Annotated in this window: 95 protein-coding genes, 1 tRNA gene and 2 pseudogenes (1 of these 98 running past the window's edge); 28 read left to right on the forward strand and 70 right to left on the reverse strand. The window is 50.5% G+C overall.

The features are described from left to right. The 10 genes from VMX96_09685 to VMX96_09730 all read right to left on the reverse strand — a co-directional run. On the reverse strand, positions 1–1,112 hold a 1,112-nt coding region (locus VMX96_09685), incomplete at its 3' end, for a hypothetical protein (protein ID HUU64169.1). Positions 1,113–1,650: 538 nt separating this feature from the next. Further along, positions 1,651–2,826, reverse strand: coding sequence for a uroporphyrinogen decarboxylase family protein (locus tag VMX96_09690; protein ID HUU64170.1), 1,176 nt, complete (start codon positions 2,824–2,826; stop codon positions 1,651–1,653). Between the two features lie 143 nt (positions 2,827–2,969). Then, the gene (locus VMX96_09695; GenBank protein ID HUU64171.1) at positions 2,970–4,616 is read right to left on the reverse strand and encodes an NAD(P)/FAD-dependent oxidoreductase; all 1,647 of its coding nucleotides are present in this window, start codon (positions 4,614–4,616) and stop codon (positions 2,970–2,972) included. 33 nt (positions 4,617–4,649) lie between these two features. Next, positions 4,650–6,377, reverse strand: coding sequence for an NAD(P)/FAD-dependent oxidoreductase (locus VMX96_09700; GenBank protein HUU64172.1), 1,728 nt, complete (start codon positions 6,375–6,377; stop codon positions 4,650–4,652). A gap of 335 nt (positions 6,378–6,712) precedes the next feature. After that, positions 6,713–8,095, reverse strand: coding sequence for an NAD(P)/FAD-dependent oxidoreductase (locus tag VMX96_09705; protein HUU64173.1), 1,383 nt, complete (start codon positions 8,093–8,095; stop codon positions 6,713–6,715). 195 nt (positions 8,096–8,290) lie between these two features. Then, positions 8,291–9,229: a 4Fe-4S binding protein gene (locus VMX96_09710; protein ID HUU64174.1), complete on the reverse strand. Its 939-nt coding sequence runs from the start codon at positions 9,227–9,229 to the stop codon at positions 8,291–8,293. A gap of 43 nt (positions 9,230–9,272) precedes the next feature. After that, positions 9,273–9,731, reverse strand: a complete 459-nt coding sequence (locus VMX96_09715; protein ID HUU64175.1) for a low molecular weight protein arginine phosphatase — start codon at positions 9,729–9,731, stop codon at positions 9,273–9,275. After that, positions 9,728–11,254, reverse strand: coding sequence for a DUF2779 domain-containing protein (locus VMX96_09720; protein HUU64176.1), 1,527 nt, complete (start codon positions 11,252–11,254; stop codon positions 9,728–9,730). The genes VMX96_09715 and VMX96_09720 overlap by 4 nt, the downstream gene beginning before the upstream one ends. A 45-nt stretch (positions 11,255–11,299) precedes the next feature. Beyond that, positions 11,300–12,391, reverse strand: a complete 1,092-nt coding sequence (locus VMX96_09725) for a DUF6308 family protein (GenBank protein HUU64177.1) — start codon at positions 12,389–12,391, stop codon at positions 11,300–11,302. Between the two features lie 106 nt (positions 12,392–12,497). Further along, complete coding sequence (locus VMX96_09730; protein HUU64178.1) at positions 12,498–13,004, reverse strand: ribonuclease H-like domain-containing protein; 507 nt, start codon at positions 13,002–13,004, stop codon at positions 12,498–12,500. A 192-nt stretch (positions 13,005–13,196) separates the two neighbouring features. Here VMX96_09730 and VMX96_09735 point away from each other — a divergent pair, with 192 nt between their 5' ends. From VMX96_09735 to VMX96_09760, 6 genes are all read left to right on the forward strand, one after another. Continuing rightward, entirely contained in the window at positions 13,197–14,480 is a 1,284-nt protein-coding gene (locus VMX96_09735) for a 2-hydroxyacyl-CoA dehydratase family protein (protein HUU64179.1), read from the forward strand. Between the two features lie 395 nt (positions 14,481–14,875). Beyond that, a complete protein-coding gene (locus VMX96_09740) occupies positions 14,876–16,249 on the forward strand; it encodes a hemolysin family protein (protein ID HUU64180.1) in 1,374 nt (457 codons plus the stop codon). 743 nt (positions 16,250–16,992) lie between these two features. After that, positions 16,993–17,667 (forward strand): hypothetical protein, encoded by a 675-nt coding sequence (locus VMX96_09745; GenBank protein HUU64181.1) that lies wholly within the window; start codon positions 16,993–16,995, stop codon positions 17,665–17,667. A gap of 138 nt (positions 17,668–17,805) precedes the next feature. Further along, a complete protein-coding gene (locus VMX96_09750; protein HUU64182.1) occupies positions 17,806–18,012 on the forward strand; it encodes a hypothetical protein in 207 nt (68 codons plus the stop codon). Further along, the gene (locus VMX96_09755; protein HUU64183.1) at positions 18,002–19,024 is read left to right on the forward strand and encodes a hypothetical protein; all 1,023 of its coding nucleotides are present in this window, start codon (positions 18,002–18,004) and stop codon (positions 19,022–19,024) included. The genes VMX96_09750 and VMX96_09755 overlap by 11 nt, the downstream gene beginning before the upstream one ends. A 679-nt stretch (positions 19,025–19,703) precedes the next feature. Then, complete coding sequence (locus tag VMX96_09760) at positions 19,704–20,129, forward strand: hypothetical protein (protein HUU64184.1); 426 nt, start codon at positions 19,704–19,706, stop codon at positions 20,127–20,129. 580 nt (positions 20,130–20,709) lie between these two features. Here VMX96_09760 and VMX96_09765 read toward each other — a convergent pair. Further along, positions 20,710–21,507 (reverse strand): tyrosine-type recombinase/integrase, encoded by a 798-nt coding sequence (locus tag VMX96_09765; GenBank protein ID HUU64185.1) that lies wholly within the window; start codon positions 21,505–21,507, stop codon positions 20,710–20,712. A gap of 11 nt (positions 21,508–21,518) precedes the next feature. On the opposite strand from VMX96_09765, the gene VMX96_09770 reads away from it, so the two are divergent. Then, a tRNA-Val gene (locus VMX96_09770) sits at positions 21,519–21,594 on the forward strand. Between the two features lie 104 nt (positions 21,595–21,698). On the opposite strand, the gene VMX96_09775 is transcribed toward VMX96_09770, so the two are convergent. From VMX96_09775 to VMX96_09790, 4 genes are all read right to left on the reverse strand, one after another. Continuing rightward, complete coding sequence (locus VMX96_09775; protein HUU64186.1) at positions 21,699–22,916, reverse strand: saccharopine dehydrogenase NADP-binding domain-containing protein; 1,218 nt, start codon at positions 22,914–22,916, stop codon at positions 21,699–21,701. 18 nt (positions 22,917–22,934) lie between these two features. Then, complete coding sequence (locus tag VMX96_09780) at positions 22,935–24,245, reverse strand: RuBisCO large subunit C-terminal-like domain-containing protein (GenBank protein ID HUU64187.1); 1,311 nt, start codon at positions 24,243–24,245, stop codon at positions 22,935–22,937. Next, the gene (locus VMX96_09785; protein ID HUU64188.1) at positions 24,242–25,801 is read right to left on the reverse strand and encodes an FGGY-family carbohydrate kinase; all 1,560 of its coding nucleotides are present in this window, start codon (positions 25,799–25,801) and stop codon (positions 24,242–24,244) included. The genes VMX96_09780 and VMX96_09785 overlap by 4 nt, the downstream gene beginning before the upstream one ends. A gap of 184 nt (positions 25,802–25,985) precedes the next feature. Further along, positions 25,986–26,804, reverse strand: coding sequence for a class I SAM-dependent methyltransferase (locus VMX96_09790; protein HUU64189.1), 819 nt, complete (start codon positions 26,802–26,804; stop codon positions 25,986–25,988). Positions 26,805–27,654: 850 nt separating this feature from the next. On the opposite strand from VMX96_09790, the gene VMX96_09795 reads away from it, so the two are divergent. Then, positions 27,655–30,054, forward strand: coding sequence for a formate C-acetyltransferase/glycerol dehydratase family glycyl radical enzyme (locus VMX96_09795; GenBank protein ID HUU64190.1), 2,400 nt, complete (start codon positions 27,655–27,657; stop codon positions 30,052–30,054). 427 nt (positions 30,055–30,481) lie between these two features. Here VMX96_09795 and VMX96_09800 read toward each other — a convergent pair whose 3' ends face one another. Together VMX96_09800 and VMX96_09805 are read right to left on the reverse strand one after the other, a co-directional pair. After that, positions 30,482–30,976, reverse strand: a complete 495-nt coding sequence (locus tag VMX96_09800; GenBank protein HUU64191.1) for a protealysin inhibitor emfourin — start codon at positions 30,974–30,976, stop codon at positions 30,482–30,484. Between the two features lie 187 nt (positions 30,977–31,163). Continuing rightward, a complete protein-coding gene (locus tag VMX96_09805; GenBank protein ID HUU64192.1) occupies positions 31,164–31,877 on the reverse strand; it encodes a hypothetical protein in 714 nt (237 codons plus the stop codon). Between the two features lie 559 nt (positions 31,878–32,436). On the opposite strand from VMX96_09805, the gene VMX96_09810 reads away from it, so the two are divergent. Continuing rightward, complete coding sequence (locus VMX96_09810) at positions 32,437–33,678, forward strand: DDE-type integrase/transposase/recombinase (GenBank protein HUU64193.1); 1,242 nt, start codon at positions 32,437–32,439, stop codon at positions 33,676–33,678. Positions 33,679–33,821: 143 nt separating this feature from the next. Here VMX96_09810 and VMX96_09815 read toward each other — a convergent pair whose 3' ends face one another. The 4 genes from VMX96_09815 to VMX96_09830 form a co-directional block, all read right to left on the reverse strand. Further along, a complete protein-coding gene (locus VMX96_09815; protein ID HUU64194.1) occupies positions 33,822–34,100 on the reverse strand; it encodes a nickel-binding protein in 279 nt (92 codons plus the stop codon). A gap of 406 nt (positions 34,101–34,506) precedes the next feature. After that, positions 34,507–35,040, reverse strand: coding sequence for a hypothetical protein (locus VMX96_09820; protein ID HUU64195.1), 534 nt, complete (start codon positions 35,038–35,040; stop codon positions 34,507–34,509). Between the two features lie 1,206 nt (positions 35,041–36,246). Beyond that, on the reverse strand, positions 36,247–36,714 hold the full coding sequence (locus tag VMX96_09825) for a thioesterase family protein (protein ID HUU64196.1): 468 nt from the start codon (positions 36,712–36,714) through the stop codon (positions 36,247–36,249). 136 nt (positions 36,715–36,850) lie between these two features. Next, a complete protein-coding gene (locus VMX96_09830) occupies positions 36,851–37,708 on the reverse strand; it encodes a nitroreductase family protein (protein ID HUU64197.1) in 858 nt (285 codons plus the stop codon). A 424-nt stretch (positions 37,709–38,132) separates the two neighbouring features. Here VMX96_09830 and VMX96_09835 point away from each other — a divergent pair, with 424 nt between their 5' ends. Both VMX96_09835 and VMX96_09840 read left to right on the forward strand, forming a co-directional pair. Then, positions 38,133–38,594: a thioesterase family protein gene (locus VMX96_09835; GenBank protein ID HUU64198.1), complete on the forward strand. Its 462-nt coding sequence runs from the start codon at positions 38,133–38,135 to the stop codon at positions 38,592–38,594. Between the two features lie 437 nt (positions 38,595–39,031). Continuing rightward, entirely contained in the window at positions 39,032–39,322 is a 291-nt protein-coding gene (locus VMX96_09840) for a putative quinol monooxygenase (protein ID HUU64199.1), read from the forward strand. A gap of 94 nt (positions 39,323–39,416) precedes the next feature. Here VMX96_09840 and VMX96_09845 read toward each other — a convergent pair whose 3' ends face one another. The 6 genes from VMX96_09845 to VMX96_09870 form a co-directional block, all read right to left on the reverse strand. Beyond that, a complete protein-coding gene (locus VMX96_09845) occupies positions 39,417–42,122 on the reverse strand; it encodes a C1 family peptidase (GenBank protein ID HUU64200.1) in 2,706 nt (901 codons plus the stop codon). A gap of 379 nt (positions 42,123–42,501) precedes the next feature. Next, positions 42,502–43,518, reverse strand: coding sequence for a dockerin type I domain-containing protein (locus VMX96_09850; GenBank protein ID HUU64201.1), 1,017 nt, complete (start codon positions 43,516–43,518; stop codon positions 42,502–42,504). 7 nt (positions 43,519–43,525) lie between these two features. Next, entirely contained in the window at positions 43,526–48,403 is a 4,878-nt protein-coding gene (locus VMX96_09855) for a hypothetical protein (GenBank protein HUU64202.1), read from the reverse strand. A gap of 427 nt (positions 48,404–48,830) precedes the next feature. Further along, the gene (locus VMX96_09860) at positions 48,831–49,712 is read right to left on the reverse strand and encodes an IS3 family transposase (protein HUU64203.1); all 882 of its coding nucleotides are present in this window, start codon (positions 49,710–49,712) and stop codon (positions 48,831–48,833) included. Between the two features lie 143 nt (positions 49,713–49,855). Then, complete coding sequence (locus VMX96_09865; GenBank protein HUU64204.1) at positions 49,856–50,002, reverse strand: helix-turn-helix domain-containing protein; 147 nt, start codon at positions 50,000–50,002, stop codon at positions 49,856–49,858. A 210-nt stretch (positions 50,003–50,212) separates the two neighbouring features. Then, complete coding sequence (locus VMX96_09870) at positions 50,213–51,481, reverse strand: serpin family protein (GenBank protein ID HUU64205.1); 1,269 nt, start codon at positions 51,479–51,481, stop codon at positions 50,213–50,215. Positions 51,482–51,881: 400 nt separating this feature from the next. Between VMX96_09870 and VMX96_09875 the strand changes: the two genes are divergently transcribed. Continuing rightward, positions 51,882–52,121: a hypothetical protein gene (locus tag VMX96_09875; protein HUU64206.1), complete on the forward strand. Its 240-nt coding sequence runs from the start codon at positions 51,882–51,884 to the stop codon at positions 52,119–52,121. Positions 52,122–52,423: 302 nt separating this feature from the next. Here VMX96_09875 and VMX96_09880 read toward each other — a convergent pair whose 3' ends face one another. Next, positions 52,424–54,112, reverse strand: a complete 1,689-nt coding sequence (locus VMX96_09880; protein ID HUU64207.1) for a YiiX/YebB-like N1pC/P60 family cysteine hydrolase — start codon at positions 54,110–54,112, stop codon at positions 52,424–52,426. A 72-nt stretch (positions 54,113–54,184) separates the two neighbouring features. Beyond that, positions 54,185–54,283, reverse strand: a pseudogene (locus tag VMX96_09885) (RCC1 domain-containing protein). A 639-nt stretch (positions 54,284–54,922) separates the two neighbouring features. Between VMX96_09885 and VMX96_09890 the strand changes: the two are divergent. Then, the gene (locus VMX96_09890; GenBank protein HUU64208.1) at positions 54,923–55,144 is read left to right on the forward strand and encodes a hypothetical protein; all 222 of its coding nucleotides are present in this window, start codon (positions 54,923–54,925) and stop codon (positions 55,142–55,144) included. A 260-nt stretch (positions 55,145–55,404) separates the two neighbouring features. On the opposite strand, the gene VMX96_09895 is transcribed toward VMX96_09890, so the two are convergent. The 8 genes from VMX96_09895 to VMX96_09930 form a co-directional block, all read right to left on the reverse strand. Continuing rightward, entirely contained in the window at positions 55,405–57,771 is a 2,367-nt protein-coding gene (locus VMX96_09895; protein HUU64209.1) for a pyruvate formate lyase family protein, read from the reverse strand. Positions 57,772–58,057: 286 nt separating this feature from the next. After that, a complete protein-coding gene (locus tag VMX96_09900; GenBank protein ID HUU64210.1) occupies positions 58,058–58,336 on the reverse strand; it encodes a 4Fe-4S binding protein in 279 nt (92 codons plus the stop codon). 2 nt (positions 58,337–58,338) lie between these two features. Next, a complete protein-coding gene (locus VMX96_09905; protein HUU64211.1) occupies positions 58,339–59,730 on the reverse strand; it encodes an NAD(P)/FAD-dependent oxidoreductase in 1,392 nt (463 codons plus the stop codon). Positions 59,731–59,801: 71 nt separating this feature from the next. Further along, a complete protein-coding gene (locus VMX96_09910; protein ID HUU64212.1) occupies positions 59,802–61,367 on the reverse strand; it encodes an FAD-binding oxidoreductase in 1,566 nt (521 codons plus the stop codon). 30 nt (positions 61,368–61,397) lie between these two features. Then, positions 61,398–62,684: a (Fe-S)-binding protein gene (locus VMX96_09915; GenBank protein ID HUU64213.1), complete on the reverse strand. Its 1,287-nt coding sequence runs from the start codon at positions 62,682–62,684 to the stop codon at positions 61,398–61,400. Positions 62,685–62,704: 20 nt separating this feature from the next. Beyond that, complete coding sequence (locus VMX96_09920) at positions 62,705–64,165, reverse strand: FAD-binding oxidoreductase (GenBank protein ID HUU64214.1); 1,461 nt, start codon at positions 64,163–64,165, stop codon at positions 62,705–62,707. 27 nt (positions 64,166–64,192) lie between these two features. Beyond that, positions 64,193–64,984: an electron transfer flavoprotein subunit beta/FixA family protein gene (locus tag VMX96_09925; protein HUU64215.1), complete on the reverse strand. Its 792-nt coding sequence runs from the start codon at positions 64,982–64,984 to the stop codon at positions 64,193–64,195. Positions 64,985–65,778: 794 nt separating this feature from the next. Continuing rightward, positions 65,779–67,278 (reverse strand): phosphoenolpyruvate carboxykinase, encoded by a 1,500-nt coding sequence (locus VMX96_09930; GenBank protein ID HUU64216.1) that lies wholly within the window; start codon positions 67,276–67,278, stop codon positions 65,779–65,781. Positions 67,279–67,572: 294 nt separating this feature from the next. Between VMX96_09930 and VMX96_09935 the strand changes: the two genes are divergently transcribed. Continuing rightward, positions 67,573–67,821, forward strand: a complete 249-nt coding sequence (locus VMX96_09935) for an NAD(P)-binding protein (GenBank protein HUU64217.1) — start codon at positions 67,573–67,575, stop codon at positions 67,819–67,821. Between the two features lie 5 nt (positions 67,822–67,826). Continuing rightward, positions 67,827–69,074 (forward strand): NAD(P)/FAD-dependent oxidoreductase, encoded by a 1,248-nt coding sequence (locus VMX96_09940; protein ID HUU64218.1) that lies wholly within the window; start codon positions 67,827–67,829, stop codon positions 69,072–69,074. A 233-nt stretch (positions 69,075–69,307) separates the two neighbouring features. Here VMX96_09940 and VMX96_09945 read toward each other — a convergent pair whose 3' ends face one another. From VMX96_09945 to VMX96_09960, 4 genes are all read right to left on the reverse strand, one after another. Further along, positions 69,308–70,297, reverse strand: a complete 990-nt coding sequence (locus VMX96_09945) for a hypothetical protein (protein ID HUU64219.1) — start codon at positions 70,295–70,297, stop codon at positions 69,308–69,310. A 20-nt stretch (positions 70,298–70,317) separates the two neighbouring features. Then, entirely contained in the window at positions 70,318–71,514 is a 1,197-nt protein-coding gene (locus VMX96_09950; protein HUU64220.1) for a thiolase family protein, read from the reverse strand. A 124-nt stretch (positions 71,515–71,638) separates the two neighbouring features. Further along, on the reverse strand, positions 71,639–72,331 hold the full coding sequence (locus tag VMX96_09955) for an XRE family transcriptional regulator (protein HUU64221.1): 693 nt from the start codon (positions 72,329–72,331) through the stop codon (positions 71,639–71,641). 14 nt (positions 72,332–72,345) lie between these two features. After that, entirely contained in the window at positions 72,346–73,509 is a 1,164-nt protein-coding gene (locus tag VMX96_09960; GenBank protein HUU64222.1) for an acyl-CoA dehydrogenase family protein, read from the reverse strand. A 484-nt stretch (positions 73,510–73,993) separates the two neighbouring features. Between VMX96_09960 and VMX96_09965 the strand changes: the two genes are divergently transcribed. Next, on the forward strand, positions 73,994–74,590 hold the full coding sequence (locus VMX96_09965) for a GNAT family N-acetyltransferase (protein ID HUU64223.1): 597 nt from the start codon (positions 73,994–73,996) through the stop codon (positions 74,588–74,590). 184 nt (positions 74,591–74,774) lie between these two features. Here VMX96_09965 and VMX96_09970 read toward each other — a convergent pair whose 3' ends face one another. From VMX96_09970 to VMX96_10000, 7 genes are all read right to left on the reverse strand, one after another. Continuing rightward, entirely contained in the window at positions 74,775–75,005 is a 231-nt protein-coding gene (locus VMX96_09970) for an acyl carrier protein (protein ID HUU64224.1), read from the reverse strand. A 127-nt stretch (positions 75,006–75,132) separates the two neighbouring features. Continuing rightward, on the reverse strand, positions 75,133–76,155 hold the full coding sequence (gene plsX / locus VMX96_09975) for a phosphate acyltransferase PlsX (protein HUU64225.1): 1,023 nt from the start codon (positions 76,153–76,155) through the stop codon (positions 75,133–75,135). A 27-nt stretch (positions 76,156–76,182) separates the two neighbouring features. After that, positions 76,183–77,241 carry an acyl-CoA dehydratase activase gene (locus VMX96_09980; protein ID HUU64226.1) on the reverse strand — a complete coding sequence of 353 codons (1,059 nt, stop codon included), beginning with the start codon at positions 77,239–77,241 and terminating at the stop codon, positions 76,183–76,185. Continuing rightward, positions 77,242–78,033: an acyl-CoA dehydratase activase gene (locus tag VMX96_09985; protein HUU64227.1), complete on the reverse strand. Its 792-nt coding sequence runs from the start codon at positions 78,031–78,033 to the stop codon at positions 77,242–77,244. Positions 78,034–78,041: 8 nt separating this feature from the next. Continuing rightward, positions 78,042–79,313 (reverse strand): 2-hydroxyacyl-CoA dehydratase family protein, encoded by a 1,272-nt coding sequence (locus VMX96_09990; protein ID HUU64228.1) that lies wholly within the window; start codon positions 79,311–79,313, stop codon positions 78,042–78,044. Next, positions 79,310–80,362 carry a 2-hydroxyacyl-CoA dehydratase family protein gene (locus VMX96_09995; GenBank protein ID HUU64229.1) on the reverse strand — a complete coding sequence of 351 codons (1,053 nt, stop codon included), beginning with the start codon at positions 80,360–80,362 and terminating at the stop codon, positions 79,310–79,312. The genes VMX96_09990 and VMX96_09995 overlap by 4 nt, the downstream gene beginning before the upstream one ends. Positions 80,363–80,646: 284 nt before the next feature. After that, positions 80,647–81,459, reverse strand: a complete 813-nt coding sequence (locus tag VMX96_10000; GenBank protein HUU64230.1) for an SDR family NAD(P)-dependent oxidoreductase — start codon at positions 81,457–81,459, stop codon at positions 80,647–80,649. Between the two features lie 295 nt (positions 81,460–81,754). Between VMX96_10000 and VMX96_10005 the strand changes: the two genes are divergently transcribed. From VMX96_10005 to VMX96_10030, 6 genes are all read left to right on the forward strand, one after another. After that, positions 81,755–83,410, forward strand: coding sequence for a GAF domain-containing protein (locus VMX96_10005; GenBank protein ID HUU64231.1), 1,656 nt, complete (start codon positions 81,755–81,757; stop codon positions 83,408–83,410). Then, on the forward strand, positions 83,379–84,032 hold the full coding sequence (locus VMX96_10010) for a response regulator transcription factor (GenBank protein ID HUU64232.1): 654 nt from the start codon (positions 83,379–83,381) through the stop codon (positions 84,030–84,032). The genes VMX96_10005 and VMX96_10010 overlap by 32 nt, the downstream gene beginning before the upstream one ends. Positions 84,033–84,310: 278 nt before the next feature. Further along, positions 84,311–86,356: an FAD-dependent oxidoreductase gene (locus tag VMX96_10015; GenBank protein HUU64233.1), complete on the forward strand. Its 2,046-nt coding sequence runs from the start codon at positions 84,311–84,313 to the stop codon at positions 86,354–86,356. Continuing rightward, positions 86,353–87,036, forward strand: coding sequence for a methylenetetrahydrofolate reductase C-terminal domain-containing protein (locus VMX96_10020; GenBank protein HUU64234.1), 684 nt, complete (start codon positions 86,353–86,355; stop codon positions 87,034–87,036). The genes VMX96_10015 and VMX96_10020 overlap by 4 nt, the downstream gene beginning before the upstream one ends. Beyond that, positions 87,029–87,940, forward strand: coding sequence for a methylenetetrahydrofolate reductase (locus tag VMX96_10025; GenBank protein HUU64235.1), 912 nt, complete (start codon positions 87,029–87,031; stop codon positions 87,938–87,940). Before VMX96_10020 ends, VMX96_10025 begins: the two co-directional genes overlap by 8 nt. A 52-nt stretch (positions 87,941–87,992) precedes the next feature. Continuing rightward, positions 87,993–88,859 (forward strand): response regulator, encoded by an 867-nt coding sequence (locus VMX96_10030; GenBank protein ID HUU64236.1) that lies wholly within the window; start codon positions 87,993–87,995, stop codon positions 88,857–88,859. Between the two features lie 903 nt (positions 88,860–89,762). Here the strand turns inward: VMX96_10030 and nadA are convergent. The 16 genes from nadA to VMX96_10110 form a co-directional block, all read right to left on the reverse strand. After that, the gene (gene nadA, locus VMX96_10035) at positions 89,763–90,686 is read right to left on the reverse strand and encodes a quinolinate synthase NadA (protein HUU64237.1); all 924 of its coding nucleotides are present in this window, start codon (positions 90,684–90,686) and stop codon (positions 89,763–89,765) included. Continuing rightward, positions 90,679–91,467 (reverse strand): formate dehydrogenase accessory sulfurtransferase FdhD, encoded by a 789-nt coding sequence (gene fdhD, locus VMX96_10040; protein ID HUU64238.1) that lies wholly within the window; start codon positions 91,465–91,467, stop codon positions 90,679–90,681. The genes nadA and fdhD overlap by 8 nt, the downstream gene beginning before the upstream one ends. Further along, complete coding sequence (locus VMX96_10045; protein HUU64239.1) at positions 91,455–91,910, reverse strand: MOSC domain-containing protein; 456 nt, start codon at positions 91,908–91,910, stop codon at positions 91,455–91,457. Before VMX96_10045 ends, fdhD begins: the two co-directional genes overlap by 13 nt. Before the next feature lie 216 nt (positions 91,911–92,126). Next, complete coding sequence (locus VMX96_10050) at positions 92,127–92,369, reverse strand: DUF1573 domain-containing protein (protein ID HUU64240.1); 243 nt, start codon at positions 92,367–92,369, stop codon at positions 92,127–92,129. Between the two features lie 174 nt (positions 92,370–92,543). After that, a complete protein-coding gene (locus VMX96_10055) occupies positions 92,544–92,996 on the reverse strand; it encodes a CoA-binding protein (GenBank protein HUU64241.1) in 453 nt (150 codons plus the stop codon). Beyond that, positions 92,977–94,044 carry an AIR synthase family protein gene (locus VMX96_10060; protein HUU64242.1) on the reverse strand — a complete coding sequence of 356 codons (1,068 nt, stop codon included), beginning with the start codon at positions 94,042–94,044 and terminating at the stop codon, positions 92,977–92,979. The genes VMX96_10055 and VMX96_10060 overlap by 20 nt, the downstream gene beginning before the upstream one ends. Beyond that, positions 94,028–94,420 (reverse strand): Fe-S cluster assembly scaffold protein NifU, encoded by a 393-nt coding sequence (nifU, locus tag VMX96_10065; protein ID HUU64243.1) that lies wholly within the window; start codon positions 94,418–94,420, stop codon positions 94,028–94,030. The genes VMX96_10060 and nifU overlap by 17 nt, the downstream gene beginning before the upstream one ends. Before the next feature lie 7 nt (positions 94,421–94,427). Continuing rightward, entirely contained in the window at positions 94,428–95,594 is a 1,167-nt protein-coding gene (nifS, locus tag VMX96_10070) for a cysteine desulfurase NifS (GenBank protein ID HUU64244.1), read from the reverse strand. A 3-nt stretch (positions 95,595–95,597) separates the two neighbouring features. Continuing rightward, on the reverse strand, positions 95,598–95,801 hold the full coding sequence (locus VMX96_10075) for a MoaD/ThiS family protein (protein ID HUU64245.1): 204 nt from the start codon (positions 95,799–95,801) through the stop codon (positions 95,598–95,600). A 262-nt stretch (positions 95,802–96,063) separates the two neighbouring features. Further along, complete coding sequence (locus tag VMX96_10080) at positions 96,064–96,306, reverse strand: NIL domain-containing protein (protein HUU64246.1); 243 nt, start codon at positions 96,304–96,306, stop codon at positions 96,064–96,066. A gap of 49 nt (positions 96,307–96,355) precedes the next feature. Then, positions 96,356–97,585 carry a threonine synthase gene (locus VMX96_10085; GenBank protein ID HUU64247.1) on the reverse strand — a complete coding sequence of 410 codons (1,230 nt, stop codon included), beginning with the start codon at positions 97,583–97,585 and terminating at the stop codon, positions 96,356–96,358. 30 nt (positions 97,586–97,615) lie between these two features. After that, positions 97,616–98,755, reverse strand: a complete 1,140-nt coding sequence (locus tag VMX96_10090) for a PLP-dependent aspartate aminotransferase family protein (protein ID HUU64248.1) — start codon at positions 98,753–98,755, stop codon at positions 97,616–97,618. A 120-nt stretch (positions 98,756–98,875) separates the two neighbouring features. Further along, the gene (locus tag VMX96_10095; protein ID HUU64249.1) at positions 98,876–99,334 is read right to left on the reverse strand and encodes a hypothetical protein; all 459 of its coding nucleotides are present in this window, start codon (positions 99,332–99,334) and stop codon (positions 98,876–98,878) included. An 86-nt stretch (positions 99,335–99,420) separates the two neighbouring features. Next, entirely contained in the window at positions 99,421–100,143 is a 723-nt protein-coding gene (cysE, locus tag VMX96_10100; GenBank protein HUU64250.1) for a serine O-acetyltransferase, read from the reverse strand. A gap of 30 nt (positions 100,144–100,173) precedes the next feature. After that, positions 100,174–101,124: a cysteine synthase A gene (cysK, locus tag VMX96_10105; GenBank protein ID HUU64251.1), complete on the reverse strand. Its 951-nt coding sequence runs from the start codon at positions 101,122–101,124 to the stop codon at positions 100,174–100,176. A gap of 30 nt (positions 101,125–101,154) precedes the next feature. Next, positions 101,155–101,598 carry an Rrf2 family transcriptional regulator gene (locus VMX96_10110; protein ID HUU64252.1) on the reverse strand — a complete coding sequence of 148 codons (444 nt, stop codon included), beginning with the start codon at positions 101,596–101,598 and terminating at the stop codon, positions 101,155–101,157. A gap of 235 nt (positions 101,599–101,833) precedes the next feature. Here VMX96_10110 and VMX96_10115 point away from each other — a divergent pair, with 235 nt between their 5' ends. The 6 genes from VMX96_10115 (at position 101,834) to VMX96_10140 (ending at position 108,189) form a co-directional block, all read left to right on the forward strand. Continuing rightward, positions 101,834–102,118, forward strand: coding sequence for a 4Fe-4S binding protein (locus tag VMX96_10115; protein HUU64253.1), 285 nt, complete (start codon positions 101,834–101,836; stop codon positions 102,116–102,118). Between the two features lie 958 nt (positions 102,119–103,076). Continuing rightward, a complete protein-coding gene (locus tag VMX96_10120; GenBank protein ID HUU64254.1) occupies positions 103,077–103,304 on the forward strand; it encodes a hypothetical protein in 228 nt (75 codons plus the stop codon). Between the two features lie 141 nt (positions 103,305–103,445). After that, the gene (locus tag VMX96_10125) at positions 103,446–105,860 is read left to right on the forward strand and encodes a pyruvate formate lyase family protein (GenBank protein ID HUU64255.1); all 2,415 of its coding nucleotides are present in this window, start codon (positions 103,446–103,448) and stop codon (positions 105,858–105,860) included. 10 nt (positions 105,861–105,870) lie between these two features. After that, positions 105,871–106,797, forward strand: coding sequence for a glycyl-radical enzyme activating protein (locus VMX96_10130; GenBank protein HUU64256.1), 927 nt, complete (start codon positions 105,871–105,873; stop codon positions 106,795–106,797). 25 nt (positions 106,798–106,822) lie between these two features. Then, complete coding sequence (locus tag VMX96_10135; GenBank protein ID HUU64257.1) at positions 106,823–107,242, forward strand: pyridoxamine 5'-phosphate oxidase family protein; 420 nt, start codon at positions 106,823–106,825, stop codon at positions 107,240–107,242. 728 nt (positions 107,243–107,970) lie between these two features. Further along, positions 107,971–108,189 carry a hypothetical protein gene (locus tag VMX96_10140; protein ID HUU64258.1) on the forward strand — a complete coding sequence of 73 codons (219 nt, stop codon included), beginning with the start codon at positions 107,971–107,973 and terminating at the stop codon, positions 108,187–108,189. Positions 108,190–108,246: 57 nt separating this feature from the next. Here the strand turns inward: VMX96_10140 and VMX96_10145 are convergent, their stop codons facing one another. The 6 genes and pseudogenes from VMX96_10145 to VMX96_10170 all read right to left on the reverse strand — a co-directional run. Then, the gene (locus VMX96_10145) at positions 108,247–109,242 is read right to left on the reverse strand and encodes a 4Fe-4S binding protein (GenBank protein ID HUU64259.1); all 996 of its coding nucleotides are present in this window, start codon (positions 109,240–109,242) and stop codon (positions 108,247–108,249) included. Positions 109,243–109,502: 260 nt separating this feature from the next. Further along, positions 109,503–111,236, reverse strand: coding sequence for an NAD(P)/FAD-dependent oxidoreductase (locus VMX96_10150; GenBank protein ID HUU64260.1), 1,734 nt, complete (start codon positions 111,234–111,236; stop codon positions 109,503–109,505). 100 nt (positions 111,237–111,336) lie between these two features. Then, entirely contained in the window at positions 111,337–112,779 is a 1,443-nt protein-coding gene (locus VMX96_10155; GenBank protein ID HUU64261.1) for an NAD(P)/FAD-dependent oxidoreductase, read from the reverse strand. Positions 112,780–112,880: 101 nt separating this feature from the next. Then, positions 112,881–113,030 carry a hypothetical protein gene (locus VMX96_10160; protein HUU64262.1) on the reverse strand — a complete coding sequence of 50 codons (150 nt, stop codon included), beginning with the start codon at positions 113,028–113,030 and terminating at the stop codon, positions 112,881–112,883. A gap of 271 nt (positions 113,031–113,301) precedes the next feature. After that, a pseudogene (locus tag VMX96_10165) lies at positions 113,302–113,559 on the reverse strand (limonene-1,2-epoxide hydrolase family protein). Positions 113,560–113,734: 175 nt separating this feature from the next. Continuing rightward, a protein-coding gene (locus VMX96_10170; protein ID HUU64263.1) for an NAD(P)/FAD-dependent oxidoreductase crosses the window boundary here: on the reverse strand, positions 113,735–115,343 show its 3' portion. The gene runs 107 nt beyond the window's last position; 1,609 of the gene's 1,716 nt are visible here — the last part of the coding sequence; its start codon lies off the right edge, out of view — the gene reads right to left on this strand; the stop codon is at positions 113,735–113,737.

Consider the following 115,343-nt stretch of genomic DNA (forward strand, 5'->3'; position numbering starts at 1 on the left):
GCCCCATCGAAACACACGGCACGGGGATAATCACCGACACTGTAGGTGCCTACCAGGCTGCCGCTAGATGCCGTGAGCTTGGTCACAGTGCCGTCATACTCATTGGCCACCCAGATATTGGCCCCATCGAAACACACGGCAGTGGGATCCCAACCGCCGACTGTGAAGACGTGGCCTGAGGTGTACCATTTCAGCAGGGCAATCTGCATTGGGTTATAGCCTACTCCTGTATTGTCTCCATCCACAGTAAAGTCTCCGTCGATATGGACATCACCTTGGAAGTAACCAGCATAAGCATCAGTCCCTAACGCCTTGGCATAAATACCGCGGCCCTGTTGGCCTGTAGCTTCAGCATAGACACCGCGCCCGTACAAACCAGCGGCTTTAAAGGAGCCGCCATAGTTGGCATAGTACCCATCGTTGGGAGCATAGCCGTACACCCCTGTGCCCATAGTACCCATCGCCCTACCATATACTCCCGTGCCTGTAGTAGATTCAGTAAAACCATGAACACCATGTATGCCTTCGCCGAATACGCCGTAGCCAACTCCCTCAGCTATACCTTTGATGGCATAACCGCCTCCCGTATTGGTCACACTTAATACGGGATCACTAGTCGCTCCGCTCATGCTGTCCCCGGACTCGTTGACGTACAGGTCGTCCAGGTCGCCGGCATCCAGCCCATCCACGGTTTCCGCATTGAGGGCGTAGGGCACTGAGGCCAGCAGCTGGCGGGGGGTCATCTCACTATCTGCACCCACCTTTATCCCAAGATACCTGGTAGTTCCGTCAAAGTCGGAGGCGTCGAGCGGGTTCACGCTCCCCAGCAGAACGCTGAAATATCCGTCGTCCACCGTTACCCCCGTTTGTGTCTCGGTCCACAATGGCGTGCCTCCGGTCGCAACATTGTAGATTGAGAACACGAAGTTATAGCCACCGTCCGCCACAGGGTCGCCCGTGACCGGGTCGCACAACACCCCCTGGTAGTGGATGCTTGATGGAACGCCTGCACCCGACTGGGCTAGGCTTGACCCTGCCATCAGGCCGCCCGCCAGCGAACCAGCCACCATCAAGGCCATAACCGCCAGCAATAGAAGCACCTTCTGGTTCATTACACCCTCCTTCGGATAAAGTTTACCCTTCAATTGAAGTAGCTTATGTCTCATTTCACCCGCCTTGTGTAAATTTTACTGCTATAATTTCCTGTAGGTCTTATTAGGTCACCTTCCCGTGATGCCATTTTAACATGAGAATACAGGTGATGCTTCTTCGATAATTTACACCCATACTGGCTATGATGGTCTGACCCTCAATATAAGTAGATGGTAATATAAGAAATCAGATTGCGATGAATGGCATGCTAATAACTTTGTGGCTTACTGTGTTGGGCATCCTAGCGGAGATTAAGCAAGTTGTCAAGTGATTATATATATTTCAGCATTCCGGTATTAACCATGAGATTACGAAACAAGTTCGGAATGACAGATAGCGCAGCTCTATATTCGCGTTAATAGAAGCTGGGTTCATCGGTCGCTATCATAGCTTACTAGAATGATTATCTACTTTATCGAGCATTCATTGTAAACACGTTTGGAATGTTGTGATGTGATATCGGGGATTAGGTATTTATAGCGTAGGGGTTAGATGAGGTCAATTGGCAATGGGATATTTCCCGTACTTGTGCGCTGCCTCAACCATCCATTTAAGCCTGGTTCCATTCACGTATGGATGGGAATGACACGTTGATAAGATGTAGCCACCGCCTCTCGCCGCGTCCTTAATTGACTTCTTTACAGCGTCTTCTATCTCCTCCCTGGTGCCTCTGACCAGGAGATAGGAAACATCCAGATTGCCTATCAGTACCAGCTTATGTCCCACCTGTTCTCTAACCTTGCCCAGTTCCATTCCTGCTGTGGGTTCCATGGTTATTATGCCGTCAAATCCCCACTCGATGAATTTGTCCAGCAACTGGTAAATGTTTCCGCAGGAGTGAAAGACGAGTTTCTTATTCTGTTTATGTACCAGCTCGGCAACTTGACGGTAGCTATCTCCATATAGCTTCTCGATCTGCTCCGGGCGCAGCATCGGCCCCGTTTTCTGCCCAAGGTCATCTCCACCCAGCACCACTTCCACACCGGATTTCATCACTCCTTCCAGGTACCTCAGATAGAAATCCGTTTGAAAGTCGATAACCCTTTTCACGAAATCGGGCTTCTGATAGATGAACCTGGTGAAGTTTACGAACCCGATAGGCTGCCAGCTATTCTCAAATATCCCCGGCGCAGCATAGCCAATGGGAAGGATCCGGTCACCGTATTCGTCTACCAGCTTTTTATGGAAAATGGTGGCATTTCTTATTGTACGTTCGAACGTAGGCGTTTTTTTCTCTACCCACTCCTCCCATTTTCCCTCAGTCTCACACAGGGCACGGCTGTAGTTGACCGCCATACTTCCGTCTTCGGATCGACACACGTCCCAGGTGCGGCCGAACGTGTCATGCCAGACCACCCCAAGCGATGATTGTGGGTCGATATTCAGTTCCATGAGCGAGTATATGGTCCAGTTCGCATCGAAACCTAGCTTGATAGCGCCTTCCAGCGCGCCGGCGGTATTGCCATAGTAGAATCTGTTCCAGAACCAGTTGTTATTGAGAAGTCTCTTGGTAAAGCCCTTAAGTAAAGGTTTTTGCAGCATCCCGACAAAGTCTGCCGGTTTCTTCTCCAGGATCTGGTTGACAGTGGCAGGGTCCATAATAAGCCCCATCACCGGAACCCGGTCCGGCTCCTCGTGATTCATGGCAGTTAAGATACGCTTCTTGAAATCCATTATAGTGTGCTCTAATAAAAAAAGGCTGGAATGTTGGTCAGCCCTGGGGGGTAACGGTTACTATGACGTGTTTCTTCCAAAGACATTTCTCACGCTGCCACATTTATACTTAAGAATATTTCTTAAGCCTTTGGAGCAATAATTCATGGCACCAGCTTACGCTCCCTCGCCCTTACAATGTAGTCAGGCTCAGTCCACCACGGCTCAATGCCAAGGTCTTCCGCTACCACCCTCGCCGCATTGTAGCCGCCCCCGAGTAGTACCATGCCCCCGGGGTAGGTGCTTGCCCCACACAAATAGAGGTTCTTAACCGGCGTGCGATAGCCAGAGCACTCGATGTTTGGTCTCATGTATCCCATCTGCGTTGCATCATAAGCACCGTGTTTGAAAGAGCCTCTGACCATGTTAGCAAACTTCTGTTCAATGTAGGCCGGCGAGTTATCATACCGGCGAATTATCCTCGTTCTGTCCACATTTGGTGCATACTCCTGGATCCTGGCTAAAAGGCGGTCCCCATAGCTTGCGGCGATATCGTCCCACTTGCCTTCGTTAGGCTCATAGGGAACCAGCGACTCAAATCTCAGTGTAGCTACACCTGGTTGGACATCTAGGGGAGCCTGTAGCGGGTCAACATCGCTGGTAACGGTAATGTGACCGGCGGTGCCCAGCTCTCCTTTTCCTGATCCGTTGAGGTGGGCCAGGAAATCCTCCGGACTGTCATAGCCAATAATCTTCATGAAAGCCTCATTTACCGCAGGGTCGAAATCGGCAGCTACAAACTGCGGCCTTTCCTTCAGGGCTAGGTGAAGCCCGAACAGGCTCCAGTGCTCCCATTCCCACTGTTTGGCCGTCTCGACACAGCCTATGGATATCGGCGCCATAACATCTTCGGGAATAAGCTTGGTAAACGTGGTAAGCGGATCGGTGGAACTGATCACAACTTTAGCCTCAAATGTCTTCCTACCAAGTTCTTCAGCATTGGTCAGGCCTACCTCCACGCCCCTAGCCGTACCATCTTCGACCACTATCCTTGTTACCGTGTGACTCTCAAGTACATCGCCGCCGGAGGCGATAATGGCCCTTTGCAGCGCCGACGATAGACGGTGTGACCCACCTCTAATTAGGGACATGTTCAACATGCGGTTGAGATAGAGAGGTGCCAGGTAGCCTACCCCGGTGACATCAGGTTCCAACCCCCACATGCAAATCAGGTGCAGAACCAGGGTCTGCAGCAGCGGGTTCTCAAAGCCCCATTCATCCACGATTTCCCTGGGCGTCTTTTCTCCGATATCGAGGATCTTTTTCCCTATATCGCTTTGCTGAAGCATTGCAGCAAAATCCAGCGTAGGAACAGGAAGGGTATATGTGAGCGGGATTATAGCCTCAAATGCCAGTTCCTTGGATTCCAGATATACGTCGCGAAATCTCTCGGCATCCCTGGATGAGAATCTCTTTATAGATTCGACGCTACGCTCAAGGTCACGATAAAGGGTCAGGGCCTTACCGTCCTTGGTCAGTAGGGAGACCTGCACCTCGGGTTGTAGGTAAACACAGCCTTCGGCGTAGAGGTCCAGGTCATCGTATGGCGGCATTACGTCCATCATCATCATATAGATAGCATGGAGATTGAACCGGAAGGCGGAGAAGTCCTCGCTGACCAGCCCTCCTCCTGTTTCATGTCGCCTTTCTATTAGAAGTACTCGAGCCCCGGCACGGGCCAGGTATGCTCCTGCGGTAAGGCCATTGGGCCCTCCCCCCACGATGATTACGTCGTATTTCTCGTTTTCCACGATACTTACACCTCTTTCCTTGGAATGGGCACTCTAATCAATTAGCACAACCTGCTCACCCATCCTCTTCAGAAATAGCTTAGTATAGTCACCCGGTTTGCTCGCCCACCAATCCTGTTCCCTCACGCCGAGGTCTTCAGCGACTACCTTGGCGCACGTGTAACCACCACCCAGGGAGCTTACCGAGATGCTTCCCATCGAGTTGCTGATGTACAGATTGGCGATCGGGGTCCGCGGTGCGCCGCAGCCGGCAAACGGCCTCCAGCTCCACCATTGTCTTTCCCCATAATAACCGCTGCTCATATGGCCCCTGGAACTCGGATTTCTTCGCCAGGTATCCCAGGGGGTATCGCAGTAACGGGCTATCTTTGCGCTCTTCAGATTGGGCATAAGTTTACTTAAACTGTCTTCCACCTTGTCCCCGTATTCCTCCCTGATGTCATCCCATTTCTCTGGACCTCCCAGTGGCTTGATGGTGGTTGGTACGTTAGCCCAGGTCAGCACGTTGTACTGCCCGGGGGGCGCCTGTGTCGGATCGGCATCACAGAAGGTGTGAATACAATAGCCCATGTTCACCGGGGGGTCAGGGGGTGTATCCAATACCATAACATGTTCATCCATCCTGAAAATATCGGCCATGGTATCGGCACCGAAGTTAAAGCTGAACCCTCGATCGATCTCAGGGAATCTGTCAATACACTTCCATTTTGGCCGCTCGTTGAGCACCCACCAGGTGGTAAATAATGGAGACCCCCTGTAGTCGAAATTCCTGGCCCCTCGAGCGGCGAAAGCCGGCAGCTTATCCTCACCTACAAGCTCTACAAAAGTAGGATAAGGGCTGAGGTTGCTTATCACCGCTTTCCTTGCCCGGAACTCGGCTTCGGGGTAGATAGCATCCCTGGAGAGGGCAACACCCTTAGCCTCGCCGTTGTCAACGGTTATCCTGGCCACCGGGCAGCCAGCCAGAATCCTGCCCCCGTGGTGAAGGAAGCACCTGGCGAGGGCATGGGTAAGGTTGTGGCTTCCCCCTCTGCAGGTTCCGACACAGGCAATGCCTGAGCCCGCCATCAGAGCAGTCATCATCAGGATCGTCGTTGAGCCAGCGATCCGGCTGGTTATATCCACCGCGAGTGTGATTGGCCAGCCGGATAAAAACACCTTGCTGCGCTCATCCTCCCACATTTCGTTGAGCAACTCAACGCCGGTCAGGTAGAGGGAATCCTTGGGGAAAGCGGGCACTATACTCGAAAACATATCCAGCATGTTGTGCAGGTTTAGAAAGCTTTCATCGGTCATCGGTTCGTAGAACATCATGTTCATCATTTCGGGGGCAATATCGCTCTGTAAAATTGGGCCGATCGATTTAGCTATGGTGCGGAAGGTTTCGGCATCCTTCTCACTTACACGGCGCCAGACATCGTAGGTAACATTGGGGTTGTACCAGTGCCACGCTAATGCCGTACCATCCTTAAAGGGGGCAAAATATACAATGGGCCCGGGCATGAGTAGCTCAAAGCCAAATCTATCCAGGTCGAGGTCAAGGGGAGCCGGACCCACGGCAGGGAACAAACCATTGGCATGAACGCTCACCATGGCTCCAGGGTGGAGCAACTCCTGAGTGGAGCAGAAGCATCCAACCTCGTCCCGTCGCTCTAAGATGAGCACCTTGAGCCCCGCCTTCTGCAGATAACACCCTGCCGTTAGACCGTTTATACCGCCACCGATAATTATAACGTCGTATTCCTGCTCGATCTTAGCCATTTTGCCCTCCTCGTATCTCTCTTGATCTATCTTTCTCGCTCGATGGGTTGGCGACTAATCATCCCGCTGGCTTGAGTTCCCCGGAACATCGCTACATGACCTTCCCTTTATCAGGGGAGCGGGCTTCGCTAAACAAACATCTGGGCAATCAGGAGTTTGCCTTATCCATTGAAGCTGTTGGATTCTAACACTTGGTGAGGGAACTATCAAGGTCGCCCCGCCCAGAAAATGTTAGAAACGGTTCTTGTGCTCGGAGGGTAGCTGGTCCGGCCTGCAGTAGACGAAAGGCGTTCCGACTCCGACGTCCATAATGGATCCGGGATCCCCTACTGACTTCATTTCAGGATATCTGCCAGACAGAGGGCGCTTCCTGCGGCCATTTCGGTCCCGATACCGCGCGCGCCAGCGTCGGCACCGACTAGCCAGAGCCCGGTTACCGGTGTAGCCAGCTCAGGTCTAAGTTTTCCTACCTGCCCCGGAATCTGAGCGAGACCTATAGCCTCGCCGGCGCGGTGACCGGTCAGTTCCGCTGCGTCGTTACATGTTGAACGGGATTGCCATAGCACTGCCGCCTCCAGGTTAGGGTAAAGCTGGCATACCTTGGCGTGGACCCTATCCAGAATTGCGGAGCAAAGGTCGCCTGAGGCTGCGGGTGGAGCGGCAGTTCCCACGATTACCAGCTGTTTTCCATAGGGTGCCAGGTCAGGGTCATGATTTGCGGGTACAGGCATAAAGAGATACGGGTCCTCCGGTACCGTTTCCTCTTCCACGTACTCGAAGACTTTATCCGCGGGAAGGTGCGGCATATAGAAGACCACCGGGTGGGGAACAACCCGACGCTCCAGGGCATATTTCACGGTGACATAGGAATTGGAGTACCGGTACTGTTCCGCATTTCTCACATATTCTTCGGGAAAGTGTTCCCTGCCTGCCAGATCAATGGTGCGAAGGATCCCGCAGTTGGATATGACTATGTCAGCGGGGTAATCCCCCGAAGCCGTCTCCACCCCCCTTACACTGCCGTTTTCAATACGAATGCGGACAACCGGCTTACTGAAATGCACTTTTCCGCCGAACCTCTCGAGACCCCTGAGGAAGGATTTGGGGATCTCACCGCTGCCACCCACAGGGTAGCCAAAGCAGGCCTCATTGAACATGCGGGATGAGCACCAGATAAATTCTCCGGCGGACGCTTCCTTGTAGGAAAGGGCGAAGAAGAGCTGGGAGAGGCAGTTAATGAAGAGATGAATCATCTCATCATCGGTGAACCGTGAAACGTAGTCCTGCAGGCATACCTGATCGTTTACCTCCACGTCGCCTCCTTTCAGAAGAGAACGAAACAGGCGAAAGGCACCGACGTAGCTCTTTGCACTGACCCCCAAGTTTCTGGCAAGGTTCACCTGACGCATCAGAGGTTTAATATCGAGGGGGAAGTCGAATTCGACCCTTCCCATCACCCGGCAGGAGGGGTTCCGTGTGATCCATTTCAGATCGCCGCCCAATCTCCGGTTTACTTCGCCGTGAGGGCCGCGATCACCCCGGCTGAACATGTGCACCCCGAAATCGTAATGAAACCCCTGCTTCTCCATAGAGGCGCAGCGCCCGCCGGGAAAGGGGTGTGCCTCCAGCAGAGTCACCTCACATCCCGCCTTCGCTAGAAGCGAAGCAATGGCACATCCCCCGATGCCGGCCCCGATGACTACTACCTTTCTTGACATCGTTGTATGCTCAATGTGTTACCGGCCGGTATCAATACCGGCCTTTGCTGTGCGAAGGAGACGTAATCGGTATAAATAATGGATACTCTAAACTCCTAGAATAATATTGTCAAGCTTGCGCAAGCCTAATTATAGCCACATCCTATACGTGGCTCTCGTAGTTTTACCCTATTTCATTCTGCTAAGGCCTTATCCCTACCCTGTCTGCTCCTGAGCTAATAGCCGCACATCTAATGGCTTACCTTTCCTCTCGTCGCGTACTAGCGACAAGGCCTTCATAGGGCACTGTCCCACGCATACCCCGCACCCCATGCAGGTGTCCCGATTAATAACGACTGTCCCTTCTACTCGAATAGCCCCGAAGGGGCAAGCGTCTTCACAAACTGGACACGGCGTGCACTGTGCCGCGTCCACCTGGGACACATAGCCTGACGATGCCATAATCGGCATGCCATATTTTACCATGGCCTCGATTCCGCCGCAGCAGCACTTGCAGCAGTTGCACATGCCATAGAAGCGATCTATGCAGGCATCCTTGAACCAGGCGGAGTGCACGTGACCACGCTCATGCGCTGCCTTAAGTAGTTCAAGGGCCTCTTCTCGTGTAATACGGCGGCTGGTTTTAGGGTTGTGCTCCAGGGCGAAATCGGTGAATGGTTGGCAGATGTACATGCAGACCTGGGTTGGCTGGCAATGGCTTTCGCGTGCATGACGGCAAGCGCACTCGTAAACGACCACTTCACGCGGTCCCTTGAGTACCAAATCCCGAGCTGTGGAATAAGGAATAATCTGCTCCAGGTCTCCATGATGGATTTCGTGATCAGTTGTGAGCATGGCTTCAGCTTGTTCGTGTGTGAGCACCTTGCCGTGGTAGCGGTTAGACCACCACCGCTTTCCAAATGGCCCCAGGCGGGGAATGGCGTAGTTTATAGCAAGGTAAATGTATGGGTTTCTCCAGCGGGTATAGATATATCCGTGCAGGGCACTGAGATTGAGCAATCGCCGTAAACCAGCCTCCCGCATCCACTTCCAGGTCGAGGGGCGTAAGGGCCTCCAGCGTTCACCCCACAGCCACAAAGCCAGCACTATTACCAGGAATGCTCCGATGACAGTGAGTACGATGGTCAGCAACATTTTAGGTTTATCATTATGAGGGATAACAATTTATGCAATCCATTTAACTTTTAAGTTTCTCTGCGAGATTTTTTAGCAGTGATTGGAGCGTAGCCGCGCATTTTTGATATATTTCAATGCCCTGAAGATACGGGTCGGGGACATCACCACTCTCCCCAACATATTCCGATAGCAGATGGGTTTTCTTGGCCGCATTGGGGAACCGAGATAAGACCATGTCCCTGTGACGGGACTCCATCACCAGAACCAGGTCAGCCCATTGGACTAAATCGCTCGTTATCGACTTTGGCTGGTGGCTATTCAGGTTTAACCCGTATTCGGCCATACACTCGATGGCCTCCGGCGTAGCAGAATCTAGCCCTATACCTGTACCGGCACTGTCTACCTCGATACAGGCTGATAGGAGCGATGGATCGTTATTGACCAGTTTTTTAAATATGACCTGTGCCATAGGGCTGCGGCAGGCATTCCCGGTGCAGACGAACAGTACCCCTTTAATCATTTCTTGCCCTTGTTACTCCTTGGAAGTATACCACCTCTGAGTGTCTCGAACAGCCGGACCTCCGCCTCTGTGTCACGCTTGCAATAGGCGAGCAGGCTCTCTCTCAGCAGGCCTCGGCGGTCGGCGGGTGTCTCCGGCCTTACCATCTCGGCATAGGCCGCTGAAGCTTGCCCCCCGTCTGAGATTTCCAGGTCGCTGTAGCCCAGGTCGGGCACGAGCGCCGGGAGAACTGACTTAATGGAGAATGAGCCGTGGAATTCCTGGTGGTAGCAATGCTTACGGATAAGCGCCAGAAGATCCACAATTCGTCCTTCTAGTAAACCTAAAAGATCTTGGGATAGATGCAGCAAGTTCTCCGCTAGCTCACGAATGCGAATAGCCTCGAAGCCTGAATAGACAACGATTGACCCGTTCTTCCCCAGCGTTTCAAGGAGGCTCCTGGCGAACGGCTCACGCGGGTCGTCGAAACCTTCATACAGAAACTCTTCATGCCTGAGCTCGCCGTCCCCCGTGATTATATGATTCGACCACTGGAAGGGAATTACCTGGTAGGGCCTTGTACCAACATAGAGAGGCAGTGCAGGATTAAACGTCTCGAAATCGAGAAAATGGATAGGATATTCGAGCCGCCCCAACGCCTCGGGAAAATAGGGGTCCAGGTAAACGCGGTTGCTAACCACGCAGTCGCGGACCCGCTGCTGAGTTGCGTTAAGGCCGGGGAAACCTGCGGGGATATCCCGTATATCCTCTATACTGGCATCCTCCAGCGCCAGTAATAAATCTTCTCTTGCTCGCGGAAGCTGGAGCACACGATACTCTGGCTCAGATAAGAGGCAGTTGCCAACGAATGCACACAGGTACGGTTTAGAGCACTGCCTCCTCGGTTTAATGTCCGGGGGCTCCAATTCCCATAAGGCAAGCCTCATCTCACCTAATATCGAGGGGATATCCGGCTGAAGCTGTTCAGCTTTATCGGTTATATCTTCCACAAGGAAGAGCTGGCTCAGGTCGTAGCTGCTGCCCTGGTAAACATATTCCTTATTCAGGTGGCAGAGGCACGCTCGCCCAATGTGTATGCCACATCCCTTAAGCACGTAGAGCTGCACGGCAACGTCCGGGATATGCTCCTCCTTTACCCCGGTACCGGACTTGACCTCTATGAGGTCGTACATGCCGTTCCCGGATCGCGCGAGAATGTCGGCGCGAATCCGGATATCATCATAAACAAACGCTGCCTCAAATACTGCTCGGACTGAAGGATCGGCCAGCGCTTCCTCTGTGGATGATACAGCTGCAGCATGGTGGAGGTGATCCTCCGTAATCAGGATACCCTCGGGATAGAGGTCCCTGGCAAACTCACCGACCCGGGTTCCGGTATCCAGTATTGCCTGCCGTCCTGCATCAACAGGATCGGCAAGCTCGGGGTGAAAGCACTCAAGGTAAAGACGCTTGTGGCACTGTAGCCCCGCCATGAAGCGGGACTTGGACAGCAGTGGAATCTGTTCTCTATGTAATTCATTCATAGATGCTGATCTGCGTATTATAATAGACAGGTAAATTTAGTTCCTTTAGCAATCCGCTAACATGCGCCGGAGGGCTATATTTCCAAATTTTCTTTTTATTGCCTCTTTAAATCCGATGAACTTATATTTGAATGGCCTGCTTTTATTAACCACGTCTAAGCAAGGGAACTTAACCTTTGCGCTACTAATAGGAGGGTTCCAGCAAAGATCAGCGGGCAATGTATTTCCCTCTTTCGCATTGTTATAGTATTTAGGGATAAGCTCACGGAGGACTTCTATAAGATCCTTCCGCTCAAATTCTGTGATACCACGTCCGTTTAATACAACAGCCGCAATATACGGTCCCCAATCATGAAAACCCTTAGCCTTAAAAAAAAGGCATTTCTCTTCAGGATTAGTAATTTTTTTAGCGAGTTTATTCTTGACATTCTCAAGCGCAACACCACCATGTTTTTGCCTTGGAGTCTTTATTATATCCTTGCATGGGTGATCTAATGTGGATTTACTGTTACGTGATGATTTCCCGTTGTCTAACCAACTGGGCGTTTCGAAGTATGTCCAGATTAGGATATCGAGAATCCTAATCGGTGTTAAGTTAAAACGTTTAGCTAGATTAATTAATATGACGCGGTTATTCTCTGCATCCCGCTTAAGCTGTTTAATGTGAAGCACAATTTTACTTTCCAGCTTCATGTTTGGACTTGTCATGAGGAGAGGTTCCAGGTATTTTTTTACAACTACGGAATCTAAAATTGGTATAAGTTGCGGACGCTTTTTATGGAGGATCTTTGTAATGTTGGCTTCACGCATTCCGGGTATAACGCAAGCTTTGAACAAATCTTCAAGTGCTTGCCATGGAATTTGCCGAGAGGAATCTAGTATAGACAAGCTAGGTGATATTTGACTCAAAGCTTTACTAATATTGTTGCTACTGCTGAGTAACACCTTAATATATGTATTCGGGAAACGGGCTCCCATCTTATGAGATAGCCTTATTTCGTGAGCCCTTAATATATTATCCTGTGACACTGGCTGAGAATCGTAAGTACTATAACTGGGGTCATGATCGCAGAACTTCGATACTATCTTGTCATATCTAATAATGGGTAATGGAAGAATTACGGTTGCCCGTGTCATGGATCAGTACCTCCTATGTGCTGAGCTGTGAATGAGAATAGATAGGCGTAACTAACTCCTCGCCTCGGTATTCCAGAGCCGCCTATATAGCATCTCGCGCGTCTGATTAGATAGAAGCATGGACCCACAATATCTTCCTCAGTGCCTCCAGATTAACCACATCTTCCCTATTATATTCCAGTAGTAGAGCCAGGGCCTCATCGTCACCGTTTTCCCGATACCGCCACCACAACCGAATAGCCTCAAGCCCATTAATACCTTGTAGCTTTCTATTGATACCCAGTTGCTGCTCTACCGCTTTGAAACCGCCGTATAGATTGTTCATCCAGCAGTCGTACATCAGGTCATGGTGGTGGAAAATTGTTTTCAGGTCTATCTCCAGAATAGCGTGTATGAATGGGATATCGAATCGGCTCCCGTTGTAGGTGTAGATTGTATCCACACCCTCCAGAGCTTCGAGCAGATTATCGCTGGTCACCGCTTCGCCAACCAGTTGAACCAGCCTTCCACCGCTACTATCAACCAGATAGATGCCTATCACAGTTATGTCGTGATAAAAAGAGGAAAGACCGGTGGTCTCGATATCGAGGTATGCATGATAAGGGGATGACATCCTGTTGCTCTCTCCCGTCTAGTAGGACTCTTGTTGCTATTATAGCACTGTCAGGCTTCAGTGGGCAGTGTTTCGAAGAAAGCCAGTTATGGATATTGGAATCGCTCATTACTCTGTTGACATCCATTATCTGACTGCGTAATATTGTGTTGCTACGATAGACACGTTAGGTAAACAGTGGGGGGACAGAATATGGGAATAATAGGGCTGGAACGATTCAAGCGGGATCGGGATACCATGCAGCTTGCGGTGCAGGGGCTTGAGCAGGGTCAATCGCCGGAAAGAAAGCTGACCGTGACCCTGGTTAGGACCATGATAGAAAGCTACAACCGGATAATTGCGTGTGCTGAGGAGGGCAGGCCATTCATAGCAAGCTCTTACGCCAACGCTCCCGAGATATTCGTTGCGTTAGACCTCCCGTGGTACACGCTTTCGCAGATACCTTACCTTCCGACCGCGGAACCCTACATCCTGGAAGAGATCGATGATGCTGAGAGAGCCGGACTGGGCACTGATATGTGTACGCTTATAAGGTTGGGGATCAACAATGTAGAGGCAGAGCATGTACCGCTGCCAACTGCGTTTATCGGGCTGCTTTCTCTATGCGACGGCATAAATATGCTGCAGCAGTCAATCGCCCACAATAAATACTGGCGTGATATACCGGTCTTCTGCACCGATGCGCCATATCTGGAAAGCGATCGCAGCGTAGATTTCCATGCGGGCGAACTACGGCAGATGGTAGCCTTTCTCGAAGAGCACACCGGGCGTGAAATGGATATTGATAGACTGCGGGAGGTTGTCGAGGAGTCCAACAAGCATTACGAGCTGTGGGCAGAATACAACGAGCTGAGGCGTGCGGTGCCATGCCCCCACAGCGCGGCTAAGGGCGCGCAGGCATGGAGCGTGGCCCAGAACTATATGGTAGGCGATCGCAAGGGCACGGAGTGGTTGCGGCAGCTTGTTGATATAACCGAGCAGAAGGTGAGCCAGGGTAAAGGGAGCATCCCAGATGAGAGGATCAGATTGTTCTGGTTCGACGTTCGTGCGGTCTGGTTTCCCGAGTTGACCGAGTGGCTAAAGTCAGAGTGGGGCGTATGCATCGTCATGGACATGACCGGCTATGCACCCTACACGCTGATTGACACCTCGAGCGAGGAAAGCATTTTCAGGGGCCTGGCCAAGAGGAATTTATACGATGTGCCAATGGTTAGGCATGTGCGTGGTACTACGGATAATCTCATAAATGACCTGGTGCGGGTGGTCAAAGACTACAAGATAGACTGCGTGGTCTGGCCAGCGCATATGGGCCACAAAGATGGGGCGGCAAGCATAGGTATCATGAGGGATGTCTGCCGCGACCTTGGAGTTCCGTTCTTGACTCTGGGGCTCGATCTCTTCGACAAGAGGTATACCAGCATGGATGAGGTGAAGGACAGGTTCTCCCAGTTCTTCACCGCCATGGGGCTCGGCTAGAGCAAAGACAACCTCTTCAGGCTTATACTGGTAAAAAATATCAAATCTCGCGCGTCGGTTCCAATGCAAAATTGGCGTGACTAAGCAGGAACCATACTTTATATGCTGCCATTTATATGGATGATGATATAAACTGTACGGCTATAGGCAAAATGCATACAAAATCTATATTCAACATCTCATTTCTATGTTTTACTAGTTAGCCTAAACAGTCGAGCCTCACCTTTCTTCTAAGCCTTGGGAGTTTTATGCTGCGGTGGTCAGTTTCATGCTAGAGGTAAAAAAGCGATGAGTCGAAGAAGGTGTTTGTCTAATATTGTATAATGGGCTGTATGGACTATTTGACTTATAACCGATCCTACCATAAAAATTGCGCGCCTAAGTGGAGGTGAAATATGGGTAGCCTTGAAATCGTATATCTAGTTTTATCGCTTGGGTCCCTTCTCGTATGTGCGTTCTTTTCCAGTGCTGAGATTGGATTCATCAAATTGTCGCGGTTTAGGCTCAAGCATTTGGAGGAGGAGGGAGTGCATGGAGCAGATCGCGTGGCCAGTATAATGGAGAACCCGGCAAGATTTCTCTCCACGGTACTAACCGGCATCAGCTTTGCTGAAACCATCGTTGTCTCGCTGGGAACGATCTTCATCGTTACGCTTTTGGGCGAGGGTTTGGGAACGCCGATAGCTATTGTGCTAATAGCGATAATACTACTCATATTCGCAAAGGTAATTCCCAAAACGATCGCGGCACAGCACCCGGAGCGACTTGCCCTACTTTATAGCAGGACAATAGAATTGTTAATGATTTTGCTCAGTCCAGTGGTGGTCGTGTTGAGCTGGGTGACATCAATGATTACCCTTATTGCTCATATAAGTACTATGCCCAGGGCGTTGATAAGCATAGAGGAAATAGGCACCATTATATCCATGGGCGAAGAGGAGGGAGTGGTAGATGAGCGCTCAGCCCATATGCTACGCAAGGTGGTTGGTATCGGAGAAATCCAGGTGCGTGAGGTGATGACCCCGCGGACCGAAGCGACCTGGCTTCAACAGGGATGTACATTGGCGGATTTCCTCAAGGTATACGTTAAGTCCCCTGCCCAGCGCTACCCGATTTATGAAGAAACCTACGACAACGTTAAGGGTATGCTCTCGATAAGAGATGTGCTAACTGCCCTGGCTCAGGGAACGATAGACCGTAAAGGTTCAGTTACTGACCTCGCTCGTCAAGTTTATTTCGTTCCCGAGAGTAAAACGGTAGGCCAGTTGTTTAGTGAAATGCAAGAAGAAGGGTATTTAATGGCAGTGGTTGTGGATGAATATGGGGGTTCCTCCGGAATTGTGAGCATCGATCAACTTGTCGAGGAGATTGTAGGGGAGGTACAGGAAGAAATTGTAGGAGCTAGTAAGGCATTCAAGGTAGTTGGCGAGCACGCCTACAAAATACAGGGCAGCATGCGCATCGACGAGGTTAACGAACAGCTAGGATTAGGATTGCCCGAAGGCGATTACATGACCATTGGTGGTTACGCTCTCAATCTTTTTGGTCACCTTCCCAAAGAGGGGGAGCAGATAGTCAATGATGATTTGACGTTGGTAGCGGTTCAGGTAAAAGATAACAAAATCACCCGTTTACTTGTGACCAAAGAGGTGAAAAAGCGGGAGCTGGAGGACGTTATAGTAGAGGGATCTTCTAAAGAGGAAAAGGACAAGGTGGACGATTCTTTAACTAAGGGATCTGCTAAAAAGAGAAAAAAGAAGGGGAAATAGACACAGCAACAGAGGTCGGCTCAGTTATTTGCTCTCCAATGGAATTCCACCTTGATCTGAAACGTATAAATCAGTATAACTAGAAAAGGGTTTCCTGATAAGAAGATTTTAGCCTACCACAGCGTTTGTGGCTATTCTTTATTTTGCCCTAAGCCTAAGTGTAGAGGGTATACTCCTTGGTGATAGCCCCAATATAGGCCATGGTATTTTTAGTTAAGCAGGGACTCCCCTTTTTTAATATAGATGGCTTATAGGGCTAAAATAGCTACGGATTTGCGGGAGCAACTCAGCTGGTAGAGTCCCTGCCTTACAAGCACTATTTAGCTTTGTCCTGTGAACGTTTGTGAACGAGTATATAGCACCTTGGAGCTTTTCTGGACATTTCCTTTGACCACTCAATATCATACTCAGGTAAGATGGACTAACTTCTAATTCCTTTGCCAGTTGCCTTAATGACTTCCTCATTGTTTGCCTCCCTTTGGTTTCCTCTTCCTCTTATAGTTCAGCTCTAACACTACCCAGTCTCGTCCTAGCTTCTTGCCTTTGATTTCACCTGCTTTAAGTAGGCGACGCACTTGGCTATCATCCAGGCCGAGTTGTTGTGCTGCTTCTTTTGTGGAGTACATAGGCATCACCTCAAGAGTAGTATACACGCATACAGGCATAAAGTCAAGGCAGACAGCTTGTGTCCACAATCGGAACACTGTATCATCTTAACAGTCCCTACGTTAGCTGGAGGTACGTTGGTAACTTTTGACTTTGACATTATCCGTAGCCAGTATATTGATTACCTGTTTTGTCTGTTGGCACGACATGAACCATTTACACAGCGACTAGAGGAGTTAAGGCAGGCTTATTCAGCCCTGATAAGGTATCATTCATGGGCTGAGATAAATGTCCTCAAATCAGTAGAAGCCCCAAAATCTGGAATGAAACAAGATAGCGCACAGGCTAAACAATACTATGAAAGCCTATCAGTGTTGGTAAAGGAATACGGTTTGAACCCAGATTGGGCGATTGAAAGAATCAACTACGGCATAGTATATCCAAACGCTCTGGTCATTGGCGCTGTGGACTCAATTGAAATAGAGCCAAGACAATACACGATAACCTGGGATACCCGGTCTTTTCCAACTAAGAAACGAATAGAGGAGGACATACTTAAGCAATTGGAGGCGCAATGGTGTGACTATGAGCAGACCATGATAAAGGCTGGATTTATAAGAACACGAAAGCGGGGAGCATTTGAAGGCCATATGCGGTGGGTTTTCAAACGAATTTGCCTTAAACAAAGTTGGAGCCAAATTGCTGCACAAGAACACGCTGATATGGATAGGATAAGGAAATCAGTTGTCCCAATCATCAATTTGTTGGGACTTGAACAACCTAAGTTGAAGGGTGGAAGACCTAGGAAATAACTGAATTTTCCTGCAATTAACGGAGCGCTCACTAAAAACAGTGGGCGCTTTTAATTTTAGCGTTTTTTCCAATTTTTTACACACACATAAAATGTTAAGCTGTTAATAGTGAATATGAACAATGACTAGAGGTGAGAGGTGGAAGAGAAGCTAAAGACCGGGCGAGATTATCGGGCTGAAATGGCAAGAAATTACTTGCTACTCTACGAGGTAGCGGCGGCTATCGGTGTGCATCCAGTGAGATTGGGGAGAATGCTTAGAGAAAAAGAACCTATTACTGGGTCGGTTAGGAAAAAACTTGATGCCTTTCTGGAGAAGAAGGAGATAGATAAAAATGTCGGCTAAGTCAGCCAATGAAATGAACATAGCTGACATACTCCAACCTGCCATAGACGCAATGCTACGGGCTTCAGGACTAAAACTGAACCAAGCCAAGACCTCTGTCTATTATGCTGTGGTGACATGGTTACGTAATGAACTGGATTTCATTCCGATACTGGAATTCAGGGGCAATTCGGGAACTGGTAAAACTGCTGCCATAGACCAGTTACAGAAGCTACTTGCTTACCCACAGATGATAAATGGTAGGACTTACTCTGATATTGGTGCCAATCTTAATAATGTACATACAGCCATAATTGAAGAAGGTGATTTTAAGCAAGAGAGACCTGAAGAACTGGTTAGGGATAGATGCACAAAGAAATTTGCTATTCAGGTTATACACAAACCACCTAGGCAGGACGCTACTACCATCTACAACTTTGGAGCCACAGTTATCCATAAGAGACAGCCGTTTGTTGATACAGCAACGAGGAACAGAACTATAATTATTAAAACTCGCAGGGCACCTGGAAAATATTCACCGACAGAAATAACTAATGCATCAGTGAGGGAAGTGGCGGAGCTTATGAAAGGAAAATTAACACAGATTGAGACATCGGATAGGATTTCCGACGCTTGGAAACCGCTGACGATGGTGGCAACCTTCTGCGGGGATAACGATTGGCTGGAGTATGAGCTTGAGGAAATGGCTAGGGCTGCCAGAGCTTTAGCCATGGGAGACCAATATGAACCAGAAGATATAATGATTAAGGCTATAATAGCGGCTTCAGAAAAGGGATTCAAACATAATATCAAGTTGGTAGAAATTAAAAATACCATGAGAGAGCACTTTGACTTGAAGTGGAGCACCCAGAAAATCCACGCCATGATAGAGGATTTGGGATTCAGCGTTAAGTTCTATGCTGGTTATGATTGGCTCGTAGCCAACGAGGAGTTGCTTGAAAGGTTGGCTAAAGAAAGGAATTTAGACCTTGGTTCAACAGAGCTTGACTTACGTACCAGAGATTTTCAATAGTAGAAAATATTAGTAGATATTCTCTCTATATATAAAAAATATATTATTAACTAGAGAAAGAATCTACTAAAAACTTCTACTAAATATGTGAATAACCGGAAGTCTCATGCTTTGTAAACACTGAATTTCTAGCTTTGACTTAGGGACATTTATGGACATTTCAGTAATCGGGGCAGTTAGCTAATGTACACAGCGACTAATTTTGAGACTGAGCCCGGTTGAAATTCGTTTTGTTGATATTGACAAGGGCAATAGCAGTCTAGAAGGATTGGGATTACCTGCTGACAGGGAAGGGTGGGGCTGGGTGGGGCTATACTGCGGTGGTATTTGTCTCCAATAGTCCAACAAATAAGTGCAGTTCTTCAGCATATCGCTTTTATTGATGTTGACAACCTGGCACCTCAAGAGTATCATCGCCTACCTTTACTACTGCCTGACAACCTTTTACCAAGCCCGCACTACGGTATTGACGTGTGTCAAAGCCTCCCTACAAAAAACCACATTTTTATAAGTGTTTTCCCCACAATAATAAATACATACTTTCCCCACAAAAGATACATAATTTCCTGACAGACAAATGGCACATCTTGTGTTACTCTTAATATGAGCGGTTGCTAGGCGCTTCCTGCAAGTGGCCACAATCACATATAGATAAAAAGGTAATAGGGTTTGGAGGCAGATGATGGAATTAAACATTGGTTCTAATATAATTAGAAACACAAGCGGCGTTTTGAGGGTGCAGGGAAAGGATCAGGTCTTTCTCGAAATCGGAGAAGATGGTCAACTATTGCTGACCATGGACATTCATGACTCAAACCGCAACCATGTGGCGAAACTTCGCCGCAATGCGTGGGTGTTTAACAATAAGGAGCAATTTGAGGTTACTACAAGTCCAAAATCCTTGCAGTTAAAAGACAAGGAATCTGGAGCAGTCGTTGTAGAAGTAAAGGTTTTGGACAAAGGCAATATAGAAATTCCATGTGGGGAGTTTTACACTCATATAGGTAACCTACTGGAGATTACTCCTCAGTATTGGCGTATTGGTGGGTTGACAATGAGCAATAACATATTTGATGGATGTGGCGGTACTGTGGAAATCGGGTGACTGATATTGTGAGTGCTATTCTAGCATGAGAGTATAGTGAAGTTTCAAGCTATCCTCAAACCTCACTGGCCTAGTGTAGCGTTCCATCGTTTGACTTCTATTTAAAAGAGCAAACTGGGCACTGGTCAATGGAGCATTTTAGAAAAACATCCCCATAAGAAAGGGTAAATATCGGGGGCTACCCGATATGGCTGGCCCCACTCGCTTACAGATATGCAAATCTTGGAGCACCTATTGGCACTTAATTTGGAACGTGCAGCAGTATAATCCTTGTGTATAGCTAAGGCTAGAGGACTGAACATAGAGAGCAAATATTTCACCCCAACGGCTGCTTATAAAAACTTCAGGCTATCCTTATATTCAACCGACCTGGTGTATCGCTACACCGTATCCAAGCTATCCCATCTATCCCAACTTCTCTCTGTATGACCTTAGCCGGTTTTTGACTTGGAGTAAATTCCCAGAGTGGAGATAGAAAACACAAGTTTATCTGAAAACAAATTGACCCGTAGCACCATAGCACGGCTCCAGACCGCTTTCAGCTTCAGGTTGTGAACATTTAGCTTTGAGTCCCTGCTACTTAGGCATATGTGTTCACAACCTTGTATACCTTCAAAGCATCCTCAAAGGTTAGCGATTGGGCATAGTGGCTGACCATATCGGGAGACTCCCAACCACCTAAGCTCTGAATAACCTTGTTTGACAGTCCTGATTTGACGTTGTGGACACAGAAGCCACGCCTAAAGCTGTGAGCATTACACTTTATACCCATAGCTTCTCCTAACCTTTGTAGCATAGTCTGTATTCCGTGAGTGGTTATTCCTAGGTCGTCATGCTTGGTGAACCAGTCCTTTACAGCACCATTACCAGCTAGAGCCTTGCGATAGCGATTGCCTTTGCCCAAGACGGTAACTGTTCCTTCAGTCCAGTCAAAGTCCTTAGCCTTCACGCTGGCAGCTTCAGATAATCTCATTCCTGAATACCATAGCAGGTTGAGAGTAACTTTGTCCCTCTCGGTAAGAGCATGATTAACCAGAATGTCTAGCTGTTCCTTTGATATGGCTGGCAGTATCTTCTTTTGCCTTCGTGGTGGTAATACCTTCTCAATAGGATTGTTGGGAAGCTGGTCAGTATGATATAGCCACCTGCAAAGGGTTTTGATACAGCGGTAGTAATTATGTTTGGCATTACCGCAGGTAAGGGAATTGATATAAGCGTTGATTCCTTCTGGATTTAACGGATAGCCAACAAAGTTATCAAGGGTCAGGTGGTAAATTTCTATGGTCTTAGGACTTGTGCCTGATGGTCTGGATTTGATAAACTTATCAAGAAGCTCTTTTGTGAACTGTTCACAACTTTGATTGCCGTTATCAGACAAAAAATAGCTTTGCGGGAGCAACTCAGCTGGTAGAGTCCCTGCCTTACAAGCAGGTTGTCGCGGGTTCGAGCCCCGTCTCACGCTCCAGATACAAAATTGGCCGGAAAACCGCCTTGAACAGCGGTTCTATTTTTTAAAACGCTTAATCCGATCGGCCACCAGCAGGTCCAAATTTGGGAGGGTAACAAGGGCTAACTTAGCAGGTCTATCCTCTCTGACTTCCCGTCCTTATCGATATGCTCGATGACGATGGGGAAACCTTTCTTATCACCCAGGCTGACCTTGCTCCGTGCAAGCTCGAGCAGATCCATCGGATTAACACATCCCTCGGGTGGATTAACTCCCTCCGCCTTCACTTTTCCCGTGGCCATAAGAATTACCCCGAGCGCTGCGGGAATGCCTGTACCCTCGCCCATTCCCAGCCCTCTAGAGGACAGGGAGAAGATGTAGGTGTTGTTTTCACCGTTCTTATAGCCTCTTACCACTATTTTGAGGCAACCCATGGGCTCAATAAGCCCCGCCTCCTTCATCAATCTCTGCCTTTGCGATAGTATGAAAGCTACTGCAAATTCAAGGGGGACAATCCGTTGGCCTTGAACCTCAATCGGCTTCTCACCGGTGATGCCCAGCCTCACCATACCTTTTATCAGTTCCGCGTAGGCGGGCGGCAATACCAGTCCGAGGTTTGTAACCCTCTTTATGCCCTTCAGGTACTTTGGCAGCGTTATCGTCTCAGGATGCGGATAGGCATACACGCTGTATGTGCCCACATTTTGAAACTCGACCTCTTCTTCGAGCGATCTCCCGCTCTCCTCGAAGAGCCTGACCGTTGTGAACTTGCCATCCAGGAACATCGGGACGCCCATTTCCATGGAGTGAATTCTGTGCTTCACCACCGCCGGTCCTTCTACCCTTTCGCCGCCGTGGGCATGGTATACATCGACCGCCTCAACCTGCTCCAGAAGCGAATCGGCGCAGAACCTGACCAGCACGTTTGCCACACCGGGGGAGCTGCCCATTCCGATAAGTGCCGAAATGCCGGCCTTCCTCGCATCCCCGTCCATGTCGAGGAGCTTCTCGGTGGCGTCGAAATCGTCGCAGACATCGACGTAGTTGACCTTGGACTCGATCACTGACTTCAGTATGGTGGGGCCGTACTTGTAATAAGGGCCGACACAGTTTAGAACAACCGATGAGCCGGAAGTTGCGTCTCTTATGCTCTGAGGGCTTGACGCATCAAGTTTAACGGCTGAAACACTATCCGGTCCCAGCCGCTTCACCATTCCCATCGCCGTTGCGATCTCAATATCAGCAATTATCACTTCAGAGAACACTCCGCTCGAAACGAGGGTTTCAACGGCTATACTGCCGACCACTCCACACCCTCCCAGTACAGTAACCTTCGACATAACACTCTCCTTATGTACCTAAACAGTAATGCCTTTGCCAAACGGGTCGCCCCATTGCTTGAGTACAACATCCAGCTCCGGGTGCTCCTTGGCATACTCTTCCAAGGTGATTCCGTTTACTGTTGCATCGATTGCCTGGCGGAATGCTTTCCCCCCGGCAATCGGGCCCTGAGGATGGGCATGGATTCCGCCTCCTGAACCTATAACGATGTCATTCCCAAGGTCTGCCATCGCTTTCGGCACCATGGATGGCGTGATACCACCGGACGGCATTGGGAAGGTCGGTTTTAAATGGTATAGCGGGAAAGTCAGGTTCTTGGCAACATTCTTGAATTTATCAGGAATTACCGGGGCCTTCCCGTAGGGGGCGGGTATAACGACTACATCGGCCCCGGCAAGGCGCGGCAGCTTCCCCAGTACGATGTGAGAGCTCATGCCGTGCAGAGGTGACATATACATTGCGCCGGCAACATCCATGTGGGCAAGGATAGGCACGTTAATGCTCGGATCCTCTGCCAGGGCCTGTAAAACAGGCAGTCCAACAGCCAGGTAGTTTACCATCAGCGCATTGCATCCCAACTCTACGGCGCGCCTGGCATTGTCGAAAACCTTTGGCAATTTGTCCGTTATGTTCACAGTGTACAGGGTGTGTTCACCGGTCTCCTCGTAGACCTCTCTCTCGATCTCCATGTATCGCTTAACTCGACCCTCCACAGAATTAAATGATGCGTCGGCTATCAGTTCGTCATCCTTGATGATATCGCATCCCCCCATAGCCGCTTGCCGGAAGAGGTCGGCTCCAACCTCGAGCGGATAGCCTGTGCACGGCTTTATCATGTTGTTAAGCAAGGGTCGATTCGGGATCCCCAGGATTTCTCTAATGCCTGCGATGCCAAATTTCGGCCCCGTGAACCCAGCGACAAATTTCTCGGGGAATCGGATATCCAGCAGCTTGATATTCCCACCCATTGAAATATTTCCCACCACAGATGTCAGTAGCATCGGTATCTGTGAGCCTATGTTAACCTCGGGATAGGCTACTTGGATAATCCAGTTCCTGGTTTCCACAGACGGCGGCACGCTAAACTCGTAGTCCGGCACCTCGTACACGCCGAGCACCTTGGCCACGTGGTGGCGGCGCACTTCCGGGGTCTCACCCGGAACGGCTACCCAGGTGCCCGTGCTCTGCTCGACAGCGAGGGCCATAGATAGAAGCGGAATAGGCATTTCTGCTGGGAAAGAGGCCAGATAGGTGGCGATAAGATATTCATCATAATCCACACCATCAGGTAATGCCAGAGGGAGCCCCAGGATTTCATCTACATTCATTTAGATACCTCCTTGCACAAACGCGCTTCATCCGATCTCTTTTCATTGAGTCGCCTGTAGAAACGTCGAAGGCTTCCGTATGCCTCCTGGTATGAATGGAACAGCAAGTCGTAGATCTGGTAGTTTTCCTCTTGCGGCGAAAAGACCCTTTCTACCTTCACCACGTTCTTCAGAGTATCGAAACTAGGATATATCCCGAGGCCAACTGCTGCTATGAGAGCAGCACCGACCGCTCCTGCTTCCTGAGGGTCATGGACAGCCTCAACCTTTCTTCGGGTCACATCTGCCAGGATCTGCATCCAGGGCTTGCTCCTCGCCCCTCCGCCTACGACGCGGAGACTGGGAAGGGAAAACTTGAATCGCTGATCCACAATTTCAACGATCCATCTAATATTATAGGCCACTCCCTCGTAGACGGCACGCAGCAGGTTCTCACGGGTATGGTCAGCGCTCAGGTTAAGAAAGCTGGAGCGAACGTTACAGTCTCCCACGGGTGCCCTCTCTCCATACATCCACGGCGTGAATATCAGGTAGTCGGAACCCGGGGGAACCCCGCCGACCTTCTCGTCCAAGAAGGCGTAGGTGTCGGGAATCCTGGGGTCTATTTTCTCCGATGTGTATAGCTCATCGCATACCCACTGAAGGCAGGCTCCGGCAGTTTCCGTCTCAGCGAACAGAAACGCCTTCTCTGGGTCTGCAGACTGTATCGTTGCCGCTCCGCATTTACCCCGCAGTTTACGTTCTGTGACCACTGCTACCCAGCCGGATGTGCCGAGATAGACATGCCCTTCACCTTCAGCGACCGCGCCTGAGCCGACGGCGGCACAGGGAGCGTCTCCTGCGCCAGCCATAACCGGTGTCCCCTCCAGCAGCCCAAATTCGGTGGCCGCCTCTCTCGACAGGACTCCGACCTGGTCGATGGAACGCACCAGGGGTGGAAATTTCGCAGGGTCAAGCCCAACATAGCGGAAGATGCTCTTAAGCCAGGTCTTCTTCTTGAGGTCAATTCCGAAGACGGATGCGCCGGTCCACTCCATGACCATGTTGCCGGTGCTCCGATAAACGAGGTAGCCATTGACATCGAGGAAACAACGCATCTTATGGTATATATCGGGCTCTTCAGCTTTGAGCCAGAGCAATTTAGGTATGCCATCCTTTCCGCACAAAGTGGCGCCTGCCAGCAGTGCGAAAATACGAGCGTTAATAAACCTCCTCATCACCCTCTGCGCCTGCCGGCAAGCCCTGTTGTCAAGCCAGATAATTGCGCGCCTGAGCGGTATCCCCGCTGAATCCATAGGCACAATGCCGAGCATCTGCGTGCTATGGGTAACGCATAACACATCGCCTGGGGAAACACCTGTCTCTTCCAGGAGACGCCTGGTGGTGCTGGTTACCGCGTTCCACCAATCTTCGGGCTCCTGCTCAGCCCAATCAGCCTTCGGGTAGTGGACCCTGTAAGGCTCGGAGCATTTGCCGTGCACCTTACCCTCCGTGTCCACCAGAACTGCCTTGTTCATGCTCGTCCCCACATCATGGGCGATTATGTAATTGGCCATTTACCTCCGCTCCTGCAACATTGTGATAGAAAAGGAGTTTTCAGCACAATAGCACCACTTGTTGCCAAATGCAACTTTAAATATTGGTTATTACAATCAAGAGCCTTCACCTGCAACTCGAAAGACCAATATTTCAAGATTCCCGACCAGCAAGAAGTGAGGGTATATCTTTTTACCTTTTACGCTATGGCTTGAACGCACTCATGACCAACCAATAGCGCTTGGCGTGGTGGCATTCGATATTGTTCAGCCCCGCCTGTTGAAAGAGCGACTCCAGATCCTCCGGATGGAAGTAATTAGTCCCCACCTTTTGATAGTACCGGTTAACGAACTTCTTTGAAAGCTGTCCCGGTATCCAATTCCTCAGAGCGGCGGTCGTAAAGCGTCCGCCCGGTTTGAGCACGCGATTAACCTCTTTAAGAACTCTTAGAAGATCAGGAATAGGGAATAGATGGATTGTCGCGCAGCAAGTGACTACATCGAACTCATTTTCTGGAAATGGGAGATCCAATGCATTGCCGTGAATGAATAGGAGGTTATCAAGCCCTTCAGCTCGTGCCCGAGAACTCGCATAGCTCAACATCGGGACGGATAGGTCCAATCCCACCACCATTCCGCGATTCAGCCTTTTAGCGAAGGATCGTGAGTAGATTCCTGAGCCGCAACCGAGATCCAGAAGGATTTCATCGCCTTCGAGTTTTGCGGCTTGGATGATCATCTCATATTCCCTGTCGAACGAGATTCCTGAGATGAGAGAGAAGCCCGGGCCTTTGCGGAACCATCGGCTCTCGTATATTTCGATGAACGGTTTCCATTCCATCAGGGACTGCGAGAGGCTTCTTTGGCGTGATGAGGCGGGCAGGAGGCCGATCACACCTTCCTTCACTGGAAAAGAGGCACTGCAATCTGTGCAATGAATCTCGCCGTCGGCCTTCGATTCAAGGGACAGTTGGCCTGTTTTGCAGTTCGGGCACAAGATCCTTAATTGCATGGCTTTGTGCATGCTACAAAAAATCCTTCTATATTAATCCAGTTTTTACGGCAATTATCGACCATTTGTATGTTATCTTGCAGAAATGGGACCTTTAGGCACTGGATATAACGGTTACCTCATGGTGCAGAGCTCTGCCCAAAGATGGCACCATTATAGCTTGTTCTCGACAATAAAACATAGGATTGTAACCTGACGATTTCCTCCTTTATTAACTGGAGCCGGCGTATGAGGTGAGAGCACTAGAACAGGGTGTCGGGCTCAGGGATGCGGGTTGGCCATACGGCCGTAATAGCTGCACAGGTGGGGGTTCATGTATGCAACGATAAGCCTGTGGATGCCGGTTACAAAGTGCCTAGTATGCTTTGTGGCGAAGGCGGCATTATCGTAGGTTGCAGGGGGAGGCGTTGGAAGTTCATGAAGGAGTTGCAAAATTGGAAAGCTAGGTTGTGCTGATAAGATAAGACACTGCTGTATGGTATCATGCTGGTAGTCTGCGGAGTATCGCCGCGGCATAAATGACACATAACGCCCAACTGTGAAGTCTGAAACTAGGTTGCGATGGAGATGGCTCCCACCTCTTAGTGAGTTTGGGAAAGTTGGTACTGCCCAGAGACGTCATACTGAGACACTCTACTGTCAATAGACATCACCTCCTCTACATCCACCAAGCAGAGTCTCCCCTAGCAGTAAATGGAGGAACTTAGTTATTTCGAAATCCGTTGAGCCAGCTTGGTCTTACCCACTATACCCCGTACGCCTTACGATATTCTACTACAATTGGTGATATAATACCGTAAGGAACATAGAGGGCAAAGCCGTACCATTAGGCTTCAGCCGCTGGGCCATGGCAGGTAAAAAGATGGAAACGTCGGGGGCAACTCGGTCTAGGATCGAACGGATGAAGGAAAAGCTGCTTTCCTCCCCTTACGAGGTCTGTATCGAGAGGGCTTGCCTCTATACAAAGAGCTATCAGGAAACGGAGGGGCAGCCATCAGCTGTAAGGGCGGCAAAGGCCTTGGCTAAGACGCTTGCCGAGATGACCATCTACATCTGGGAAGAGGATCTCATTGCTGGCAATAGAACAAGCAAGCGCCTGGCCGGGGTCATCCCTATAGAGCGCGGTGACATTAGTGCTGTCCTCGAGATGGATATGGACACGATGGGAAAGAGGAAACGCCCTTTTATGATAAGCGAGGATGATAGGAGGGTCTTAAGGGAGGAAATCCTGCCCTACTGGAAGGGAAAAACGATTCGAGACAAGAAAGCTACCCTGTGGGCCGAAAGGGGCTTAATGAAAGTAAAACTCCTCGGCGAAATCGGTAGAAATTGCCCAAACCTTGCCATGGATATATTCGATGTCCAAGGGCATCTGGTTCTGGGACATGGGAACGTGATGCGTCAGGGTTTCAGCGGAATCAAGGAGAGGTCAAAGGAGCACTGGGAGAAACTGCAAACAGAGAATCCTGACGACAGAAAGAACGCGGACTTCCTCCAGGCGGTGATCATCTGCTCCGAGGGCGCCATCGCCTTCGCTCACAGGTTTGCTGGGGAGGCAATGAAGCTAGCGGAGAATGAAGCAGATCCGAGGAGAAGGGATGAGTTGCTAAGAATAGCGGATAATTGTCGATGGGTTCCTGCCAATCCCCCCAGAACATTTTATGAAGCAATGCAGTGCCTGTGGTTTACCCAGGTGATTGCCCAAATCAGCTATGGTATGGCTGGAACGTTCGCCCTAGGAAGGGTAGATCAATATCTATATCCATTCTACAAGAGAGATATTGAGCAGGGGATAATCACCAAAGAAGAGGCTCAGGAGCTTATTGAGGAGCTTGAACTCAAACTGACATCTAATATACTGTTGCTGCCTGAAATGGGGATAGAGGTTTCCAGTACACTAGGTACAAGCCCACAGCCAATAACCATAGGCGGCCTGACCAAAGATGGTAAGGATGCTACAAATGAATTGTCTTGGATGATCTTGGAAGTATCCGAGAAACTGAAGGCCGTAATCAACAACCTAGCGATAAGGATTCATAGCAAGACCTCTGATGATTTCATACTGAGGGCATGCCGGGTCTACAGGTCAACTTCAGGACAGGCATTCTACAATGATGAAGCAGTCATTCCAGCGTTGCTAAGCGACGGATACAGCTTGGAAGACGCTAGGGATTATGCCATCGTTGGCTGCGTTGAGCCTACCGGTTCTGGGGACACCTTTGCCTGCACCGGTGGCAACGATCTTAAGCTGGGAGGGGTCTTGGAGATGGTGCTCACCAACGGCGGTTATCGCCTGATGGGTGGGCAGGGGCTGCCAACAGGAGACCCCACAAGGTTCGAGACCTTCGATGAGGTTATGGACGCTTTCCGCAGGCAGCTAGAGCACAATGTAAAGATGGCAGTCGATGCGGTGAACATAAAGGATGCTATCTACCAGGCAGAATTCCCTGCACCCTTCGTCTCCGCCACTCTGACGGGCTGTGTTGAAAGTGGAAGGGACGCAACGGACGGTGGAGCGCGCTACAACTTCGGCTCAATCACAGCGAGGGGTTTAGGCACTACTGCAGACTCACTGGCAGCGATCAAGAAACTCGTCTTTGATGACCGAGTGCTCACCGTTTCGGAGCTGGTTGAGCTGCTGGAAACGAACTTCGAAGGAAAAGATGAGCTGCGACATTTATTAATCAACCGAGCTCCCAAGTACGGAAACGATGAAGACTATGTAGACCTTATAGCGAAGGAGATTGCGGAGCTCTTCTGTCGTGAGGTAACCGAGCACCAGAGCATCAGGGGAGGGCACTTCAGGCCATCGTTCTACTCCTATGGAACCCATGTCCTCGACGGTCTGTTCCTGGGTGCTACCCCTGATGGCAGAATGGCAGGAGAAGCGCTATCAAACGGCATATCCCCAGTAAATGCCCGGGAGAAAAAGGGGCCAACGGCAGTGCTCAACTCCGCAGCCAAACTGGAGCATACGCTAATATCCAATGGGAATGCCTTGAATCTCAGACTCCTTCCCTCCCTAGTTCAGGATGAGGCGGCGCTAGGAAAGGTTGCGTCGTTGGTAAAAACCTATTTCTATTTGGGTGGCATGCACCTGCAGTTCAACGTGGTCTCCAGCGAAACGCTGGAAGATGCCCAAAAACATCCGCAAGACTATAGGGATTTGGTGGTCAGGGTCTCCGGATACAGTGCCTTCTTTACGGATCTGGGCAAGCGCATTCAAGATGACATTATCGCCAGGACAGAGTTCGGCCCTTAAGTTCGGTCTTATACAGCCATCGCGGACGACTCATCACGAAGCTGACTCTCCAAATGGTCAAAGACTCCAAGAAACGAGCTAGACAGCGCTCCACATTTGACATGCATACCAAGCTTGTCGGCGGTGGTCGCTGGCCAAAGCCTGTTGAGATAAACCTAAGCCAGGGCAGCCTTATACGTGCAACAATAACACTGTGGATGGCTATCACAAAGTGACTAGTATGCTTTTTGTAGCTAAGTCGGCATTAAGGTAGGTTGCAGGTTGGATATTAGAGAGGGGGGCCACCCATACTCGGGTAGACCCCCATAATCCCCGCATGGCTGGGCTCTTTGCGCCGTTATAGCACTTGAGCAACAACAAGTACCTGCTATAGCCTTTGTCTGGCTTGCCGTTGCATTACACACATCGCGAATTTCCCATCGCCTTTTCAGCTATTGCTAGAAATGATTTGGGCCAGTTCGTCCAGGATAGGTTGTAGGGCATCAGGAACTGCACCATCCATAGTATATACTGTATGTTCCTTACCCTCTGCTTTGTAGGAAATCACGTATTCGAAAAAATCAGCGCCAGTATCAGCAGGGAGGTACTTGTCGTTTAGACTAAAAAAGTCCGCGTCGTCCAGAAGATATATCAAATGCTTTAATCGGTTCGGCTCAAGTGTGAATTCTCCTTTAGTGTGTTCGCGTTGGAGTTCACAATGTCCACCATCGTCAATGACTAACTGATCATCAAGGCCAGCTATGCCGCCGCTACGGTGGTAACTTAGCATGATGTTGCTGGCACTAGTTATCCAGACTGCGCTAGTCACGATCGCAATACAGGCCAGGACCATAACCACGATCACAATATGCTTCATATTATAGCTCATCTTTTTGTACATACCTTTTTTTGTCTTTACTTTAGCAATATTTGCCTTTGTCATTACCTACTTCCTGCCATGTAGGTGTGATGATACTATCGGGGGCATAGGCTGTCAATGCTGTGGGCAAAAAGAGAGGGGTTACCCATTTTAGGGTAGCCCCCCGTATTCCGCCTGGCTGGGCTACTCACCTAAGAGGTAGGTTCTACGTTTCTTTTATCAGCTCAACTTTTTTATTGATGTGTACTGTTTACGACGGTTGCGATCTTTTTCGTCCACGTAATGCAGAGATAACCATAAGGATTCCTATTATCAGCGCTATTATTCCCCCTACGACAAATCCAATACCTACCCCGAATATCCAGGAAGCCTTCACACCAACGGACACGTCTGAGTCTATATCACGTGAACCGTCCTCGTTCATTAGTACCAGCGAATAGGTGCCTGTCTCCAGTTCCCATTCTAGAACCTGGGTTCCGGTGCCAGATGTTGACTCCATCCAGAATGTCTCAGAGGTTGGGGCTGTAGGTGAGGAATTACCCGGGTGATTTTTATAATCCACATCGAAGCCATCGGAGTGGATGCTAAAGTGGATGATCTCGTCATACTCGACATCGCTTAGGTAGCCTGTTAGATATGATTCCTGAGCTACTCCTATAAAGATTCCTTTGGAGTCGTCATTGTTTGTGCCTTCTACCTTGAAGGTAACTAAGTCACCCAAATCCCAATCAATATTCCATCCCCACCCCCAATGCCATTCATCGTCTATATCTATATCGGCAGACTCGGTCACAATTGCGTAGGAATCTCTTGCCAGCTGTTCGGTTTCGGTAGTGATAAATCCGTCATCATCGGTCCATACCATATCAGCCCATAGCAAGGTCCCACCGCCGATTAGGAGAGGTATGGACACTAGAAAGAGTAGGATTCCGAAGATAAGAAGTATTATTCGCCCAATGCTCATGATATTACCCCCTTTTTAAATATACGCCTTTACCACGTGTTGGTGAATAGTAGTCTATGTTTATTTAATTGTCAACCGTACGCGGTCTCAGGGAGCCGTAAGCACGTGCGAAAGCGTAGAAATGATTAGCGATACTTATGGCTTTCACAATCCCCCGTTTTCTTGGAGAGAATAGTGTGATTGCCCCTATCGTTTCGCTGAAGTACAGCATCGAGCAGTCACCGACACGCTGTGCTAGCGCAGCAAATCACAGACCTCCTTGAACAGACCGGCCAAGCGGGCCCCAATGATAATTATTGACTTTTGCATCTGTTCCCTCCTTAAACAGGCGTCTTTCCTATTCTCAGGTGTCAAACTAACATTCTAGGCAGTTCATATTAACCAGAATGGGTAAATCACAGGCTAATTTATGCTGGGGCATAGTAGGCGAATAAGCGGCTGTTGTCAATAGCCAGTCTCTTCCAATACAAGATGAGCCTGGGGGGAGTATCGATTTCTAACGCAAGATGAGCCTGAGAGATTCAGGCAGCTCGTTTATGATTGGGACATGCGACTGATCATGAACGACGAACAATTACAGACGGTAGAGCAAGTAAGGCAGTTTATAGAGGGGAGTGAGGCGGTAGAGTTCAGGGGCGTAACGGCCAAAGAGAAATACAACTGGATAGAGGAGGTGCTGATAAGGTTTAGCTATCATCGTATTAAGAGAGCTGAGAAAGGGGTGATACGGCGGTACATACAGAAGGTTACAGGATACTCCAGGTCACAGGTATCCAGACTGATAGCGGAGTACAAACGGACGGGGAGGTTGAGGAGAACGCGATACAGGAGACACTGCTTTCCCAGGAAGTATACCCCATCAGAAGTGGGGCTATTAGCCAGAACCGACGAATTGCACGAGTGGTTAAGTGGACCAGCCACGAAGAAGGTCATGGAGAGGGAATATGAGGTTTATGGACACGCTGAGTTCGGGAATATTTCCCGGATGTCTGTAGCCCATTTATACAATCTGCGAAGGAGTAACATCTATCGGGGCATGAGCAGACGATTTACCAAGACGAAACCTGTCGTATCTAAAATTGGCGAGCGGGCGAAGCCGGAGCCGAAGGGGCAGCCCGGTCATATCCGGATAGATACAGTTCATCAGGGTGACCTCAACGGTCAGAAAGGGGTATACCATATCAATGCCGTGGATGAGATTGCGCAGTGGGAAATCGTATCCTCGGTGGAAAGGATATCAGAAGCTTATCTGGTGCCGGTACTGGAAATCATGTTGGCAAAGTTCCCCTTTATCATCCGGGGGTTTCACTCTGATAATGGGTCAGAATTTGTAAACCATATAGTAGCCAGGCTGTTGAACAAACTACTGGTCCGTTTCACCAGATCAAGGCCCAGGCATCCTGACGATAATGGCCTGGTGGAGACCAAGAATGGCTCAGTGATACGTAAAAACCTGGGATATGCTTATATCCCACAAACATGCGCCGAATTGCTTAATGAGTATCACAGAGACTATCTAAATCCGTATATCAATTTCCACCGGCCCTGTTTCTTCCCGGTGTCTGTTATCGACCATAAGGGTAAGATCAGGAAAACTTATCCTTATAAGATGGTGAGGACACCCTATGAAAGGCTGAAATCTTTGCCCCAGGCTGAGAGTTACCTGTGCCCCGGCGTAACCTTTGAAAAACTGGAGACAATTGCTAATCAAATGAGCGATAATCAATTTGCAGAAAGGATGGTAAAAGCTCGTTCCAATCTCTTTGAGCAAATCTTGAGATTTGCTAACCGGGTTGCCTGACCCCCTTTATTCAGGCTCATTTTTCAATTAGAATAGAGTTGCTATATAACAAAGGGGCCACCCATCTCGGGTAGCCCCCCCCATAATCCGCCTGGCTGGGCTACTATAATATTCATGCGTGCGCCTATTGCTGGGTATTATCCTTATGCCAGCATTTTCTTCATCTCCGCCCAGTCAATTACTGACGCCGGGTAGATGCCATCTATAGGTACATTTTCCATCTTGGCGCACGCATCTATTATCGCTTGCTCTGAGGGTGCTTCCCATAGGCAGACCATCTTTCCGGCTCCAACCGCTGCCCAAGTAGTAATACAGTAGGCGTCTGTGGTAAAGCTATCTATTGTGGCCTTAGTGATGGTCATTTGGTTCACGCTCGTCGCTGACTTTGGGTCTATGGTGTGAATCACCAGGTACCTTGCCATCTTAGTTATCTCCTTTTCTATCGAATTTATCGGGCTGTTTAAGTGCAATTAGCCGACCACTCCACCGCTCCCAGGTGAAGAAGTCAGCTTTTATCTAGCATAGGCATTACCTCCCTCGCTTTATATGCAGTGAGCCAGGGCTGCTTCTGCAAAATGCGCAATAGGCTATCATAGGAAGGGAATAATACTCCGTAATTCTTAGTTTGTCAATCCCAGTGTGATTGGAGCGCGGGAACAGGCCGTCAGGCTCAAGGATGCGGGTTGGCCGGATGCGGATTGGGGGCCGTAGGCATGTGGGCTATAACAGAGGGGGCACCCATTCTCGAGTAGCCTCCTATAATCCGTCTGGCTGGGCTCTTTTCGCTATTATACGTCCCATATATAGGTTGTTGCTAATGATTGTACTCTAGTCTGACTTGGTAAAAGCACAGAGCACAAAGTACCCCTGGAGAGAGTATTCTTTCCCCCAGGGGAGTTTATGATGCCCTTGACCGAGGAACACACCATTATCAATCCTTCTGAGTTGGTCAACTAGGCCAAACATACGCGAAGGAAAGCGGGGATAGGTTATAGAGAGACAGGGGTTCCGGTCAGTCAGCGACTTATTAACATAGGTGTCAATTGGAAATCGTTGAGGAAGAATTCGATTCCGGAATAGATTTATCCCTTTCCCTCTTTTCTCCTCATCGAAAAGAGTGATGAAACTCTTCCCTTTCCAGCGAGCCAAAGGGTTATCAAAGAAGATTTTGAGTGCTAACTTTCTCCACAACCCTGTTTTCGGATTCAATGCCAGAAGGCTTCCTACGGTGTCTCCTTCAATTTCTTTAAAAAGGGGTGCCTTACCTTCTTCAAACAATGGATGTAGGTCGTCAAAGGAATATTCTCGAAATCTAGCTATAATTGTTTGGACATCTTCAGTGGAATTAGGTTTTACAGACATATTTATCATCCTCCTTTAAGGCTTTAGGCAGTGCCACTCCATCTTTATGATCTCTCTTCTTTTTCTCATGAATGGAGAATACTCCGCAACTCTTTGCTTGTCAACATAGCATGGGAGGGACTTAAGGAAATGGGAATCATTGGAGATGGTCAAAAGATACACCAGGTCGGTTGAATATGAGGATAGCCTGAAGTTTTTATAAGCCGCCGCTGGGGTGAAGAGTGCATTATATTTAGTGTGATGAAAATCACATACAAACTACAGCGCATGGGGGTATAGTGAATGTTGGATAGTTTGGGTAGTAATAGAGTTGTGCTCTATTGCTATCGATGGTTGAGGGCCAAGGCATGTTGCCTTGGCCCTTCTTGTAAGAAGCTCTAAATTAAGATTCATCAGGTGGATATCCAATTTCTTCGGCCACTATCTATCTTACACCATCTCTAAATCCTCCTGCCCGGGCTACTCGCTCTGGCAGCTTTAGTGGTAGCTTGATATAGTATTAGGTGGCCGTTGGGGATATGTGCCTTAATCAATAGGGCTATCGGTTTGAGGTTTGCCTTGTACGTTACTTGAGGGTAAAAACCGATGTGTAAAGTAATATCACCTGGGGATATTCAAGAAAGGGGCTATCCATTTGGGGAAGCTCAATTCCTTAATATGCCGAATCATTATTCTAGCCCCCAAATAAGATATATTCCTCCCCATAGCGCAATAAAAGAGAGAATCGCCCCTATCAAGACATGATTCCAAGTGCTTCTCCTTGGGGGCTTACGTAACATTTTCCCTAGAGGAAACATTTGTACGGTTGCATAGAGAAGCCACAAACCCAAGATTAGTAACACCATACCGAAACCAAGGCTCACTCCCACTCCTTCAACCCCTTTCCATAGCCTTCCTATTATCCCCCCAAATCCGCCTGGCTGTGCTCTCTGCGATATTATAGCACTGTAGCAACAACAGGCATGTGGATGGCCATCACAAAGTGACTAGTATGCTTTTTGTGGTTAAGGGGGAGTTGATACGAAGCAAGGAGACACTGTGACCATAAAAGACTTAGGCAAGTGGGAAGCCTGGAGATGGTGCAGCGTTATACTCGCTCTGTGAGCTAGAGTGATGGCTTGAAGTTTTATAGGCGGCGATTGGGGTGAAAGGTTAGCTTTCTCGGAAGGCTATCCTAGCTATCACAGAGATACAGCACTTAGCATACTAACCTACCGTATATGTTCCTGTGCCGATTGCTATGAGACACTGTTTTTCATTATATAATTCCATGCGGGTGACCGCCAACTTTTTACCAGTACGTAGTACAGAAGCAGTTGCAGTGAACATCTTGCCTTTACCTGGCCGTAGATAGTCAACCCTTAAGTCAACTGTACTCATGTTTTTGAATTTCTTAACTAGTTCTTGCAGGGGTTGTCCTTTTATTTCCTTTAGCATTTTCCAAGCAACCACGGTGCCTCCTATTATATCTATCATGGCTGATATAACTCCGCCATGCAGAGCTCCATTCCCAGGGTATCCACGCAATTCATCTCGCATTGCAAGCTTGATATATATATTGTCGGCATCCATAGGCCCAACCGTGATGCCCAGGAATTCAAAGAAGGGCGGATACCTTCCCTGCAGACCAATTTCCCCTAGTAAGCCCTGATACTCGTCGTTAAAACCTTGCAAAGTTCCTGTCCCAGCTTTCTGATAGGAAATTCGATGACATTGCATTCAGTATACTTATATACTGCTGGTATGCATCCAATTTGTCAAGCTGACAGCCAAAAAAAAGCGGTGCAGCGATATACTCTCTCTGTCAGCTTTATTGATAGCCTGAGGTTTTACAAGCCGCCCGCCGCCAAGATATCCCCGGTTCGTTCCGTAGGGGTATGCGGCTGAACTTATACCTAGGATAACCCACCATCATCGCCGCATAGACTTGGTGGCCTTGCGGAAGCTCAAGCGCCTCCGTCAGCGGAGGGTAAGCGCCGCAAGCTACCTGGAAATAGCCTGCCCAGCATGCCCCCAGGTCCAAGGAATACGCCGCCAGCTCCAGATAGGTCATGGCGATGATGCAGGCCGTTTCACCCGGGGGCCCGTACGCCTTATCCGCGTGGGCCATGATGATATGGGGTGCGCTGCGTAGTATCCTATCCTCGCCTCTATCCCAGGCGTCCACCAGCCTGTCGAAACCCAAGTCGGTGGCTACCTTCGGATTTGCCTCGACTATGGAGCGCATCCACTCTGCCACTAGACCAGCGAGGCGCCGAGTCTCCTTCGTGTCCTCAACAATTAGCCACCGCACCGGCTGAGTATTATGCCCCGATGGAGCGTAGCGGGCGATATCGATCAGCTTTTGCAGAGTTTCTCGCAGCACCGGCTTATCCTTATGAGAACGTACGGAGCGCCGTGACTTTAATAAAAGCTCGACCTGCTCAGCAGTTGGCAGCAGTTTCCTGCTCAGCGGGGCGCACTCCTCCGCGTCCATTATGTCAATACTGACGGCTGCGGTGGGGCACACCGCGACGCAGTGGCCGCACTTGATGCACCGTTCCTCGCCATCCTCAATCATAAAAGGCAGAGACTGCGGTCCTTCCATCTCGATAATTCGAGGCGGGCACTCTGCAACACACATGCCACAAAAGTTACACTTATCACAGTCTACTGATAATCCGCTCACTGCTACCCTCCTAGCCAAGGATCCGGGTGGTTTCAACCTGCGACCAATCGGTTATAGTGTCGGGTTTTTCATTGTACCCTCCCTCTCTATATCCGCCTGGCTGTGCTCCCTGCTCTATTATAGCACTGTAGCAACAACAGGCATGTGGATGTCGGTTACAAAGTGACTAGTATGTTTTTTATAGCTAAGGCAGTATTAAGGTAGGTTGCATGGGGGATATTAGAGAGGGGCCACCCATTCTCGGGTAGCCCCACATGATCTGATTGGCTGGGATAACCCACGTCACCCTCCCACCCTCTCCAGCACCTCTTGCGTCCTGCGCAGTTGGTAGCTCTATCTCAGGAAGTGGTACAATAATCGGTGCTGGTCAAGAGAACCATCAACACATTTATAAAGCTAATCTTAGATAAAGAGGAGGAAATTTATGAGTAGTATGAGTGAAGTTGACCAACTGATATTGATGACAAGGGGCCTCAAGCTCCATCCCTTAGAGGAATATATAGGCATTAGGTTTGAGATGCTGGATTCTGAAGGTATATGTGCAAAATTCACAATGCGAGATGATTTGTGCGGATATCCTGGGGGTGGCGTTATACACGGCGGAGTTATAGCTGCCGCGATGGATATTATGGGGGGCCATATAATTACCTGGACTCGGTTAAAGGATGTCGAAGATCAACCCCCTCACGAACAAGTGAAAAGGCTAAAAAATATTGGAACCATTGACTTGCGGGTTGACTATCTACGACCAGCCAAAGGTAAAGAGTTCACTGCGACAGCTTCTATTATACGCGCTGGCAACAAGATAGTGGTCACCCGATTGGAATTACATAATGATAAACAGATACTTGTAGCTGTAGGCACTGGAACATATATAGTAGGTTAATATAGTCAGTTTTGTCTGGCCTGCTGCCATTATGACATTTCTTACTTATGGTGGCTATAAGTAAAGGAGGCGCGTAAGGCTCTGGAACAGGCCATCGGGCTCGAGGATGCTGGTAATCTGAGCGCCAGTAGTATCTCTGCATGGGTGGGGATTCATGTGTGCGACAATGTCCATATGGATGGCAGTTACAAAGTGACCAGTATGCTTTTTGTAGCTAAGGCAGTACTGAGGTAGCTTACATAGGGAAGCAGTGGGGGGTTCATGAAGTAGTCACAATATTGCAACGAGAGGTTGTGTTGGTAAGACAAAGAGAGGATATGCTCGCCCTTTTATCTAGAGCGATAAACTAAAATATGATGTATAATTAACAAACCTCAGAATGCTAGCTGGAGCGGTGCTATAGTAAATATACGAAAATAGGAATAATAAAGGGAGGTATGATGGTAGCAATAGTTACAAAACTCAAAGCCAAGAGTGGAGAAGAAGGAAAACTAGAGAAAGCTTTGCGAGACGTACTCCCAAAGGTAAGAGCAGAAGAAGGAACATTAGTCTATAGCCTCCATAAAAAACAGGATGACCCGACAACATTGATGGTTTTTGAGAAGTTTAAGGATATGGACGCATTACTGGTTCATGGCACCGCACCCTATGTCAAAGATATGTTAGATACAGTAATGCCTCTTCTTGATGGAGATATGTCCCTTGAAATCTATGAGGAAATTGCATGATTTCCTGAGATAAGGCCATTGCAGCCTGTATAGTAGAGAGGCCATCTATTATCAGGTCGCCCCCAAATTTATCGCTATTTAATGAAGCATTTGCTCAGGGAATATACGTCCCCCCAGGGAATGCTGTAATCGTGCCGACAAGGTATTGCGCCACCAACTGCAGGTCTGCTGAGTCAAGTGTGACGCTGTCATTTACGTCAGCGGCGAGGAAATCATTGCCAGTCAGCGTTATTGTCCCCACTAAACCCTGGGCTACCAGTTGAAAGTCTGCCGAATCAATGGCACCATTGCCACTGCCCAGCGGGTGGATATCACCCTCCAGTCTCGGTGTCCCAATACAGAAGTTGCAATCATTAACTGGGCTTGGCGTTATCGGCTGTGGGTCGCCTGCCGTCCCATCATACATCGATTGCACCTCGATATCCAGGTCGCTGCACTCTCCAGTACTGCCTACCGCATTTAATGTAACGGTGGCAAATGTGAAAGTGCCGGTTGGACCCGGTGAAAACCCTGTGGCCGCTGACATGGTGGTAGTGCTGCCTACTGTATTCGAGTAAACAGTGCCAAGGTCTCCAGCGGCTATATTGCCCACAGTAACAACAGCCGTATCAACGGTAAGCGTTATGGTAGCTGAACCTATGCCATCTGGATCACTGGTAGTTATGGTAATATCGACATCGGCGGTCTCACCCTCTGGCGCACTCGCGCAATCAATAGCTAACGAGGTACCTGGAGTAGGTGTAACTGTTGGCGTAGGTGTAGGCGAAGGTGTCGGAGTGGGTGTAGGTGTTGGTGTGGGAGTAGGACCTCCAGTAAATTCCACCTTATCAAGCCAGCCACAATCGCTGCCGCTATTTAGAGAGACGTCTTTGGTATATTCCCATTCCAGAATATGCGTACCAGAGCCTATGGAGTAGCCCTTCTGCTCCCAACCAACGGAGCCTGAAATCGATGTCTGTTGTGCCCCATCAATATAGAATTTAAGGTAATCATAGCCACTTTCGGAAGAGACTTTCCAATAAAACGTTAAGGCTCCGGGACCGCTAACTATAGTTCGAAGCCATGTGTATTGGCTATGGGTGATAGCGCCGCTTTGGGCGGCATCTCCATTGTAGTAGTAGGTGCTTGTCTGACCGAACCAATTGGCATTACCGCCGGTTGTCCATGGGAGCCCTGTGTTGTCTACTGCCTCCCCCAGGGTAACCGTTGGTGTAGGCGTAGGTGTAGGAGTAGGAGTAGGTGTTGGGGTAGGCGTGATTGTTGGAGTTGGACCTGCGCCTGTGGTTACTCTGGCCCGCAGGCAAGCGTTATAACCATAAGGCTCTAGATCATCCCAGGAGCTGCCATCGGTACTGTAGTAGCTCGCCCCGGTCTGTATCGTTGGCTCCACGATGCCACTTTCTTGCCCCTCCGCAGGCAAGGGGAAGTTATAGCCCGGCGTTGTCATCTCTACAGCAACACTAAACTGCTGGCCGTTGGTGAGCGAGACAGGGGTGCTCAGCGGTATTGAATAGTAGCCAAGCTCATCGCATGTTCCGGTCTGGTAGGCAAGCTGAGTTCCAAAGGAGCCATCGTAAACGTAAAGCTCATACCCTGCATTGTTGCTTGTTGTCCAGAACTCAACATGGGTTAGGTAGCCGTCCTGCCCCGAATTGAAGACACTGCCCATCCACAGGGTTGGACTACCCGCACCGATATCGGCTACATAGCCGGCTTCGTCCCAGTAATACAGATTCTCATTGGGGTCGTAGTCCTGGTAGCGATAGGAGGCCACCTCCTGCATGTTCGCCGAGCCGTAGCACAGATAGAAATACCCGCTATCCCCCCAGACGGTGCCCCAGCTATTCTTTACTATCCACGCCCCGGAGCCGCCACCAAGCGGGTGCGCTATGCCGTCATCCCACCCTACAATAGAGACGATGTGATTGCCATCTTCCGTGCACCCTGGATAGTAATAGATAGACCCCGGATATAAGTAGGCATCGTCATAATAAAAGGCCATGGAGACCGGACCGTAGTTGTAAATGGCATCCTTTACCGCGGCTGTATCGTTAGGGTCATCGGTTATCCAGCGATACCCCGTTACCCTCTTGATTGTGGAACAGCTATCGTCGCAGGGATCGGTGTTGATGGTGCCCGTGTTGTAGGGGTCACAGGACTCAAGCCTGGTTCCTTTCTTGGCGAGAAGATCGGCGGCAAGCCAGGACCAGCCACCTCCCATACAGCGGTTGTTAATCAGGTAGACCCATGACGGGTCGGTACAGCAGGCAACATTCTGTTCGGAGAAATTATACTCCACATCGTCCACGATCAAGACCCTCGATTCCAGTGCCGATAGGGTGCCGAATATCCAGCAGGTCCCGCAGGGATTCTGATTCTTAACCGGGGTCACATCGCCCGAATCCCTCCAGTCAAACGCGCTGGGCAGACCTACCTGTGCCCCTTCCCGCTGCACCGGGGTGTCCTGGAGGTGGCTCAGGTCCATCGGCGGGGGCAGATATCCGTAGAAGGGCTCCGGTGGATTCGCAATGCAGTCGATGAAGTCGGGATTGAGCGGCGCCGCCTCGAGCTTCTGCGGAGCCTGCTGCGACACTTCGGCGGCACCAGCCACCGCCAGCTGTTGTTGCAATGGGAGGTCGGTCACCGCTCCCTCTGGAGCCTGAGCCAAGGCAACTCCCATTAGACCAAAGGCAAATCCAACAATGAGGGCAATGGCCAGAATCCTGCCCAATTTTCTTTTCGTTATCTTCGCCTCACTTTCTTGAGTAGTCTTGCAGCAGTCTTGCCACTGAGTTGCCATTTGAGCACTGGGTCATGAAATGTACCGCTAGGATGTGTTTTTGTGTTACGGAATAATACTCCGTAATTCATTGTTTGTCAATCCCAGTGTAATTGGAGAGCAAGAACAGGCTGTAAAAGCTGCGGGTCGGCGGGATGTGGGTTGGGGGCATTAGGCGAGGGGCAATAGCAAGCATGTGGATGCGAGTCACGAAGTGACTAGTATGCTTTTTATGGCGAAGTCAGTATTAAGGTAGGTAATTCGGGGTGAAAAAAGAGGGGCCACCCATTATCGGGTAGCACCATATAATCCGCCTGGATGGGCTCTTACTCATCGGCAATTGCCACGACTGCCCTCTGATGTCTTAATCCTGTGAGCACAACGTGCCACAAGAACAAGCTCAGCACATATGCTGCAGGCAGACATCTCCCTCAGGGTTGCTGTTCACCCACCAATCGCACGTGCTATCGACGGACGGGATGCCCGCCATAAATTCGGGAACAAGCTTTGTCCACTCTATGTCTCCTGGCTGGCCGTCAGCGGTAGGCCACTCTCCATACTCGGTATTGTAAGCACCAAGGGCATCCTGAATGGCATCCCTGGCTTGCACGCATGACATCGGAATAATTGGCAGCGGAGTAGGCGTTGGCGTGGGAGTAGGTGTAGGAGTAGGAAACTCGATAATGGTTTCAGCAAGGTATTGCGCTACCAGCTGTAGGTCTGCTGCGTCAACCGTGCCACTGTCATCGACATCGGCAGCGAGGAAATCATCGCCGGTCAGCGTTGTAGTATGCACTATATGCTGGGCTACCAACTGGAAGTCTGCCGAGTTAATGACACCATCGCCACTGCCAAGCGGGTAGACATCACCCTCCAGTCTCGGTGTCCCAATCCCAATACAGAATTCGCAATCGGTGACTGGATCTGGAATTATCTTTTGTGGGTCGCCTGCCGTCGCATCATACATCGATGCCACCTCGATATCCAGGTCGCTGCATTCTCCACCAGTGCCTTCCGCATTTAATGTAACGGTGGCAAATGTGACAGTACTTCCATCCCAGCCTGGCCCGGGTGAACTGCCGGTGGCCGCTGACATAGTAGTGGTGCTGCCAACTGTATTCCAATAAACAGTGCCAAGGTCTCCACCGGCGACATCAACTACTTCGACAACCGACGTGTCGACTGTAAGCGTTATGGTAGCTGAGCCTATGCCATTAGCTTCATCGGTATTTATTCTCAGTTGGACATCGGCATTGCCCCCAACGGCTACAACTAAAGCGTCTTCAATAGATACCGATGTGCCTGGGTCGGCCAGTGCTACTGGCATCGCCGTTAACATCAAGGCAACCACCGACGCCAAAACTACGGCTGATATCTTTCTGATTACTATTGGCACACCTTCCTTTCTAATTATCATCCCTTGCTCAGGGAATATACGTTCCCCCAGGGAATGCTGTAATCGTCCCGACGAGGTATTGCGCCACCAGCTGCAGGTCTGCTGAGTCAAGTGTGACGCTGTCATTTACGTCGGCGGCGAGGAAATCATCACCACTAAGCGTTATTGTTCCCACTAAACCCTGGGCTACCAGTTGAAAGTCTGCCGAATCAATAGCATCATTGCCACTGCCCAGCGGGTGGACATCACCCTCCAGTCTCGGCGTCCCTATACAGAAGTTGCAATCATTAACTGGGCTTGGGTAGATGAGCTGAGGGTTGCCCGCCGTCGCATCGTAGAGCGACGTTACCTCAATATTCAGGTCGCTGCACTGTCCAACACTACCGACCGCGTTTAATGTCACCGTGGCAAATGTGACGGCACTCCCATCCCATCCCGGTCCCGGATGAGTACCAGTTGCTGCTGTTATGGTCGTGGTATCGCCTATGGTGTTCCAGGAAAACGCATTGGTAAGGTCTCCAGCCACCACATTGCCGACAGTAACAACGGATGTATCCACTTTTAGCGTTATGGTAGCTGACCCTATGCCATCTGGATCACTGGTAGTTATGGTGATGTCGGCTTCGCAACTGCCACCCTCAGTTACATCTGGGCAACACTCAATATCTACAGCGGCGGTATCAGCGGTTATTGGTGGCGGTGTGGGTGTGGGTGTCGGAGTCGGTGTGGGTGTCGGTGTTGGCGTCGGTGTAGGAGTAGGAGTAGGAGTAGGAGTAGGAGTAGGAGTAGGCGTTGGTGTTGGCGTCGGTGTAGGAGTAGGAGTGGGAGTAGGAGTAGGCGTAGGGGTTGGAGTTGGCATTGGCGTAGGCGTTGGCGTTGGCGTTGGCGTGCTGCACGGCACGTTAACGGTGGCCGTGTCTCCATCATAAGCCAGGTCCGAAGGGGATCCCACACAATAGCCAATTGCTTCCTGCCGGTTTACGTCCACGCCGCAAGCTATCACCGTGGTATCGAACTCGATGATTTTTTGCTCGCACGGTTCGAGCACCCAATCCGGGAATTCCCACATGAAGCCGTTGGGCGGCTCCAAAATGGGAGGAGTCGAGAAGGGAGTGCCATTGATTGTTACGTTGCCGGCATACTCAAGGCTGTCCGAGAGAATGTCGTGGACATTTATGTGGGTCAGGTTGCAGCAGGTACCGTCGTTGTGGATAACGCACGAGAATCTTACTGTATCGCCGATTTCGGCGGTGACCTCATCCACCCACTGACCAGTACCTTCGTCCCAGATTGTCTTATTCACGCTTATGCTGGGGACACAGGGTGTAGGCGTTGGTGTAGGCGTAGGCGTTGGCGTTGGTGTAGGCGTAGGCGTTGGCGTGCCGCACGGCGTGTTAACAGTGGCGTTGCCCGTGCCATAAGCCCAGTAGGATGGATCCTCAACACACGTGCCATTTGCCGTCACATTGTTTACGTCCACGCCGCACTCTATCACCGTGGCATTGAACACCATGTTTATGCTCTCCGACGGTTCTAGGGGGGTAAAACCTAAACTTGTCAGATTCCACGTATATGTGTAGAGACCAATCGATATCCCATCTAATTCTAACCGCGGGCCGTCGCCGTTAATTATTGTAGTAAGTGGGAGGTACTCCAGGCTGTCCGAGAAGATGTCGGTGACCACTATCTCGGTCAGGTTGCAGCAGGGACGGGTGTTGTGGATGGTGCAGTTGAAAGTCACGGTCTCGCCGAGTGCGGCAGTGACCTCGTCCACCCACTCTCCGGCACCCGGGTCCCACACCAGCTTCTCCACCTCGATACATGGCACGTAAACGGTGGCCGTGTCCTCGCCGTAAACATAGCCACCGTAACTATTTGCCTCTACCATCTGGAGGTTTACGTCCACGCCGCAATCGACAACCGTGGCATTGAACGTGATGCTCATGCTCTGGCACTTTTCGAGGTCATACCAACCCTTTATAGCCGTTTTAGGCTCACCGAGGCCAAGGGGGGTGAATAACCGGTCGCCCGAGAAAAAGTACAGGAAATCCCACTCATACTCATTGGGGCCAACCTGATCTGGCTCAAACGGGCCCGATAGTACGGGTGTGTAGGCGACAGCGCTATTTTCACTGTAATTCAGGCTGGGCGAGAGGATATCGGTGAACAGCACGGTCTCTGCCCACACAGCATCGTCGCCGTTGTTATGGACGGTCAGATTGAAGGTCACGGTCTGGCCCAGCGTGGCAATGATCTCATCCACCCACTCCCCGGCATCCGGGTCCCACGCCAGCTTCTCCACCTCGATACATGGCACGTAAACGGTAGCTGTATCCTCGCCGTAAACATCGCCACATTCACTACTCACCTCTACCATCTGGAGGTTCATGTCCTCGCCGCAGGCGACCACCTCAGCATCGAAGATGATGCTCATGCTCTGGCACGGTTCGAGGTTAGCGATGCCGGGGACAAAATCACGGAAATTCCACTCAAACTTATCGGGACCGACCTGCACCGGCTCAAACGGGTCCGACCTCCATGATGTATAGGCGAAGGCGCTGCCGTCGACATAATCCAGGCTCTCCGAGAGGATATCGGTAACCAGCATGGTCTCTGCGAAAACATCATCGTCGCCGTCGTTGTGGACGGTCAGATTGAAGGTTACGGTCTGGCCCAGCGTGGCATTGACCGTCTCCACCCACTCCCCGGTATCCGAGTCCCACACCAGCTTTTCCACCTCGATGTGTGCGAGAGGCACATTAACGGTGGCGGTGTCCTCGCCATAGCCATAGGGGCCATCTTGTGTTTCTACAATCAGAAGGTTTAAGTCCACGCCGCAATCGCGCACCGTGGCATTGAACGTGATGCTCATGCTCTGGCACGGTTCGAGGTCCGGCTCCTCAACTGGAATAAAGTACCAGAAATCCCACAAGTACTCGTTGGGACCGACCTGCAGCGGCTCAAACGGGTCCGACCGCCATGGTGTGGAGGCGAGAGCGCTGCCGTCAACGTACTCCAGGCTGTCGGAGAGGATATCGGTGAACAGCATTTCCTCTGCATAAAAATCATAGTCGGCGTTGTTGTGGGCGGTCAGATTGAAGGTCACGGTCTGGCCCAGCGTGGCATTAACCGTCTCCACCCAGTCGCCGGTATCCGGGTCCCACACCAGCTTCTCAACATCCAGAGGGCACGGCACGTTAACGGTGGCCGTGTCCTCGCCATAAAAATAGCCACTGTCGAGGTCGCCGTAACTTTCCGGTTCCACAATCAGGCGGTTTATGTCCACGCCGCAGTCGACCACCTCAGCTTCGAACTCGATGCTCACGCTCTCGCCTGGGTAAAGGTACGTTGGACCGTTGGTAATAGACCCGAAATACCACAAATATGTATTTGAACCAGGCCCACCAGCCGGCACCGGCTCAAAATCAATGGGGTCGTCTTCCCATGGTGTGTAGGCGTGAGCGGTGCCGTCGTCGTACTCCAGGCTCTCCGAGAGGACGTCGGTGACCAGCATGGTATCTACCCTCACGTTATCGTCGCCGATGTTGTGGACGGTCAGATTGAAGCTCACGTTTTCGCCGATTTCGGCGGTGACCTCATCCACCCACCCCCCGAAATCCCCGGCATCCGGGTCCCAGACCAGCTTCTCCACGTCTATGGTGTCGCACGGCACCTTAACGGTGGCCCAGTCCCAGCCGTCAACCTCGCCACCGTAACCATCTACCAACAGGACGTTTATGTCCTCGCCGCAGTCGACCACCTCAGCATCGAAGACGATGCTCATGCTCTGGCACGGTTCGAGGTCCCGCGATTCACCGCGGAAAAATTGCAGGAAATACCATAGATACTCGTTGGTATCGACCTGAAACGGCTCAAATGGGCCGTCTCTCCATGGTGTGTAGGCGAAAGCGCTGCCGTCGACGTACTCCAGGCTGTCCGAGAGGATATCGGTGAACAGCACTTCCTCTGCATACACAATATCAGGGCCGACGTTGTGGACGGTCAGATTGAAGGTGACGGTGTCTCCGATGTCGGCGGTGACCTCCTCCACCCATTTATCACTATCCGGGTCCCACACCAGCTTCTCGACGTCTATAAAGCACGGCACGTTAACGGTGGCCGTGTCCTCGCCATAAAAATAAAAATAGCCGCCGTCACTTTCCGCTTCTACAATCAGGCGATTTACGTCCACGCCGCAGTCGACCACCCAAGCCTCGAACTCGATGCTCACGCTCTTGTCTGGGTCAAGGTATTCGTCACCGTCGGTAATATACCCGAAATACCACAAATACGTATTTGAACCAAGCCAGCCAGCCGGCACCGGCTCAAAGGGGCCATCTCCCCATGGTGTGTAGGCGTGAGCGCTGTAGGGGACGTACATCAGGCTCTCGGAGAGGACGTCGGTGAACAGCACGGTCTCTGCCCACACAGCAACGTCGCCGGTGTTGTGGACGGTCAGCTTAAAGGTCACGAGGTCTGGGGATTCTCCGAGTTCGACGGTGATATAATCCACCCACTCATGGGTATCCGGGTCCAACACCAGCTTCTCCACGTCTATACTGGCGATAGGCAGGAGCCTCCCGGTCATGTCTATGCCGGGCCTGCCGGCGTTATCACTGACCTTCCCGGTCACTTCTATGCCGGGCCCGCTGGCGTTATCCCAAACCTTCCTGGCCACGTCTATGCCAGGTCTGCTGGTGATATCACTGACCTTCCCGGTCACGTTTATGGTGGGTCTGCTGGTGTTCCGCGGCACTATGCCCTCACCTTCAACCTCGGTGCTCACCATTGCCATAGCCGGTATGGCGATACCGACAAGCGCCACCATCATGACCGCCGCCAATAGCAATTGTACCTTTATCACGGCTCTCGAAGGCTTACCCGATCTCTTGCTAAAGTACCTCATTGTTTAAGTCCTTTGTCATGGATACCTGTGCTTCATTATACTACATTACTTCATTAGAGCCTGCAATTCGTTAGAGAATGCGGTTCCGTTCGGTTATGGTTGACTTAACCATTGAAAGCGATATCGCAATTTCGTTTACTGAAGTAGCTCTGATTGAACGATGGATTGCTCGTGGTCTTTGAGGGAAATAAAAAGTTGAATATTTAAGAGGATTAGTTAGCTGGGAACTGCGGCACTTACCCGGGGGAATTACCTCTGTTGTACACGTTCTGGATACACACTGAAAAATGACTCCACACTCCTTAGCTTCTCGGAACAATTATCGTATCACTTTACTGCTAGAATCGCAATATCTTGCGACTTCACATTTCTTAACTTATCTTCCCAATAGTCTACTTACTCAGATAGTAACATGACGTGCACCCTGTTAAACTGGACTGTTTTGGGCCACCAATAAGTTAGATTCTCCTTTGGCCTTCAGCTCTCCCTGAGCGAACGTGCGTGGGCTCTTGTACCTCAGATTCTGGTGCAATCTCTCATCACGATACCAGGAACGATAGCTTTCCCAGCCTGCTCTCGCTTCGGCCAAACTGAGATATTCATTTCGATACACCTCTTCTACCTTGTACTTGTCGAAGAATGACTCTATATACGGCTTGTCATCAGGGCACTGGATCCCTGCATATTCCAGTTTTACGTTCAGCAACCTGGCGGTCTCATGGAAACCGCGAGCTGCAAACTGCGTCCCGCGGTCAACCCTGAGGGTCAACTCGTGGCCTTCAGGTACCCGTCCGCCAAAGCGCCTGATTACGGCATACTCCACGGCCTTTGCGGCCTCCCGCGCACGACAGCGGTCTGAGAAGACGTCTCCCACTATGTCCCGATCATAAGCATCTATCACCGCACACAGATAGGCATTGGCATCACCAGCCCACACGTATGTCAGATCAGCCTCCCAGTACGTATTACAGGCATCCGGCCTGACTTTGGAGGGCCTGCTCCACTTTCGCCCCCTCATCTTCCTGGGCTGAGTAAGACCAAGTACCCGAAGATGCCTCAATACCTTTTTGCCGTTAACTACCCAGCCTGCAGCCCTTAGCGACTCGGCTACCTTGCGATAGCCGTAGACCTGCGCATATCCCTGTCTCACCTCTTCAATGGCTTTGACCAGAGACTCATCCAGCGGACGCGGCTTTCTCTGTTTTATGGGTCGATAGTAATAACTGGACCTGGCCAGACCCACCGCCTCCAGTGCCACTTTCACTGATTGCCCTTCCGCTACCATTTGCTCTGCCAGCCTGCGCTTCATCGATGTCCCAATACCCTATCCAGCTTTTTTTGGGCTTCTATGACCAGGGCCTGTTGCCCTACCAGCTCTTTCAACTGGCGGTTCTCATCTACTAGGGGATCGCGCCCGTTCCCTCTTCGACTGTCAGCAAGCGCTTTGCGCCCTCACTCCACAAACCGGTCCAGCCACCTGTATGCCTGTGTAGCGCTTACACCATGCCGGTTGCAGATCACAGCTATGGGCTCATCGCCACGAAGCATCTCCAAGACGATAGCTGTCTTCTCTTCGTTAGACCACACCTTTCGATTCATTATATTCTACCCCTTCCCGGTGGCCTCATTATATCTTATACCAGTGTCCAGTTCTAAAGGGGTGCATTCCAATATAAATACCTAGGGATACATTTATTTGCAGGTGTTGTTCTCAGGATGGCATGGACACAACTGAAAAAAGGGCTATCATTTGATGATAGCCCTTTTTGTACATTGCTACTTGATCTGGCAGTACGGTCGATGGGTGTACTATGCGCTCGGGTTTGCCACGCGCCCGACAAACAGAACAGCGCCGGTCTCGATGTCGCGGATCAGGAATATAAAGGGGCGGTCGAGGGTAACCTCAACAGGCTGCTCCGGTGCTGCCGTCAGGGACATAATAACAGCAGTTGCGGCTGCTGCCTCTGTGCCCGCCTCGTCCACAGAGACGAATGCCTTGTGCAGGATATCAGAGATGAACAAATCGCGGTAACCGGTCATGCCTGAGAAGTCGGCTGCTGTGGAGAAGGCAACTGGCATGCCCATCGCAGCAAGCGTGTCGACCAGGCTGAAATCCGAATCATATTCGAATTTGGGCATGGTCAGCGTGACCTTGCGGTATTTCAGGTCATTTGTGATGGCATCTACGAGGTCGGCGTCCAGAGTGCTTTCAAGATCCTCAAACTCACCGTTATTGGGAAGCACTATAACCATCGATAGCTCACGTCCATCGTACAACAGTTCAACTGCCTGATACCCTTCGCCCTCTGCATAACCAAAGGACTCGGTCTGAGTCATCATCGGCACGGTGACCTCGCTGCCGTCGAGCAGATGGAAAGCGCCATCCCCTGTCATATCCTCGCTGAAGGGATTCAGCCAAGCTGCATTGAAGTAGATCGCATTGGTGAGGACAAGCCGGGTCAATATGTCGATAGCGCCCTGCGGGATGAGGTCTTCTATCCTGCCCTCCGTCCGGTCGCTGACCCAGTCGTTGATGGTGATCCGGGACGCTTCCGGTGCGTTTATGAAATCGAGGAGCCTCAGCCCGGCACCGTAGTTCTCCGCCAAGACATCGAGGAACTCATCGAGAAATTCAAAGTCCTCCTGTCCCCAGATTGAATTGGCGATGTTCAGCCGGAAGCCCTCTTCATCCGTGCCCTCGGCGCCCTCACCCCGACTGGCGAGCTTGAGGTCTAGGCTGTTTAATGCGGGATGCAGACGGTCCTGTGGGAGGGTGAAGTTTAGGGTATCCGCCATCTGCTGTTCGGTTTCGCCGCGGGCACCGGCGTATGTCATCGCCAGTGCAAGAGAGATGCTGTACGGAGAGTAGAACAGGTTCCCCTCCTCCTTGCTGAGTTCCTGGTAGAGGTCGAAGGCGAATGCGCTATTTCCGTCCACCAGCTCGGTAAGCTCCGAGGCGGTTACGTCGGGCAAGGTCGAACGCGGCTTGTCCGATTGTGCCATCCCTATCGCCTGCCCACAACCCGCCAGGCTCAGCGGTATTATCAACATCAATAGAGCGAGTAGTGTCCTTTTCATGGTAATTACCTCCCCTTAAATTTTCACCACAGGCATCTAATTTGCCTCATTATATTATAGACGGATTTGGAGCCAAAAAAGTTCCCTCTGTCCAAGGACCGGCTACAGGAACACGGTTTGGTCGTAGAGAATGTTCATCGTGGTTGCATTGAACGATTTGAACTTTGGTTTAATGTGAGGGAGCCAGCGACTGGACACCTCCAGACGAATGCGGTATCCATATCGGCCGTAAGCCATCCCACATCCATAGGGAATAATTGGATGGATGGACGTTATTCTAGCTAGAATAACGTCCATCCCCACATAAAGGGAACACCCTTTAACAAAACAGTATCTTGTAAAGAACTCTGAAGCGTGCGCCGCTGACATCTACTATGCCCTGAGTCGCGAGATTGAGCGCATGAACAAAGAACGGATTGAGACGGGGGAAAAGCCCATCGAAAGGCCGAACTACTCAAGCTTCGCCAAGTATTTTCACTGGTTCAAGTTGCTTGAGCTCGTAGAGCGCACCGATAGAAAGGAGCCTGCCATTTACGATTTCCTGGAGAAGCGTGTGTTCTACATATTGACAGATAAGGGTAAAGCCGAAGTGAGAACATGGGAGGACCCGGTAAGGGAAGCGCACCCGGAGTTTGGCTAGAGCTAACAAGGGAATGGTAATGTGAACCCGTGTGCGTGCGAAATGTAGTTATAAAATTGCAGCGTGAGGTTGTGCCTGTAAGATAAGGGGCCACCCATCTAGGGTAGCCCCTTATCCTGCGACTAGGTTGGTCTACTCTACGGCAATTTTCCCCTTGCACGCAGGATAAAGAGTACAAACATGGAATTGACGGCCAGCATTTGGACCTTGCTTTGCTGTGCGTATGACCGTTTCAGAGCCGCACAATGGACATCTGATACCTTCAGACGTAATATCTTCAGGCCCACTGCCGGGGGCAACTGTCACCTGTGATTTCCTGGTTTTTTTACGACTTGAACCTTGGGCTTCCTAATCACGCGAAGGTAAATAATGGCTACCAGTAGCACCAGTACAACACCGATCACACCAACAACGGGCCAGAGCCACACGGGCAGTGTGGATTCCGATCCATCACCGGTCAGTTCAAATACATAGGGCTCATCTGGAATATCAGTTACTGGCACATTCTCAGCCAAGAATATGGTTGAGTCACCATAGCTGACCATTAGACTGAACGTATCTGTTGGCAACGCGTCCGCATCTGGTATCACTTCTATTAGGTAATCCCCTATTTTGGGATTCGGAACACCGACAAAGTCCTCAAGATCGCCATCGCCATCAACATCCTCAACTATATATACTGCTCCCGTGATCTCATTTAGTTCTTTGGAGATGGTGAGGCCGTCCGGGTCGGTGACCACGATATCCGCTGGGCTCAACAGGCTGATCGTATAACCTGCTAGATTCAGGACGCATTCCTGATGGCCACCAATCACGTAGGTATCTTCGTCATCGTGTATCTCCTGCGGGTAAACAGAAAACCAGTCTGGCCCATCTTCGATATCTATACCCTGATTCTTATACGCAGCCCACACAAGCTCACTAGAGTACCACGAATCTTCATTAGATTCTTGGCTCTTTCCCACGGGATTAAACAACCACGGTTTGTTCTCCTGCTGAAGGGCAAAGCGGACTGCTTCACTCTTCTGGCTGGCAGTAGCCCCAGCAACGCGGAGTATCTCAACACACGTCTTGGGGTCGCAGTCCCAGTCGGTGATGGGATTGATTTTAACCCCTTCAGCCACTGCCTCGACAACCATATCATCGCCTACGTAAATGCCCGCGTGAGTCCAAAAATGACCCAAACCTTGAGTCAATACAAAGCCAACCACGGTGCCGCTTCTGCATAGCAGAATATCACCTAGTTGGATGTCTTTGCGCCATTCAGATACAGACATAGGTGATGGCCGTTGGGATGGATTCGCCCACAGTGGCGGCATCTGGGATAATGCAGCCTCGACAAGAGACAACGCTTGCAGATTTTCCATAGAGCAATCATGGCGCTCAGAAGGGTCAGCCGCCCATGCGTCAGGACATGTCAAAAGGAGGCTTTTCCAAGCATGCGGAGTAAAAGACTGATCTGAGAGAACAACATCATCCCATGTGTTTCCAATCTGGACAAAATCAACGCGTTTTGTGCCATACTCCATCCTTTCCTTTACACACTCATTTACGAGATCCTCAGCGGCGCTGCCTCCAAAAAGTGACGCAAATAGTGAACGTAAAACATCTGTTCCCGCAATTGGACTATCAAACGTAAACACGGTTCTCACAGCAGATAATACGTCCGATTCTGCGTATGACGCCCAGTAGGCCGTGACTGCACCGCCAAGGCTATGTGCAACTATGACGATTTCTGGAGTTGACTCTCCACCCCATGTGTTGATAAGATCACGGATCTGTTCGTCGAGAGCGTTGGCAGAATCCTTTAGGTGCTGCTTCGTGTCATCGTCGGTATATTCTGCATCCCCACCATCGTAGCCACCGGAACTCTTATAGCAGAAATACGCGGGATAGTACGACTCGAATTCACTTTGGAGTTCTGAGGGGAACGTGTCAGTTACCCGTTCCTCTGCAGTCCACTCCCCTGACAAAAGAATGATACCTGGCATATACAGTACATATCCTACCTTTGGTGATGGGCTAGGCGATGGCGATGGGCTAGGCGAAGACGTCAGTAAGTTCCAGCTCCCCACGTCGCACTGGCCATAGCCGTTGTCTCCCACGGCGACCACGGTGCCGTCGGACCTGAGCCCCACCGTGTGCGTGTCACTTGCGGCCACCATGGCACTGCCAACATCTGCTCTGGCTTCCCTATTACTAAACACACTATGAAGAGCGGGTATGGCTGTACTGACCAATATGAATATGACCAACACCAGCGTAATAATGGCCTTACGACAATAACTAGGGGGCTTACAGTTCATATGGATTCTCCTCATTATCTTGCAACAGGAGCCGAATATCTATAGTTAGTGTGTCTAGATCACTTATGGAAAGTAGGGGAATAATATACCATGGCTCTTTAATCTGTCAATACATATAGAGCAAGCCTGATAGCTCAGAGTGCTGGAACAGGCTATCAGGCTCAGGGATATAGGTTGTGGGCAGCCTCATCGTGCAACAACAGCCATGTGGATGGCCATTATTGCAAATCATATGGGAAGCAAGCGGTCCTCAGGTAGCCCCCTGTAATCTGCTTTGCTGTGCTCCTCGGTCTGTACCCAATAGGCCAATTTCATCGTGTCCAATCTGAACCAAGAAAGTAATTACTTCATATTCTTTCCCAAAGCATCTTTTGTAAAGCATAATATTTGTAGCAAGTTTGATTTAGCTTTGAAAATTATCACTTCAGGCAACACCAAAGGACATTTTGTGCAATCTTAGCAATATAGCAGAGCTAGCATTTAGAGGGGTGAGCAATGAGGAAAAGTGGATCAATCAGCATCGATGATCTCTGGCGTAAGGGGCCTTTAGGCGTTGTAACGGCTTGTAAAGAGGAGATATTTGGTCTCAAAGGGTCTTTACTGGCGACATGTCGTCAGAGCGGGCTTGGCTTAGACGCCTGGAAGGAAGCGCTGAGGTTAACTCTCGAGGAGCTAAAGAGTATAAGAAGACGAAATAAGAGGGATGACCAATTATAGCTTACAAGAAGCTGTATGCTTTTAATTTTCAGTATTCACTGCACTTTATGGACAACCGTGCAGTAGATGGCCACAGTATCCGGATGTCGGATAGAGGGTGATTCCGGAGGCGATGGTCTAGTATCCAAACCCTCTAAGAGATTGGTTGCGGAGTCTAGCACTGTTATTAAATAGATTCTCCCTGCTGTGCCTTCGATAATGGTAAGACGTTGGAGATGATTAAGGGGGAACCGAAAGATGAGAAAGGGGACGACGTCAATTTATACCCCAAGTCGTGTCCGGGCGATAATCTCCTGTTTGGCGGCCTCGGGAAGGTCATCGAAATACGCGCAGTAACCCGATACCCGCACTACCAGCCCCGGGTACTTGCCGGGGTTACGTAGGGCATCCTCCAGCATCTCCGGGTCGAGCACGTTCAGTTGCATCTCCATTCCACCTGAATCGAAAAAGCCCTTCACCAGAGCGGCCATTATATTCACTCCTCGATCACCGGCGAGGGTATTAGGGTCGAAGCGCAGGTTCAGGGCGTAACCGTTGGGCGCCAGGGTGGAGTCTACGTGAGCCACCGAGTTGAGCAGTGCAGTGGGCCCCAGTCTGTCACGTCCGTTTGAAGATCCCAGGCTGGCTGCGAACGGTTCCCCGGCACTTCTTCCGCTGGGTAGAGCGCCCACTCTGCGCCCGAACGCCACGTGACATGTCACCGAGTAGAATCCAGGCACATAGGGGCCTCCACGCGTGTTGCGGTGTCGAGCCAGAGACGAGTGGAAAATCCGCGCTGCTGTATCGGCATAGCCATCGGATAGCTTATGGTCGTTCCCATACTTGGGGGCGTTGAGCAGCATGGCCTGGATCTCAGGATTAGAGGCGAAGTTGTCGCGCATTGCCTTAATTATCTGGGACATGGTATATTTGTGGCGCTGGAAAACCACCTCATCGAGGGCTGCCAGTGAATCAGCCACGTCTGCTACCCCTACCCCCTGTATACCGCTTGAGTTAAACAGGGCTCCCCCCGCAGTAACATCTTCCCCCGACTCAAGGCAGCCATCCACCAGCATGGAGGATAGCGGTGTGGGATGGTAATCACGGTTCCCTTTCTCGATTACCTGCAGGTCACCTATCATACGCGCTACCATATAATCCACCTGCACCCGGAAGGCATCAACCACCTGGTCGATGCTGGTAAAAGAGGTTGGGTCAGGAGTGGCGGCGCCCACTCGCCGGCGACCCTTGAGTCGCCTCCCACGATTGAGTGCAAGCTCAAGGCTGAGCGGAAGGTTGAAGAGCGCGGCATCTGTGGAGAAAAAGCTATTACCCGGCAGGGCAAGCTCCACGCATCCCACCACCCCGTAGTTGCGTGCCTCCTCCAGGGGATAGCCGTGTGAAACGAGGGAGGCTATAGCCGCCTCATCATTGAAGAGCGCAGGCACCCCGTTGCCTTTCATCGCCACTTCCGAGACCCGTCTGATGTAATCCTGGGAGGAACTGGCGTGAACGCGCGCCTGGTAGTTGGGATCCCGCAGGCCGGACTCCTCCATTACGTCGAGAAAGAGATAGGTGAGATCGTTTGCGGCATCATTCCCCTCTCGGTCTATACCGCCTACAATCGCTGCCTGCACCACCAGGAAGCCGCCGTGGTACTGGCTGACCTTCTCCGAGAGGAGGAAGACGTGCTCGGTCGCCTTGGCAGAGAAGCAGAGCAGAAGCTCGCCAGCCTGCTCCCGGGTGATTCTTCCTTTATCCAGGTCACGCCTGTAGTAGGGATAGAGATACTGGTCCATCCTGCCGAATGAGATAGCGGAGTTAAGCCCTTCCAGGTTTACCGCCATATGGGTTAGCCATAGGGACTGCAGGGCTTCGTGGAAGGTCTCCGCTGGGCCGTGTGGTACCTTGTAGCAAATGCGCGATATTTCGTTGAGCTCGGCGGCGCGCCCGGCATCCTTTTCCTCAGTGGCTAGGCGCTCGGCCTCCTGTGCCAGACGCCTGGCAAATTCGACCAGACCCTCGCAGCAGATGCGCGATGCCCGGTGGAGGTCCCCTTCTTTTCCCTCCATAGCCTCCAGGTAACCCTTCACGCCAAGCTTGAGCATCTTTTCATAGTTGGGAAGAAAGTGTCCGATACCACCTGCTTCGTTGATAAGGTAGAACGTAGCATTAAGCTGTTCTACTACGTAGCGCAGTAATTGTGGGAAGTGCGGAGAGAAGGCCCGAAGGGGCATGTTGCGAACGAGCCAATAAGGGAAGACGCGAAAGAGCAGCTTTAGGCGGTCGCGCCAGGCGATACGCAGAGGATTGGTCTTCCTCCTACCTATCCATAGCAAGTCGCTGCTTAAAAAAACACTGCTCAGCTCAGGTTGCATAACGCATGAGATGCGCTGGCTGCCCACATTTCCTACGATCAGCTCTTCAGGATAGATACGCACCAATTTGTGTCTCAAGAGATGGCGTAGGGCCTTAGCCTTGCGAATCACCATCGGCTCGGCTCGATTGTCATGGTGCCTGAAGTAATCGCTTATGAGGTATGCCCGCTCCGGGCATAGGTAGACCGGTGTGGAGAGCAACTCCTGCTTTATGCGCTTGAAGCGCTCCGATTCCTTTTTGCCCTCAATGGTTTTTGCAGTTTCTCTCACGCCATAACCCTACCTATGCAATTATAACATGCCGCGGGTTCTCTATGTGTGCGCATTTATAAAGAGAGTATCTGGTATAGCATGTACTGAAATGACTTAGAAAAGTAAGTATAGCAAATTAGACGCTTTATCGGAAACCGGGGATGAGCTCGCTAGCAATAGGTAAGAACCGGCGGCAGGCCTGCGGTGTGCGTGAGCAAAAGGATGAATGCCCTTATCTGGTCGGGGACTGCGGCTCAGACGCCGGGATATACAGATACTACCGCTGCAAAGGAGAGTGCTTGTATCAGCCCCGCTGGTAGACGATCCCGTATCCACCTGGAGGGAAGGTGAAATCGATGGCGTCGTAATCGCATACGGCATAGCACGATGCACACTCGGTACAGAATTTCTTGTAGGCTTTTTCTAGTATTGCCTTGCCGTCTCGGATCTTCCACAGGTTCATACCACAGATTATCACGCAGTTCTTGCACCCTACGCACTTTTCATGATCGACCGAGATAAAATCTACCGGCGACTCGATCACTGTCACCAGGTCTCTCTTTTCTATCGAATACTTCTCCATGATTACTCTCCTCCTGCAGGTGGCTGCATCATACCCTTCAGCATGGGGGCCATCATCTTGGTGCCAGCGAGGAAACCCTTAATTTTATATCTGGAGGCTTCTTCGGCTATAGGGAAGTAATAGCGCGACATGAAAAGCAGTTGCGGTATCATGTCCACCATAATCGCCGGTACTCGCAACATGCCATGTGCATGTGGTTCGGCAAAGGTCAGCATACCGTAGAACATGGCATCGGCAAGGTTGTCGAAGAGGTCAAAGAAGGTCTGTGACGTCCATGCAGCAAAAAAGTCTCTAAGCACGGTGCCGGATGTAAAATCGACACCCACTGGCGATGCCTTCAGTTCCTCCATGTATTGTTTGAAGTATTCCTTGGAGAAATCACTATCCTGGTGAGCTCGCACTGCAACCTGGGCGGCAAGCCGCGACGAATACATTGCCTGCCACACGCCCTCAGCCATGAACGGCTCCGGCACTCCTGCGGCGTCCCCGGTAAGCATCAGACCACCGCTGTAGATCCTTTCATTGAACGTCTTTAACCACGGTAGGAAGTGTAGCTGGAACTCGCGAGGATGGGCACGAGTGGCTTTGATCAGGCGCTGAATGAAATCAAGTTGAACATTATCTATCACTGATCTGGTTGATAGGTTTCGGCCTGCGTCGATTTCGCTCTGTAGCGTCTTCGCTGGGCGGGAGCCGATGTGAAATCCGTCCCGGCAGATAGTGCAGTATCCGCCGCGGTCTGGGCCCATAAATATATGGACATTGGTGTCGCCGCAATATTCGGCAAGACGCTCCGGATCTGCCTCGAAGTCTACAGTGGAAAGTACGGTTATCTGGTCTTTATCCCATCTCTTTCGAATCCCAGCCTTATTGGCCATTAGGGAGTGCGCGCCGTCGGCCGCGATGACCACCGGCGCACGGTACTCGTTTCCATGATGGTCAACTACACCGACAATGTTCTGCCCATCTTTGATTACGTCATGCGCCAGGGTGGCGAGCTTGAGCTCCGCACCGGCCGAGGTGGCTTTGTCCGCCATCCACTGGTCGAACTCAGGCCGGTACATTATCTGCACCATGTATTCGCTGGCCTGGGGATAGCTGTTACGCTTTGGAGGAGTCAGACCCCAGGTTAAGCGATCAGAGTTGGATGGCGTGGGCTCGACTATATGCATCACTCCGAACTTGGTCGGCCACAACGATGGTACGTCCAGATCCTTAATGTAATCGAAATCCCGAGCGGCCTTAGGCGCGAGGCCAAAACCAGACGAGTTTTTTTCGCCGCAGAAGCGTCCCCGCTCGAGGATGACCACCTTAAGACCGGCATCCGCTGCTTCCTTGGCAGCAGCACTTCCTCCCGGTCCGCCGCCCACTACTATCAAATCATAGTTACTCATTTGGCCTCCTTCCCTGAGTTGCGGAATTGATAGATACTAGGGATGTAGTTTGAAGCTTCATTGCACCTCCTTTATTCATCCGGTGATATGTAAGCAGTAGGATCGCACGTATTGTTTGGATCCAGCTGCTTTTTGATCTCGCGCAACCACGCATCATAATTAAAGCACGCAGGCCCGAACACGCCGTGCTTGCCCGTCCCCACTTGCGATATCTGGAAAATGGGCGAACCCAGCCCCTGTTTCAGGCATGTCTCGTTCGATTCCGCCAAGTACTCAAGTGCTCCTTGCGCGGATTCACTGTCATGATGGTCATACATAATTAGCACTTCAGTATAAGCTAGATGGCCCTGCTCAAACAATAGGGTCGCGGAATTGTCGCCCCCGTCGTCCATGATCACGCCCCTCTTGATGTACTTTTCCTTTAGTCCCGCTCCGGCCTTGATCTGGTTTATGGCCAGGTCTACGGTATCCATCGCTCCGAACGAGGTATTGAAGCCCCCCGCACTACGGAAGCACGAGCGTACAACCGCATCCACCTTGAGCACGGTAATGGCGGTTTGCTCCTGCATCTCCTTGGTTTCAGACATGGGGGAGACCTGACCGTCAGTCTCCTCCAAAACCTGTGCAAGAACCTTTTGCTGATAATCAAACTCCCGCTCTGAGTTGCCGAAGATCACAAACAAGAAGGCATATTTGAGCACCTGCTGCATCATGCCTGATTGCCACATATCAACGTAGTTCTTGCCGGAAGTCATTTGCAAGCCCACGAACGCAGGGGTCAGCCTGCAGATGAAATAGCCGATCTCCGACTCGCCAAGCTTGTAAGCTGCCTCGGCAAGCTGGTCAAGGCTGGGGAAGCTGAACAGCGAGGCCTTGAAGAACTGGAGCGGCTCTTTAAGCACGTAGTTGGGAGGGGCGTTCTTCATCTCCAGTTCAGGCGGTCCGTTCCAATGAAACAGCTTGACTGCGCACTTGGTGAACACCCCCAGCCCTCCCCACGCTCCTTCCCAGCCCCGCATAATCCCCCTCATGCTGGGACCTGGCCCATCGCCACAGAACCAGCCTGCATCCGCTCCAAGTGATCCTAGCTTGAGTACCTCACCCGTGGGCAGCACCCACTCGACGCCAAGGAGATTGCGGCCGCTGTAGCCCATGCTGAGTCCATCAGGCCCGTAGCCAACCACTGAAGTTGCGCTGGCAAGTACAGAAGTGTTGGAGCCCGCTCCGATAATGTGGCAGTTGAGCCCCTTCTTCATCGCTTCTACCTGGAGTTGCATACAGATCACGTGTGGTTCGACAACCGCAAACATGTTTTTCTCGTCAATCTCAAGAATGCGGTTCATGCGGCGCAAATCCAGTAGTACCGCCCCTTCGACTCCTGGCAGGTTGTGGATGCCCCACCCGGTGCTCATGGCCTTGAAGACTATGTGGTGCCTATTGCAGATTTTGGCGACGGCAACCACCTCCTCTGTGCTCGCAGGCATGAGCACGGCCTCGGGCGAGATGTCGGCCCACACGCCTTTATTGTTACCAAAAGGCTGGTACATGTATGACCTGAGCACTGCCGGGTCACCAGAGATGTTCTCCGGTCCTACTACGCTCTCGAATGATTTGTATACTTTTTTGGCAAGGGACATGTTCGCCTCCTGTTCATCAATGATCCGTTGTTATAGCGCTTGTTTCACAAGTTCCACGATATCGTAGACCATCAGGTGATCGCCAGATTGAGCAATGGCATCCTTAAAATTGCGCTCGCACCAAGGGCAGGCGGTCACGATCGCTTCAGCTGCCACTGACTTAGCCTCCTTGATCCGCTCAGATGCAGTCCACAAGGCAAAGTCATCCATGGAAAGCTTGACTCCAGAGCCAGCTCCACAGCACCAGGAGTATTCCCTTATCCTCTCCATCTCTACTAGCTCGATCCCCGGAACCCTCCTAATGATGTCGCGGGGAGGTTCGTAGACCCCTTCCCAGCCCCGATGCACGACCTTTTCTGGCTCCCTCAAGATGAATTGGCCTAGCACCTTTTTCTCCACACCCCTCCAGGGCACGTACTGCTCGGAGTTGCGGCCCAGGTTACAAGGGTCATGATAGGTGACGCGTGCAGGGATGCTCTTGGAAAGCTGCAGCTTGCCCTCTTTAATTAGCTCATCAAGGATCTGGGTGATGTGCAGCACCTCAAACTTCATCTCTTTGCCCAGTAGAGGATACACCGCCTTCATTATTCCAAAGCCACACGCGCAGGAGGTGACCACCCTTTTGGCGCCAGCGGCATTCCAGTCATCGATGTTGCTCTCCGCGAACTTGATGAATTCACCCTGGAAGCCCAGTTGAAAGGCCATACTACCACAGCATGTTTCATTGCTGCCCATAATGCCCAGGTCGATTCCCGTCTGTTTAAGCAGGGTCACTGCATCCCTGGCTATCGACGACAAATCTGGGTCGTAACAATAGAGACAACCCGCATGATAGATTACCTCCGCTTGCCCGCCCTGTGATAGGTCTCTGATGTTCAGGCCCTCGGCCCATTTGGCGCGGTCAGCCTTGGGCTGCATCATGGTATTGTCTTCCTTTCTCAGACTTTCGATAATCATAAGGTGCTCGGGCAGGAAATTGCCCATACTCACGAGGTGCGCACGGGTGGAGTATATCGACCATAGTACTTCCAGCTCGGAATTGTACTTGCACGAAGAATCACACGCGCCGCATGACGTGCAGCGGTAAACTATGTTCAGCAGTTCGTCCGTCACATCATCCAGTTTACCCTCAGCGAGGGCAAGTCCCAGTGCCATCCTGCCGCCACCAGAATACGAGTAGAAGTTATACCTGGCGATGCTGGGGCAGTTTTGAGAGAATCTCCAACTTTTCATCTGAGCCAAAGGTGGCCACTTACAGATCGAGCACCTGGCGCACCTCTTCATATCCCCAACGTAGTCATTGAGTTCAAGCAACATGTTCTCTCTCCTTTATCATTTTAGAAGAATAGTTTCCCGGGGTTCATTATGTCATTGGGATCGAAAATCTTTTTGATTTTTCTAAGCGCGATAACATTTTCGGCGTACTGGTTGCGAATCATTTCCGGCCAAGTCCCATAAGGCCTTGAGAAGAATGCCCCCTGGTTCATCATAGCTTTACTAGCTCTGTCGAATGTAACTCCTGCGCTTGCGCGTTCCGTTTTGCTAATCGAATCAAAGGCGAGGTTGAACTCTACATGACAGGATCGGCCCTGCTGGATCGGTTGTATGTATACGCCGATGCTGGTTGCGGGGAAACCTGTTTCGTTCGCGGCCTCACGCATGACCTTTATGAACTCGGGGGACCGATCGAGAGTAGTCAAGAAGAATATATCAGCGCTGTTGCCCCTGTAACGCAACTTCCAGTAGGGTTCGGGGCAAGGCTCACTCAGCGCTTTAAGAAGCTTTGTCGAATTTACCCCAGCAAGTGCGGTTACGGGATGAACGCCATGTCTTTGCGCAAGCTCCTTTATGTCTTTTGATTGGTAATCCACCCGCTCCTCGGGGAATCTATCGTAGCCGGCAACTACATAGATTAGGAGATACGGCGGCAGTTCAGCGCTGAGTTTCTCGATAGACTCCGAATCTTGCTCGAGAATCGAAGCCAGATTGAGCCGGTCTAGGACCAGACATTCGTCGCCTAGTTTAAGCCGTTGAATCCAGTACACAAAGTCTATGATTTCATTCACGTTCTCGCAGCCCACCATGAACAGTTCCTGGATGGACGGTAAAAGCTCCAGCCGGATGGTGGCCCAAGTGACAATCCCAAGCGTACCTTGAGCCCCCTGTATCACTCTGAACAGGTCGCTTTGGGAGGGGCCCAGAGGGCTCTTCTGGGCTTGCCCTGATTTCCACTGTTCCTCGAGCGTGCCAGGACCAGCCGCAGCTCCCGTCCTAAATAGGTCACCTTTGCCGAAAACGACCTCTATGCAGCAAAGCGGGTCGGACATATCCCAATGGCATTTGGGTACCAGGATCGGCTCCCGCTCAAGGTAGCTGGCGATGACAGATTTGGTAACTCGCGGAGCTAGCGGAATCATTAAACGCATACCTTGTTTTTCAATTTCAGGTTTGAGGTCGCTGAAAGTAACACCCGGTTCGACCATGGCCACGCGATTCCTGCGGTCGATACGCAGTATTCTATTCATCCGGCTCAGATCCACGACAACCCCTCCCTGGTCCGGGACGGTATCGCCCCGGAAGTGGGGTGGGCCGGAGCTCACCGGGATCAGGGGCGTGCCCGTCCGGTTAGCCCACTTCACTATCTCCTGTACCTCATCGACATTTTGGGGTCTCGCCACAAACTGAGGTTTCACCTGGCGAACGAAGCTCTCGTCCTTGGAATAGGCTTCAAGGGCCTCCGGCGTATCGGTAACATTCGCATCGCCTACAATTGCTACCAGCTCTTCTTTTTCAGACACTTCTCGCCTCCTTCTGCTCCGAAAGCTTTAAATAATCCTGGCCTCCCTGAGTCTGAGGGCTAGATTTGCTGCTGCTTCTTCCTCGTTATTGCCATTAACGATATCACATTTCGATTCCCTGTGCGGCATATAAAGGTCTATCATGCTCGTCCGCCTCATGGGTAATGCCGCAATGCCGAGGTCCTGACACCCCCAAACCTGAACAGGTTTATCCTGAGCAGCCTTAAGCTCTCGCAGGGCAACACTCCGTAGCTGACCAAGCTCATGGCTCACCGTAACCAGGGCCGGAAGGGGGGCTTCGACCACCTGGTAGCCATCCGAAACAACCCGTTCCACCCTCATCTTGCCATTATCGACCTCCACTTTTTGGGCTATGGTAACAGAGGGGATTCCCAGAATCTCGGCAATGCCGGAGCCAACCTGGCCAGCGTCGGTGTCGGCTGCCTGCCTCCCGGTAAGGATAAGGTCATATTTGCCTATCTTAGTAATAGCTGCGGCCAGTATGTGGGCTGTGGCATTGCCGTCTAAGTTGTCAAAGGCCTGGTCCTCTAGAATAACTAGCTCATCGGCGCCGGCAGCCAGACACTTCCTCAGCACAGCCCTGGCCAGCCTTACCCCCATACTGATAGCGGTTATCCTGCTCTGGTGAAATTCTTTAATCATGAGAGCAGCCTCCAGGGCATTCTCATCGTAGGGGTTTAGAACTGGAGGGATACCGGCCGCGGGAATAACACGTTTCGCCTCAGGGTCGATCTTGAAGATAGAAGGCGGAGCCTCGGGGTCAAGAACCTGCTTAATAGTAACAACGATATTCAGCACACGCTCCCTCCTGCTGCTCGATTAGGAGCCTTCCCTGCAGTAAGTGCCAGTTCACCGCAGTCCGAGAGTACCCAGGGGAACCTGTATATAGCGTCAGCATGACATAAAGTGGTAATCTAAACGAGAACTGGCTATTCGCCACCTACAAGGGCTGCCACCTGACCGATGGACAGCAGATAAGGATTAGTATGAGCATGCTAGCACTATGGATGACCTCTGTCAACGGTCAACGCGGCAGGCTGCAAGGCTCAAAAGGAGCGGACAGCTTTGGAAGCCTTGTACTGTTGTATTAGTTTGTTGGGGGGCTATATACTTCCAGGACAATGGGGTGCTGTAGCGGGTGGTAGTTCATGAAGTGGTTACAGGGTTAGAAAGGGAGCTCGCGCTTGGGAAAAGGCTCTCAAACCATGTAATATTCACGTCGAAAGCCTGAGTGGTGAGTTCTTAAATTAGTAGAGGACGTCTCAGTCGCAACAATGTAATATAGGGAAAATCAAATGGAGATACTCTTATGAACACCCGATTTTCTTGACTGGGGCGGGTGATGGGGTTCGAACCCTCGATACCTCGGAAGTTAGTGTATAAGTACTTTGTATTTTTTAAAAGCTAAAAATTCGATATAAATATTGAACATATCGGCTTTATATCCCCGAAATTACGTCGGGCGCAGGTCAAACCTTGTATATTGGTGATACGATGTAGTCTTATAAGTCAATTGGTTAGTCAGATATGGTTGAAAATTGAATTGGCTTAGGTTAAGAAAGCCTACGGTGAATAAAATTTATTAGCGAATATCATGGATTGATAGCGCTGATAATATCTCCATTCAGACCCGGGAATTGGCTAAGCCAGTTTAATCTTTCAATTTTCAAGCTCATTGATAGCTCAGTTTTCTGCTCATCGTCGTAGTAATTCCCGAGATCAAAGCGGTCCACTTCGATATCGGGTATGTCCACAGGCACCTCATATCCCCAGAAGTCATCTCTTGCCCACTTGATTTTATCTTTGGCGATCATCTCCATTATTTTTACTGAGTCTTTTACAGAGATCTTTTGCCCTCTAACCATGCCTCCAACAACTCCTGTGTTCAAGAAAAAGCACTGGATATCAGGATTGGCTCGGAGGATCTCAAGGAACATATTCCCCTCCTCCGTCCGTGAACCGACTATGAAAGGGTTTGTGCCCACCACTCTGAGCGATTTGCCTGCCTCGGTCGGATCACCAGCTGATGTCTCTACGGACTCACCGAGCATGAAGGCCGCTGCTGCCCATTCGGGACTGAGGCGGGCAACTGGAGGCATGATATCTTGTCTCCTAGTTATGAACACGATAAAATCCACCTTCTCCAGATCTACGCTGTTATCAGTAAATGCGATGTCCCTTCTCTTTACCATTGCACGTCCATTAGAAGTTAGACTACTGTCGAAGAAATCGACCTTTCCCGTCTTGGGATGTACGAAGACATTCTCCAATATAGCCCTGGGGCTCAACGCAGCCGAGTAGAGTAGCGGTTGAGAGCTAGGCTCCAAGCTATCCGTCTTTATATAAAAGGAGTCCTCAGTACCGACAGCGGTGCCATCCTCTGTGAATATGACTACGTCGTCTTGCCGAATGATAACTGTCTCGGGATAGCCGAGCCAGTGCGAATGGCAAGACAAGCTAGTTTTACCGGTCCCACTGAGGCCGAACAATAGAAAGCCGAAATCCCTCAACTCCTTGCCTCTGTATACGCGTAATATCTTGCTTGCCGCATGAAGACCTAGATGCCCCTGCTTCTTAGCCCAGTACATCACTTGCCTTAGCATGGCTTTCTTATTCTCACCCTTGTAGTCGCTTCCGAGGATGATAGTCAATCCGGCCGCAGGAAATACCAGTACCTTCTTCTCAGGCCACTCCGGCACTGTGAGTGCTACGAAATCGGGGTCCTTCCCTTTGGATGGGAATAGGGTATGGCCCCACATCAAAGGAAGCCTAGCGTACTCGGCCGTGACATATAACCTGCAGTTTCTCTTGAAACCCCGTGTTGAGCACATGACTCTGTCTAGTGATATTACCTCTTTCTTCTTTAAATACTCTAGGACATTATGGATAAGCTCCGTGTCCTCTTGATCTGGCTGGTCCAATATTACCTCGGTTAGTTTTGCCATTCTGTTTCGCACTTTAGTCGTTACAGAGAGGTTGCCAAACTCACTGATGATCCCGCCGTGTTCTAAGGCCCAATTACGAAGACTTCCCTCAGTAGGATTATCTATGATCTTTTTAGGCTCGAACCTTTTTCCCAGTATATGCTCCATTTTATATCCTGCTACCCAGTACTATATAATATTCTTAAGTTAGGACGCAAGCCGTATACAATTGTACCACGTAAAACAACATTTAAATGCTTCTATTTCGGTATCGACCCAACTGTGTGACACCCATATCAGAAGTTACAGAGTCGGTGTTTCATACCTGCATATGGATGGCAATAGCGAATTCGACACCATAGACAACTAGTATACTGTGAGTTCGCATATATTGTATATTGCTATTGTGTGAAAAAAGCCGTTCCTACTAATTCAGCTGATGTTTTCTAAAAGGAGGAAGAGATGGAGAAGTCAATAATCATCATTGGAGCTGGAATCGCGGGTATGGCCGCTGGGTGCTATGGACAGATGAATGGCTATCGCTCGCGCATATTCGAGATGCACGATAAGCTGGGCGGATTGTGTACTGCCTGGGAGCGCAAGGGCTACACTATAGACGGCTGCCTGCATTGGCTAGTAGGGATCAGCCACCCGGTACTGGGTTATACCGTCTCTGGGAAGAACTGGGAGCTCTACAGGGCCAGCAGGTGATAGACATGGACCAGTTCTACCGTATCGAAGATGCTGAGGGCAAAGTTTTTAACCTGTTCTGCAATATCGATCGTTTAGAGAAACATATGAAGGAGCTTGCACCGCAAGATGCAAAGTTTATAGAAGAGTGCACGAAAGCCATGCGCCGCTTTATTCGCTTAGACATGCCTGTTGATAGACCACCTGAGTTCTACGGCCCTCTTAGTGGAATAAAGCTGATGCTCAAGATGCTCCCCTTATTCCGCGATTTCAAGAAATGGAGCCGCATTACTATGAAGGACTTCGGCATGCGCTTCAATAATCCTCTACTGCGCGACGCCTGGCAGTTAATATGGTTCCCTGAATTCGCCTCCATATTTATGCTGATGACCATATCGCTTCTTCACCAGAAGAGAGCTGGTTATGTTGTGGGTGGTTCAATGAAGATATCACGTGCTGTAGAAAAAAGATATTTCGACCTTGGCGGTGAGATCAACTATAAGTCTCGAGTGGATAAAATATTGGTAGAGAATAATCGCTCCGTCGGAGTTAGATTAGCTGACGGAAGCGAACACCGTGCCGATTATGTAATATCAGCGGCAGATGGGCACGCTACTATCTATGACATGCTAGAGGGTAAATACATAGACGGCAAAATCAATGAATATTATGATAAATTCCCTATCTTCCCGCCGTTAATCTATATTGGATTGGGCGTCAACCGCTCATTTGATGATGTGCCACAGCTAATATCGGGTTTGGTCTTTAAGCTTGACGAGCCAGTGACAGTAGCTGGTGAAGAGAGGGAATGGCTGAGTGTACGTATCCACAACTTCGATCCTGACCTCGCTCCTGCTGGAAAGACCTTACTCACCGTTATGATTGAATCTAACTACGATTACTGGAAATCACTTCGAGAGGATATTAAGCGATACAAGGAGGAAAAAAAGCACATAGCGGATGACATTATTAGTCTGCTGGACAAGCGTTTCCCTGGCCTATCGGCTCAAGTCGAAATGCGAGATGTGGCGACGCCGGTTACTTTCCAGCGCTATACCGGCAACTGGCAGGGCAGCTTCGAAGGCTGGTTAATGACCCCGGAGATTGTAACACTGAACATGAGAAAGACCTTACCCGGGCTTGATTCGTTCTACATGGCAGGGCAGTGGGTTCAGCCAGGTGGCGGTTTGCCCAGTGGTGCCATGACTGGACGATATGTCATTCAGCATATCTGTAAAAGAGATAAAAAGCAGTTTCTAGCCACTGTACCATAACACCAATCCAGAATTTACTCGGCTACAGAAGCTCCTATTTGACATAATTTAAGCTCATATATGAATGCTAGGCTAGTCTCTAATGCAGGCACTGTATCTAACGAAATTAACCGTTAAAGCAATGCAGTATTATATGGAAAGCTAAACCACTCAAAACCATGATGCTAGGTACCAGTGTGGAGGAGTGAAGCACGCCCACGAACCCAGTTCGCAGACTACATCCCCATCTTGTACTAAATTTTCCTAGCTCTAGCCAGGGATCGCGCTGCCCTATCCAGCTTGAAGATGGTGGTAAACTCCATGTTTTTGCTGATCCAAAGCTTCTTCATGATAACGGAGTCGGTAAGGGCACCCCTATAAGCTAGACCGTCGAGTAGGACCTTGGGATCTTTACAGACCATTACAAAGTCAGGTGACTCCAGAGCTTTCTCCTCGATCCTGATGTCACCATCGTCAATCACAATGGCGAACTGACCACCTGTGATCTTAACCTGTATGCTCCGCTTCCAGCCAGCGGTATCCTTGCGGGCTCGCTCTGTCTCATTCATTTGCGCGGCGACAGCCTGCATCTCCACAAGGGCATCTTTGTAGGTAGCTGAATCCTTTTCCTCAGCGGCTGGAAGCCCGGGTTCAACAGCAGCACTCCAGTCTAGCTCCGATTCTCGAAGCCCTTTCCTGGTGATCTGCTCTTTGGTCAGCTCTGAGGTTGGGACGCCGAATATATCGATAATCTCACCAATGCGATTGTCCCGGAAGACGATTTTCACCTCGGTCCCTTTCGTAACCAGCCCCGGCACCAAGATGCCCGTCGTGGTGTATACGATTATACTCAGGGCTGTGTCGGCTCCGTTCAAGATCACACGGCCTCTACCGAAGGGTGCCATGTGCTGAAACATCGAGGTGGCGAAATAGGTAATGGGCGGGGTGCTATTCATTACACCTACTTGCTCCACCTCGATCAGCTCTGTTGAAGCAAAATTGCAATCCGGGCACCTGGTCATGAACGGGGGCACCCTCACTATACCGCATTGGGTGCACTTACAGCCCAGTACCTTCTTCTCGTCCCGCAGCGCCAGGAAGAACTGCGACAGCTCGCCCTTACTTCTCCGGTAGAAGGTGAACATCGCGTCGTTTACCTCCAGGTAATCTTTACCAGCGATGTTTACTATCGTGCAATCAGCATCTGGTATGTATTCAGACGGTATCACTTTATTATCAGCCATGGCTAAATCCCCCCTTGTTTTTATTCGTGCTCAAGAATCAAGCACACACCGTATTGGGCAACAGTGCTACCCGTGCCATGGACAAGAGCCGCCCGGAGCTTCCTGTTAATGAGCTCACTCCTGGCGGACCAGGCTGACATTATATTGCTGGCACCAACGGCGTGCCCGCAGTAAATAAGCCCACCGCAGGGGTTCACCAAGAGCTTGCCCCCACGTGTCATGATCCCGTCCTCCACCAGGGCATCAGCCCGGCCCAAAGGCACGAAGCCGAACTCCGCCATGCTGATCTCGAGCTGGTGAACGAAGGCATCGTGAAGCTCCACGATGTCTATTGACTTGATCGGGTCTTCTATTCCAGCCATCTCATAGGCGCGGTGAGAACTCAGATAGTCGGACATGATTCGAGACATCACCTTCTGGTTCTTACCAGCGAAGGAATGCTCATTGGCTTCCCCAACGCCCGTTATCCAGACCACAGGCTGCCCGGTGTTTCTGGAAATGGCCTTGGCTGTCTCCTCCTCGGCAAAGATGAGGGCAGCAGCGCCCTCAGTATAGACGCAAATCTCCAGTTCCTTAAAAGGGTAAACCACAAGTCTGGAGTTCATTACCTCTTCAGGGGTTACCTGATCAAACTGCCTCTGGGCGTAGGGATTGGTCCTCACCTGCTGGCTGAGCAGCGCCGAGATCTGTGCAGTGACCTCCGGCTTCAGGTCCCTTGGATGCTCGTCCATGTAGGCCAGTACCACCTCGGCATAGCTGTCTGAGGCTGACCAGCCTATTTTCTGCTCGAAGAAACTGTCGCCTGACCAGCCGATCGTCTTGATCACCTCTGGAGTAGCCGACATTGACTGAAAGTCGAAGCAGTCCGTTGCCTTCTCAACACCCAAAACCAGGACAGTCTTGAACCTCTCCGCCGCCACATAGGCATGGGCAGCCGACATCGTGTAAGCGCCAGTAGCGCCGCCATTGGAGACACGGATGCCAAACTTATTCTGGAGGCCTATTATGCCTTGTAGAGGGTGCTCGGGGATACATGTCCTCTGAAAGATATCGTTGTAAATGCCGTAAAAAGCCGCATCCACATCATTTGGTTCCAGCCCGGCATCCTGCATGGCGCTCATGGCAGCCATCTGGGCCAGCTCGTAATAGGTCTTTTCTATCCATTGACCCCTAAAGGGGGTGACTCCTGCACCAACTATACCGACCTTTCTCGCCATAACATCCCTCCACGTATTGTTTAACGCTTTCTACGTCTTGCCAACGGAGTGCTGGACAGGCTCTGTAGTTTATAGTGGATGCCTCTTGGTTATGCTATTGGGAGCCTATTAGCGCTAGCCATGGCTATTCGGACCCGGGATAGATAACGGCTAATATCTTGGTCTCGCTGCCGCCGACGCTCTTGACAAAATGAGGCTGGCTCGAATCATAGTAAAGCGCATCGCCAGGCCCGAGGAACTCAGTTTGATCCCCGACTCGGGCCATCATTTGTCCCTCTAGGACATAAAGAAACTCCTGCCCATCGTGTGTAGAAGGCTCTTCCGCGTCACTAGGTAACAGAGTTACCATAAAGGGCTCCATCGATCTGTTCGCCTTTTCCGGGGCGAGAGATTCGTAAGAGTAGCCGTACTGCTCGCTCCTTCTTTCCCCGTGGCGGGAGATAGGACGACGCTGGTCTGCCCTCACTATGGTCATAGGTTTATCGACCCCGGGAGAGATAAAGTAACCCATCTTCGTTTCCAGCGCTTTGCCTAGCTTTATTAATTCGCCCAAAGGAGGAATCATTTCATTCGATTCCACACGCTTTAAAGTATCCATATCTATGCCCGTCCGGCTGCTTAGATCCTGAAGGGTCAGACCGTGCATTTCGCGAGCATTCCTGACCCGATCGCCAAGAAGCTCTCCTTCCTTGGGCCCGATGGCAAGGTGTTCTACCCGAGATGAGTCTGTTAGAAAGTCCTCAGATCCTATGAAGCCACGTTGGGACGATTTTAATCTGCCACAGGCGCTTGCGCGCTTCACCTTATTCTTTTCCATTTTGCTTCTTCCTCCTACATTGCCCTTCCTGCTACACCTATACCCCGAGCGATTATAATCCGTAGTACCTCCGACGTCCCCTCACCAATCTCGAGAAGTCTCTGATCTCGATATAGTCTTTCGACCTTGGAATCTTTCATCAGACCATAGCCCCCGTGGAGCTGTACTGCATGATGAACACACCTATGCATTACCTCAGAGCAGTATAGTTTGGTCATAGCCGCCTCCCGACTAAAGGGACGCTCGTTCTCTGCGAGCCAGCATGCCTTATAGAGTAGATTTCTGGAGAGCTCGATTTCGAGGGCCATGTCTGCCAGCTTAAAAGCGTTCACCTGAAACGAACTTATAGGCCGTCCAAATTGGATGCGCGAGTTGGAGTATTTCAGAGCAAGCTCGAAGGCCCCTTGGGAGCCACCAAGCCCCATAGCAGCGATGCTCAGCCGTCCTCTATCCAGAGTAGAAAGCATCTGGTGGAACCCGTCTCCCCTTTTCCCTAAGAGATTCTCCTTGGGTACAATACAATCATCCAAGAAGAGCTCACCCGTATTTGACGCCCGCCACATCATTTTCCCCTTCATCTCCCTAGCCGTCAATCCGGGAGTATCCGCAGGAACAAGCACGCAGCTCAACTCAAGCTTTCCATCGCCGTGCCGTCCTGTAACAGCTTGCATAGTAATGACTCCTGTGAGGGAACAAGCTGAGTTCGTAATAAAGATCTTCCTCCCATTGATGACCCAATGATCTCCCTTAAGCTCAGCCCTGGTTTGAGAGCTTCCAGCGTCGGAACCAGCTTCCGGTTCGGTTAGACCGAAGGCTGCCAAGACCTGTCCCGAACAGAGTTTTGGAAGCCATTCCTGTTTTTGCTTCTCGTTTCCGAAGTAATAGATCGGTCCAATCCCCAGTGAGTTCGCGGCAGCAATTGTAGCAGCCTGGGAACCATCAACCCTCGCTAGTTCCTCCACCGCAATAATATACGAGATGTATCCGATATTGGATCCACCATATTTCTCTGGGACGAAGCAACCAAGAAGCCCAATTTCAGCCATCTTTCGTGTCAACTCGATAGAGAACTCCTCCCTCTCGTCCAGCTCTTGAGCTATGGGGGCGATCTCCTTTTGGGCGAAATCCCGGACGGCATGACGTGTCAGATTCTGCTCTTCTGTTAAATCAAAATTCAGCGCCATTTATTATATCTCTACGTCTGGAAAAGTTTGGTGGTATGTCAAAGATCCGACATTTCCCTGGATTGGCACATTATTTATGTATAAATTGTCTACTATAAATCCCTAGCAAGCTAATGAGACCTGTGCGTCATCAGCTTCATTGATACTACTCAGTAATGGGCACTTTAAGCGGCTGAGCTAGTTTTGTCAATACTGACAATTAGACATGAACCCCTGCCCGTTCAGAATACTGTTACAAAACTGGAATTGTGTGTGAGGTTGGTGCGTGTAAGGGAGTGTTAACGTGGAAGATGTCATGTAGTGTCAGGCAAAAGTAGCACATGCAACCCCGATGGGAGTCAGGGCAATGACACCGTGATCAGAAGGCAGTGAGTCAATGTATTGTATTTGCGAAGTACTAAAAAGCGATTTCGACCCCTTGATTTAGTAGCACGGGATTTTTACAATTGATGCGATGGGTACTAATTTACAGGGTCTGGTGGAATTGAATAAATCCCATATCAAACCTGCTGCCGTAATACTTAGCCAGGCATTCTGGAATTACCCGGTTAGTACCTATGCTTACCCTGACTCACTTGTGAGAGAGAAAAGGCTACCCTACTTCTTTCAGTATGTCCTGCATTACTGCACACGATATGGCGAGGTTTACACTACATCCCATGAGATGGAAGGGATTGCCATCTGGTTGCCCTCAGATAACTATCCAATGACTTTCTGGAAGCTGATACGTTCTGTGCCACTGCCAGTATTATTCGGTTTAGGCTGGGAGAGTGGGCAGAGAATGAAGTCTTTTGGTGATTATATTGACAGCGTTCACCAACGTCTAACCCCTTTCGAACACTTGTTTTTACAGACAATTGGGGTAGATCCCCATTTTCAGGGAAAGGGCTTTGCAGGTAAGCTACTAAGGCCGATGTTAGCCAGAATGGACGAAGAAGGTTTACCATGCTATCTCGAGACAGTGGAAGAAGCAGATGTCCTGCTATATGAGCACTTCGGTTTTAAGGTAGTCGAGAAGAGTACTGTTCCCAAAACTAGCCTCACTAATTGGGCTATGTTGAGAAGAGCTCCATAGCCTGCAGGAGTATCTGCAGGCCCTATTTCAACCTCAGATTTGGTACCCCCTCTGGGAGTAGAACTCACGACAAACGGTTTGGGAAACCGTCTTCAGGTTATGAGCTACTCAGACTGGTCAAGTAGCCCCAGTAATGGTTCTCTTATCCTCCGCTATAGGATTGCTAAAACAAGTTGCCCTTAATCTATTTGATGCAGCTATCCATATAATTAACGAAATCCTCTATGGTTGTTAGTTCTTTCAAACGGTCAATATCTATCTCTATATCTAATGCCATTTCCACACCGATTATGATCTGTACCCAGTTAAGGGAATCGGCTTTTACATCCTTAAGTGCTGTATCCAGATTGATTTCCTGCTCATCGCAATGGGTAATCTTAGCAATTACTTTTCTTAGTTCGTCCAGTGTTGACACTATTATCTCCTCATGAGACTGTTGAATTAGTCTCGATCAATTCCCAGGCCACCAGTCCCGACTACTACGGGACACCTCTTTTTCAGCGGTCTCTCTCTTGAATACAGTAGTATTATCTATTTACTTTCTAATGATTGTCCTCTTGTACCTTTGCTATTTCAGTCCGCAGCTGGCCAACAAAGTCGCTCTCCAGCGCCTCTTTCAAACATTGAATCGTTCCGAGTATCTGGGGTGCCCGGCTACTACCATGGGTTATGCCTACTATCCCATCTATGCCCCACAAAAGGCCTCCTCTTTCTGTGCTGGCACTGACAAGCTTGTGTAGTTCAGAGGTGGTATTTTCCAGGTCCGCTGGCGATAGCTTATCTTTTAATTCCTGGCCAAGCCAATGGCAAACAGCCTCACTAATACCCTCGCATAACTTAAGCATTATATTCCCAATAAAGCCATCGCAGACAATTACGTTCACTTTACCACTGGGAATATCTATACCTTCCACATTACCAATGAAGTTTAATCCACTGTTTTTTAGCAACGAGTAAGCCTCTTTCACCTGCTCATTACCTTTGCCCTCCTCAGCACCCACATTGAGGAGACCAACAGATGGATTCTCAACACCATGGAAGATTTTAGTATATACAACACCCGCCGCAGCAAAATTTAGCAGGTGGCTTGGCTGACAACCTACATTGACTCCGAGGTCTAGAACCACGGTATCTGGGGCCAGCCTGAGAAAGGCACCCCCAAGAAAGGGCCGCTCCACGCCTGGTATTGTTCCTAAATATCGCATGGCACAGACCGCGGCGGCAGCTGTAGAACCAGCACTCACCACGGCGTCGGCTTCGCCATCCTTGACAAGCTTGGTGGCTACCGCCACCGAGCTGTCGGTCTTACGCAGGGCAGCCATGATTGGATCCTCTCCATCTTTAATTACCTCGCTGGCTTCGACCAGGCGAACCGGGAGGTTGGTGACATCGGTCCTATTTAGCTCACTCTCAATTTCTGCTTTGAGACCTACCAGTATTATCTCTATCCCTAAATCCCTGGCGGCCTGGACTGCTCCCCTGACTATCTCACCGGGAGCATAGTCACCACCCATCGCATCAACCGCTATCCTTAACTGCCGGCTCGTATCGCTTGATTCTCCCATGACACTTCCTCTCTTTATAGATTAAACCTACCAGCTATGGCTTATAGCTTCGCTTGAGCAAATATCATGACAATTTTGTTCAAGGTTACAGCTGCGAAATCCTGGGCATAAGAAGGCCAGCTTCTTCCTCGCCTCTTCGTTCACCTTGGCTTTCGGCTCACTGCCGTCATCCTTAGCAACAATAAAAATCCCCGATGGACAGGCCTGGACGCACTCGCCACAACCATTACACCGTCCTGTGTCAATGGTAATAGAGTATTCCCCGGTTCCGTCAGTATAGCCGTAGTGAATCTTCATCGGTTGTGTACTCACCTTGATCGATCGTTCTTGGGCAAAGATTGCTGCTCCCAGGGCGCCAATTATCTGCGGGTCTTCACTGATAAGTGGCTCCATGCCCGTCTTTTCTCTGAGCTTGGCCACCATCCCTCTATTCTTGGCGATACCTCCAGTTATGCTGAACTCCTTCTCCATAGATACCCGTTTTAAAAGGTTTACGCTGCGACTGGCTATGGCCTCATGCAGGCCGGCCAGAGTATCGCTCTTGGCTATCCCCTGCCTGAGATAGGCAATGGCCTCCGATTTGGCAAAGACCGCGCAGATGGTATTGAAGGGGATAGCCGTTTTTGACTCAAGGGCTAAGTCTCCAATCTCTTCCAATGGGATGTTCAGCACCTCGGCTATCATTTCAAGAAACCGGCCAGTGCCCCCGGCACACTTATCATTCATAATGAAGTTAGTCACCCGGCCTTCACCATCACAGCTAATCGCTTTGCAATCCTGGCCGCCCATATCCAGGATAGTACGCACATCAGGGAAATACCAGTTGATACCCCGGGCATGGCAGCTTATCTCAGAGATATTTTCATTGGCGAAAGGAACAAGCACCCTTCCGTAGCCGGTAGCAACCGTATATTGAATATCACTGAGGGATAGCCCTGGTCCTTTCAAGGCCGCTTCAATCGTCATGTAAGAAGTCTTGATACTCTCGGGACCGGTATCACAGATCACCGATGACAGAATTGATCCATCACTTATCAGCACGGCCTTAGCTGCTCGGGAACCAATGTCTATCCCGGCGAATATCATCTATTTGGCACCTTTTCCCATGTTTTCTCGAGCAATTACAGCTGCTCCCAAAGCGGCTACAATCTGTGGCCTGTCGGGAACCAGAATTCCGAAACCCAGCTCTTCCTCAATAATCTTTACCAACCCCGTATTCAGGGCCACACCACCAACAACTGCCACGTCCCTTTCAATGCCGATTCTCTTGCACAATGATATGATACGGCTTACCACGGAAAAATGTATGCCAGCGATTATCTCTTCCTTGGGAGTTGGTGGATCGCGGTGTACATGAGATATCACCTCAGATTCGGCGAAAACGGCACATGTACCGCTTATATCAGCCTTAGATTTAGCTTGAAGAGACAGCTTTGACATCTCTTCAACAGGCATTTGCATTAGCTTGGCCATCTGTTGTAAGAACACCCCGGTGCCGGCAGCGCATTTATCATGGTTGACCCAGTCGATTATATGTCCCCGTTCGTTCACCTTGATGACGGTACTACTCTCGGCACCCATATCTATGGTAGTTCTAGCTGATGGAACTAAGTAGCTAATTCCCCGGGCAAGGCATGTAGTAATGGTTTTCTTTTTATGGCTGAACGAAACAGATTTACCACCTACTCCCGTTGACACAGTGTATAGGTCGTTATTAAAGCTGACACCAGCCAGATTTAGAACCTCCTCCATGGCAGCTTTGGCGCTCGATTCGACATCATCATCGGAGTGAACAATACAAGAAGCCAGGATGCCATCATTACCCAAGATGACTGCTTTGGTGGTCAGGCTGCCTGCATCAATACCCAGCGCTTTCATGGCGACTACTATTGACGGTCTTCTAAGAGCTCAAAGAACTGTTCCAATTTATTCCGTACGTCTTCCTCGGAAGTAATTGTTGGGTCGACGACATCGCAATCTAAGGTCAGAACCGGCACATCTATCCTGTCCAGAACATCCCTGAATAGCTTGATCGTAGCACATGTGTGCCGACAGCCGACGTCAGCGTAGTATATCGCGCCATCAACCCTATACTGCTCAGCGCAGTTAACAATACCGTTTAATGCTCGCTCGTCCAGAGGGCCATACATGCGCATCTCCGGAAGCATGTACGACTTCTTAGCTACACTCTCTAGCGGCTTCGCCGGGTCGAGAGTTCCTTCTCCCCAATAGGTAAAGAAAGGCTCCGTTACACTCACTGCACCATATTCCTGTGAAATCTTCTCCAAAAAACCAATGAGGTACATTGGTGGTATGAATAGGCTCATCAGGCGGAATCGCTCGGGTGACACTGCTCCTTGGCCAGCTTTCACCCTATCAGCCAACTCGTCACGAAGCGTCTCTAGGTATTCAATAGCCTCAGGTCGACCCGGAAATAAATAATCGATCGTTAGCAGCTGTAAAAAGCCCTGGGGATTAAAAGGGGTTGGAATAGCTTTGCGTAGTTCATTGATTTCACGGAGGAGTTCAATTTGCCGATCCATTAGAGCTACGATATCGGCCAGCCGGTCCCAGTCCATCTTCCGGCCGGACTGTTCTTCTAGGAAATGTATCATATCCGTTAGCTCGCCTACTAAATACTTCTCTTCATCCTCGCTACGCTGGAACGGATGATCAATGAAGAAACCGGGGCAGTGATTGATCTCCATGAGAAGTTCACCACTCTTAGCCGTGTTATCGCATACCAGGTTGGACCATAGCATAACACTAGGTCTTGGCAGGACGCCTAGTGCAAAGGCACCAGCTAGGCCCCGATGTGGCGTACATATTTCAGAGGCTAACCCCAGCTCGACCCCGGCCGAAAGCATATCTGCTGAATGGCCTGTGAATAGGGCTATCATCCAGGTAGTTGTCTCAGTGTGCATGGGGACGATGTCCATAGCGTAGAGGATCTCAGCGGGGAAGAAGACAGTGTGTGCGGCTATAAATTCACCCTCTTTGCTGGCCTCGAGTAATCGGGTATAGTAATCGGCCATCATCTGGTAATATAGTGTATTACTTTTTCGTGCCTCAGGACTTGCCTGGTTCATCCTACTGATTATGCGGCTCGCCCGTATGATTGAATTAAGCTTGTTTTCCTTGCCCTGGGAAACTATCAATTTCTCTTTGCCTCCAGCATTTCTAGGAAAGCCTGCACTCTGGTGCGGATCTGACCAGACCCTGGTGTGCCATATTCAACATCCAATGCTAATGTCGGTATCCCTTGCCCCTTTAGCCTTTCCGTAAGTAGAGGCAGGTCATGTGCGTATGGCACACAGTATCTGACGATCTGACTGATCACACCATCTACTCTAAATTCACGAGCTAGGTCAAGTATGCGATTGAAGCGCTCATCGGAAGGAAACATACGGGCGCAGGGGAAATTATTCAAGTAGCGCTGTGAGATCGCTTGAAGAGGAGTTATATTTCTATCAAGAACCACCGGGTCAGACCAGTATCTGGTACTAGTACAAAGCTCATCTGTTACCACTAAACCCCCCAGCTCCTCTATGGATTCAATAAATTCTGGGTTGGTCATAACACTACCCACGACCATCAAACGTGCCCTGCTTTTGTGGCTATTCTCTCGTATGGAAAGCTCATCCAAAAGGCTCCTGAGCCATTCATTAAACAACTCCTTAGGCATACGAAAGCACGTATTAAGCACTTCCATTGTCTCAGTACCGCTAATGGGCGGGGTATCGAACTTTCGCAACTCATAAAGACGTTTAAGGAGATTTCTGGATTCATTATATACCACAATGGACCGATAAAGTGACTCATCTGTTATCTGAATTCCGAGGAATTCTTCTAAATGGGTCTTAAACTGTTTGACCTGGCTGTGATATAGGTCATGTGCCGGCTGCGTGTACTTGCGTGGTACGGTAAGTACATGATAAAAGGGGGTGCCGATATAATGACGCCATAGGTCGAACAGGCGGCGGGCTCCGTCACATGTAGACCCGCCAACTACGCCGTCCAAAAAGTCATATTCTCCTTTGAGGCCCAGTTGCAGGCAACTTCGGGAGAAAGAACAGGTATTAATATATAAGTACGCATTACCATCGTCCAGCTCTGTCTCCTTTGAGTAGCCGGTAATCCTGATGGGAAGGGCCCCGGCAGCATGTAGGATTTCCTCAGGGACATAGGTACATAGCCAGCCAAACACCTTCTTTCCCTGACGCTTATGTTCTAGAATCTGTGACGTCTTGGGAAAAGCGTCATTGACTTCACGAAATCGTTCGAGTGTATGCAGTCTGGTATTACCTCCTGTTCAATATCGGTGATATGCAGTGCGGCACTTCTCCTATTAGCCTACAGAGATACGATAATGTTGGAGTTACTTCAAGCCAAAGGTTTATTATTTGCATACCGGTTACCCGAGCGTAGTCTGCAATCTTAACAAAACCTTGAGTCTGCTGCCAGTTCAATCTAGGGTTAACCACTTGATGCTCATGATAATAGAAGACCACCATCTACAACGACAAGGCTACCGGTTATATAGCTGGCCAAATCTGATGCTAGAAACAAGGCAGCTCGACCAATATCATCAGCCCTGCCAAGCCTCCCCAGTGCAGTGCCAGCCATAAACCGCTTCAGTTCTGCCTTCCATTGGCTTTGTGAGAGCCCTTCGCCCTGTGACAACGTGCCTTCTGATAGAATGCTCCCGGGGGCGATGGCATTCACGCGGATATTATGTTGTCCCAATTCCAAAGCCATGCTCTTCGTTAGCGAATGTACACCACCCTTGGACGCGTCATAAGCGGAAAGCCCTATGGATAACGGGCGGATGGAGCTAATGGAGGCAATATTTATGATACATCCGCTTTGTTTCTGCTCTATCATATAGCGGCTAACCTCACGGCTACAGAGAAAAGTTCCTTTAAGGTTTACCGATATTACCTTATCAAAGTCATCGCCAGTTATTTGTGTCAAGGGTATGGCTGGGTAGATACCAGCATTGTTTACTAGAATATCGATACCGCCAACTTCCTCCACCGCAGTTCTGACCATTTCTTGTATTTCTTTTTCTTGGCTTACATCAGTCTGGATAAAGGTAGCCTGATACCCACGTATCCTAAGCTCTTGGCTGGCCTTCTGCGCTCTCTCGCTTTGCATATCAACAATAACAACGCTGGCACCTGCTTCGGCAAGCCTGTACGAAATGGCAAAGCCTATGCCCATGGCGCCACCGGTGACAATAGCTCTCTTGCGGGTAAGATTGATTAGTTCGCCAATCGGTGTATATTCGTTTAGTGGAACCATAAGCGCTCTCGGGGTTATTCCAAGCTATGCTTGGTTTTACTTAGCCATGTTTTTTGGTACGCCAATCGTATAGAGTAACAGGCTACTATAGAAAAAGTCAAGGATAATTTATAGTAGTGTTGACCCGTAACACCCTGATCAGAAGTTAAGGATTCATTGTTTTGTATCTACAGAGGTTCCAAAATGCGATTTTGACACCCCTTTTCACACTAAATAGTGTGGAGCCTGCTAAATTCACTTCTTGACAAGGCCTAGTCGTTGCAGTACCTTTACCGATATAAGGGTGGGGGTAAAGATGCCAAGGAAAGATACAGCAATTCAGCGAGCCGCTAAGAATGCAGGTTTAGACATAACCTTACAGGATGTGGTTGATAGCATAGAAGATGAGTTTCTTGTCATTGATAGTGAGTACCGTGTCAGAATGGCAAATTTTACGGTTCAAGGCAGAATCCAGCAGAGAACTAAGTCTCTTATTGGTGGCCTTTGCTACCAGGTGCTTCATGACAGGAATAGGCCATGCAGTGCACCTCTGTGGGAATGCCCGCTTAGAAAAGTTCTTGAAAGCGGTACCATAACAACAGTTATTCATCCTGATCGTGTCCTCGGAACCAATAGATATTTAAAGATTACCGCTTATCCACTTCGTGATAGCCGTGGCAATGCAACAGGTATCGTTGAATTGAGAAGAGACGTCAGCGCAGAAAGGGACTTGGAGAGCCAGATCCTGCGGCGGCATCATCAGCTTCTCGCATTGAGTCATATTACAAGTGCGGTAAGTGGGCTGTGGGATTTAGACGCCATCTTAAAGATCGCTTTGGATAATGTACTGGAGATTATTAACGGTGACATTGGAGGAATTCTGCTCTTGGACGAAGGTACGCAAGACCTGCGCTATCGCGTACAGCGCGGTTTGTCTGCCAAATATGCCGAGGAAGTTAGGATGCGCAAAGGCGAAGGGATAGGGGGAACAGTAGCCCAGAGCGGTGAGCCCATGCTGTCGGAAAACATCTCCCAAGATCCACGCGCTGCTCACCCAGATTTAATAAGCGCAGAGGGTCTCAAGGGTTTCATTAGCATTCCTTTGAAGGCGAAGGACCAAGTCGTAGGTGTGATGAACCTCGCCAGCCATGTGGCAGGGCGGTTTAGTGCAGATGATGTGTCCCTCCTCAGCTCCATTGGCGACTATCTCGGCACGGCAATTGAGCATGCGAGACTGCATGCCAGACTAGAAAGTGCAGGAAAAAGATATCAAACACTTCTACAACATTCTCTATCCGCTCAGGAGGACGAGCGAAAAAGGATCGCGCGGGAGCTGCACGACGAAACCAGCCAATCGATTACCAGCTTGACCCTCAACCTACAGGCCATTATCCAAATGGCGGAAATGAAAGGTATTGAGGATACCGAGCTTATGGAGAAAATCAAGATGACGCACTCATACGCAATTCATGCCGGCCATGAGGTAGTTAAGCTGATGAAGGAACTCCGCCCAACTTTGTTGGATGAGCTTGGGCTTCCTGCTGCGATCCACCGGTATGCTAAGGACACTCTTCAGGTGCAAGGCATCGAAGTATCTGCGGAATTCATCGGCACGGAGGAGCGGCTCTCGCCAGAAGTTGAAGTAACGCTTTTCCGTGTCGCGCAGGGAGTAATAGGCAATATCTTGGAACATTCGATGGCGAAGAATACCTCTATCAAGCTAGTATGCAGCGTCAGTGAGTGTCAGTTATGCATTGAGGACGACGGTCAAGGGTTCAACGTCGATAAGATCACACGGGTAGACCCAAGCGGACGGGGAGCAGGGGTATTTACGATGAAGGAAAGAGTAAAATTGGTGGGCGGTGTTTGTCATATTGACTCCCGTCCAGGGCAAGGGACAAGGGTTGTGGTGAATGTTCCATTGGGAAAGGATGTGGCAATTGAAGAAGATAAAGGTGCTAATAGCCGATGACCACACCCTGGTGCGGGATGGAATCCGTTCTATGCTAAATCTCGTTGCCGACATAGAAGTAATCGGGGAGGCAGCAAATGGAAGGGAGGCTGTGGAAATGACAAAACAACTGGTACCAGATGTGGTTCTTATGGACCTAGCAATGCCTATCATGAGTGGCTTGGACGCAACTCGCAGAATACGCAGGGAATTCCCCGGCACTAAGGTGCTGGCACTAACCCAGTATGATGACAACGAATATGTAATCCCTGTTATCGAGGCTGGGGCAAGTGGCTTCGTTACTAAGATGGCTGCATTTTCAGAGCTTACTTCAGCCATCCAGGCCGTATACCATGGGGATTCCTTTCTATCTCCATCGGCGGCAGCAGCCCTCGTAGAGGAATGTCAGCAGAAAACTATTGGAGAAGAGGGAAAAGAACCTTACCAACTATTGACAGATAGAGAAAGAGAAACGTTAAAACTAGTTGTTGAAGGATATACCACGCGGGAAATAGCAGATATGCTGGTAGTTAGCCCAAAGACCGTCGAGTGGTATAAAAACAGCCTAATGAAAAAACTTAACATCCATAATAGGACTGACCTTATTAAGTTTGCCATACGTAAACGGCTTATAACCATATGATGGCATGAATGAAACCCTTCTACTAACTTCCCACGCATTATCCCCTTGTTGGGACTTCCTTCATAGACAATTCAGGGTATTTCCCTAGTAAGAATTCCAAAAACATATCATCCTTATCCTAGGGGTTTTCCTATTGTCGCTTCCCTAAATGACAGGTACTATGTGGGTGGAGTAAATATTTTCTACTTAAAGGTAGTATGATGCGACCAATCATAGCTGATAATAATCAGGGTTATAAAGCCAATCGAACTAGAAAAGTCCCTGTTGATCACAGCCTCATGCCACCCTGCCAAGCTGCCTGCCCTTTGCACATGGAGATAAGAGAATATGTTGATTTGGTTGCTCAGGGAAGGATCATGGAGGCATTACAAGTAATAAGAAGTGGCAACCCTTTTCCATCTATCTGTGCCTGCGTCTGTACCCATCCCTGTGAGGATGCCTGCCGGCGCTCTCAGGTAGATAGCCCCATCGCTATTCGAGCATTGAAGAGATTCGCCCTTGAATTCGGTGGTGACAGGATGATCCAGACTAAAGCGGAGACTACACATCATGAAAAGGTTGCCATAGTAGGGTCCGGTCCGGCAGGATTGTCTTGCGCTTACTACCTAAGGGAGTCGGGCTATCCGGTAACCATATTCGAAGCCCATTCGGAACTGGGGGGTATGCTCCGAGTCGGCATTCCCCAATACCGCCTTCCTCGGGAGGTACTCGAGACAGAGGTTCAGAGGCTAACGCAGATGGGGGTTGAAATCAGGACGGAGACGCGTGTGGTGTCCCTAGATCTGCTATTTGATCTGGGTTACAAGGCTATCTTTATAACCATCGGTGCCCATCAGAGCCTTAGAATGGGAATAGAAGGAGAAGACAATCCAGGGGTGATAGATGGTGCAACTTTTCTCCGTGAAGTAAACCTGGGACTTAAGCCATCTCTGGGGACAAGGGTCGCCGTGGTGGGAGGGGGGAATGTAGCGCTTGACGCCGCGCGGACTGCTCTTCGATTGGGTGCGAATAAGGTGTATATTCTCTACCGCCGCAGCCGTGAGGAAATGCCCGCAGATGCCGCAGAAGTGGAGCAAACCCTGGATGAGGGGGCCGAGATCCTGTTTCTGGTAGCGCCAAACAAAATAAGAAGCAAAAACGGGCGATTAAGCGTAACCTGCGTAAGAATGGAGCTTGGGGAACCAGATGCCAGCGGCAGGCGTCAGCCCGTGCCGATAAAGGACAGTGACTTCAATAAGGAATTCGATACCCTAATTACTGCTATCGGTCAAGCACCTCAGACACCGGTCGATTTCCACGTTCGCATTGGCCGGGGCAGCACTATTCAGGTTGATACAGTAACACTCACCACCAATAGAAGAGGGGTCTTCGCCGGCGGAGATGCTGTCACCGGGCCAGCGACCGTGACGGAAGCGCTGGCAGCCGGGAGGTTGGCGGCCTCACGTATTGACGATTACCTCCAGCACAGGTACCCGCTGGTTAGCAAAGAGGAGAGGAAAAGCGTGGCAGGTGATCTGCACCCTGAAACGATAGAAATGATAAGGAAAACTGGCCGACTTGAGCCACCGATTCTTTCTCCAAGAGCAAGGAGAAAGGACTTCAAGGCAGTGGAGCTTATCTATGACTGGGAGGTCGCTACCAATGAAGCGAGAAGGTGCCTTCGGTGCGGTGTGGGCGCGGAGATCCTGTTCCAGGATAAGTGTGCCTCGTGCCTTACCTGCCTGAGGGTCTGCCCGTATCATGTCCCCTACTTGGATGCCAGCGGTACAATCCAGATACCGGATGATCAGTGTCAAGCTTGTGGTATTTGCGTGGCCGAATGTCCAGCCAAGGCAATAGTCCTGCGCAAGCTATATGACCGACGACAGATAATTGAGGAGCTGGATTATATACTTAAGTCGGCGGCACAATCGACATTCAAGCCAATAATTATCGGCTTTTGCTGCCAGTATGGACTTTTTGGCACCGGCACTCTAGCAAGCTTATGGAGGGGGCCTGGGGCCGGTGTCTGGATAGTGCCTGTTCTTTGCGTAGCCAAGGTAGAGGCTGACCACATACTGCGTGCCTTCGAGATGGGTGCTGAGGGGGTTTTCATCGCCGGGTGTGGGGAGCAGTGTTCCAGAGAAAACACCGCCTTCTGGGTTCGAGAGCGTGTTGAAAAGGTTAGAAGGACACTGGTACAGATTGGTATGGAGCCGGAACGCCTGCAGGCTTTTGTCTCAAGCGACACCAACGAAGATCTTGCCGCGGGGATAGATAATTTTGTCGAACAAATAGGTGGACTCTATTTAGCCTCGGTAATAGTGCAGGAGGTGAAAATTTGATAGTCGCCGAACAAAAACCTCTGGAGGAAATTAGGCGAATGATTACCCCCTATGAAATGGTATTGATACTCGGTTGTGGCACCTGCATGACAGTTTGTGATGCTGGTGGCGAGCGTGAGGTCTCTTACCTCCATAATGCATTACGAGTAGCACAGGCAAAGGGCGGAAATGGAACTCACACCTTCTCAGAGTATACAGTGAAAAGACAATGCGACCCTGAATTTTTAGACATAATTGGCGATAAAATTGCTGACGTGGATACCATTCTTTCCCTTGGTTGTGGCATTGGGGTACAGGCTCTAGCCGAAAGGTATCCGGATCTGCCCGTATTGCCCGGTGTTAATACATCTTTCATGGGTATGGCAAATGAGTCTGGGGTATGGGATGAGCGGTGTGCCGCCTGTGGTGATTGCAGATTAGAAGATACCGCTGGCATTTGTCCTATCACCAGGTGCACCAAGGGGATACTCAATGGTCCCTGTGCTGGTACCAAGAATGGTAAGTGCGAAGCGAACAAAGATATTGACTGCGCCTGGATCCTAATCTACAAGCGTCTGGAGAGACTGGGACAACTGGAGAAAATGCGCAGGTATTACCCTATGAGAAACTTCCGCGCCATCCCTAGACCAAAAAGGATCACTAGCAAAACCAGCGTTGATGTAGGAGGGGATAATGGCTAACTCATTATTTGAGGAAAAACTCAGCTCTAAAGAATTCTTGGTGACCACGGAGATAGGGCCACCCAAGGGGGCAGATGTTACGGAAATGATTCACCACATAGATCTACTCAAGGACAATGTTGATGCTATCAACGTTACCGACCATCAAAGCTCGGTGATGCGTTTCCCTTCCCTGGGCGGCTGTTTGCTGGTGAAGGAACGGGGTGGTGAGCCTATCTTGCAGGTGACCTGCCGTGATCGAAACCGCTTGGCGCTTCAGGCCGATCTCCTCCTGGCATACTCCCGAGGTATCAATAACGTGCTTTGCCTAACCGGAGATTCCATTGACGTAGGAGATCACAAGGAGGCAAAGCCTGTTTTTGACGCGGATTCCGTGCAATTACTGAGGATGATAAGGACAATGGAATCGGGAAAGGATATGTCAGGTGAGGACCTCAAGGGTACCCCCAAGTTCTGTATTGGCGCCTCAGTTCATCCCGAAGCAGACTTTATCGAGCCACAACTGATCAAGTTTGAGAAGAAGGTCGCTGCCGGAGCACAGTTTTTCCAAACGCAGGGAATATTCGATCTGGCAAGCTTGCGCCGCTTCATGCAGTATGCCTCCCAGTTTGATGTTCGAATCTTAGCTGGCATTATAGTCCTCGCCTCAGCTAGGATGGCTCGGTATATGAACGATAACGTTCCCGGAATAATTGTAACTGAAGCCATTATCGATGAGCTAGCCGGTGTGGAGAAGGGTAAGGGGCTTGAAAAAGGAATCGAGATTGCTGCCAGATTGATGAGAACAATAAAGGAGGAAAACCTGTGCCACGGCGTCCATATTATGGCAGTAGGCAATGAAGGGATTGTGCCTGAGATATTGGAGGAGGCAAAACTGCTCGGTGTGCCTCCTAGAGCAAAGTAGAGCATAGCCACAGGCTAAATAGGCTAATAAAGTAATGGAGGGAGGAAGTAAAATGGGAAACGGTAGCTCTAACAAGATGTCTAAATCCAACAAAAAGGGGGAAAGCAAAAAAAGTAGAAAGAAGAAGGGCGAAAAAATACTAATCATTGACGATGAGCTTGATTTTCTGGAAGCTTTCCGGCGGACTTTGGAAGCAAAGTCCTATCAAGTAATAACTACCTCCGGCAAAGAACAAGCCCAGGAGATAATGGGAGCGGAAGAACCCAATCTCATTGTTCTGGGTACAATGGCTCCAGCAGGGCAAGCATTCTCTATGTACCAGTGGCTTGGACAGCATCCCAGATATAAAGATATACCGCTTCTCGTGATCGATGCCCGGTATGAGGAGCGGCCTATTAAGGGATGGAGAAGGTTTGAGGGTATGCAGCTAGAGGCTGATGAATACGTAACTAAGCCAATTGAGCCAGCTTCGATGGTGCCCCAAATTCAAAGCCTGCTTGAAGCAGCGATAAGGCGCATAAGAGTAGTAGTAGCTGATGACCATACTATGGTCAGAACCGGGATATGTTCAGTTCTCACGCTGCAAAAAGAATTTGAGGTGGTAGGCGAGGCTGTAAACGGGCAGGATGCCATTGAAAAGGTGATGCAGCTTTTACCGAACGTTGCATTAATAGATATAGCCATGCCCGTAATGAACGGGATAGAAGCGACTAAACGCATAAGTAAGGAATACCCGCAGACAAAGGTTTTAATTCTGACACAATATGACGAAGAAGAGAATATGGTTATTGCCAAGAAGTCAGGGGCATACGGCTTTATTGCCAAGAAGGCTGCTAGCTCCGACCTAATAAGAGGCATAAAGTACGTAGGCCAAGGGAGATACTACCCTACATCTTTTGCCGAGTTAGTTGTTGGATAAAAGCGAGTACCTTGCCTCCCAGAAATCAGTCTAGGTAAAATGTTAGACTTTGGGCCAAATGGGAAGGGAACCTCCGTAAAAACTATCTTATGCGACTCTGATGGGATTTGAGGCTGCGATATTTAATGCCAAACCCAGACTGGCAACACCCTGATCAGAAGTCAGGGAGTTATCGGTCTATGCGTAAAGAGGATAAAAGAAGCGATTTTAACTCTTTAACTTAGTATCGCGGAAATTCTGCAATTTCTGTGATGGGCATGTGACACTTGTGTGATGTGAGGGATTTAGACGAGTTAGGGAGTCTGGAGAGGACCTATTTTAGACTCCCTGACTCGAGGAAAACAGAGGTGAAAAACTACCTACCAGGTATTATGTGAATTTATATTTAAATAAGGTTTGGTGAGCCATTTGAGTTAAAAGCACGAACCTTTTCCAAGACTTTTGCATTTGTCTATTAGAAAGCGGCCAAGAGAACGGGCAGGGACATCTTGGCCTCTCTTTTGAAGCGAAATACAGCAGTTTGTTGGTTGAACATTCTGGACTCTTGTGTGGTCGCGAGCGGTGGTGGATTTGAACCCCGGACACCCTGATTAAAAGATTGGGTAACGCTTTTCGGCTCTGGAGCCCAGTTTTGAACCTGACAACCGCTAATTCCTCAGGCCAGTCTGGGTATCACTTTTCAAGCTCTCTGAAACCTATTTATTGCACTCTTTCTTAAGATTTCAAGATTTCTGTGATATGGTTGTGATGTCTTTGTGATGTACGAACCACCCCACCTCTTACTAGCTCTGCACCCTTTCCAGCAACTCTTGCGTCCTGCGCTACCGCTAGTCCAATCCCTTCTCGAGGAAAATATCTTGGGACCCTTCCAGCGTCTTCTTTACAAGTACAATGAGACCCCTTTCATGATACCTCCAGCATCTTATCCACGGCGGCCTTTGCTATGAGGCGAACTTCCTCCGGAACCTTAACCTCAGGTGCCATCTCCTCAAGGGACCAGAGAACGTTCTCCAGGGTGATGAGCTTCATTCGGGGGCAGACCGCCTGCTCGGAGGCGGGGATAAATCTCTTATCCGGGTTTTCCTTTCGCAGTCGATGTAGTATTCCAATTTCAGTCCCCACAATCACCTCTGCGGCCGTAGTGTTACGTGCAAATCTACATATGCCCCCGGTGCTCAGGACCTCATCGGCAAGGGTGATCACCTCCGGCCTGCATTCAGGGTGCACCACCACCTTAGCCCGGGGATGCTCCTGCTTTAGCCTGATGATGTCCTGCGACTTTATCCGAGTATGGGTAGGACAAAAGCCAGGCCAGAGGATCATCTCCCTCCCCGTCCTGGTGGAGATATAATGACCCAGATATTGATCGGGTATAAATAGAATCTCTTTCTTCTCGGGCAACCTCTCGACGATCCTGACTGCGTTGGCAGAGGTGCAGCAGACATCCGATTCCGCCTTGACCTCAGCGGTGGAGTTGACGTAGCAGACAACCGTAGCCCCCGGGTGCTCTTTCTTTTTCTGTCGCAGCCCTTCGGCGGTAATCATATCGGCCATAGGGCAGCCGGCATGAATATCCGGCAGCAGGACTTTTTTATCGGGGCAGAGGATGGATGCTGTCTCCGCCATGAAAAGAACCCCGCAGAATACGATCACCGCAGCACCTGTCTGGGCCGCCTTCTGGCTCAATTCCAGGGAATCGCCCACGAAGTCCGCGATGTCCTGGATTTCGCCCAGTTGATAGTTATGGGCGAGAATAATGGAATTTCTTTCCTTCTTCAGGCGCAGAATTTCCTCTAGTAGACTGGCATCGCTATCTAAACTACTTATCACCGATCACCCTCCAGCCCTCGGTGTAGACATTCATTTTCTTTCCCCTGACAAAGCCGATAAGAGTCACACCTAGACGGGCAGCCAGATCAACTGCCAGGTCTGTAGGCGTAGATTTGGAAATGACTATGGGGATATTCCTTCTCGCTATCTTCAGTACTACCTCTGAGGAAATCCTGCCGCTAGATATTATCATCCGGTCATCTGTGGGCATATCTTCCAGAATGCACCTGCCGAAGATTTTGTCGATGGCATTGTGCCTTCCTATGTCCTCGGCGAAGATCAGGATGTTCTTTGTATCACACAGGGCAGCGCTATGAACCCCGTGCGTTGCTCTATAAATCTGGGAGCTCTGCTGAAACTCTTTTGCCAGGGCAAATACCTCACTAGCTGATATGCTCATCTCAGACTTCACCTTCGCCTGATTTGTTGTATCGGCAGCGCGATAAAAAGAGGCCCCGCTGCCGCAACCGGAGGTGATAAGCCGCTTGAATATAAGCTCCGTGGCCCCTCCCATATCCCCTTCAGTTTCCACACGCACCACGCCCCTGCGATCATCGAGGACAATTTTCCTGATGTCTCCCTTATGTTGTATCAAACCCTCAGAGGACAGAAAACCAACAGCCAGATACTTCAGGTCTTTCGGGGTGCATAACAGGGTTACCAGTTCCTGGTTGTTTAAAATAATTGTAAGGGGAAATTCCCTGGCGACCACGTCCTCGACCTCGCGCTTACCATCCTCAGTAATACGCAGTATACTGAACTCCCTTAGCTCTTCCATGATCCTACTATATCTACCTCTATAGGGTCTCCAATCCTTGCCACGCCGCCGTGAATCACCCTGGCGAATATCCCCTCCGTTGGCATAACACATACACCTGCCTGCCGGTAGATCGCGCACGGATTATGGCACTCCTTGCCAATCTGCGTAATTTCCAATGTAATTTCTTTCCCTATTGATATTCTGGTACCTATGGTCAAAGATACCAGATCAATTCCCTCGGTGGTAAGGTTTTCAGCGAAATCACCAGGACCTACGGTGAGACCGAGCGCTCGCATCTTGTCGATGCTCTCCTGGGCCAATAGGCTTACCTGGCGATGAGTACAGCAATCGGCGTGGGCATCACCAACGAGCCCATAATCCTCCTGGAGGACTCCTTTGTTTTGTTCTTTCTTCCTGGTGCCCTTCTCCTTGCTTGTACAAACGGCAATTATTCTAGACACATCTTCACCACCCAGTTAATCTCATTCCGCCGGTTCAAAGTAAGAGCTGAGATAGAGGATCTTTTCTGGTTCAACGGGATCGTTTGATTTCACCGTAATCTTGAACAGATGCGGGCCAGCCACCTTCATTTCTTGCACTGTAGGCACTGTCACTCGCACAGTGCTTTCATCACCGGGTTGCAATGTTGTAGGACCTACAACTTTAGGTGGGCCCGGTCAGCATCCTTCCAGAGTCTTTATCTTTACATCATCTATGATAAGCCGTGCATCGCCCACATTTGTAAAATTGAAACTATAGTCTACTGCAACACCCGGGGGTATTACTCCCAAGTCGACAGTTTCTTGGTCGAAGTGTATCCGTGGCTCGCCAGTCGAGGGCTCACTATCGTCGCAGGCAGTCAACCCCAGTGCTACCAATAGTAACACGCTTAGGATTGATATTGGGACAATACGCTTCATCTTTCCACCTCCATAAGTATTTGGTTCTATTATTATTTGTCACACTGTTGTCGGTATCAACAATTCAACTTGGCTAGAAGCTTCATATAAGACCGCGGCGCCAGCCTCACGCATTCCTTCGATCAAATGGTTCAGCATTCTTATCCTCCCAGGCCCCCTTTACGTAAGCTGGAATTAATGGCTACTACTTTCATTTTGACCTCCCCATTTTTGGTGCTCCTTAAACATACACTTATCCATAACTACCAGGAGCCCGGCCTCTTTAGCTCGGGTCGCGGCCCTCTCATTTATCACTCCCTCCTGCAGCCACACCGCCTTGGCCCCTATTTTTATCGCCTCCTCCACAATGTCCGGAACCTCTTCAGAGCGACGGAAGACGTCTACCACGTCCACTGGTTGGGGGATTGAGCCGAGGTCAGCGTAACTAGGCTCTCCCAGTATCTCCTTATGCTGAGGGTTCACTGGGATTATCCTATACCCGTGCTCTTTCAAGTAACTCGCTACCCGATAGCTGGGGCGATCATGATTTGGAGAAAGCCCGACCACAGCAATAACTCGGCTGGATTTCAGGATTTCCTGTTCTGTACTCACAGTCCGCCTCCTTTGCTTACCTCTCCACACTGGCATGTCTTTCAAGAGCGCTATAGAAGGCGTTCCAGAAGGGGTCTACCCTGGGGTGCTCCAGCCTCCTCTCCTTTCCCTCTTCCACCAGGATCATGCCATGACCCTGATCTATCAGTTCCCCAACAATAGATGCGGCGATCCCTTTTCGTGTTAGCTCCTTGACCACTTCCTGAGCCTTGTACTCACGACAGGTGATGATCAATGTCCCCTCGCTGATGGCAGCATAAGGGTCGAGGTCAAAATACTGGCATACCTCCCTTACACACTCCTCGACCACGATCTTTTCCCTCACCACTCTCGCCCCTAAATCCGCTGCTTGAGCGATCTCGTATAGACCACCCCATATGCCACACTCGGTAGCATCGTGCATCGCGGTGACCCCAGCATCCCTCACCCCTACGCTCACTGCGGTCATTGCGTCCTCCACTACCGACATCTTGTAAAATATCTCCTGTGCCCGTTGGCTGAAGCCAGCCCCGAATTCCTTTTCTATTAGCTTGGGAAACATGGTAGCGAAGATACCCGTTGCCTCGATGGCTGGCCCCTTGGTGACTATTATCTTGTCTCCGGCCTTCGCCATCTTGGGGGTAACGTATTCATCCTTTTCACCCACGCTGAGCACCGTGGCTCCACCCACCATGGGGTAATGGCAGTTTTCGTATCGGGCGGTATGACCGCAAACGATGGAGATACCCAACTTCTCGCACTCTCTATGCATCGTATCCCAGACTATATCCAACTCTCCTTTGGTCATCTCCATGGGGAGGTTTAGGTCTATGGCCATGAAGCATGGTTTCAGTCCACTGGTCACCGCATCTGAAGCTAGAATATGAATGGCAAACCAGGCAGCCCGCTCCCACCCATATTCGGGGACGATAAATACCGGGTCAGTGGTCAGCGCCACCGCCTTGTCTCCAATCTCCACGATGCCGACGTCTACACCGTGCTGGGGTCCTATGAGAACGCATTCGCTCTTGGCACCCAGGCGTGGGAATATCAACTCACTGAAGATTTCGGGTGAGATCTTGCCGATCTCAGGGAGTTCGCTCACCTTCACCTCCTTTCGATTTATTTAGATAATCATCTATGGCGGATTTAAGCGCTTCCTCGGCAAGGACAGAGCAGTGCATCTTAATCGGTGGCAGCCCACCCAGGGCCTCGGCCACCGCCCGATTTGATATTTTAAGCGCTTCCTCCACGCTCTTCCCCTTCACCAGTTCGGTGACCATGCTGCTGGTGGCAATGGCCGCACCACAGCCAAAGGTTTTAAATTTGGCATCTACGATGGTACCATCCTCTACCTTGATGTATAGCTCCATGATATCGCCGCACACCGGGTTCCCCACATGCCCTATACCGTCAGGGTTGTCTATTTCCCCTACGTTCCTGGGATTCATGAAGTGCTCCATCACCTGCTCGCTGTACATAACTCACCTATATGCCGCTCTTTAACATTGGGGACATAGCGCGCAGCTTGGTAATAATTCTCGGTAATACCTCGAGGACGCGGGCGATATCCTCTTCAGTTGTCTCCCGACCCAGGCTAAACCGGAGCGAGCCATGGGCCAGCTCATGGGAGAGCCCCATCGCCAGAAGCACGTAGGAGGGCTCAAGGCTGCTGGAACTGCAGGCAGAGCCGGTGGAGGCAGCGATCCCTTCAAGATCCAGATTGAGCAGCATCGATTCCCCCTCCACAAACTCAATGCTCACATTGACATTATTGGGCAGCCTCTGTGTGGGATGGCCGTTAAGACGGATGTGCTCTATCTGCTCCACAAGACCTTTTATCAGTTTGTCACGAAGGTAAATCAGGCGTTTCGCTTCGGTTTCAATCTCCCCCTGCGCTATCTCCGCCGCCTTGCCAAAGCCAACAATCGCGGGGACGTTCTCGGTGCCCGCCCGACGCCTTCGCTCTTGCTCCCCGCCATGCATGAAGGGGATGAGCTTGGCGCCCTTTCTGATGTATAGCGCTCCCACTCCTGTGGGCCCGTAGAGTTTGTGGGCCGACATCGCCAGCAGATCGATGCCCAGCTCATCCACCTTTACCGGGATATGCCCCACTGCTTGCACCGCGTCGGTATGAAAATATATCCCTTTCTCCCGAGCGATCTTACCGATCTCCGCTATCGGCTCTATGGTCCCTACCTCATTGTTGGCATGCATCACCGAGATCAGGATGGTCTTATCGCTGATCGCCTTTTTAACATCCTGGGGATCCACCAGGCCATAGCTATCTACGGGAAGGTAGGTTACTTCAAACCCGCGCTTCTGGAGGAACTTGCAGGTCTCCATGACAGCGGGGTGCTCGATGGTGGTGGTGATGATGTGGTTGCCTTTGCCCTCATTGGCATAGGCGATCCCTTTTATAGCGAAATTGTCCGCCTCCGTCCCCCCGCTGGTGAATACAATCTCTTCGCTTCTGGCGCCCACAAGGGCAGCGATTTTATCCCTTGACTCCTCCACAACCGCCTTTGCCTCCTGGCCAAAGGAATGGATGCTGGAGGGATTGCCAAAGACATCGCTGAGATAGGCCAGCATCGCCTCAACCACCTCAGGGTGCGTGGGCGTTGTAGCAGCGTAATCGAGGTAAATCCTTCTCACGTATTATCCTCCAGAAACTGCAAGCAAGATTAAGAGTTCATCGCCATCGTTTAATAATTCATCGACGGAAGCCTGCTTTCCATTGATAAAAATATGAACGTGAGTGGCCACCTCCCCCTGCTTGTTATAGAGCCATCGCCTCAAGGACGGGAATTGAGCTGTCAGGTTTGTAAGGCACTCCAAGGCATCATTCGCTTTTACCTCCATCACCTCTTATCCACTGGTGAATTGGCGTAGTATGGAAGGAATCTTCACCTTGACGCTCATTTTTACTTCTCCCTTGCTTTTAGTATCGCAGAAGCGCTAATATCAGCCTTTATAACCTGCTTCTGCCGCATACGCTACAGTTAGGACTCCTGATTAGATCGACAAAGGTAAATTCCATCGTCTCACCTTTACCCCTCCTCACCGAAGCCTGGGTATAGTATCTGCCGTTCATATCTGACCAGATCGCTATCGGTCAGCGTGTTCAGCCCTCCACTACGTCGCCGGTGACAGGGTCGACCCTCACCCCCTTGGCAGTCACCCAGGCGATCCCCTGCTCGATGTCTTTTTCTTCCCCCTCCAGTTCTAGTACTACCCAGCCCTTATCCTCGGATACATCGGCGCGGCGGATATTGGTCATCACCTTGAACTGAACACCAAGGTTGTAGATAATAGGTTCACCGATCAACTCCTGGGGAAAGGTAAACATTACTCGTCTCTTTGCCATATTATCCTCCTATTCCATATTCCGTAGAACAGGTTAAAATTTAATGGGCTCAAACTGTAACCCGTTCACCGAGTACCTCCTCAAAGGACTCGAGGGCGGGCTGGATGATGAGGGGCTTAACAGCGTCTGATACCACTTCCTGAGTTTTGAGTCCGGCGCCGGTTATAAAAGCTACTGTTAGCTCGTCTTTCTTGATCGTCCCTGAAGCCGCAAGCTTCTTCAGCCCTGCCACCACCACGCCGCCCGCAGTCTCGGCAAAGATACCTTCGGTTTGAGCCAGGAGCTTCATCCCAGCGACAAGTTCCTCATCGGTGACAGCACAGGCGGCACCCCCTGACTGTCTGGCAACCCTCAAAGCATAATAGCCATCAGCGGGGTTTCCAATAGCTATGGACTTAGCGATGGTATTTGGCTTTACCGGGTGTACATGAAGAGAGCCTGCTTCAAAGGCATTGACAATGGGTGAGCAGCCAGCAGCCTGTGTGAGGTACATATGAGTATTAACCGGTTCGATTAAGCCCAGCATAGATAGTTCATCCAAGCCCTTCCATATCCTGGTAAAGAGGAGACCCGAAGCGGATGGAGCCACCACGCACTGCGGGGCACGCCATCCCAACTGCTCTGCCACCTCATACGCTAGTGTCTTACTTCCCTCAGCGTAGTAGGGGCGGAGGTTGATATTGATGAAACCCCAGTTATATCTCTCCGCCACCTTGGTGCATAGGCGGTTGACATCGTCATAGCTCCCGTCAACCGCTATCAAAACCGGGTTATAGATTGCTATTCCCACCAGCTTGCCCTGCTCCACATCAGAGGGAACGAAAACATAGGACTTCATATTTGCCTGAGCGGCATGAGCAGCCACGCTAGCGGCGAGGTTGCCTGTTGAGGCGCAGGCTACAGTGTCAAATCCGAACTCCCGCGCCTTGGTGATCGCCACCGAGACCACCCGATCCTTGAAAGAGTATGTCGGATTCAGGCAATCATTCTTGATGTAGAGCTGCTCCAGTCCCAACTCCCGCCCCAGGTTATCGGCTTTGACCAGAGGGGTAAAGCCGGTGCCGATATCCACCACCTCGCTTTCCACCGGCAGTAGGTCACTATAGCGCCACATGCCCACCGGCCCGCTTGACAGCCTCTTCCGGCTCACAGTCTTAGACATGGACTTGTAATCATAGATTACCTCCAGCGGGCTGAAGCAGAAATCACACAAATTGATAGGCTCCGCTGGATACTCCCGCCCGCACTTTCGGCAACTTAACGCTCTAACATAGGACACTTATCTTCGCTCCTTATTTTAAACCTCTATCTAGGATTCCAATGCCTGCGCTAAATCCTCAATTAAATCATCAACGTTTTCTAAGCCCACAGATAGCCTGATTAGACTATCTGTAATCCCTACGCCCCTTCTCACCTTTTCTGGCATCGAGGCATGGCTCATGGTCGCCGGGTGCTCCACGAGGGAGTCGACACCGCCAAGGGACTCTGCCAGGGAGAAGATGGTGACGCTTCTCAGAAATGAATTGGCAGCCTCAATCCCACCCTCAATTTCAAAAGAGACCACGCTGCCAAATCCCTCCATCTGCCTCACGGCAATCTCATGCCCAGGGTGTGATTTAAGCCCGGGATAAAAGACCTTCTTCACCTTGGGTTGTTTTTCAAGATAAGCTGCAACCTGAGCCGCATTCTCCTCATGCCGCATCATCCTCACCGGAAGGGTCTTGATTCCCCTCAGCACCAGCCAACAATCGAATGGGGAGGCGCAGGTTCCCAGCGCATTAAGAAGAAACTGAACCCTATCGGTTAATTCATCGGTGGTGGTTACCACCGCCCCACCAACAACATCGCAGTGCCCGTTAAGGTACTTGGTCGTGGAATGAACCACTAGATCGACGCCGTACTCGATGGGTCTCAGGAAATAGGGGGTGAGAAAGGTATTATCCGCCGCCGTCATCAGATTATGTCTTCTGGCAATGTCAACCACCATCTCAATATCAACGATGTTCAGTAGTGGGTTGGAGGGGGTTTCTATCCATATCATCCTGGTATTGGGCCTTATCGCATCCTCGATCCTTTCCCCATCGTCCATTCTTAAGAAGGTGAACTCCAGCCCAAAGTCCTTCATTACCTCGTCAAAGAGTCTATAAGTGCCCCCATAGATATCATCCCCTGAAATCACGTGATCGCCTGCCTTGAGAAGGTGCATGACAGTTGTCTCCGCAGCCATCCCGGTGGCAAAAGCGAAGCCAGCCTTCCCTCCCTCAAGTTCAGCAATACAATTCTCCAGTGCCTTCCTGGTGGGATTTGCTGTTCGGGAGTAGTCATAGCCCCTTGTTACCCCCACATCCTTGAATACAAAGGTCGATGTCTGGTAGATCGGTGTAGCCAGGGCACCGGTTATAGGGTCTGGCTCCCTCCCGGAATGGATGGCCAATGTCTCAAATCTCATCTCATTTTCCTCCAGTATCTAGCTTAAACCTCCCCAGAAGGAAGTCAACTCCAGAGAATGTAAGAACACCGGGCTAACCAAGACCAGCAGATAGACAGTCCGTTAGCGAAACAGTGCTTACTATATCCTGCGACGCAGCGCCAGTCCAGTTCCGCCAAGGGCAGCCGCCGTGACAAGCATAAACACACCAATGCCGATCAGCATTTGGGTGACACCAAAGCCCAGAACGGCAAGGTACAGGTAGTTCTCCATGTTTAATGCCTGGGCATAGCTCAAATGCTTAGGGTTTGTTGAGTTAAAGCCACCCCCACCCAGCAGCTCGTCGTAGCTCGAGGCTATTCCTCGCCGGTGCTCCCTTATAGTGTCGCCGGCAGCTTGGGCTTCCGCAGCCGAATCGACTAACTCACCGTTCGCCACCGCGGTCTCATCAAGGCCGAGAGTCACCTGCTCTATCCGCATGGCGTCCGCCATCCAATCGGCTTTAGTGACGCCCTGGACAATGAACATTACGCCCAAGGCGAAGGCGGCGACGCTCAGACCTAACACCACTATCCAGAGATATTTTGTTACAATAGACATGCCTTCCCTCCTTTGCAGCTTGATTTGGAATTACACTTAGCTAGTCTTAAAGTAGCTTCATGCAGATCACCTGCTAGAATGAGTGTCTATGTTCTCCCTCCATCGCTATATACCTCCTCGATTTTCAGCCTATCATTTTCTAAGTCCACCCCAACTGCTACAGGTTCAAGGTCTCTTAAGCCCTCTATCCTTCTTAGGCGCTCCTCTAAGCTCATTTGGTTCTCTAGGATGAGCCTGATTGTATCGTTAACGGGATCCGGCAGTCTGCCGTGTTCCAAATCCATGATCGGCTTTTTACGATCTCCTACTATTCGCCCCGGAACGCCCACCACGGTAGCCCCTGGGGGTACAGAGTCTACCACCACGGAATTGGCACCAACACGAGCCCCATCCCCCACAGCGATGGGACCGAGTAATATAGCTGAGGCACCGATAACCACATTGTCACCGATGGTTGGATGGCGTTTCCCCTTTTCCAGGCTAGTCCCACCCAGGACAACCCCCTGATAGAGCAGGACATTATCCCCGATCTCTGCCGTCTCCCCGATTACCACCCCTGATCCGTGATCAATGAAGAATCGTCTGCCGATCCTGGCGCCAGGATGGATCTCTATCCCCGTTAGAAAGCGATTAAAGTAGGAGAGCAGGCGTCCGAGAAATTTAAGATTATGGTTCCATACGAAATGGCTCAGGCGATGAAGCCATAAAGCATGCACTCCAGGATAGCAGAAGATGATTTCTACCCAGTTTCTGGCTGCTGGATCCTTGGCAGTAACTGTCTGTATATCTTCCTTTATGGTTCTAAACAAGCTGGTTTCCCCTTTTATTCTAACCATGCTCTATATATTCGGTATCGACCGAGTATTATCTTGGAAAAGCCAGGTAGTCAAATAGCGCTCACCGGTGTCGGGCAGAACAACCACGATAAGCTTGCTTTCGTTTTCCGGCCTCCTGGCCACCTCAAGCGCAACCCACGTTGCAGCACCCGAGGATATGCCAGCTAAGATCCCCTCTTCCCTAACCAGTCTTCGAGCCATTATCCCGGCATCTTCATTGGTAACCTGGATGATCTCATCGACCAGATCCCTTCTCAGTACTTCAGGTATAAATCCGGCACCAATGCCCTGAATCTTGTGGGGGCCAGGTTTGCCACCGGAGAGGACCGGCGAGTCCTTCGGCTCTACGGCAATAGCTTGAAACTCCGGCTTCCTCCCCTTGATTACCTCGGCAACCCCGGTAATGGTCCCCCCCGTCCCGATACCGGAAACCAGGATATCCACCCTGCCATCGGTATCCTCCCAGATCTCCTCAGCGGTAGTTTCGCGATGGGTCTGAGGGTTGGCCGGGTTTTTAAACTGTTGGGGCATAAAATAGTTGCGATTATTGGCCACCAGTTCCTCAGCCCTTCTAATTGCCCCGGGCATTCCCTCGGCTCCCGGGGTTAGTATCAGCTCTGCCCCGAAAGCTGCCAGAAGCTGCCTGCGCTCCAGGGACATGGTATCGGGCATGGTGAGAAGCAATCGGTAGCCCCTGGCAGCGCAGACAAAGGCAAGAGCGATACCCGTGTTTCCACTGGTAGGCTCGATGATCACAGTGTCTCCTTTGATCAACCCCGCCTTTTCGGCAGCCTCTATCATGGAGACACCGATCCTATCCTTCACGCTGCCACAGGGATTAAACGACTCCAGCTTTGCCACAACTTCTGAATTAAGTCCCTGGGTCACCTTGTTCAATCTGACTAGCGGTGTATTCCCGATTAATTGGGTGATATCACTGGCTATCTTTGACATTCGAAGTACCCCCATTATTGCAACTACAAATTATATGTAATACATTGCGGATTCGATCTTCTGCTTTTCCCCTTGCCGCTCAACCAAATCTCGCAAGGTTGTTGATTCTAAGACCTCTGCCATTGCTTTTTTCGTCTCTGCCCAGATATCACGAACTGCACAGATATTGGCACGGGAACATACACTAGGATCATCGACACATTCTACTGGAGCGATTGAACCTTCCAATACTTTGATGACTTCACTTAATACTATCTCTTGTGGCGGCTTACCCAGTGAGACCCCACCGTGTACTCCCCGAGTGCTCCGTAGCATTCCCACCGCTATAAGAGGAGCAATTATGTGCTCCAGGTAATGGAGGGAAATCTGCTGTCTTTGGGCAATAACTTTTAATTGCACCGGGCTTTCATTTTGATGAAGGGCGACGTCTAAGAGAGCCCTGGTTCCATATCGCCCCTTAGTAGAAATCTTCATTGTATCTACCTCTATAGTTAACTAAAAAAATCAACATAGTAAACTATATCATAAAGTATGAAAATTGTCAATAGTCTTGGAGGTTTCCTTTGCGTGGCTAAGTCCCTCCGAACCTGATTACTCAGCCAACTTACGGCTGGGATGATTGGCATTGGGGAAGTTCTTATGGTAGCGACGGTAAGGAAGCTTTTTAAAGACCTAGTAACAGCATAAGACATAATAACAGCATATTTATATGATAAAAGTCGCATTCCGCAAGGCGGCTCTGGTGATAGGATTACTACAGAGAGAGGCCGATAGAGTGGTTAAAATGCCGGTAATCGACTTAGAAAAGTGTAACGGATGTGGTTTGTGTATAAGTGTATGCAAATGTGGAGTCATAGTACTGGTTAATAACATTGTAACTATAATACGAAAAGAAAGGTGCATTCACTGCAACCGATGGTGTGCTCAATGCGAAGACGTGTGCCCTACCGGAGCGATAAGCTACCCCTTTGAAATAGTTATCGAGGAGCGCTAGCAACTCCTACCACCCTCTGTTCTTGTCTCTCACCACTTTATAAGCCTCAAGTGATGAGAACATCTCAACTAGTCAGAGAGTCGCGAGAAGAAAAAATTTCGAAGCTTTAATTTGGGAATAATCATGGGGAACTCTCCCCTTCATGAATCCTCTAATTCCGCATCTGAGTGGGCTTGGTGAGCCGTCGGTGATCCGAATTCGTGACACCCTGATCAGAAGTTAAGGATTCATTGTTTTGTATCTACAGAGGGTCTAAAATGCGATTTCGACACACCTTTTCACACTAAATAGTATAGAGCCCGCTTTCTGATGAAATGTTCAATCTAAAGGGCTCATACACTAACTAACTGGATGTATGTAAAAATAGTGCGGTAACTGAGATCAACTTATTTGCTCTAACCAAGCGCTATTTTGAAATGGTTGCCATTTTTGGCGAGATCCTTAGCCAGATAATCTCACAACCGCGTTCAGAACCTCGGCCGAACCCACAACCCGGCTGACGTGGCCCTTGCCAGTTGTGTCCTCCACGAGCACGATGTCACCCGGCCCAATGGTTCGCACCTCACCATCGCCAACTCCGACTTCGGCCTGGCCCGCAAGTTAAAACAGGAATTGTCGCTGCGGTGCCGGATGCAAGTCTCCATACCACCCAGGCGGGGCAGTAATAAAACCACACTTAGTGGCCGAGATAGACGATGAAACATTCAAAGGCATAGCCGGCGGAGCGAAGTCGGTCTCTTGAAATTCGACTTCTACATCTCTGAAATGCGACTCCCTGCTAGGTCTGCGTAAATGCGAATGTACTTCATACTATAATAACCTCCTGCGTGATTAAAAGCTGGAAGATAACACTTGTTAATACTGTGGATTATCATGTTTGGGACTATCGACTCTGTAAAGACCTTCCCACAATTGGCACAAGTTCGGTTCGACTATCGGCTACGTGTTACACATTCTTATGAACTATATAACCGTAAATGTTCTCCTCGGGGTAAAACGACATGTTAACCGCACCAGGATCGGTATGATATACTTACCATCGATAGCAGTTGATGATAGTGGGGGGTTTAGCGTTTTTCAAACTGATCACATACAAGTTCAACTTAACCTGGGTGAATTGGATTTCATTGAGAAAATGGCTGTATATACCGGGATGGGAATGGAAAAGCTGAGGGTTGCTGCTTAAGGATCTGCCAATGATGTCCGGATGCAGTTGCAGGCAAATATTCTCGGAGTTACTATAGGATATATTCTTATTGGAATAGGGAGGTTACAAGGTTCTCGGTGGTTGATTTCTTAGTTAGTAATGCTTCACCAAATGAGCCCCATGGCAATAAGAGAGGCGGGCGACAAGGGAGGAATGAAGAGTATGGCTGAGCAAAAGCTCTGGGAAGTATCAGATATGCTATCACCGAGGATAAGACGACTCAGGGAATACTATTTTCGGGATGAAGAGCGCGAATTCCAGAATAACGTAATGTCATTCACCACAGGTATACCCAACGATGTGGTCTATCAGATCCTCGATTTCATTTCGGTGCCTGATATGCTAGGAGGCGTGCTGTGGGCAAACAGGGATGGACTGGCAGCGATGGCGATCAAGTTGGACCTACCACCTGACTTCTGGGATCAACCTTTGATCATTAGAAAGGCGCTCTTCTTTCAGAGGGTACTCCAGGAGCTACCAGTTGACATACTCGAAGACGAGCTAATCGTTGGAGGTCAGTTCTGTGCCTCCCAATCAACCTGCCTCACCGATGGGGAGACCGAGGAATTCATAAGAATCGAGGCTGAGCTCATCGATAGGTCGGAGAGGATACTCAGCCTGGGCCTTTCATGCGGCGGCATAACCCCCGGCCATATCATCCAGAACCATGTCAAGGTGTTGCAAGAGGGCTTCAAGGGAATAAAAGAGGAGACGGAGAGGCATCTTGAGATGACCGCATCCGAAACGAAGAGGGAAGTCCTACGGGCGATAATCATCTGCTGCGATGCAACAGGCGAGTTCAGCCATCGCTATGCCGAGGAGGCGAGGAGGCTGGCCGGTGCTGAGACCAAAACTGGAAGAAATAAGGAACTTCTAAAGATCGCTGAGGTCTGTGACTGGGTGCCATATAATCCGGCTAGGACATTCCACGAGGCTCTACAGGCTACCTGGTTTTCCCACATGGTTGAGATGATCGCTGAGTCATACCCTGGACCCGGCATCTCCTACGGCAGACTCGACCAGTACCTGTATCCTTTCTATAAAAGGGATTTAGAAGAGGGGCGGCTGAGCAGAGATGAGATGAAGGAGCTTTTTCAGTGCTTCTCCATAAAGCACAACTATGCCTATGATTACCAGACGACTGGAGGGCCCCATGGCCGAAACGCAGGGTTTGGCCAGTTGATCACCCTTGGTGGTAAGGGACCCAACGGCGAGGATTTGACAAACGATTTGACCTATCTCGTTCTGGATTCATTCCAGGAGTTGAACATGCTGGAGCCCAAGCTAAACCTGAGGATTCATTCTGGGACGCCGAATGAGCTACTAATCAGGGTTTGCCAGATGATCCGCGACACTCAGGGCTCCCCCATGATACTTAACTTCGATAGCGTGGTAATTGAGGCCCTGGAGGGGGAGGGTATGTCTTATGAGGATGCCGTTGATTATGGCGTGGTCGGTTGTCTGGAAAACACGGCCCAGGGCAAGGATACCTCGGGCACGGTGGATGTGCATTTCAACGTTGCTAAGAGTTTGGAGCTGGCCCTGGACGAAGGCAAGGACTGGCGTACCGGGGAGTGGCTGGGGGTGGGGACCGGAGACCCCTTGGAGTTTGAAAGCTTCGAGCAGGTGATGCAGGCATATAAACGGCAGCTCAGCTCGACGATAAAGCACGTCACCGAGATAACATCGGCCTGCGATGCCCTGAGGGGCAAATACGTGCCCTGTCCATTCCTATCCGCTGTCGTAGATGGGTGTACAGAGAAGGGAAGGGATATAAGGGATGGTGGGGCGATCTATAACTTCACAACCTTCAATGGGGTGGGAATAGCCACAGCCGCAGATTCCCTGGCGGCGATAAAGAGGATCATTTTTGAGGATAAGAGGTTAACCATGGCGGAGCTACTAGAGGCTCTGCGCACCAATTTCGAGGGAAAGGAGGATGTACGCCAGATATTGATAACTAGGGCGCCCAAATTTGGAAACGATGAAGATTATGTTGATTCTATTGCCAGGGAGATATTCCGCTTCTGGTGTGGGGAGGTGAGCCAGTATGTAACCCCAACTGGAAAGAGGTTCAGGGCAGGATACCTTTCCTGGAATCATTTCATACATGACGGAGCCTTCACCGCAGCAACGCCAAATGGAAGGAGGGCAGGCGAGCCACTATCAAATGGAGCCTCGCCATCCCAGGGCTGCGATGTTAAAGGGCCAACCGCTGCCATGAAATCGGTGGCAAGATTGGGTTTTGACCTCCTCCCATCCGGAGCCTCCCATGTAATTACCATTAATCCCACTGCGCTGGAGACCGATGAACAACTGGATAAATTCGCCGCTCTGCTGATGACATATGATGAGCTTGGCGGCACCTCTCTTCAGTTCAACGTCATAGATGCGGAAACCCTGCAGGATGCTCAGAGAAACCCGGAGAGCTATCGCAACCTGCTGGTGAGGGTCACTGGATATAACGCCTACTTCGTGGGCCTGAGTCGTTCATTGCAGGATGAGATTATAGCTAGAATAGAACACAAGCTGTGAGAAGGGAAAGGTGAATCGCCAAGCACAGGAGGAAAAGGGCCTCATATTCAGCGTTCAGAGGTATTCAACAGAGGACGGGCCGGGGATCAGAACCACGGTCTTTATGAAGGGATGCCCTTTGAGATGCCTATGGTGCCACAATCCTGAGGGACAGGAGTCTTACCCCCAGATTGCATTTAACGGTAGCAGGTGTATCGGGTGTAAAGGCTGTGTGGATGCATGCCCTCAGGGTGCGATCACCTTTACTGCGGATGGACCACGGACAGACAGGGGAAGGTGCCAGAACTGTGGGAAGTGCGCCGAGGTATGCCCCACCGGGGCCAGGGAGCTTATCGGAAGGTATATGACCTCTGAGGAAGCACTTTCAGAGGTTGAGAGGGATATATTGTTCTATCGAAGTTCAGGTGGTGGTGTTACGGTGGGTGGTGGTGAACCAACGGCGCAACCTGGATTTCTGGTGGAGTTTCTAATGAAATGCCATGAAAAGGGCATACATACGGCGTTGGATACAAGTGGCCAGGTAAAGTGGAAGACTATGGAGGAAGTCCTGAAGCATGTCGATCTGGTGCTCTACGATATAAAACAGTTAGACCCTGCCAAACATGCAGATTGCAGCGAGGTTTCCAATAAGTTGATCCTGGAGAACGCGAGAAGGATATCTGGTAAAGGGATTCCTATGATCATCAGGGTGCCTGTGATCCCGGGATATACGGATGGGGAGAAAAATATCAGAGATATAACGAAATTTGTGAGCATCTTGGGGAGCGTGACCACGGTCGACCTGCTGCCCTTCCACCGGCTCGGAGAGCCAAAATACAAAAAACTGGACCGCAATTATGAATTTGAAGGCACTCAACCTCCCACTGACGAATATATGCAAGAGCTTAAACGGCTCGTAGAATCATTTGGATTACAGGCCAGAGTAGGGTCAAAGTAGCGGCTGATAAAAAGGAGGTGACCTCATGGCTAAGATGCCAAAGCAGGTTATGGACCTTATAAACGACCCAGATGCGGTCAAGTTCCTGGCCACCATTGATGATGAGGGAAAGCCTAACTGTGCCCTTATCGCCTCGCTATCGGCAGCAAGTGAGGATACCCTGATATTCGCAGACCTGATGATGAATAAAACTAAGAAGAACCTGATTAGCACAAGGAGGGTTGCGGCAACGGTCTATAAAGCCCCCTGGTCATCCTATCAGATAAAGGGAACCTTCGAGGGTTTTCAAAGCTCCGGTTTTCTCTACGACATGGCTCAAGCGCTTTCTAAGGAATCACCACTGCTCAAGGGCAAGGTATATTTCTACATCAAGCAGATAGGGGTAATAAAGGTTGACGAGGTCTATCTCTCACAGGTGCCGATACCGGGAAAGAGGATAGCCTGAATACAAGATAGAGGCGAGTTCACGATCTCGTGAGATTTTCCATGATCACCCTAGAAGGTTTGGCAACTGACCTCATAAACATCCACTGCGCTAGGGTACGTCCTGGCCACCGCACACTCCCTCTTTGACATAGCTGATTGTTGGGGCTAAAATAGCTATGAAAATGCGGGAGTAACTCAGCTGGTAGAGTCCCTGCCTTCCAATCAAGCCCTCTAGGCTCAAAGCTAGCGGATCGCGATTTAGCTACGAAATTCGGGTGACTAAGCAGGGACTCCTCTTGTTGGGGAAAGCTGGGGGAATGATCTCCATTTCTTACACTAATTTTGGCACCTCCTCATAGCGATTTGGGATCGAGGATATCATAGCAATTTAGGAACGGGATATCAATATAGGTTATCCTACCCAATATAAAACCGGATATCTAGTTAGATATCCGGTCTCTTTTTGTAATTAAATTGCACATTATGGACTTTGGTTTAATATGAGGTAGCCAGCGACTTGACACCTACAGGCGAATACGGTATCTGTATCGGCCATAAGCCATCACACGTCCGTGGGGAATAATTAGATATGTGGAATTTATTATAAAAAGAATATCGTCCATTACCACACAAGGGGAACACCCTTTAACAAAACAGTATTTTGAAAAGCAGGGTGAGGCGTGTGCTGCAGACGTTTATTATGGTCTAAGCCGGGAAATAGAGCGCTTAAACAAAAAACGGATTTATATGGAGGAAAAGCCCCTAGAGAGGCCGAACTACTCAAGCTTCGCCAAGTATTTTCACTGGTTTAAATTGTTGGGGCTTATAGAGCGCACCGATAGAAAGGAGCCTGCCATTTACGATTTTCTGGAGAAGCGTGTGTTCTACAGATTGACCGGCAAGGGTCAAGCCGAAGTGAGAACATGGGAGGACCCGGTAAGGGCAGCGCATCCCGTTGAACTCTAAACCGAATCGGCGAGGAAGTCGCTTACCCGCGCTGTGGGGCACGCCCAGTACCTAGGTCTACACCAACTTCATGGTTATCGCCTCAGGCTCGCAGACGACGGCACACAGGCCGCAGCCAAAGCACTTACCCTCATCGATCGTGGCCTTGAGCTTCTTGGACGGGGGAGAATCCTTCATTTCTATGGCCTCGAAGAAGCACCGCTCCACACAGTCCTGGCAGCCGGTACATAGATCCTGATCCACCTCGGCGCGAAAACGGCTCTTCTCCAGTATCTGTTCTATAGTACCGACCCTGATGCCGATAGCGAAGATATCACAGCAGTCCCGACAGCAATTGCATATTGCGGTGAGCCGCCCGGAGTTGCCAAAGGGCCACGTGTGAATCAGGCCTGCTTCCTCAGCCTCATCGGCGATGGCGACAGCCTCTTGCGTAGAGATCCTGCGGCCGGCGCCCCTGTTTATGGCGTATTCCGCTCCCCGGTTAAGTTGCAGGCAGACGTCAAGCGGGAGATCGCACTCCCTTATCGACCTGCGGCAGGTGCAGGACACCACCGCGATCGAGTCTGCCCCTTTGAGCAACTCCCTGATGTTCTCCTCGGGCAGAAGCTTACCGAGGTCCGGGCTGCGCTCCATGGCCTTCAAGGCAGGAAGCACCTTGATGAACTGCACATACGAGTCTCCCAAACCACCGGACATGGTCTGGAGCCACTCGCCATCCCGAAACTCCTTCCACAGGTCAAGAAGCTCGGTATCGATCCATTTCTCCGCGCTCGATAGGTTGGAATCGTGCAGCTGGGTCATATCGCGGGCGAAGCAAACCCCTTTGCTGGTGCGGATGGCCAGCCCCCGCTCCATAAACTCCTGTAGTTTGCGCTGCACCGCCTCTTCGTCCAGCCCCGATTTTTGGGCCAGCTCCGCGGGCTCCGCTGGCAGCTCGAGCAGCAGTCGCCCCTCCTCGGGGGTCACCAGCTTCTGCAATACGCGACGAAAACGCTCCGACTGGGGGTAGTTCAGCCTCGCCATCAACTCGGTATAGACATCGCTTGTTGCCACATTGACCTCCTTCAACTCTGCCGCCTTCTCTTCGCTTTCGCAGGCCTGGGCTTCGTGTCCCGGGCCTGCTTCTTGCCCAGCACCCGCTTCATCCGAAACCAGGACGGCGTGCGATATCCTTTCATGGCCCTACCACGATCTCCAGTAGTGTATTTCCCCCTGCTGGAGCTTGCGCCGTGGTCATATCGATCCTGGCAGCCTTTACCCTGATGAGGGGCGCTTCCGGCTAGCGGTCGTTTCTATTCTTTAGAGCTTCTTTACTAGGCTGACACCCTTCCCTCGCGGGGTACCGCCGATATCTTCCCCTTCTCCGGTACGTACCACGGCGACGGGTACCACCAGTCGCCGGGCTCGGCGACCCCGTCCTCGATGAGGATGTGCATCAGGTTATAGGGGATGGCCATCAGGCACAGCCCTCCGGGGTGCCCCGAGGTCTGGTGGCAATTATACAGCCCGTCGATGGGGGTGCGGTAGCGCGCCATCTCGGGTATTGGGCTGTTGGTCCACAGCTGGTCCTCGCAGTGGCGGCGGCCGCACCAGGTGCCCCCGATGAGGCCGGTGTTGCGAAGCTCCATTTCACGCGGGGTTGACGACCAGTGGTGGATGATGTTGTCGTCATCCATGCCTTCCAGCGCCTGGCTGTAGGCCTGGCGCACGTAGGCGTTTATCTCATCCTTGATCTTGTCCAGGGCCTCTGGCCCATCCACATGATGCTGTGGCGGGGTGAGACCTTGCATGAAGGGCGCCGATACATATCCCTTGGGGTGGTGGTGCTGGCAATCGGTGGGGTCGAAGGCCTGGGAGGGGCACAATAGCCACATCAGCCTCTCCGGCGGCAACGTCGGGTTGCCTTTATAGCTGTCCACATCCGCCACATTCTCAAGGTAGATCTCCCGCGAATCTGCGGGATAAGTTGTGCCGAAGGGGACATTGTTAGGACCAATTGCAACTTCTTCCATCGCTTTGAACTTGGCACGCCACTTGATGGGCTTGCGGGTAAAGAAGGTGGACACGAAGAGGCTGCCCCCCTTTATGCTGATATCATTGATCTTCTGCAGGAAGGCCCGATCCAGATGCTGCGGCCCGATGAGCTTCTGGAAGGTCTGCTTGACCTCACAGGCGGCGATCACCGCCTTGTCGGCCCAGATGGTCTTCTCCGCCACTGCGGCGTTGTCCCTGAGGCGCACGCCCACTGCCCGCCCGTTGCGGACGATGATCTCGTCCACCGGGCAGCAGGTGCGAATCACTGCGCCGTGGTCGATAGCACAGCGCATGATGGCGTGGAAATAGCCGTGCAGGCCGCCGCGAGGATAGCTCAACTTGCCGGTAAGCAGTAGCAGAACGACAGCGAGGAAGGCGGGGACCGCCACCCCCTCCCAGTGACCGGCAGCCCCCGACCCCCAGGCGGCAAACGCCAGCGTAACCTTGAGGGGCTCGGTCTCCATATGCTCGTCCATGAGGTCGAACATGGTCATGTCCCGCAGCTCCGGTGTCCACATGTCTGGCTGGTGCTGCTTGTAGACCTGCATGTAGGGCACGTTCTCATCCGTGACATCTACTTCAGGGGGGTGCGGCGGGCACCAGAAGGTGGCCCGCATCAGGTCCTTCATGAACGGGGGACTGCCGAGCAGTCCGGCAATCTTGCCGAAGCCCATAATGTCCTCTGGAGTTGGCGCAACCAGCCCTTCGCGGGTGGGCTGTCCAATGCGGCCCATAGAATTCTGCAGGTCTATCGGGCTCCACGACATGCGGAAGCCATATTTATGTAGCCCCAGCTGCTCGAAGCCCGGGGCCGGCGCGGCATACATCAGTTGCGCATGGGGATAGATACGCACGCCGGGTATGGGCTCGACGGTCTCACACGACCCGCCCGCCTCGTACCTTTCCTCCAGCACGCAGACGCTCAGCCCGCACTTGGCCAGGTATGCCGCTGTGGTGGTCCCGTTAGGCCCTCCACCGACAATAACAATGTCATACCGTTCTTCTGTGCTCATTTTTTACCTCCTCGTCCAGGGTTTGTAAAAAGGGCTAGGTTAGCCGAGATTTCCCAATATTTGATTGTAATGTGGGCAGGATGCAACGGGTGCACACCGCTCAATGTGTCTGGTGGTATCTTAGAACGATGGGTGCTACATTGACGGCGGATTCTGTTGCATGATGTATCCCCACACCGTAGCCGCCAGAGTCAACGCCCACATAGAATAGACCCTGTATTGGGGCAGTGGGCGACGGCTTATATTGGCCGCATTGGCCCACTATCTGACCGAGACCGATGCACTCACCACCCTGACCGGGGACCACGCTGTCCCGGGTTACTCGGCTAACGTCGGCAGTGGTGTAGTCCTCGCGGCGTATTATGTGTTTACGTAGCTCTGGATTGAACTCGGCTATCTTTTCATCCAGCGCATCTGCCCACTTCTTCGTGTTTTTCATTTTAGGGTCGGCTACGCATACGGTTGCAGTCAGCAATACCTGTTTGCCCTCAGGGGCTAGATTGGGGTCAAAACCCTGGGGGTTGAAGACGATGATAACCATATCCTTGGGGATCTCACCCGCCTTGGCTTTCATGTAGACTTCCATGTTCCACACGCAATCGTCAGAGTAGATGACATATGTATTGTCTTCAAATACCACCTTGTCTAAAAAGTAACGGCTACCCATAAGACCCATGGAGGGGATCAATCCCCTGATGTAGTTGGCGTAGCTCTTGTCGAAGTGCTTCTCCCCCACCAGCTTGAGTACAGTAGGCTGGATCCCGGCGTTGCTTACCACGATCGGCGCCTTGAAGGTGCCTTTTTCGGTGTATACCCCCTGAACCTGACCGTTTTGGACAATGATTCGCTCCACCCTGGTGCGCAGGCGCAGTTCACCCCCGTCGCGTTTGAACGCTTTCATGAAAGTTTCAAATAGCTGAGCCTGGCCGCCGATGAAATAGGCCGAGCCAAGCTTGGTGGTAAAGTCGTTCATTGTCTTGGCCATCTCCGAGGCTGAAGCTAAGTCGATAGGCGCCAGGAAGAGGATATTGATGAATACCGCCAGGAAAGTGTAAACGGACCGGGATACATTATAGCGGCAAAGGAAATCGTGAAAGTTGACATTATCCAGGGCATTCATCTCCGCGGGGGTAAGGGCAGCCATATCGCTGAAAAGACGATTGACCTCGTCTGTCTCCTCCTTGGAGAGAATCTCGGGGATCATGAAGGGGGGTACAAGATTGAAGCTCTCGTATTTCTTTGATTTGGCGGGGCGGTACAGGAAGCCGCCACCCTTGAGGGCGGGCACCTGGTCCGACATTTTAATCTCCACCCCCAATTCTGTTGCCACCTCGTGGAACTTGGTGTTGAGCATCGGCGTTGCCAGTACCGGCCATAGCTCATAGGTAAAACCGTCTTTATGCATGTTTAACGATTTGCCGCCCACCCGGTCGTTCTTATCCAGAAGCAGGGTCTTCATGCCCCATTTCTGCAGCAGGGCGGCACAGGCACAGCCTCCGGGTCCTGCTCCCACTACGATAATGTCATATTTTGGAACTGCCATGATGAACCTCCTCACTTTATGGTATAGTCGTCTCTATAGTAGCATGCCCTTGGCACGGGCGGCGGTTACATGATCGGGCTCCGTCCACCACTTCTCCACGCCTATGTCCTCCGCCAGGACGTTGGCCGTGCAGAGTACCCCGCACCGGAGGTGACCAGGCCGCCGGGGTAGCTGCTTGCCCCTCTCAGGTAGAGGTTGTTTATCGGTGTCCTGTGGTTGGGGCAGCCGTCATTAGGGCGCCAGTAACCCATCTGCGTTGAATCGTAGGCACCCTGCTTATATGAGATGACGACATATTTCGCAACTCGTTCAATTAAATCGGCGACATTAAATTCCGTCGTTAAAATCTCCCTATTTAAGTTGATTTATCTATAAACGCTGAACCTAAAGATCCGTTACGTGAGTACCCATACAGCCTGTAATCATGGGCAGATCCAAGAAAGTTTTAATGCCCGGATTTTCTGCCTCGCAAACGAAAGGCACGGCGTTTACACAGTGGAAACCCGTGGCGCGGCATTTTAATCACCGCAATCTGTCTGCAGATTCCGGCCACTGGTTTATCACTTGATTCGCATCGAAGTAGTCACGCCAAGCTGTGACCTTCCCATTCCGAAGCTCAAATATTCCCATTACTGGTACCTCCACCCATTCCCCTTCCACTAAAAAGCGGTCGGTTCGCTCTGTTAGGACATTACATGTCGTTGTCTCGGCAATGTTGTGGAACTTCCAATCAACCTTGCTTGATACAGCAAACATAGGATCAAGCACGCCCCTGATAGCTTGATTTCCGTCACTGGTTCAATAGGAATGTTGTGGTAGAAGCATTCGGCATCTATAAACTCTAATGCCTTTTCGATGTCATGCTCATTACATGCTTATATGAAGTTTAAAATGACCTGTTGGTTCTCACTCATGTTAACCTTATTGATTTACGTACTCTTTGTTGAATAATACACTACTCCGGTATTCTACCCTCACGTGTTACTGCTGAAATCTTACCCTTCTCAGGTATATACCAGGGTGAAGCGTACCACCAGTCGCCGGGCTCGGCGACCCCGTCCTCGATGAGGGTGTGCATCAGGTTATAGCCACAAGCCATCAGGCATAGCCCTCCGGGGTGCGCCGCAGACTGATGAACAAAGTAGAGCCCATCGATCCCCGGCATACGGTAGCGTGCCATCTCTGGCAGGGGGCGCTCGTTCCACCACTGGTCGCGGCAGTGGCGGATGCCATACCATGAACCGCCGAGCATGCCAGTGTTGCGGAACTCCTGCTCCCATGGGGTCAATGTCAAGTGTTCTACCAGGTCTTCCTCGAGGTTCTCTACTACACAACCGAAGGCCTTGCGGCAGTAGACTTTCATCTCCTCCTTGTGCTTGTTCAGAGCTTCAGGACCGTCTATGTGGTACTCTGGTGGAGGTACGTAAAGCACTATCGAGTTTTCAATGTAGAGGCCAGGACGGGTGCATTGCGAGTGGAATGTGGGATCGATTATCTTGTTGCTGCCTGCCCACAGCCAGATAATCTCATCGTAGGGTACGGTGGGATTGCCCTGTATCCCCATGCAATCTGCTACGTGCCTGTAATATATTTCCCGCGAGTCCATCGGGTAGCAGACTCCTGTTTTCTCAGCCTCCTTATACTTTTCTCGATAGCGAAGTGGCTTCTTGGTGAGGAAGTAGTTACAGTATATGGGGCCACCCTTGATGTTGAGGTCGTTTACGCGCTGCATCAGGCCGGGATCCACGTTCTGCAACCCGAGGAGGTCATTGAAGGTCTGCTTGATCTCGGTGGCGCTGATAACTGCCTTGTCTGCCCAGATGACCTTGTTGCCCAAAGCTGCGTTGTCCCTGAGGCGAACGCCGACAGCTTTCCCATGATTTACGATGATTTCATCCACAGGGCAGCAGGTGCGGAATACCGCTCCGTGGGCTATGGCGCAGCGGATGAGGGCGTGGTAATAGCCGTGTATGCCGCCCATGGGTACTGCTCCAGTCGTGTACAGCACAGACGCTACCACGCTCTCCAAGGCGGGAATACCCATACCCTCGAAATGGCCGGCAGCCCCCGACATCCAGGCTATATACGCCTGGAATACTTTGAAGGCCTCGGTCTCCATGTGTTCGTCCATAAGGTCAAACTGGCTCCATTCCAGCAATTCCGGAGTCCATAATTCAGGAGCTCGCTGCTTATAGACCTGCATGAATGGCACGGTCTCGGCGTTTACCTCGACATAAGATGGGTGCGGCGGACACCAGAAGGTGGCGCGTAGCAGCTCCTGGCAGAAACCGCCGGCCACTCCACTGAGATTCAACCAGCCCTCAAGGTCTTTCCCGGTGGCGAATGACACTCCATCTTTGCACAGCAGACCCATAAAATTCTCGGAGAAGTCAATGCCGCCGAGATTCTGGGCTGACCAGTCCATTCGAGCGCCGTATCTCCATAGCTCGAGCTGCTCCCAGCCGGGAGCTGCACCACCGTAAAGGGCTACAGCATGTGGACTGATATGCACCCCGGCGATAGGTTCAGCGTTCTCCTGTGCACCGCCACACTCGGGCCGTTCC

It is taken from the genome of Dehalococcoidia bacterium (assembly GCA_035528575.1).
Taxonomy (GTDB): Bacteria; Chloroflexota; Dehalococcoidia; order E44-bin15; family E44-bin15; genus DATKYK01.

Bases quoted from the DNA above. Each gene is read 5' to 3' on its own strand.
- cysK (HUU64251.1), bottom strand. From the start codon at position 101,124: ATGTCAAAGATAGCCAGTGATATCACCCAATTAATCGGGAATACACCG.
- VMX96_10080 (HUU64246.1), bottom strand. From the start codon at position 96,306: ATGGCAAAGAGACGAGTAATGTTTACCTTTCCCCAGGAGTTGATCGGT.
- VMX96_09950 (HUU64220.1), bottom strand. From the start codon at position 71,514: ATGGCGAGAAAGGTCGGTATAGTTGGTGCAGGAGTCACCCCCTTTAGG.
- VMX96_09865 (HUU64204.1), bottom strand. From the start codon at position 50,002: ATGAATCGAAAGGTGTGGTCTAACGAAGAGAAGACAGCTATCGTCTTG.
- VMX96_09760 (HUU64184.1), top strand. From the start codon at position 19,704: ATGATGGAATTAAACATTGGTTCTAATATAATTAGAAACACAAGCGGC.
- VMX96_09755 (HUU64183.1), top strand. From the start codon at position 18,002: ATGTCGGCTAAGTCAGCCAATGAAATGAACATAGCTGACATACTCCAA.
- VMX96_09810 (HUU64193.1), top strand. From the start codon at position 32,437: ATGAACGACGAACAATTACAGACGGTAGAGCAAGTAAGGCAGTTTATA.
- VMX96_09795 (HUU64190.1), top strand. From the start codon at position 27,655: ATGGAAACGTCGGGGGCAACTCGGTCTAGGATCGAACGGATGAAGGAA.
- VMX96_09725 (HUU64177.1), bottom strand. From the start codon at position 12,391: ATGACACGGGCAACCGTAATTCTTCCATTACCCATTATTAGATATGAC.
- VMX96_09880 (HUU64207.1), bottom strand. From the start codon at position 54,112: ATGCCAGGTATCATTCTTTTGTCAGGGGAGTGGACTGCAGAGGAACGG.
- VMX96_10160 (HUU64262.1), bottom strand. From the start codon at position 113,030: ATGGGTTACTGGCGCCCTAATGACGGCTGCCCCAACCACAGGACACCG.
- VMX96_09910 (HUU64212.1), bottom strand. From the start codon at position 61,367: ATGTCCCTTGCCAAAAAAGTATACAAATCATTCGAGAGCGTAGTAGGA.
- VMX96_09980 (HUU64226.1), bottom strand. From the start codon at position 77,241: ATGATATTCGCCGGGATAGACATTGGTTCCCGAGCAGCTAAGGCCGTG.
- VMX96_10000 (HUU64230.1), bottom strand. From the start codon at position 81,459: ATGGTTCCACTAAACGAATATACACCGATTGGCGAACTAATCAATCTT.
- VMX96_09785 (HUU64188.1), bottom strand. From the start codon at position 25,801: ATGGCCAATTACATAATCGCCCATGATGTGGGGACGAGCATGAACAAG.
- VMX96_09775 (HUU64186.1), bottom strand. From the start codon at position 22,916: ATGTCGAAGGTTACTGTACTGGGAGGGTGTGGAGTGGTCGGCAGTATA.
- VMX96_09955 (HUU64221.1), bottom strand. From the start codon at position 72,331: ATGGAAAAGAATAAGGTGAAGCGCGCAAGCGCCTGTGGCAGATTAAAA.
- VMX96_09710 (HUU64174.1), bottom strand. From the start codon at position 9,229: ATGTTGCTGACCATCGTACTCACTGTCATCGGAGCATTCCTGGTAATA.
- plsX (HUU64225.1), bottom strand. From the start codon at position 76,155: ATGGGAGAATCAAGCGATACGAGCCGGCAGTTAAGGATAGCGGTTGAT.
- VMX96_09720 (HUU64176.1), bottom strand. From the start codon at position 11,254: ATGAATGAATTACATAGAGAACAGATTCCACTGCTGTCCAAGTCCCGC.
- VMX96_09700 (HUU64172.1), bottom strand. From the start codon at position 6,377: ATGGCTAAGATCGAGCAGGAATACGACGTTATAATTATCGGTGGCGGT.
- VMX96_09935 (HUU64217.1), top strand. From the start codon at position 67,573: ATGGAGAAGTCAATAATCATCATTGGAGCTGGAATCGCGGGTATGGCC.
- VMX96_09985 (HUU64227.1), bottom strand. From the start codon at position 78,033: ATGAAAGCGCTGGGTATTGATGCAGGCAGCCTGACCACCAAAGCAGTC.
- VMX96_09715 (HUU64175.1), bottom strand. From the start codon at position 9,731: ATGATTAAAGGGGTACTGTTCGTCTGCACCGGGAATGCCTGCCGCAGC.
- VMX96_09835 (HUU64198.1), top strand. From the start codon at position 38,133: ATGAGTAGTATGAGTGAAGTTGACCAACTGATATTGATGACAAGGGGC.
- VMX96_10155 (HUU64261.1), bottom strand. From the start codon at position 112,779: ATGGCAGTTCCAAAATATGACATTATCGTAGTGGGAGCAGGACCCGGA.
- VMX96_10075 (HUU64245.1), bottom strand. From the start codon at position 95,801: ATGGAGGTAAAAGCGAATGATGCCTTGGAGTGCCTTACAAACCTGACA.
- VMX96_09790 (HUU64189.1), bottom strand. From the start codon at position 26,804: ATGCACAAAGCCATGCAATTAAGGATCTTGTGCCCGAACTGCAAAACA.
- VMX96_10125 (HUU64255.1), top strand. From the start codon at position 103,446: ATGGCAATAAGAGAGGCGGGCGACAAGGGAGGAATGAAGAGTATGGCT.
- VMX96_09840 (HUU64199.1), top strand. From the start codon at position 39,032: ATGATGGTAGCAATAGTTACAAAACTCAAAGCCAAGAGTGGAGAAGAA.
- VMX96_09890 (HUU64208.1), top strand. From the start codon at position 54,923: ATGAGGAAAAGTGGATCAATCAGCATCGATGATCTCTGGCGTAAGGGG.
- VMX96_10025 (HUU64235.1), top strand. From the start codon at position 87,029: ATGGCTAACTCATTATTTGAGGAAAAACTCAGCTCTAAAGAATTCTTG.
- VMX96_09690 (HUU64170.1), bottom strand. From the start codon at position 2,826: ATGGATTTCAAGAAGCGTATCTTAACTGCCATGAATCACGAGGAGCCG.
- VMX96_10030 (HUU64236.1), top strand. From the start codon at position 87,993: ATGGGAAACGGTAGCTCTAACAAGATGTCTAAATCCAACAAAAAGGGG.
- VMX96_09905 (HUU64211.1), bottom strand. From the start codon at position 59,730: ATGAGTAACTATGATTTGATAGTAGTGGGCGGCGGACCGGGAGGAAGT.
- VMX96_09805 (HUU64192.1), bottom strand. From the start codon at position 31,877: ATGAGCATTGGGCGAATAATACTTCTTATCTTCGGAATCCTACTCTTT.
- VMX96_09870 (HUU64205.1), bottom strand. From the start codon at position 51,481: ATGAAAAGGACACTACTCGCTCTATTGATGTTGATAATACCGCTGAGC.
- VMX96_10015 (HUU64233.1), top strand. From the start codon at position 84,311: ATGCCACCCTGCCAAGCTGCCTGCCCTTTGCACATGGAGATAAGAGAA.
- VMX96_09815 (HUU64194.1), bottom strand. From the start codon at position 34,100: ATGGCAAGGTACCTGGTGATTCACACCATAGACCCAAAGTCAGCGACG.
- VMX96_09860 (HUU64203.1), bottom strand. From the start codon at position 49,712: ATGAAGCGCAGGCTGGCAGAGCAAATGGTAGCGGAAGGGCAATCAGTG.
- VMX96_09820 (HUU64195.1), bottom strand. From the start codon at position 35,040: ATGTCTGTAAAACCTAATTCCACTGAAGATGTCCAAACAATTATAGCT.
- VMX96_10135 (HUU64257.1), top strand. From the start codon at position 106,823: ATGGCTAAGATGCCAAAGCAGGTTATGGACCTTATAAACGACCCAGAT.
- VMX96_09740 (HUU64180.1), top strand. From the start codon at position 14,876: ATGGGTAGCCTTGAAATCGTATATCTAGTTTTATCGCTTGGGTCCCTT.
- VMX96_09735 (HUU64179.1), top strand. From the start codon at position 13,197: ATGGGAATAATAGGGCTGGAACGATTCAAGCGGGATCGGGATACCATG.
- VMX96_10055 (HUU64241.1), bottom strand. From the start codon at position 92,996: ATGCCAGTGTGGAGAGGTAAGCAAAGGAGGCGGACTGTGAGTACAGAA.
- nifU (HUU64243.1), bottom strand. From the start codon at position 94,420: ATGTACAGCGAGCAGGTGATGGAGCACTTCATGAATCCCAGGAACGTA.
- VMX96_10140 (HUU64258.1), top strand. From the start codon at position 107,971: ATGGAGGAAAAGCCCCTAGAGAGGCCGAACTACTCAAGCTTCGCCAAG.
- VMX96_09780 (HUU64187.1), bottom strand. From the start codon at position 24,245: ATGAATGTAGATGAAATCCTGGGGCTCCCTCTGGCATTACCTGATGGT.
- VMX96_10150 (HUU64260.1), bottom strand. From the start codon at position 111,236: ATGAGCACAGAAGAACGGTATGACATTGTTATTGTCGGTGGAGGGCCT.
- VMX96_09900 (HUU64210.1), bottom strand. From the start codon at position 58,336: ATGGAGAAGTATTCGATAGAAAAGAGAGACCTGGTGACAGTGATCGAG.
- VMX96_09730 (HUU64178.1), bottom strand. From the start codon at position 13,004: ATGTCATCCCCTTATCATGCATACCTCGATATCGAGACCACCGGTCTT.
- fdhD (HUU64238.1), bottom strand. From the start codon at position 91,467: ATGGAAGAGCTAAGGGAGTTCAGTATACTGCGTATTACTGAGGATGGT.
- VMX96_09845 (HUU64200.1), bottom strand. From the start codon at position 42,122: ATGGCAACTCAGTGGCAAGACTGCTGCAAGACTACTCAAGAAAGTGAG.
- VMX96_09855 (HUU64202.1), bottom strand. From the start codon at position 48,403: ATGAGGTACTTTAGCAAGAGATCGGGTAAGCCTTCGAGAGCCGTGATA.
- VMX96_09930 (HUU64216.1), bottom strand. From the start codon at position 67,278: ATGGAGCATATACTGGGAAAAAGGTTCGAGCCTAAAAAGATCATAGAT.
- VMX96_09705 (HUU64173.1), bottom strand. From the start codon at position 8,095: ATGTCAAGAAAGGTAGTAGTCATCGGGGCCGGCATCGGGGGATGTGCC.
- VMX96_09850 (HUU64201.1), bottom strand. From the start codon at position 43,518: ATGATAATTAGAAAGGAAGGTGTGCCAATAGTAATCAGAAAGATATCA.
- VMX96_09800 (HUU64191.1), bottom strand. From the start codon at position 30,976: ATGACAAAGGCAAATATTGCTAAAGTAAAGACAAAAAAAGGTATGTAC.
- VMX96_10115 (HUU64253.1), top strand. From the start codon at position 101,834: ATGATAAAAGTCGCATTCCGCAAGGCGGCTCTGGTGATAGGATTACTA.
- VMX96_09940 (HUU64218.1), top strand. From the start codon at position 67,827: ATGGACCAGTTCTACCGTATCGAAGATGCTGAGGGCAAAGTTTTTAAC.
- VMX96_09875 (HUU64206.1), top strand. From the start codon at position 51,882: ATGAACAAAGAACGGATTGAGACGGGGGAAAAGCCCATCGAAAGGCCG.
- VMX96_09945 (HUU64219.1), bottom strand. From the start codon at position 70,297: ATGGCTGATAATAAAGTGATACCGTCTGAATACATACCAGATGCTGAT.
- VMX96_10110 (HUU64252.1), bottom strand. From the start codon at position 101,598: ATGAAGATTTCTACTAAGGGGCGATATGGAACCAGGGCTCTCTTAGAC.
- VMX96_10095 (HUU64249.1), bottom strand. From the start codon at position 99,334: ATGTCTATTGTAACAAAATATCTCTGGATAGTGGTGTTAGGTCTGAGC.
- VMX96_09915 (HUU64213.1), bottom strand. From the start codon at position 62,684: ATGTTGCTTGAACTCAATGACTACGTTGGGGATATGAAGAGGTGCGCC.
- VMX96_10120 (HUU64254.1), top strand. From the start codon at position 103,077: ATGAACTATATAACCGTAAATGTTCTCCTCGGGGTAAAACGACATGTT.
- VMX96_10090 (HUU64248.1), bottom strand. From the start codon at position 98,755: ATGAGATTTGAGACATTGGCCATCCATTCCGGGAGGGAGCCAGACCCT.
- VMX96_10005 (HUU64231.1), top strand. From the start codon at position 81,755: ATGCCAAGGAAAGATACAGCAATTCAGCGAGCCGCTAAGAATGCAGGT.
- VMX96_10050 (HUU64240.1), bottom strand. From the start codon at position 92,369: ATGAAGCGTATTGTCCCAATATCAATCCTAAGCGTGTTACTATTGGTA.